The sequence below is a fragment of the Alteromonas sp. Mac1 genome (genome assembly GCF_001562125.1).
Classification (GTDB): Bacteria; Pseudomonadota; Gammaproteobacteria; order Enterobacterales; family Alteromonadaceae; genus Alteromonas; species Alteromonas stellipolaris.
The window spans coordinates 1-115,343 of sequence record NZ_CP013932.1; the positions used below are offsets into that span (position 1 = coordinate 1).

Annotated in this window: 94 protein-coding genes, 3 tRNA genes and 3 rRNA genes (1 of these 100 running past the window's edge); 52 read left to right on the top strand and 48 right to left on the bottom strand. The window is 42.9% G+C overall.

Annotated features, from left to right (window positions below):
• Positions 1-152: 152 nt before the first annotated feature.
• The 5 genes from dnaA to AV939_RS00025 all read left to right on the top strand — a co-directional run bounded on the left by dnaA (position 153) and on the right by AV939_RS00025 (position 7,047).
• Positions 153-1,850, top strand: a complete 1,698-nt coding sequence (gene dnaA / locus AV939_RS00005; RefSeq protein WP_061996705.1) for a chromosomal replication initiator protein DnaA — start codon at positions 153-155, stop codon at positions 1,848-1,850.
• Between the two features lie 31 nt (positions 1,851-1,881).
• Complete coding sequence (gene dnaN / locus AV939_RS00010) at positions 1,882-2,982, top strand: DNA polymerase III subunit beta (protein WP_013782507.1); 1,101 nt, start codon at positions 1,882-1,884, stop codon at positions 2,980-2,982.
• Between the two features lie 118 nt (positions 2,983-3,100).
• The gene (gene recF / locus AV939_RS00015) at positions 3,101-4,189 is read left to right on the top strand and encodes a DNA replication/repair protein RecF (protein ID WP_057795040.1); all 1,089 of its coding nucleotides are present in this window, start codon (positions 3,101-3,103) and stop codon (positions 4,187-4,189) included.
• Positions 4,190-4,197: 8 nt separating this feature from the next.
• On the top strand, positions 4,198-6,618 hold the full coding sequence (gyrB, locus tag AV939_RS00020) for a DNA topoisomerase (ATP-hydrolyzing) subunit B (RefSeq protein WP_061996706.1): 2,421 nt from the start codon (positions 4,198-4,200) through the stop codon (positions 6,616-6,618).
• Positions 6,619-6,864: 246 nt separating this feature from the next.
• Positions 6,865-7,047: a hypothetical protein gene (locus AV939_RS00025; protein WP_057795037.1), complete on the top strand. Its 183-nt coding sequence runs from the start codon at positions 6,865-6,867 to the stop codon at positions 7,045-7,047.
• 166 nt (positions 7,048-7,213) lie between these two features.
• Here AV939_RS00025 and AV939_RS00030 read toward each other — a convergent pair whose 3' ends face one another.
• From AV939_RS00030 to glyQ, 3 genes are all read right to left on the bottom strand, one after another.
• Positions 7,214-7,660, bottom strand: coding sequence for a hypothetical protein (locus AV939_RS00030; protein WP_061996709.1), 447 nt, complete (start codon positions 7,658-7,660; stop codon positions 7,214-7,216).
• 70 nt (positions 7,661-7,730) lie between these two features.
• Positions 7,731-9,809 carry a glycine--tRNA ligase subunit beta gene (glyS, locus tag AV939_RS00035; RefSeq protein WP_061996711.1) on the bottom strand — a complete coding sequence of 693 codons (2,079 nt, stop codon included), beginning with the start codon at positions 9,807-9,809 and terminating at the stop codon, positions 7,731-7,733.
• 2 nt (positions 9,810-9,811) lie between these two features.
• Positions 9,812-10,717 carry a glycine--tRNA ligase subunit alpha gene (gene glyQ / locus AV939_RS00040; RefSeq protein ID WP_013782512.1) on the bottom strand — a complete coding sequence of 302 codons (906 nt, stop codon included), beginning with the start codon at positions 10,715-10,717 and terminating at the stop codon, positions 9,812-9,814.
• A 149-nt stretch (positions 10,718-10,866) separates the two neighbouring features.
• On the opposite strand from glyQ, the gene AV939_RS00045 reads away from it, so the two are divergent.
• Positions 10,867-11,454 (top strand): DNA-3-methyladenine glycosylase I, encoded by a 588-nt coding sequence (locus AV939_RS00045; protein ID WP_057795031.1) that lies wholly within the window; start codon positions 10,867-10,869, stop codon positions 11,452-11,454.
• An 87-nt stretch (positions 11,455-11,541) separates the two neighbouring features.
• Here AV939_RS00045 and AV939_RS00050 read toward each other — a convergent pair whose 3' ends face one another.
• From AV939_RS00050 to AV939_RS00060, 3 genes are all read right to left on the bottom strand, one after another.
• A complete protein-coding gene (locus tag AV939_RS00050) occupies positions 11,542-11,994 on the bottom strand; it encodes a DUF2489 domain-containing protein (RefSeq protein WP_061996712.1) in 453 nt (150 codons plus the stop codon).
• Between the two features lie 18 nt (positions 11,995-12,012).
• Positions 12,013-12,525, bottom strand: coding sequence for a Der GTPase-activating protein YihI (gene yihI, locus AV939_RS00055; protein WP_057795027.1), 513 nt, complete (start codon positions 12,523-12,525; stop codon positions 12,013-12,015).
• Positions 12,526-13,056: 531 nt separating this feature from the next.
• Positions 13,057-13,680: a c-type cytochrome gene (locus AV939_RS00060; RefSeq protein WP_061996713.1), complete on the bottom strand. Its 624-nt coding sequence runs from the start codon at positions 13,678-13,680 to the stop codon at positions 13,057-13,059.
• 174 nt (positions 13,681-13,854) lie between these two features.
• Here AV939_RS00060 and yihA point away from each other — a divergent pair, with 174 nt between their 5' ends.
• Positions 13,855-14,472: a ribosome biogenesis GTP-binding protein YihA/YsxC gene (yihA, locus tag AV939_RS00065; protein ID WP_057795014.1), complete on the top strand. Its 618-nt coding sequence runs from the start codon at positions 13,855-13,857 to the stop codon at positions 14,470-14,472.
• A gap of 384 nt (positions 14,473-14,856) precedes the next feature.
• Here yihA and polA read toward each other — a convergent pair whose 3' ends face one another.
• A complete protein-coding gene (polA, locus tag AV939_RS00070) occupies positions 14,857-17,649 on the bottom strand; it encodes a DNA polymerase I (protein ID WP_061996715.1) in 2,793 nt (930 codons plus the stop codon).
• A gap of 409 nt (positions 17,650-18,058) precedes the next feature.
• Here polA and elbB point away from each other — a divergent pair, with 409 nt between their 5' ends.
• Both elbB and AV939_RS00080 read left to right on the top strand, forming a co-directional pair.
• Complete coding sequence (elbB, locus tag AV939_RS00075) at positions 18,059-18,712, top strand: isoprenoid biosynthesis glyoxalase ElbB (protein ID WP_061996718.1); 654 nt, start codon at positions 18,059-18,061, stop codon at positions 18,710-18,712.
• 109 nt (positions 18,713-18,821) lie between these two features.
• A complete protein-coding gene (locus tag AV939_RS00080) occupies positions 18,822-20,273 on the top strand; it encodes a TrkH family potassium uptake protein (RefSeq protein WP_057795008.1) in 1,452 nt (483 codons plus the stop codon).
• Between the two features lie 71 nt (positions 20,274-20,344).
• Here the strand turns inward: AV939_RS00080 and trkA are convergent, their stop codons facing one another.
• The 4 genes from trkA to def are packed head-to-tail and all read right to left on the bottom strand — an operon-like array spanning position 20,345 to position 24,557.
• Positions 20,345-21,724, bottom strand: a complete 1,380-nt coding sequence (gene trkA / locus AV939_RS00085; protein ID WP_013782523.1) for a Trk system potassium transporter TrkA — start codon at positions 21,722-21,724, stop codon at positions 20,345-20,347.
• A gap of 24 nt (positions 21,725-21,748) precedes the next feature.
• A complete protein-coding gene (gene rsmB, locus AV939_RS00090) occupies positions 21,749-23,083 on the bottom strand; it encodes a 16S rRNA (cytosine(967)-C(5))-methyltransferase RsmB (protein ID WP_057795006.1) in 1,335 nt (444 codons plus the stop codon).
• A complete protein-coding gene (fmt, locus tag AV939_RS00095; protein ID WP_057795004.1) occupies positions 23,083-24,039 on the bottom strand; it encodes a methionyl-tRNA formyltransferase in 957 nt (318 codons plus the stop codon). Before fmt ends, rsmB begins: the two co-directional genes overlap by 1 nt.
• An 8-nt stretch (positions 24,040-24,047) precedes the next feature.
• Positions 24,048-24,557, bottom strand: coding sequence for a peptide deformylase (gene def, locus AV939_RS00100; RefSeq protein ID WP_013782526.1), 510 nt, complete (start codon positions 24,555-24,557; stop codon positions 24,048-24,050).
• 216 nt (positions 24,558-24,773) lie between these two features.
• Between def and AV939_RS00105 the strand changes: the two genes are divergently transcribed.
• From AV939_RS00105 to AV939_RS00135, 7 genes are all read left to right on the top strand, one after another.
• Positions 24,774-25,847 carry a LysM peptidoglycan-binding domain-containing protein gene (locus AV939_RS00105; RefSeq protein WP_057796496.1) on the top strand — a complete coding sequence of 358 codons (1,074 nt, stop codon included), beginning with the start codon at positions 24,774-24,776 and terminating at the stop codon, positions 25,845-25,847.
• Between the two features lie 33 nt (positions 25,848-25,880).
• Positions 25,881-27,038, top strand: coding sequence for a DNA-processing protein DprA (gene dprA / locus AV939_RS00110; protein WP_082605006.1), 1,158 nt, complete (start codon positions 25,881-25,883; stop codon positions 27,036-27,038).
• A 1-nt stretch (position 27,039) separates the two neighbouring features.
• On the top strand, positions 27,040-27,516 hold the full coding sequence (locus AV939_RS00115) for a DUF494 family protein (RefSeq protein WP_013782529.1): 477 nt from the start codon (positions 27,040-27,042) through the stop codon (positions 27,514-27,516).
• Positions 27,517-27,539: 23 nt separating this feature from the next.
• Positions 27,540-28,091 carry a DNA topoisomerase family protein gene (locus AV939_RS00120; protein WP_057795003.1) on the top strand — a complete coding sequence of 184 codons (552 nt, stop codon included), beginning with the start codon at positions 27,540-27,542 and terminating at the stop codon, positions 28,089-28,091.
• 21 nt (positions 28,092-28,112) lie between these two features.
• Positions 28,113-28,688, top strand: coding sequence for a Sua5/YciO/YrdC/YwlC family protein (locus AV939_RS00125; RefSeq protein ID WP_061996720.1), 576 nt, complete (start codon positions 28,113-28,115; stop codon positions 28,686-28,688).
• A complete protein-coding gene (gene hemF, locus AV939_RS00130) occupies positions 28,685-29,629 on the top strand; it encodes an oxygen-dependent coproporphyrinogen oxidase (protein ID WP_061996722.1) in 945 nt (314 codons plus the stop codon). Before AV939_RS00125 ends, hemF begins: the two co-directional genes overlap by 4 nt.
• A gap of 165 nt (positions 29,630-29,794) precedes the next feature.
• Positions 29,795-30,469 carry an OmpW family outer membrane protein gene (locus tag AV939_RS00135; RefSeq protein ID WP_061996727.1) on the top strand — a complete coding sequence of 225 codons (675 nt, stop codon included), beginning with the start codon at positions 29,795-29,797 and terminating at the stop codon, positions 30,467-30,469.
• A 100-nt stretch (positions 30,470-30,569) separates the two neighbouring features.
• Here the strand turns inward: AV939_RS00135 and AV939_RS00140 are convergent, their stop codons facing one another.
• A complete protein-coding gene (locus AV939_RS00140) occupies positions 30,570-31,001 on the bottom strand; it encodes a group II truncated hemoglobin (RefSeq protein WP_061996729.1) in 432 nt (143 codons plus the stop codon).
• A 25-nt stretch (positions 31,002-31,026) separates the two neighbouring features.
• Here AV939_RS00140 and aroE point away from each other — a divergent pair, with 25 nt between their 5' ends.
• The gene (gene aroE, locus AV939_RS00145) at positions 31,027-31,854 is read left to right on the top strand and encodes a shikimate dehydrogenase (RefSeq protein ID WP_057796492.1); all 828 of its coding nucleotides are present in this window, start codon (positions 31,027-31,029) and stop codon (positions 31,852-31,854) included.
• A gap of 27 nt (positions 31,855-31,881) precedes the next feature.
• Here the strand turns inward: aroE and AV939_RS00150 are convergent, their stop codons facing one another.
• Positions 31,882-32,418 (bottom strand): gamma carbonic anhydrase family protein, encoded by a 537-nt coding sequence (locus tag AV939_RS00150; protein ID WP_057796490.1) that lies wholly within the window; start codon positions 32,416-32,418, stop codon positions 31,882-31,884.
• Between the two features lie 1,832 nt (positions 32,419-34,250).
• Here AV939_RS00150 and AV939_RS00155 point away from each other — a divergent pair.
• The 5 genes from AV939_RS00155 to rrf all read left to right on the top strand — a co-directional run bounded on the left by AV939_RS00155 (position 34,251) and on the right by rrf (position 38,469).
• Positions 34,251-35,783, top strand: a 16S ribosomal RNA gene (locus AV939_RS00155).
• 100 nt (positions 35,784-35,883) lie between these two features.
• Positions 35,884-35,959: transfer RNA gene (locus AV939_RS00160), tRNA-Ala, on the top strand.
• Positions 35,960-35,963: 4 nt separating this feature from the next.
• A tRNA-Ile gene (locus AV939_RS00165) sits at positions 35,964-36,040 on the top strand.
• A 602-nt stretch (positions 36,041-36,642) separates the two neighbouring features.
• Positions 36,643-38,175: ribosomal RNA gene (locus tag AV939_RS00170) — 16S ribosomal RNA — on the top strand.
• 178 nt (positions 38,176-38,353) lie between these two features.
• A 5S ribosomal RNA gene (rrf, locus tag AV939_RS00175) occupies positions 38,354-38,469 on the top strand.
• 718 nt (positions 38,470-39,187) lie between these two features.
• Here rrf and AV939_RS00180 read toward each other — a convergent pair.
• The 9 genes from AV939_RS00180 to AV939_RS00220 all read right to left on the bottom strand — a co-directional run bounded on the left by AV939_RS00180 (position 39,188) and on the right by AV939_RS00220 (position 49,540).
• Complete coding sequence (locus AV939_RS00180; RefSeq protein ID WP_057794987.1) at positions 39,188-39,715, bottom strand: acyloxyacyl hydrolase; 528 nt, start codon at positions 39,713-39,715, stop codon at positions 39,188-39,190.
• Between the two features lie 136 nt (positions 39,716-39,851).
• A complete protein-coding gene (locus tag AV939_RS00185) occupies positions 39,852-40,658 on the bottom strand; it encodes a hypothetical protein (RefSeq protein ID WP_082605005.1) in 807 nt (268 codons plus the stop codon).
• Between the two features lie 63 nt (positions 40,659-40,721).
• Positions 40,722-41,519, bottom strand: a complete 798-nt coding sequence (locus AV939_RS00190; protein WP_057794986.1) for a hypothetical protein — start codon at positions 41,517-41,519, stop codon at positions 40,722-40,724.
• Between the two features lie 68 nt (positions 41,520-41,587).
• Complete coding sequence (locus AV939_RS00195; protein WP_057794985.1) at positions 41,588-44,659, bottom strand: error-prone DNA polymerase; 3,072 nt, start codon at positions 44,657-44,659, stop codon at positions 41,588-41,590.
• A complete protein-coding gene (locus AV939_RS00200) occupies positions 44,659-46,062 on the bottom strand; it encodes a Y-family DNA polymerase (protein WP_057794984.1) in 1,404 nt (467 codons plus the stop codon). The genes AV939_RS00195 and AV939_RS00200 overlap by 1 nt, the downstream gene beginning before the upstream one ends.
• Positions 46,062-46,775 carry a translesion DNA synthesis-associated protein ImuA gene (imuA, locus tag AV939_RS00205; RefSeq protein ID WP_057794981.1) on the bottom strand — a complete coding sequence of 238 codons (714 nt, stop codon included), beginning with the start codon at positions 46,773-46,775 and terminating at the stop codon, positions 46,062-46,064. Before imuA ends, AV939_RS00200 begins: the two co-directional genes overlap by 1 nt.
• A gap of 118 nt (positions 46,776-46,893) precedes the next feature.
• Positions 46,894-47,409: a hypothetical protein gene (locus AV939_RS00210; protein ID WP_057794977.1), complete on the bottom strand. Its 516-nt coding sequence runs from the start codon at positions 47,407-47,409 to the stop codon at positions 46,894-46,896.
• The gene (locus AV939_RS00215) at positions 47,409-49,163 is read right to left on the bottom strand and encodes a DUF885 domain-containing protein (RefSeq protein ID WP_057794974.1); all 1,755 of its coding nucleotides are present in this window, start codon (positions 49,161-49,163) and stop codon (positions 47,409-47,411) included. The genes AV939_RS00210 and AV939_RS00215 overlap by 1 nt, the downstream gene beginning before the upstream one ends.
• Positions 49,164-49,204: 41 nt before the next feature.
• On the bottom strand, positions 49,205-49,540 hold the full coding sequence (locus AV939_RS00220; RefSeq protein ID WP_057794972.1) for a DUF1820 family protein: 336 nt from the start codon (positions 49,538-49,540) through the stop codon (positions 49,205-49,207).
• A 148-nt stretch (positions 49,541-49,688) separates the two neighbouring features.
• Here AV939_RS00220 and AV939_RS00225 point away from each other — a divergent pair, with 148 nt between their 5' ends.
• Positions 49,689-51,326, top strand: a complete 1,638-nt coding sequence (locus tag AV939_RS00225) for a M28 family metallopeptidase (RefSeq protein ID WP_057794970.1) — start codon at positions 49,689-49,691, stop codon at positions 51,324-51,326.
• A 374-nt stretch (positions 51,327-51,700) separates the two neighbouring features.
• Complete coding sequence (locus AV939_RS00230; protein ID WP_231751146.1) at positions 51,701-52,444, top strand: glycosyltransferase; 744 nt, start codon at positions 51,701-51,703, stop codon at positions 52,442-52,444.
• 115 nt (positions 52,445-52,559) lie between these two features.
• Here the strand turns inward: AV939_RS00230 and slmA are convergent, their stop codons facing one another.
• Both slmA and coaBC read right to left on the bottom strand, forming a co-directional pair.
• Positions 52,560-53,147 carry a nucleoid occlusion factor SlmA gene (slmA, locus tag AV939_RS00235; RefSeq protein WP_057794968.1) on the bottom strand — a complete coding sequence of 196 codons (588 nt, stop codon included), beginning with the start codon at positions 53,145-53,147 and terminating at the stop codon, positions 52,560-52,562.
• A gap of 160 nt (positions 53,148-53,307) precedes the next feature.
• A complete protein-coding gene (coaBC, locus tag AV939_RS00240; RefSeq protein WP_057796486.1) occupies positions 53,308-54,525 on the bottom strand; it encodes a bifunctional phosphopantothenoylcysteine decarboxylase/phosphopantothenate--cysteine ligase CoaBC in 1,218 nt (405 codons plus the stop codon).
• A gap of 197 nt (positions 54,526-54,722) precedes the next feature.
• Here coaBC and radC point away from each other — a divergent pair, with 197 nt between their 5' ends.
• The 5 genes from radC to AV939_RS00265 all read left to right on the top strand — a co-directional run bounded on the left by radC (position 54,723) and on the right by AV939_RS00265 (position 59,471).
• Positions 54,723-55,400 (top strand): RadC family protein, encoded by a 678-nt coding sequence (gene radC / locus AV939_RS00245; RefSeq protein ID WP_057794966.1) that lies wholly within the window; start codon positions 54,723-54,725, stop codon positions 55,398-55,400.
• Between the two features lie 94 nt (positions 55,401-55,494).
• Entirely contained in the window at positions 55,495-55,833 is a 339-nt protein-coding gene (locus AV939_RS00250) for a hypothetical protein (protein WP_057794964.1), read from the top strand.
• A gap of 97 nt (positions 55,834-55,930) precedes the next feature.
• Positions 55,931-56,614 carry a YjbF family lipoprotein gene (locus AV939_RS00255; protein ID WP_057794963.1) on the top strand — a complete coding sequence of 228 codons (684 nt, stop codon included), beginning with the start codon at positions 55,931-55,933 and terminating at the stop codon, positions 56,612-56,614.
• 5 nt (positions 56,615-56,619) lie between these two features.
• Positions 56,620-57,363 (top strand): capsule biosynthesis GfcC family protein, encoded by a 744-nt coding sequence (locus tag AV939_RS00260; protein ID WP_057794961.1) that lies wholly within the window; start codon positions 56,620-56,622, stop codon positions 57,361-57,363.
• Complete coding sequence (locus AV939_RS00265; protein WP_057794959.1) at positions 57,360-59,471, top strand: YjbH domain-containing protein; 2,112 nt, start codon at positions 57,360-57,362, stop codon at positions 59,469-59,471. The genes AV939_RS00260 and AV939_RS00265 overlap by 4 nt, the downstream gene beginning before the upstream one ends.
• A gap of 95 nt (positions 59,472-59,566) precedes the next feature.
• On the opposite strand, the gene AV939_RS00270 is transcribed toward AV939_RS00265, so the two are convergent.
• Together AV939_RS00270 and AV939_RS00275 are read right to left on the bottom strand one after the other, a co-directional pair.
• On the bottom strand, positions 59,567-59,965 hold the full coding sequence (locus AV939_RS00270) for an adenylyltransferase/cytidyltransferase family protein (RefSeq protein WP_057794957.1): 399 nt from the start codon (positions 59,963-59,965) through the stop codon (positions 59,567-59,569).
• Between the two features lie 12 nt (positions 59,966-59,977).
• A complete protein-coding gene (locus AV939_RS00275) occupies positions 59,978-61,054 on the bottom strand; it encodes a CDP-glycerol glycerophosphotransferase family protein (RefSeq protein ID WP_057794955.1) in 1,077 nt (358 codons plus the stop codon).
• Positions 61,055-61,418: 364 nt separating this feature from the next.
• Here AV939_RS00275 and rpmB point away from each other — a divergent pair, with 364 nt between their 5' ends.
• From rpmB to mutM, 4 genes are all read left to right on the top strand, one after another.
• Positions 61,419-61,655 (top strand): 50S ribosomal protein L28, encoded by a 237-nt coding sequence (gene rpmB / locus AV939_RS00280; protein WP_013786149.1) that lies wholly within the window; start codon positions 61,419-61,421, stop codon positions 61,653-61,655.
• Between the two features lie 11 nt (positions 61,656-61,666).
• Complete coding sequence (rpmG, locus tag AV939_RS00285) at positions 61,667-61,822, top strand: 50S ribosomal protein L33 (RefSeq protein WP_013786148.1); 156 nt, start codon at positions 61,667-61,669, stop codon at positions 61,820-61,822.
• Positions 61,823-61,957: 135 nt separating this feature from the next.
• Positions 61,958-62,434: a hypothetical protein gene (locus AV939_RS00290; RefSeq protein ID WP_041452617.1), complete on the top strand. Its 477-nt coding sequence runs from the start codon at positions 61,958-61,960 to the stop codon at positions 62,432-62,434.
• A gap of 95 nt (positions 62,435-62,529) precedes the next feature.
• Positions 62,530-63,339: a bifunctional DNA-formamidopyrimidine glycosylase/DNA-(apurinic or apyrimidinic site) lyase gene (gene mutM / locus AV939_RS00295; protein ID WP_057794953.1), complete on the top strand. Its 810-nt coding sequence runs from the start codon at positions 62,530-62,532 to the stop codon at positions 63,337-63,339.
• A gap of 96 nt (positions 63,340-63,435) precedes the next feature.
• Here mutM and coaD read toward each other — a convergent pair whose 3' ends face one another.
• A complete protein-coding gene (gene coaD, locus AV939_RS00300) occupies positions 63,436-63,924 on the bottom strand; it encodes a pantetheine-phosphate adenylyltransferase (protein ID WP_057794951.1) in 489 nt (162 codons plus the stop codon).
• A gap of 65 nt (positions 63,925-63,989) precedes the next feature.
• Positions 63,990-64,706: a 3-deoxy-D-manno-octulosonic acid kinase gene (locus tag AV939_RS00305; protein WP_057794949.1), complete on the bottom strand. Its 717-nt coding sequence runs from the start codon at positions 64,704-64,706 to the stop codon at positions 63,990-63,992.
• A 94-nt stretch (positions 64,707-64,800) separates the two neighbouring features.
• Here AV939_RS00305 and AV939_RS00310 point away from each other — a divergent pair, with 94 nt between their 5' ends.
• The 8 genes from AV939_RS00310 (at position 64,801) to glpG (ending at position 73,586) form a co-directional block, all read left to right on the top strand.
• Positions 64,801-65,802, top strand: a complete 1,002-nt coding sequence (locus AV939_RS00310; RefSeq protein WP_061998132.1) for a glycosyltransferase family 9 protein — start codon at positions 64,801-64,803, stop codon at positions 65,800-65,802.
• A 168-nt stretch (positions 65,803-65,970) separates the two neighbouring features.
• On the top strand, positions 65,971-66,369 hold the full coding sequence (locus tag AV939_RS00315; protein WP_231701256.1) for a substrate-binding domain-containing protein: 399 nt from the start codon (positions 65,971-65,973) through the stop codon (positions 66,367-66,369).
• The gene (locus AV939_RS00320; RefSeq protein ID WP_057794947.1) at positions 66,366-67,559 is read left to right on the top strand and encodes a hypothetical protein; all 1,194 of its coding nucleotides are present in this window, start codon (positions 66,366-66,368) and stop codon (positions 67,557-67,559) included. The genes AV939_RS00315 and AV939_RS00320 overlap by 4 nt, the downstream gene beginning before the upstream one ends.
• Positions 67,560-67,567: 8 nt before the next feature.
• Positions 67,568-70,021 carry a bifunctional diguanylate cyclase/phosphodiesterase gene (locus AV939_RS00325; RefSeq protein ID WP_057794945.1) on the top strand — a complete coding sequence of 818 codons (2,454 nt, stop codon included), beginning with the start codon at positions 67,568-67,570 and terminating at the stop codon, positions 70,019-70,021.
• A 154-nt stretch (positions 70,022-70,175) separates the two neighbouring features.
• A complete protein-coding gene (gene kbl / locus AV939_RS00330) occupies positions 70,176-71,372 on the top strand; it encodes a glycine C-acetyltransferase (protein WP_057794943.1) in 1,197 nt (398 codons plus the stop codon).
• Positions 71,369-72,394 (top strand): L-threonine 3-dehydrogenase, encoded by a 1,026-nt coding sequence (gene tdh / locus AV939_RS00335; RefSeq protein WP_013786138.1) that lies wholly within the window; start codon positions 71,369-71,371, stop codon positions 72,392-72,394. The genes kbl and tdh overlap by 4 nt, the downstream gene beginning before the upstream one ends.
• A complete protein-coding gene (gene glpE / locus AV939_RS00340) occupies positions 72,394-72,711 on the top strand; it encodes a thiosulfate sulfurtransferase GlpE (RefSeq protein ID WP_013786137.1) in 318 nt (105 codons plus the stop codon). The genes tdh and glpE overlap by 1 nt, the downstream gene beginning before the upstream one ends.
• A complete protein-coding gene (gene glpG, locus AV939_RS00345) occupies positions 72,708-73,586 on the top strand; it encodes a rhomboid family intramembrane serine protease GlpG (protein WP_061996732.1) in 879 nt (292 codons plus the stop codon). Before glpE ends, glpG begins: the two co-directional genes overlap by 4 nt.
• Before the next feature lie 37 nt (positions 73,587-73,623).
• On the opposite strand, the gene AV939_RS00350 is transcribed toward glpG, so the two are convergent.
• Positions 73,624-74,037 carry a flagellar basal body-associated protein FliL gene (locus tag AV939_RS00350; protein WP_057794938.1) on the bottom strand — a complete coding sequence of 138 codons (414 nt, stop codon included), beginning with the start codon at positions 74,035-74,037 and terminating at the stop codon, positions 73,624-73,626.
• A gap of 198 nt (positions 74,038-74,235) precedes the next feature.
• Between AV939_RS00350 and AV939_RS00355 the strand changes: the two genes are divergently transcribed.
• Together AV939_RS00355 and ubiA are read left to right on the top strand one after the other, a co-directional pair.
• A complete protein-coding gene (locus AV939_RS00355) occupies positions 74,236-74,805 on the top strand; it encodes a chorismate--pyruvate lyase family protein (protein ID WP_057794936.1) in 570 nt (189 codons plus the stop codon).
• A 22-nt stretch (positions 74,806-74,827) separates the two neighbouring features.
• On the top strand, positions 74,828-75,685 hold the full coding sequence (gene ubiA, locus AV939_RS00360) for a 4-hydroxybenzoate octaprenyltransferase (RefSeq protein ID WP_061998133.1): 858 nt from the start codon (positions 74,828-74,830) through the stop codon (positions 75,683-75,685).
• Positions 75,686-75,794: 109 nt separating this feature from the next.
• Here the strand turns inward: ubiA and ubiK are convergent, their stop codons facing one another.
• Entirely contained in the window at positions 75,795-76,058 is a 264-nt protein-coding gene (ubiK, locus tag AV939_RS00365; RefSeq protein WP_057794934.1) for a ubiquinone biosynthesis accessory factor UbiK, read from the bottom strand.
• 172 nt (positions 76,059-76,230) lie between these two features.
• Between ubiK and rep the strand changes: the two genes are divergently transcribed.
• Positions 76,231-78,246, top strand: coding sequence for a DNA helicase Rep (gene rep / locus AV939_RS00370; protein ID WP_061996734.1), 2,016 nt, complete (start codon positions 76,231-76,233; stop codon positions 78,244-78,246).
• 137 nt (positions 78,247-78,383) lie between these two features.
• Here rep and AV939_RS00375 read toward each other — a convergent pair whose 3' ends face one another.
• Positions 78,384-80,984 carry a sensor domain-containing phosphodiesterase gene (locus AV939_RS00375; RefSeq protein ID WP_061996736.1) on the bottom strand — a complete coding sequence of 867 codons (2,601 nt, stop codon included), beginning with the start codon at positions 80,982-80,984 and terminating at the stop codon, positions 78,384-78,386.
• Between the two features lie 107 nt (positions 80,985-81,091).
• Positions 81,092-81,499: a c-type cytochrome gene (locus tag AV939_RS00380; RefSeq protein ID WP_013786129.1), complete on the bottom strand. Its 408-nt coding sequence runs from the start codon at positions 81,497-81,499 to the stop codon at positions 81,092-81,094.
• A gap of 277 nt (positions 81,500-81,776) precedes the next feature.
• Here AV939_RS00380 and AV939_RS00385 point away from each other — a divergent pair.
• A tRNA-Arg gene (locus tag AV939_RS00385) sits at positions 81,777-81,853 on the top strand.
• Between the two features lie 114 nt (positions 81,854-81,967).
• Positions 81,968-83,353, top strand: coding sequence for a Na+/H+ antiporter NhaC (gene nhaC / locus AV939_RS00390; RefSeq protein ID WP_061996738.1), 1,386 nt, complete (start codon positions 81,968-81,970; stop codon positions 83,351-83,353).
• A gap of 151 nt (positions 83,354-83,504) precedes the next feature.
• On the opposite strand, the gene AV939_RS00395 is transcribed toward nhaC, so the two are convergent.
• Positions 83,505-83,753 (bottom strand): DUF2960 family protein, encoded by a 249-nt coding sequence (locus tag AV939_RS00395; protein ID WP_057794924.1) that lies wholly within the window; start codon positions 83,751-83,753, stop codon positions 83,505-83,507.
• A 269-nt stretch (positions 83,754-84,022) separates the two neighbouring features.
• Between AV939_RS00395 and AV939_RS00400 the strand changes: the two genes are divergently transcribed.
• Entirely contained in the window at positions 84,023-84,640 is a 618-nt protein-coding gene (locus AV939_RS00400) for a hypothetical protein (RefSeq protein ID WP_061996740.1), read from the top strand.
• Between the two features lie 40 nt (positions 84,641-84,680).
• On the opposite strand, the gene AV939_RS00405 is transcribed toward AV939_RS00400, so the two are convergent.
• Complete coding sequence (locus AV939_RS00405; RefSeq protein WP_061996742.1) at positions 84,681-86,147, bottom strand: hypothetical protein; 1,467 nt, start codon at positions 86,145-86,147, stop codon at positions 84,681-84,683.
• Between the two features lie 707 nt (positions 86,148-86,854).
• On the opposite strand from AV939_RS00405, the gene AV939_RS20110 reads away from it, so the two are divergent.
• Positions 86,855-87,064, top strand: a complete 210-nt coding sequence (locus AV939_RS20110) for a hypothetical protein (RefSeq protein ID WP_197427687.1) — start codon at positions 86,855-86,857, stop codon at positions 87,062-87,064.
• 57 nt (positions 87,065-87,121) lie between these two features.
• Here AV939_RS20110 and dndA read toward each other — a convergent pair whose 3' ends face one another.
• Positions 87,122-88,246: a cysteine desulfurase DndA gene (gene dndA, locus AV939_RS00415; protein ID WP_061996746.1), complete on the bottom strand. Its 1,125-nt coding sequence runs from the start codon at positions 88,244-88,246 to the stop codon at positions 87,122-87,124.
• Positions 88,247-88,371: 125 nt separating this feature from the next.
• On the opposite strand from dndA, the gene dndB reads away from it, so the two are divergent.
• The 4 genes from dndB to dndE are packed head-to-tail and all read left to right on the top strand — an operon-like array spanning position 88,372 to position 93,464.
• Positions 88,372-89,463 carry a DNA sulfur modification protein DndB gene (dndB, locus tag AV939_RS00420; RefSeq protein WP_061996747.1) on the top strand — a complete coding sequence of 364 codons (1,092 nt, stop codon included), beginning with the start codon at positions 88,372-88,374 and terminating at the stop codon, positions 89,461-89,463.
• Complete coding sequence (gene dndC / locus AV939_RS00425; protein ID WP_061996749.1) at positions 89,460-91,157, top strand: DNA phosphorothioation system sulfurtransferase DndC; 1,698 nt, start codon at positions 89,460-89,462, stop codon at positions 91,155-91,157. Before dndB ends, dndC begins: the two co-directional genes overlap by 4 nt.
• Positions 91,157-93,127, top strand: coding sequence for a DNA sulfur modification protein DndD (gene dndD, locus AV939_RS00430; RefSeq protein ID WP_061996751.1), 1,971 nt, complete (start codon positions 91,157-91,159; stop codon positions 93,125-93,127). The genes dndC and dndD overlap by 1 nt, the downstream gene beginning before the upstream one ends.
• The gene (dndE, locus tag AV939_RS00435) at positions 93,120-93,464 is read left to right on the top strand and encodes a DNA sulfur modification protein DndE (RefSeq protein WP_061996753.1); all 345 of its coding nucleotides are present in this window, start codon (positions 93,120-93,122) and stop codon (positions 93,462-93,464) included. The genes dndD and dndE overlap by 8 nt, the downstream gene beginning before the upstream one ends.
• A 101-nt stretch (positions 93,465-93,565) precedes the next feature.
• Here dndE and AV939_RS00440 read toward each other — a convergent pair whose 3' ends face one another.
• From AV939_RS00440 to AV939_RS00500, 13 genes are all read right to left on the bottom strand, one after another.
• Positions 93,566-94,720 carry a potassium channel family protein gene (locus AV939_RS00440; protein ID WP_061996755.1) on the bottom strand — a complete coding sequence of 385 codons (1,155 nt, stop codon included), beginning with the start codon at positions 94,718-94,720 and terminating at the stop codon, positions 93,566-93,568.
• Between the two features lie 2 nt (positions 94,721-94,722).
• Complete coding sequence (locus tag AV939_RS00445) at positions 94,723-95,796, bottom strand: hypothetical protein (RefSeq protein ID WP_197427688.1); 1,074 nt, start codon at positions 95,794-95,796, stop codon at positions 94,723-94,725.
• Positions 95,793-100,874 (bottom strand): DNA phosphorothioation-dependent restriction protein DptH, encoded by a 5,082-nt coding sequence (gene dptH / locus AV939_RS00450; RefSeq protein ID WP_082745993.1) that lies wholly within the window; start codon positions 100,872-100,874, stop codon positions 95,793-95,795. Before dptH ends, AV939_RS00445 begins: the two co-directional genes overlap by 4 nt.
• Entirely contained in the window at positions 100,855-102,171 is a 1,317-nt protein-coding gene (dptG, locus tag AV939_RS00455) for a DNA phosphorothioation-dependent restriction protein DptG (RefSeq protein ID WP_061996759.1), read from the bottom strand. The genes dptH and dptG overlap by 20 nt, the downstream gene beginning before the upstream one ends.
• 1 nt (position 102,172) lies before the next feature.
• Positions 102,173-103,792, bottom strand: a complete 1,620-nt coding sequence (gene dptF, locus AV939_RS00460; RefSeq protein WP_061996761.1) for a DNA phosphorothioation-dependent restriction protein DptF — start codon at positions 103,790-103,792, stop codon at positions 102,173-102,175.
• 279 nt (positions 103,793-104,071) lie between these two features.
• Positions 104,072-105,760 (bottom strand): L-lactate permease, encoded by a 1,689-nt coding sequence (locus AV939_RS00465; protein ID WP_082745995.1) that lies wholly within the window; start codon positions 105,758-105,760, stop codon positions 104,072-104,074.
• Positions 105,761-105,863: 103 nt separating this feature from the next.
• A complete protein-coding gene (locus AV939_RS00470) occupies positions 105,864-106,712 on the bottom strand; it encodes a hypothetical protein (protein ID WP_061996763.1) in 849 nt (282 codons plus the stop codon).
• Positions 106,705-108,207 carry an electron transfer flavoprotein subunit alpha/FixB family protein gene (locus AV939_RS00475; RefSeq protein ID WP_082745999.1) on the bottom strand — a complete coding sequence of 501 codons (1,503 nt, stop codon included), beginning with the start codon at positions 108,205-108,207 and terminating at the stop codon, positions 106,705-106,707. The genes AV939_RS00470 and AV939_RS00475 overlap by 8 nt, the downstream gene beginning before the upstream one ends.
• Positions 108,200-110,287, bottom strand: a complete 2,088-nt coding sequence (locus AV939_RS00480) for a (Fe-S)-binding protein (RefSeq protein ID WP_082746009.1) — start codon at positions 110,285-110,287, stop codon at positions 108,200-108,202. Before AV939_RS00480 ends, AV939_RS00475 begins: the two co-directional genes overlap by 8 nt.
• A gap of 117 nt (positions 110,288-110,404) precedes the next feature.
• A complete protein-coding gene (gene dgcA, locus AV939_RS00485) occupies positions 110,405-112,465 on the bottom strand; it encodes a dimethylglycine demethylation protein DgcA (RefSeq protein WP_061996765.1) in 2,061 nt (686 codons plus the stop codon).
• A 57-nt stretch (positions 112,466-112,522) separates the two neighbouring features.
• Positions 112,523-113,056: a 4-vinyl reductase gene (locus tag AV939_RS00490; protein WP_231517555.1), complete on the bottom strand. Its 534-nt coding sequence runs from the start codon at positions 113,054-113,056 to the stop codon at positions 112,523-112,525.
• Entirely contained in the window at positions 113,056-114,036 is a 981-nt protein-coding gene (locus AV939_RS00495; RefSeq protein WP_057794910.1) for a dipeptidase, read from the bottom strand. The genes AV939_RS00490 and AV939_RS00495 overlap by 1 nt, the downstream gene beginning before the upstream one ends.
• Positions 114,037-114,416: 380 nt before the next feature.
• A protein-coding gene (locus AV939_RS00500) for a GlxA family transcriptional regulator (protein WP_061996767.1) crosses the window boundary here: on the bottom strand, positions 114,417-115,343 show its 3' portion. Its footprint extends 141 nt past the window's final position; the window shows 927 of its 1,068 coding nt (coding positions 142-1,068); the start codon falls outside the window, past its right edge; the stop codon is at positions 114,417-114,419.

A 115,343-nucleotide genomic window follows, 5' to 3' on the forward strand; every position in this document is an offset into this window, starting at 1 on the left:
TAAGATAATCCACAGCTATTAAAATGATAAAACAAATTCTCGCTGCTACCCAACAGTACACATCCGCCTGATTCCTATTCTTGGCGCGCATCTCGGTGCCTTTTTCTTTGTATTGGTTGTTATTTGCGAGTTACCGGAGCTAAGTAACTTACATGTCTTTATGGAATCAATGTCTTGAGCGTTTGCGTCAAGAATTACCCACGCAACAATTCAGTATGTGGATCAGACCTTTGGTTCCTCAAGAGGAGGAAGGTGTTGTAGCCTTATTTGCCCCTAACCGTTTTATTCTTGATTGGGTAAGGGATAAGTACCTCGATAACATTACTGGGTTATTACGGGAGTTTGGAGGTCCTAACGCACCTCAGTTACGCCTTGATGTTATGAGTAGGGAAAGTTTAAGCCGCAGTAGAGCCGCTGCTTCATCTGCGCCCCAGCAACCTCAAAACCAAAATCAAAGTCACAGCGAGAATCAGAGCTTCAGCCAAGATCAGAGCCAAGCACCTGATCAATCGTATAACCAGGCACCTAGTCAGTCATTTAGCCAAGGTTCTGGTCAATCGTCTAACCAATATTCAGGGCGATCATCAGGAAATATGGCGGGTCAAGCGGGGAACGATCAACAATCTATTGATAATAACAATAGTACTGCGCGATCACCTGTACAGGCGAGTGCCCGCTCTGCCATGCCTCAAACTGGCTACAGTCAGCAAAACCACTCTACGTCTAATCATGACAATAGACAGTATGATCAAGGAAGAGCTGGATCTAACACAATGCGATCTGCGTCTCAGCAGCCTAAAGTGATCCCGATCCCAGAAGCGGCTAAGCATAAAAGTAATATCAACCCGACGTATCAATTTGACAACTTCGTTGAAGGTAAATCTAACCAATTGGCCCGTGCTGCGGCTACTCAAGTGGCAAATAACCCAGGTAGCTCTTATAACCCGTTATTTATTTATGGCGGAACGGGTTTAGGTAAAACGCATTTATTGCACGCTGTAGGTAATGGTATTGTCGCAAATAACGAAAATGCTAAAATCGTTTATATGCACTCTGAGCGCTTTGTTCAGGATATGGTTAAGGCACTACAAAATAATGCGATAGAAGACTTTAAACGCTTCTATCGTTCAGTAGATGCGTTATTAATTGATGATATTCAATTCTTTGCTAATAAAGAACGTTCTCAAGAAGAATTCTTTCATACCTTTAATGCGCTACTTGAAGGTAATCAGCAAATCATACTCACGTCTGATAGATACCCTAAGGAAATTGATGGGGTAGAGGACCGCCTTAAGTCCCGTTTCGGCTGGGGCTTAACTATTGCTATTGAGCCTCCTGAATTAGAAACTCGTGTTGCCATCTTAATGCGTAAAGCTGCCGAGAACCGTATTCACTTACCTAATGAAGTTGCCTTCTTTATTGCCAAACGTTTACGTTCGAATGTTCGTGAGTTAGAAGGGGCATTGAACCGAGTGATTGCCAACGCTAATTTCACAGGTCGTCCGATAACCATCGATTTTGTGCGTGAAGCCTTGCGTGATTTATTAGCGCTTCAAGAAAAATTAGTTACGGTTGATAATATTCAGAAAACTGTGGCAGATTATTATAAGATAAAAGTTGCTGACATTTTATCTAAGCGAAGAAGTCGAAGTGTTGCAAGACCCAGACAAGTGGCGATGGCTTTAGCGAAAGAGCTGACCAATCACAGTTTGCCTGAGTTAGGAAATGCCTTTGGTGGACGAGACCATACAACGGTACTTCATGCTTGCAGAAAAATAACACAGCTTAGAGAAGAAAGTCATGATATAAAAGAAGACTATAAGAACCTCATTCGGACTTTGTCTTCCTAAAAATGACCTTTAGAGGCGAGATAGCACAGCAATGAAATTTAGTATAAGCCGCGAACAATTTTTACAACCCCTTCAGCTGGTATCGGGGGCTGTAGAGCGTAGACACACCTTACCTATTCTCTCTAACGTGCTCATTAAAGTTAGTGAAGACGCACTATGGCTAACAGGTACAGATTTAGAGGTTGAGCTCATTTCTAGCGTTAAGTTAGAAGGGGAGTTCACCGAAGGCGAAATTACCGTTCCTGCCAAGAAACTCTTCGATATTATTCGAGGTATTTCTGAAGGCACCGATATTCATTTCTCTATAGATGGTAACAAAGCGCTTATAAAAGCAGGGCGTGGTCGTTACACCCTATCTACGTTATCAGCTAACGATTATCCTAACCTAGAAGATTGGGAAGGCGAAGTAGAGTTTGAAATCACCTGTAGCGATATGAAACGCTTAATTGATTCAACAAGCTTTTCAATGGCTCAGCAGGATGTTCGATATTACTTGAACGGCATGTCGTTAGAAACCGAAGAAAATATTATTCGTACTGTGGCAACTGACGGTCACCGTCTTGCACTTTGTCGTTTAAGCTATGAAACAACACTTCCTGCCCGACAAGTTATTATTCCTCGCAAGGGTGTACTTGAAATATCGCGTTTAATTACGGAAGACGATAAATCATTAAAAGTACAAATAGGTGCAAACCATTTACGTATTTTTTCAAACGACTTCATCTTTACCTCTAAATTGGTAGATGGCCGATTCCCTGATTATCGTCGTGTACTTCCACAGGATGGCGATAAAGAAATTATTGCCAGCAAAGCGGTATTAAAAGATGCTTTTTCTCGTGCAGCTATTTTATCCAACGAAAAATTCCGTGGTGTTCGATTAAATCTTTCTTCTGGTGAACTGAAAATTACAGCGAATAACCCAGAGCAAGAAGAAGCAGAAGAAATCGTAGATGTGAATTATCAAGGCGACGACTTGGAAATTGGTTTCAATGTAGCTTATCTAATCGATGTATTGAACTCGCTAGGTTCTGATGATGTGAAAATCAGTTTGTCTGATTCTAATGCAAGTGCTCTGATTGAAGATGCTGCCGATGATGCTGCACTTTATGTCATTATGCCAATGCGTCTGTAGTTATTAATACACTTCATTATTTATCGGCGATGCGTTTGTATCTAAATTCTAGGATTTCTAGATTCATTCCATCGCCGTTTATCTTTTATTATTACCTTGCTTTTTACCGAGTTTTCTTATGAAACTGGACAAAGTCCAGCTTACGAACTTCCGTAACATTTCTTCTGCAACCCTTTCACCTTCGCCTGCATTAACAATTATTCGCGGTGTAAATGGCAGTGGAAAATCCTCACTTGTTGAATCTATTTTCTATTTGGGTTTTGGAAGATCGTTTCGTACCAGTAAACATACTTCTGTTATCAAAACGGGGGAAGATGAATTCAGTGTATTTGCAAGTTGCCGGAATGAGGACAACGAGAAACTGAATGTAGGGTTTCAGCGTCGACGCAACGATACGTTTACCTGCAGCATTAACGGTGAGCATTCAAATAAGCTTTCTGATTTAGTCAGTTTAGTACCCGTTCAATTATTTACCCCCCAAAGTACTGATCTTATTTTAGGGTCACCTTCTGAACGTAGACGTTTTTGTGACTGGGGATTGTTTCACGTGGAACATGACTTCCAAACGCTCTCGGTACAGTTTTCTAAATTTCTTAAGCACCGTAATGCATTATTGAAACAACAGTCCGACTTGTCGGCACCTCAAAATCAATACTGGGAGCAATGTTTTCTAGAGCGGGCGGAGGCACTATCCACGAAACGCGAAGAATATATATCAAAATTGGCGCCTATTTTTAAAAAATATGCGACAACATTTCTAGCTGAGTACGAAGTTTCCCTCAATTACTATAAAGGATGGGAAAAAGATGCGTCTTTAGCAGAAAGCTTAGTTAAAAAACGTGAGTATGATGGTAAAATAGGTCATACAACTTCTGGCCCCCACAAGGCTGATATTAAGCTGAAAGTGAATGGGGTTAATGCCCAAGAGCTATTGTCTCGAGGGCAGCTTAGAATGGCTGTTGCGGCGCTGCAAATGGCGCAAACAGAACTATTTAATACTTTAACTAACAGAAAGAGTATCTTCTTGTTAGATGATGTAGGCGCAGAACTTGACGCCGATAAACGTGAGTTATTTATAGACGGGCTGTTGGATATGGATACGCAGGTTTTCGTTACTGCAATTGAATCTTCGCAGCTTGAATTCATACAAAAATATAACGAAAAGAAAATGTTTCACGTGGAACATGGAAGCGTGAAAGAGGAGTAAAACCTAGTATGTCAGAACAGAATAATTACGACTCGTCCAGTATCAAGGTACTTAAAGGATTAGACGCCGTACGAAAGCGTCCTGGTATGTATATCGGTGACACGGACGATGGTACAGGACTTCACCACATGGTTTTCGAGGTTGTTGATAACTCGATAGATGAAGCATTGGCTGGACACTGTTCAGAAATCGTTGTGCAAATACACACAGATGGCTCTGTTTCTGTTTACGATGATGGTCGCGGAATTCCAACTTCAGTGCATGAAGAAGAAGGTGTTTCTGCAGCAGAAGTTATTATGACGGTTCTGCATGCCGGCGGTAAGTTCGATGATAATTCTTATAAAGTATCAGGCGGACTTCACGGTGTAGGTGTATCTGTAGTAAACGCTCTTTCAAGTAAATTAAAGCTACGTATTCGTCGTGAAGGTAAAACTCATGAACAAGAATACCAGCATGGTGTTCCTCAAGCACCTTTAGCCGTAATTGGTGAAACTGATAAAACAGGTACAAGTGTACGTTTCTGGCCAAGCTCAGATACTTTTACGAACACCTTGTTCCACTACGATATTCTAGCTAAACGCTTAAGAGAACTATCTTTCCTTAACTCTGGTATTTCCATTCGCTTGAAAGACGAGCGTGATGGAAAAGAAGACCATTTCATGTACGAAGGTGGTATTAAAGCTTTCGTTGAATACTTGAACCAAAAGAAAACACCTGTTCACCAGAAGGTTTTCCATTTCACTCATGAACAAGAAGATGGTATTTCAGTAGAAGTATCTATGCAGTGGAATGACGGCTTCCAAGAGAATATTTACTGCTTTACCAACAACATTCCTCAAAGAGACGGTGGTACTCACTTAGCCGGTTTCCGTGGTGCGTTAACGCGAACGCTTAACAACTACATGGAAAAGGAAGGGATGAACAAAAAGGCCAAGACAAACGCCAGTGGCGACGACGCCCGCGAAGGTCTAACGGCAGTTGTATCTGTAAAAGTACCTGATCCTAAATTCTCTTCACAAACTAAAGACAAGCTTGTTTCATCAGAAGTGAAATCTGCAGTTGAGTCGGCAATGAATGAGAAGCTTGCAGAGTTCTTGCTTGAGAACCCTGCAGAGAGTCGAATTATCGCTGGTAAAATCATCGATGCAGCTCGAGCACGTGAAGCTGCACGTAAAGCCCGTGAAATGACTCGCCGTAAAGGTGCATTAGACTTAGCTGGTTTGCCAGGTAAACTTGCTGATTGTCAGGAAAAAGATCCTGCATTAAGCGAACTATATATAGTGGAAGGGGACTCTGCTGGCGGTTCAGCCAAGCAGGGACGAAACCGCAAGAACCAAGCTATTCTTCCGCTTAAAGGTAAAATACTGAACGTTGAGAAAGCACGTTTTGACAAGATGCTCTCTTCACAAGAAGTGGCCACGCTGATCACTGCACTAGGTTGTGGTATTGGACGCGATGAATATAACCCAGAAAAACTACGTTATCACAGCATCATTATCATGACCGATGCTGATGTGGATGGCTCGCACATTCGTACATTGCTACTGACATTTTTCTACCGTCAAATGCCAGAAATCATTGAGCGTGGTTATATCTATATTGCACAGCCGCCGCTTTATAAAGTGAAAAAAGGTAAGCAAGAACAGTATCTGAAAGATGATGATGCGTTAACGGCATACCTAACTTCTATCGCTATTGATGGCGCATCTTTGCATACTAGTGATGATGATCCAGGTATCAGCGGTGTCGCGTTAGAGCAATTGGTAACGTTATACCAATCTGCAGAGAAGATGATTACGCGCATGAAGCGTCTAATGCCTTCCTCTATTCTTTATAGAATGATTTATACGCCTACATTGAATCTAGAAGATTTAAAAGACGAAAGCACGCTAGCGAACGTGGCTGAGCACTTTGTTGCACAGCTTACTGAACGTGAAAATGATGGCGCAACATACCGTTATGAAATTCGCAGAGACATCGAGCTTAGCGAGTTCTATATCACCATTATTATGCGTATGCATGGTATCGATTACGAATACGTAATTGGTCACGACTTTATTGAGTCTACTGAATATCAGCGTCTTAAAGAGCTTAATTTGGCGATTAACGACATGATGAGTTCTAATGCGTTTATACAACGTGGTGATCGTAAAATGCCTGTAGAGTCATTCAAAGAAGCATTAGATTGGTTAATGACTGAAGCTAAACGCGGTCAGTATATTCAGCGCTATAAAGGGCTAGGTGAGATGAACCCAAGCCAGCTTTGGGAAACCACCATGGATCCTGAAGGTCGTAGAATGCTTCAAGTGAAAATTGAAGATGCAATAGCGTGTGATCAATTGTTTACTACGCTAATGGGCGACCAAGTAGAACCAAGACGAAACTTCATTGAAGCTAACGCGTTAAGAGTAGAAAACTTAGACGTGTAAAAGGTCAATGACCCACACCTTAGTGTGAATGTAATAAAGAAAAGCCTGGCTTCTTTAACAAAAAAGAATCCGGGCTTTTTTGTTTTTAAACCACGCTTATATTCGTAGCCTCAATACATATATTTCAGCGCAGGGTATCCGCCTACAACCGATTATGTTCCGTTTGACTTGCTACCACTTGAAGCGCAAGAAACCCATTGAAGCGCCCATGGAGCCGCGCCTGAAGTATGGGATGGGGCAAAGCTAGTGTCGGGTGGTAAACATTATGGCTTTTTAGAAGTAGAAGTTATTCCATCAGGTACTGATGATTATGAAGTCATAATGACGCCGCGCTATGTCTTTCCGTTAATGGATGAAACTGGTGTGGCGACAGGTGAATATGAGCAACGACAATATGACAACGTAGTGACGATTTTAGTCGGGCGTTAATTCGTAATGTTCAGGGATAGAATAGGTAGGGATTAGGTGTAGGTAATTGAGATAATAATACGCTAATACTAAAAACCTGGTTAATAAAAGAGTAGGCTTAATGCCTACTCTTTTTCTTTATTATAGCGCTATGAACCGGTGATGTAGCCGTTCAGGAACTAAAGCCCTACGGCTTTCTAGTTATCACCAAACTCACTTCGTTGTCATCTGCCGGAGCAACCTGAAAACGATAAATGCCGGTATTAGAGGGTGTGAATTGCAGGTTCTCAGAACCCTGTTTACAAACTAAAAATATTTTAGTGCTTACCATGACAGGCTGGCCCTTGTAATTACCTCCGCAACTTTGACTCGGTGTCCAAATAGCATCAGACAAACGAAAGTCATAGGGTTGTCCATCAGCAATAAGCTCTACATTGACGTACCAACCGTTACTATCTTTTCTAAATTGATAGGCTGATGTAGCTTCCCACCAGTTAAATACGCCTCGAAGAAACAAGTTTTCAAACTGGATTTTTGGTGATGGCTGCGCCACTTCTGGAATAGAAAAACCACTTCTGCTTGAACAGGCAGAAACAAAAAGCGAAAAAATAATGACTAATAGGGTTTTATTCACACTAACTCCAATAAAAAACGCTCAACAGATGTCGAGCGTTTTTAGTCTATAACGTACTTACCAAACTAACTTAAGACTTCGCCAACAAGGAAATATCTGCGGTAGTTAGGAAAAGTTGCCTTAAAAGCGATAACAACGCAAGTCTGTTTTGTTTAACCGCGTCATCTTCTGCCATTACCATTACGTCATCGAAGAAACTATCAATTGCACTACGTAGTGTAGCCATAGTAGAAAGTATCTTAGTGTAATTTTGAGTAGCAACAGCTGTGGTTACCACAGACTCAGCAGAAATTAGCGCGCTATAAAGTGCTTTTTCAGCATCTTCACTTAACAATGATTCATCTATAGAAGCATTAACGCTACTATCGACACCTTGCTTCGCTAGAATATTCGCTACACGCTTATTAGCTGCTGCCAATGCTTGGGCTTCTTCAAGTTGTTTAAACTCGGCTACGGCGTTTACACGGGCTACATAATCGCTTGGTTGAGTAGGCCGTCTTGCTGAAACCGCTTGAATAACATCAATAGCGATACCTTGGTCTTGCAACACCGCGACAAATCTTGCTAATACAAAGTCGACAACTTGTGTTTGGAAGTCTTGGTTAGAAAGCTTATTTCCATACACTTCACCCGCTTTAGCAACAAGCGCTTCAAGATCGAGAGGTAGTGAAAGCTCGGTGATAATCCGTAGCACACCAATAGCGGCACGGCGTAACGCGAACGGGTCTTTATCGCCTTTCGGTAGTTGGCCAATACCGAAAATTCCAACCAGCGTATCTAGCTTATCAGCAAGCGCTACTGCAGCACTAACACCTGGTGAAGGTAAAGCATCGCCGGCAAACCTAGGCATATACTGTTCGTACAGGGCTTCAGCAACCGCAGCATCTTCACCATCATTTAACGCATAGTATTTCCCCATAACGCCTTGTACGTCTGGGAATTCCATTACCATATTGGTCATTAAGTCAGTTTTAGCAAGTAAACCTGCACGAGCCGCAAGGGCTTCATTCGCGTCGATTTGTGAAGCAATAAAACCAGATAACGCAGAAATACGTTCAGATTTTTCTTTAAGTGTTCCTAATTGCTTTTGGAAAAGCACGCTCTCAAGGCTAGCAAGTCTGCTTTCAAGTGATGTCTTTTTATCACTGTTAAAGAAGAACTCAGCATCAGCTAGGCGAGGGCGAATAACTTTTTCATTTCCGCTTATTACCTGAATAGGATCTTGGCTTTCAATATTACTTACAAATAAGAACGTATTAGAAAGCTGACCTTCGCTATCAAGCAATGGCACATATTTCTGATCGTCTTTCATGGTGTAAATAAGCGCTTCTTTAGGCACCGCTAAAAAGCCCTCTTCAAAGCTTGCTTGCATCACTACCGGCCATTCAACCAATGAAGCAATTTCTTCAAGCAGGTCTTCATTAAAATCGGGTGTAAGCGAAAGCGCATCAGCAGCCGTTTGTAGTTGCTGACGTACCTTGTCTTTACGCGCGGCAAAATCAGCTACCACGTAATGGGCTTCCAAGGCGCTTGCGTAGTTGTCTGCATGGTCTAGCTCAAAGCGCGCGTCACCATGAAAACGATGGCCTTGAATAGTCCTTCCGCTGGCTAAGCCTAACGCGGTTAAGTTCACTACTTCACTGCCATACAGCGCAGCAAGGGTATGAACTGGGCGAATAAATTGCGTAGTGTAATTACCCCAACGCATCGCTTTAGGGATAGGAAGCTTAGCAATAGCCTGGTTAAGTAAAGACTCAACTAGCTCACCAATCTGTTTACCAGGCACGTGCGCTTTGTGTAACAGCCACTCACCTTTGTCGGTAACAAGGCGCTCAGCATCTTCTACACTAATACCATTACCACGGGCCCAACCTTGAGCGGCCTTGGTAGGAGTACCATCTGCGTCAAAAGCGGCACTTACAGCAGGGCCGCGTTTTTCTACTGTTTTATCAGCTTGGCTTTCAGCCAAAGCAGACACATAGACAGCTAAGCGACGAGGTGCAGCAAACCAACTTACGCTGGTAAAACTAAGTTCAGCAGCGGTAAGTGCTGCCTCAAATTGCTGTGCAAAGGCTTCGCCAAGAGACTTAAGCGCTTTAGGTGGAAGCTCTTCTGTTCCAAGCTCTATCAAACAATTCTCTGTTCGCACCCTTAAGACTCCTTATTACAAAGTGGGAAACCAAGCGCTTCACGCTTCTGGAAATAACTTTCAGCACATGCTTTTGCAAGAGTACGTACGCGTAAAATGTAACGTTGACGTTCTGTGACTGAAATAGCATGGCGAGCATCAAGCATATTAAATGCGTGAGATGCCTTCATTACTTGCTCGTAGGCAGGTAATGGTAAATTTTTCTCGATAAGTAGTTGGCTAGCTGCTTCGCATTCATCGAATGTACGGAATAGGGCATCAACGTTGGCATATTCAAAGTTATAGGTAGATTGCTCTACTTCATTTTGATGGAATACGTCGCCATAGGTGACTTTACCCATAGGGCCATCTGCCCATACTAAATCGTAAATGCTATCTACGCCTTGTACATACATGGCTAAACGTTCTAAGCCGTAAGTAATTTCGCCAGTAACTGGCTTACATTCAATACCGCCAACTTGTTGGAAGTAAGTAAACTGAGTCACTTCCATACCATTTAGCCATACTTCCCAACCAAGGCCCCAAGCGCCAAGGGTAGGTGACTCCCAGTTATCTTCAACGAAGCGAATGTCATGCACTAGTGGATCGAAACCTAATTCTTTCAAAGAACCCAAATACAATTCCTGAATATTGTCAGGAGAAGGCTTCAACATGACTTGGAATTGATAGTAATGCTGTAAGCGGTTTGGGTTTTCACCGTAACGTCCATCAGTAGGGCGACGGCAAGTTTGAACATAGGCACTGCTCATAGGCTCTGGGCCTAATGAACGAAGAAATGTCATTGGGTGAAAGGTACCCGCACCTACTTCCATATCAAGGGGCTGAATTATAACGCACCCTTGACGCGCCCAATAATCTTGAAGCGCAAGGATCAAACCTTGAAAGGTATTAATATCGTATTTCTGCATACATCCGCTGCTTGTTGGTTATCTGTATCTTCAAAGGTGGGATAGTATACAATTTGTAACGCATAGTATGTAGGTGTAAAGCGTTAAAAAGCGCCATCAAATCCGCTAAAAGATGACTAAAAGGTCGATTGAAGAGGCTATTTAAGATTATGACATCAACTAGATTGAATCGTTGTGGATGGGTGAGCGATGACCCTCTATATCAAAAATACCACGACGAGCAGTGGGGGCGACCCGTTATAGACAGCAAAGAGTTGTTCGCTAAACTTTGTTTAGATGGTCAACAAGCCGGATTGTCGTGGATAACCATCTTAAAAAAACAAGCAAATTACGAAGCCGCTTTCCATGACTTTGAACCAACAAAAATAATTCAAATGGATGAGCAAGAAATAGCGGCATGCTTGCAGAACCCTGGTATTGTGCGCAACAAGCTAAAAGTGGCGTCAATTATCAAAAATGCCCATGGCTATTTAAATATCGAAAAGCGCCAACGTTTTTCTGACTTTATTTGGCAGTTTACCGACGGTAAAACTATCATTAATGAATGGGAAGACTTTAAGGAGGCGCCTACCTTTACCGCTGAATCCAAAGCTATGTCAAAGGCGCTGAAAAAAGAGGGTTTTTCATTTGTAGGTGAAACCATTTGTTATGCCTTCATGCAAGCGGTAGGCATAGTGAACGACCATGTTACAAGCTGCCACTGCTACGAGGAAACGCGAAGTTTAGCAAGGCGCTAATCTTTATTAAATCCCAAAAACCCAATAAAAAAGCGCTTCTCATGAAGCGCTTTTAAAAAACATACACATACCAACAACGATAAGTACTTAACTAATAGACTGGCAATAAGCCTTGATTGCTGGCATTTCACTTAACACTTTAGATTCATAATCTGACTCAATTTGCTCTCTAGTCAAGTCTTGCTTACGCCTTTCTTGTTTAGTCAGTTTCTGCCTATCTTCTAGCACGGCAAAGCCGCTAACTTCCACGAATAACGCATAAGTATGAGGGTAGGAGGCTTTATGATCTGGCGGAGACAAAATAGGTAATGCACCCAATAAGTTGACTATCCGAATAACCCCTTCAGATAAGTCGCACTGTTGTTGCTCCATAGCTTTAGCGATAGTGTAAATACTATCGCTAATCGTTTTTACGCGCTCGTCTCTGACCTTCTGCTGGCGTTGGTTTTGTTGCTTTAGCTGGAACAACAACCGACCGGCATAAAAACCAAGTGCGACGATAACTAATAGCGCCACAATAACTAACACTGTCCACAGCATAAAACAGAGCCCGCCTTACTATTTCTTAAAGTCGTTAATATCTATAGCGTCTAAATCGTCTAATGGATCCATCTCGTCGTCATCCTCATCATCGTCTTCTACGATGCCAAGCAAATCACAAAGAATGCGGTGGCGTGCCATTTTTTCATCAACGTAAGATTGTTGCTCTTTAGTAAGTTGCTTGTCGTCATCAAGCTTATCTAACAATGACGCTAAACGCTGATCTGCTTCAAGTGCCGCTAGCTCTTCGCTAGGTGTGGCGAATTTCTGCTTTTCTTTCGGCGTGGTAATTGTCGTTTTCTTAACGACTAAAGGAATAGGTTTCTTACTGCCTAAACGTGGGTCTTGATTTTCACGACGTTTAGAAGCACCGTTTTCACCTTGCTCAACGTTGTGACGGCTACCCGCTGGTTTGCCTTTATGCTTCTTTGGACGAGGAGTACTTTCCAGACGTTTTTGCCCAGGTTTACGATCAGGATCTTTCCTGACGCCAATGAGTCCAACTTTACGAGACTTTTTTGATCTTGCCATATATAAAAGGTATCAAATTTTTAGTGATTGAAAGGGCATATTATAGCGCGAATTGCTCAAAGCTTCTTCATCAATACAGCATGATTCATCTGAAAGTGAATATACCGTTTAGTGTGTTCGCGATAAATATAACTAGAGGAACTACGAAAAAATAGGTGTTTGCCGAATAATGCGTATTACAAACGCTGGATAATCGTAAATTTCGGCAAGAAAAAAGGCGATGGCTTTCACCATCACCTTACATTGTTTGAGTGTCAGATGACACCTCTCCCGTTATTTACACTTCTATGTGTAATTGTGCTTCCCAGCTTGGCTCCCCTTTTTATTAGTTTTAGCAGAGCTCATTTTGTTCTTGGCCTTCTTGGCGCTTTATCCAATCTTCCGTGTTGTATTTTTATTATTATTCTTGTTATTTAGCCTGTAAAGTTTCAGACAAACCTACAAACTATTGCGATAGACTACACGAATATTTTTGAAATACAACTTTATACGCAACAATTAATTAACAAATGCGCATATAATTTCAGAGTCTTAGTGTAAGCCCGCGATATAGTTAGATAAAATTTCGATATCTTCATCGGTTAATTTCATCGCAATATCACGCATCATGCCATTCATATCGTTGTGGCGCTCGCCTGCACGGAAAGATTTCAATTGTGCTGCAGTATAGGTCACATGCTGGCCACTGATATCAGGGAAACCCGCTAAGCCCATACCGTTACCTTTAGGACCGTGACATGCAATACATGCAGTAATACCACGAGACTCATCGCCGCCTTGGTATAAAGCACGACCAGCTTCAATGTATTGTTCTGGCGTTTCACCTTCTTTAGGTGATTGGCTAGAGAAGTAAGCGGCGAGGTCTTTCATGTCTTGTTCTGAAAGAGGGGCTGCCATACCATTCATTACGGCATTGTTACGGCCTTCTTCGCCACCTGTCTGTGACGCAAGCTTGAACTCCATTAATTGCTTAACGAGGTACTTTTCGTGTTGTCCTGCTATTTTGGGATTCATGTCTATCATGCTGTTACCATCAGGTCCATGACATGCTGCACATACTGCAGATTTTGCTTTACCGGCTTCAGCATCACCTTCTGCCATCGCAGAAACTGAAATACCTAAAGACACACACAATAACAAACACAGTTTTTTCATAATAAATCTCTTAAATGGATCCAACGGCTCGCGTAACATACGTGATATCATGCGTATTTTACACATTTAACGCGTCAGAAAAACCTATTCCATGATAAAACTATGGTTTTTAGCAGGTTTAGATCATTAATAGAGTTTAATTCTAGGGTTATGACGCATTTGAGGTAAGTCTAGATGTCGTATTACACCAAAGCAAAGTTCTTTACCAGTGCACCTGATATTCGCCATTTAAAAGATGATAGCGGTATTGAGGTAGCGTTTGCTGGCCGTTCTAACGCGGGCAAGTCGAGCGCGTTGAATACACTCACTCGTCAAAAGAACCTGGCAAGAACCAGTAAAACACCGGGTCGTACACAACTTATAAATGTTTTTAATCTTGAAGAAGACCGTCGTTTAGTCGATTTGCCTGGTTATGGGTTTGCCCAAGTACCGCTTGCGATGAAAAATAAATGGCAACAAGCATTAGGTGAATACCTTCAAAAGCGTAAATCGCTTAAAGGTTTAGTTGTGCTAATGGATATTCGCCACCCATTTAAGGATCTTGATCAAGATTTGATTCACTGGGCGGTAGATTCCAATATCCCAGTATTAGCCTTACTAACTAAGTCAGATAAGCTTAAATCAGGGAAGCGAAAGGCTCAGCTACTTATGGCGCAGGAAGCTGCACTGGCGTTTATGGGTGATGTAACGGTAAATACCTTTTCATCATTAAATCGTCAGGGATTACCTGAACTCGAGAAAGTGTTGAATAAATGGTTGGCACTTGACGAAAAAACGGCTGACGAAGAATAAAAATAAAAGGCTAGATAAAAGAAAGCCCCGCTAAAAAGCAGGGCCAAAATACTGAGAGAAAACACATAAAAACCGAATATATAGAGTGTGCAGATTTCGGTTAGTTCACTTTAAATTATAAAATTATCTATTCTTTAATTTAAGTTCAAGATTTTTAAGGTTTTTTTATTTCTGAATTTTTGGAAACTTTATTGCAGACATAAAAAAACCCCGACAAATCTGTCGGGGTTAAAGCAAAGGTTTGAAAACAGATTTCTCACCTCTGTACCCTACACGCATTAGGGTACAATAATGGTGAAAAAAGGCAAGTAAGAGTGTAATAAAATTACCAAACTTGCCCATTTTTGAGCTATTGCTCACTATTTTCTGTAATCTAATTACTTTTTAGTGAGCTTCATCCCAGTTATCGCCCACGCCCGCTTCAACCACCAGCGGCACATTTAATACAGCGGCTTGTTCCATCAAGCTGACGATATTTTTAACCTGTTCCTCTAGATGTTCTTCTTTAATCTCAAACACCAATTCATCGTGTACCTGCATCATCATGATTATATTGTCGCTTTCAAGTGAGGTGATCCAGTCATCAACCTTTATCATGGCCATTTTAATGATGTCGGCAGCTGTGCCTTGCATCGGCGCATTAATTGCTGCCCGTTCTGCGCCTTTACGGCGCGCCCCATTACTGGCTTTAATGTCGGGTAGGTACAAGCGTCGACCAAACACTGTTTCCACGTAACCTTTTTCTTTAGCGCCTTCTCTAGTGCTGTCCATGTACTCAAGCACGCCAGGGTAGCGCTCAAAATATAAGTCCATGTATTTTTGTGCTTCGTGACGTGGAATATTAAGTTGTTTGGCAAGGCCAAAGGCGCTCATTCCATAAATCAAACCAAAGTTTATGGCCTTAGCACTACGACGTTGCTCCGTTGTCACTTCATCAAGCGTAACCCCAAATACTTCTGCAGCGGTAGCTTTGTGAATGTCTCTGCCGTGAGCAAATGCATCAAGAAGACCTTCATCGCCCGACAAATGGGCCATTATTCTAAGTTCAATTTGAGAATAATCGGCAGCTACAATCTTATAGCCTTCACGTGGAACAAATGCTTGTCTTACCTTACGGCCTTCTTCATTTCGAATAGGAATGTTTTGAAGGTTAGGATCCGTTGACGACAACCGGCCCGTTGCCGTAATAGCTTGATGGTAGGAAGTATGAACACGACCCGTGCGATGATTAATCATTTTAGGGAGTTTGTCGGTATACGTATTCTTAAGCTTGGTTAACCCTCTATACTCCATTAACTTTTTAGGTAACGGGAATTCAAGGGCAAGTTCTTGTAATACTTCTTCAGAAGTAGAAGGGGCACCCTTGGGGGTTTTCTTGATAACCGGTAACGACATCTTCTCAAACAAAATGTGTTGAAGCTGTTTTGGTGAACCTAAATTAAATACTTCGCCTGCTTCTTCATGCACTTCTTTTTCTAGCTCAGCAATACGCGTAGCTAAGTCTTGGCTCTGCTGGCGCAACCGTTGGCTTTCAATTAATACACCTTGCTGTTCCATACGAGATAAAACACAAGCAACCGGCACTTCAACATCAACCAACAACGTTTTAAGTTTGGGTTCGTTCTCTAGCTTTGCCCATATTGCTTGATGAAGGCGCATAGTAATATCAGCATCTTCGGCAGCATAAGGGCCAGCTTCTTCTAACCCAATTTGGTTAAACGTAAGCTGTTTAGCGCCTTTGCCGGCAATTTCTTCAAAGTGAATTGTTTTATGACCTAAATAGGCAAGGGCTAGCGAGTCCATGTCATGCCGCTGCGCGGTGCTGTTTAACACATAGCTTTCCAGCATAGTGTCAAAGCCGATACCATTTAGGGTGATGTCGTAATGGGCGAGTACATTCTTGTCATATTTAATGTGCTGACCCACTTTGATGATGGTTTCAGACTCTAAAATAGGCTTTAATGCTGCTAGCACGTACTCTCTTGATAACTGCGTGGGTGCATCAGGATAATCATGAGCAACTGGCACGTAAGCCGCAGCACCAGGTTCAATACAAAAAGAAACACCAACAAGTTCAGCTTCCATGTAGTTAACACTGGTCGTTTCAGTATCAACAGCAATAAGCGGTGCTGCTTTTAGTTTTTCAATCCAAGCCTCAAACGTAGCTTCATCTAACACCACCTCATAACCAGATTTATCGATATTACTTTCTGGTAATACTTCATCTGTATCGCTTGAATCTGATCCGCTCTCAACACTTGTTGGCTTTGAGGACTCACTACCATCACCTGCGATCAATGCGCTAATTTCGGTATGCCAGCGCTTGAATTCATACTCTGCAAACATCGACTGTAAGGTTTGGTTATCCGGAGCAGTAGGGCGAAGCTCATCTATTTTGTATTCTAGATCTAAATCAATGGCAATCGTGGCAAGGGTGTATGACAAGCGAGCTTGTTCTTCATACTCTTGCATTTTAGTTGCCATCGTCTTGCTCCCTCTAAATGAGAGATCGGCAATTTTATCAAGATTGTCATAGATAGCACTGATGCCACCAATACCGTTTAATAGCGCTTGGGCACTTTTATCACCCACACCGGGTACGCCAGGAATATTATCTACCTTGTCACCCTTAAGGGCTAAGAAGTCGATTACCAGTTCCGGTGGAATACCGAATTTCGTGTTTACCCCTTCAATATCCATAATCTGATTCGTCATGGTATTGATCAAGGTGACATTGTCGTTGACGAGTTGCGCCATGTCTTTATCGCCAGTACTGATCAACGTATCGATACCGTGCTCTGTGGCACGACAGGCTAGGGTACCTATAACATCATCGGCTTCAACGCCAGACTCAACGATTACAGGTAACCCCATGGCTTTGATGATGGTATGTAATGGTTCTATTTGACTACGTAACTCTTCCGGCATAGGTGGGCGATTCGCTTTATATTCTTCATAAATATCGTCGCGAAACGTTTTACCTTTGGCATCAAAGATGACTGCCATGTGAGTAGGGTTGTACTGTCTAATCAAGCTTTTCAGCATGTTGACAACACCATAGATCGCACCGGTATCCTGACCTTTTGAGTTCGTCAGAGGTGGTAATCCGTGAAATGCTCTAAATAGATAAGATGATCCATCTACTAGAATAAAAGGGGGCTTTTTCGAATCTGTCATAGCTATGCATTAACCAAGCTTAGAATAAGGCGCAAGCATGCCATAGGCGCTAGTGGATCGCCATAGAGCATAACAACATAAATAAAGGGATCATCTGTGGATAAGATTGTGATCTAATAAAATAAGCACAACAAAATGAACGATCTTTGTTTATAGAAAGATTGTCCTGTAAAGCAATAAAAATAAGGGAATGTAAAATAAGAGTGTGGACTGCGTACCTGCAACTCATCATTCCGTTTTATGTGGATAACTTGGTGAACTTATTTTTTTCGTTTAACCAAATTGGTCAGATAATGTAGCATAACAAATTAACAATCCAATACAGGTTATTAAGACTTTTTTTTGAACAGTTGGTGGTTTTATAGCCAAAAATAGAATAAGTCGGTTTGGCAAGGTCTAGGAGGACATTATGAAACAAGTTGCAGTTATTTTAAGTGGTTGTGGTGTATTTGATGGCGCTGAAATTCATGAGTCAGTATTAACGCTTTTAGCTATTGAACAAGCCGGGGTAGGTTACCAATGTTTTGCGCCAGATAAAGCTCAAATGCACGTAGTGAATCATTTAACGGGAGAAGTTTCAGAGGATGAAACGCGTAATGTATTGGTTGAGTCTGCACGAATTGCCCGAGGCAATGTAAAGCCTATTACAGAATGTAAGGTATCAGACTTTGATTACCTTATTGTACCTGGTGGTTTTGGTGCAGCTAAGAATTTGTGTTCATTTGCAGTTGATGGTGAAAAAAGCACGGTAGATAAGGACGTACTCGCGGTATGTACCGACTTTGCGAAAGCAAAAAAACCTGTGGCCTATGCATGCATTGCACCTGCTATTGCAGCTAGCGTATACGGAAACGATGTTAAACTGACCATTGGTAGCGATGAAGATACCGCCAATGCCTTGAACGCGTTAGGAGCATGCCACGTAAACTGTGAAGTAGATGAAGTGGTGGTAGACGTGGAAAATAAACTGGTTACTACGCCAGCTTATATGTCGGCACAAAATATCTTACAAGCCCATGCTAGTATTAATAAAATGGTAGAAACGGTACTAGCGATGAAATAATTTGCTTATAGCCCTATAATCGCGTCAATGTAGTAGAAACCTTGTATCCTCTAAAAACCGCGACAACTGTTAATCGCGAGTTTACTAATAACGAAAGGCATAAAGAAGCATGCACTACCGTGCCATTGTACGAATTTTAGGGCTCCTTATTGCGCTATTTAGCGTAACCATGATCCCACCTGCTGTGGTATCTCTGATTTATCAAGACGGTAGTGGTTTGCCCTTTACCCTTGCGTTTTTTATTTGCGTGGGTGGTGGTATGGTGCTTTGGTACCCAAACCGACAGCAAAAAAATGATTTGCGAGCGCGAGAAGGCTTTTTAATTGTTGCTCTATTCTGGTCGGTACTAGCAAGTGTGGGTGCCATTCCACTTATGTTACTAGAACAGCCTAGCATGACCGTCACTGATGCTTTTTTTGAATCATTCTCAGGGCTAACTACAACCGGTGCGACGGTCATTGAAGGCATTGATTTCCTACCTCATTCGGTGCAGTTCTATCGACAACAACTACAATGGCTTGGCGGCATGGGTATCATTGTACTCGCCGTAGCAATATTGCCTATTTTAGGGGTTGGGGGCATGCAGCTATACCGTGCAGAAACTCCTGGGCCGGTTAAAGATAATAAAATGACCCCCCGTATTGCAGATACGGCTAAACACCTTTGGTACATTTATCTTTCTATCACTATTGCATGCGCTGCCGCTTACTGGTTGGCTGGTATGGATATGTTTGATGCTATTTGCCATGCGTTTTCTACGGTTGCCATTGGGGGCTTCTCTACCCACGATGCTAGCCTTGGCTACTTTAATAGCCCAATGGTGAATGTGGTTTGTACGGTCTTTCTATTAATCGCTGCACTTAACTTTTCACTCCATTACGCAGCAGTGAGTACCCGTTCGGTAAAAGGCTATTTTAACGACCCAGAATTTAAAGCTTTTTTCTTTATTCAAGCCACACTTATCATGCTGTGCTTCTTAGTACTCACCCTATCTGGGTTTTACGACTCTGCGGAAACAGCGCTCGATCAAGCTATGATTCAAGCCGTATCAATCAGCACTACGGCGGGGTTTGCCACCACAGACTTCTCAATTTGGCCTACGTTTTTACCCATACTACTCATCTTTTCAAGTTTCATTGGAGGCTGTGCTAGCTCTACGGGGGGCGGGTTAAAAGTGGTTCGTGTCTGTTTGTTATTCCTGCAGGGTAAGCGTGAAGTAGACAGGCTTATTCATCCTAAGGCGGTGTATTCCGTTAAGTTAGGTGAGCGAGCAATGCCGGATAAAGTCGTCGAGGCGGTATGGGGCTTCTTCTCGGCTTACGCTGTTGTGTTTGTGATACTAATGATAGGCCTAATCGCCACAGGGCTAGATAACTTAAGCGCGTTTACCGCCACTGCAGCCATGTTAAATAACCTTGGTCCTGGATTGGGCAGTGTTGCATCTAACTATGCGGGTGTGACCGATGCTGGAAAGTGGATTTTAGTTGTGGGAATGGTGTTTGGGCGACTGGAAGTCTTTTCCTTGCTGGTACTATTCTCTCCTACTTTCTGGCGAAGCTAGTGGGATAGCGAGCTGCTGGGTGCTTTTACCAACGCATCACCAAAGTGCGTAAGCAAACCGAGTCTTTCTTTTTAACCAAAGAAGAATGCGCTGGGTTGGAACAGTTTTTCTACATCGCCAATATATTTTTTGTCGACTAAGAACAAAATAACGTGGTCATTTGCTTCAATAAGCGTATCACTATGGGCAATGATTACTTGGTCGTCTCTTACTACCGCGCCTATGGTAGTACCAGGAGGCAGTTTAATTTTACCGATTTCTTTACCCACAACCTTAGAGGTATTTTCATCGCCATGGGCAATCGCTTCTATTGCCTCTGCAGCACCACGGCGTAAAGAATATACGTTTACAATATCTCCGCGTCTAACATGGGTAAGTAGGGCCGAAATAGTTGCTTGCTGTGGCGAGAAAGCAATGTCTATTTCACCACCTTGTACTAAGTCTACATAAGCACTACGTTGAATCAGTACCATGGCTTTTTGTGCGCCCATGCGCTTGGCCAACATGGCAGACATAATGTTAGCTTCATCATCATTAGTTACCGCAATGAATGCATCGACTTGCTCGACATTTTCTTCACTGAGTAACTCTGGATCTGATGCATCACCGCTAAAGACAATAGTTTTGTCTAAGTGGGCAGAAAGGTATTTTGCTCTTTCGTGACTAAACTCGATCAGCTTTACGTTATGTTTGTGCTCAAGTTTTTTCGCTAGCCCTGCGCCAATTAAGCCGCCACCGGCTATCATAATGCGTTTATAGCTAGACTCTAATTTTTGAAGTTCACTCATTACCGCACGAATATGCTTTGTTGCAGCAATAAAGAATACTTCATCATCGGCTTCTATAACCGTAGTACCCAGCGGTCGAATAGGGCGACCACGGCGATATATTGCTGCCACCCGGGTTTCCACATTGGGCATGTGGTCTTTTAGCGCGGATAACGCATGACCTACCAGTAAACCACCATAATACGCTTTTACCGCCACTAAGCTGGCTTTACCGTCAGCAAATTCAACAACCTGCAAGGCGCCAGGGTAGTCTATAAGCCGTTTAATGGCTTTAGTCACTAACTGTTCAGGGGCAATGATATGGTCTACGGGAATGTCCTGCTGTTTATAGAGTTGTTCTTGGTAAATAATGTATTGTTCTGAGCGAACGCGAGCAATCTTGGTCGGGGTTTTAAATAAACTAAAAGCCACTTGGCACGCAAGCATATTACTTTCATCACTGTTCGTTACAGCGATAAGCATGTCGGCATCTTCTGCACCGGCTTTTCGTAATACGTCAGGGTGAGAACCCACCCCATTAACCACCTGTAAATCTAATCGGTCTTGAAGCGCACGTAAGGTATTAGGATCAGAATCGATAACGGTAATATCGTTCTTCTCTCCTACAAGGTTTTCAGCAAGTGTTCCGCCAACCTGACCTGCGCCTAAAATGATGATTTTCATCGGTGTTTATGTGCCTTATTGCTTTTATTTGCTCAACGACTTTACCAGTCTCGCATAGTAGAAACCATCCATTTGTTGCTCACCAGGTAGGATTTGTCTACCAGGGTTACTCGGAGTTTCCGTTTTTATAACAGGTACTAATGTGGCATCTGCATTACGTTCTAAAAATGCGCTAATCTGTTGGCTATTTTCTTGTGGCAGTATAGAGCAGGTGGCGTAAAGCAATGTGCCACCGGGCTTGAGTGTTTGCCATAAGCTAGTCAGTATTTCAGCTTGTAGTGCTGCAAGTGCATCAATATCACTCGACTTTCTTAGCCAGCGAATATCAGGGTGGCGTCGAATAACACCCGTGGCAGAGCAGGGTGCATCAAGCAAAATTCGGTCGAAGTGTTGCCCATCCCACCATGTATCAGGCTTAGCCGCATCGCCTTGCTTTATAACCGGCAGATTGGTTTGCGTATGTTGCAGGCGAGCCATGTTTTCTTCAACGCGCTTTAAGCGATTCTCGTCAGCATCAAGGGCAAGGCAATAGGCTAAGTCGGGAGTACGCTCAATAATATGACCTGTTTTACCACCCGGTGCCGCGCAACAATCTAATACGCGCTCATGTGGTTGAGCGTCCAAATAATGGGCTGCAAGCTGAGCTGCACCATCTTGTACAGCAAAGTGGCCTTTTTCAAACCCTGGAAGCCCAGTAATATCTTCACGGCCTTCAAGTCTGATGGCGTCTGGGTGTGCAGGACTGAGTGAATAGCTAATCTCAGCAGCATCCAATGCAGCAGCGTAATCGCTAATAGATATTTGTTTGGTATTAACCCTTAGCCAAATTGGCGCCATGGCATTGGTAGCTTCTCGCACGGCATCAGCATCTTGACCATAGGCATCTTCTAGTGCCTTAAATAACCACTTAGGTAACCCACTGGCAATAATGGGATTATCGATAGGCTTGTTAATCAGTTCTTGACGCATGAAGTTGCGCAGTACAGCGTTCACTAACCCTTTTAATGCTGTGCCGCCTAAGTAAGGCGAGGCATTAACGGTTTCGCCCACCGCAGCATGTTGGCTTACACGAGAAAACGCTAACTGGTATAACCCCAACAGAATAAGGTGCTCTATTACCTTCTTATTCCCCTTTAAAGGGCGGTCGAGTAACTCTCGTAACCAATGCTGCAAAATGGGAAGTTTACGCATGACGCCCAAAGACATTTCTTGAATCCACGCATTGTCTCTAGGGTGATGACGACGTTGAACCCGCTCTAGGCAGTCTCTTGACGATTTACCTTGTTCTAGAATTTGATATATCACCCATGCACAATCGGCACGAAGGTTTTTTTGTTTCGGTAATGGAGTGGGTTTCACTATTCTTCCGTACTGGCAATGCAGTTACCTGGTGCGAACCAGTCTTTGCGAGCATTAACGACATCTGCAGCGGGCAATGCTTTTTTCCCAGGTATTTGCAGGGTGTTGATTCGTAGGGCACTTGAGCCCGTAGCTACCACAATGCCGTGCTTGTCAGCTTGAATGATAGTACCTGGGGCATGTGAAGTCGGTAGGCCATCAACCACATCCACCGACCAAATTTTAATATTTTGCGATTCAATTTTAGTCCAAGCTACAGGCCATGGATTAAAGGCGCGCACGTTTCGTGCAATTTGCGCTGCGCTATCGTGCCAATTAATAAAAGCTTCTTCTTTGGAAAGCTTTTTGGCGTAAGTTGCTTCGCTATCATCTTGCTTCACAGGTGATAGGGTGTCGATACTGTTTACTACATCTAATAATGCAGTAGGACCAAGTTCTGCTAGCTTCTCGTAAAGCGACGCACTGGTATCGCTTTCGCTAATAGGCAAGGTGGCTATATGCAACATGTCGCCGGTATCTAGCCCTTCATCCATCTGCATGATTGTAACGCCAGTCTCACTATCGCCAGCCCATATCGACCGTTGGATAGGTGCAGCACCACGCCATTTAGGCAAAATTGAGCCATGCACATTCAGACAGCCTAATTGGGGAGCATCAAGTACAGACTTAGGTAAAATTAACCCATAGGCAACCACAATCATTAAATCGGCTTTAATGTCTGCCAATATTTTCTGCGCTTCGTCATTCTTTAAGCTGGCTGGCTGATAAACTGGAATCTCATGTTCTTGAGCAAGTACTTTTACGGGGCTTGGTGTAAGTTTTTTGCCTCGTCCAGCAGGACGGTCTGGTTGGGTGTACACCGCAACAACTTCATGAGTGCTAGATAATAAAGCACTCAAATGCTGAGCAGCAAAATCCGGTGTGCCGGCAAAAATGATGCGTAATGGTTTTATCAAAACTAACCTCAGTCGCGTGCAGCTAAACGTGCTTCTTTTTCAAGCTTTTTACGAATACGCTGGCGTTTAAGCGGAGACAAGTAATCAATAAACAGTTTGCCTTTGAGATGATCCAATTCGTGCTGAATACAAATAGCCAATAGACCGTCTGCTTCCAACTCAAATGCTTCACCATTTTCATTCAGTGCTTTTACCGTAATTTCTTCTGCGCGCTCAACTTTTGCGTAGTTGCCTGGAACCGAAAGACAACCTTCTTCACTAATAGTGCTGCCGTCTTTTTTGGTGATTTCCGGGTTGATAAAAACACGAGGCTCGTCTTGATCTTCCGCTACGTTCATTACAACAACTTGAACATGTCTGTCGACTTGAGTAGCAGCCAAACCAATTCCATTCTCGTCTTTCATGGTTTCAAACATATCTGAAACCAATTGTTTAATGTCGTCATTCACTTCTTCTACCGGTTTTGCTACGGTACGAAGTCGCTCATCGGGAAAACTTAATACGTCTAAAATTGCCATGTGTCGCTTATTTAACCTTTTCGCTGTATAAATTCATATACGATCTAGTCGCTCGCACCCTTTACAGTGCCTTTTGAGTTACTATTCTAACGTATATCGAGTTATATCGTGCAGTTTTTTGCTGCCGCGCCACAGTATTGGGGCACAATATCGATATAGTAGTATTGTCTGAAATTTCAACAGTAAATGGCAGTGGAAAAATTGCGGAAGGTTAATTTGAAAAATCGATTGAAGAATGTAACACGTGCAATGGTATTGGTAGTGGCGTGTTTTGCCGCATTTTCAGCAATGGCCAAACCGCTAAAAGAATCCGCGCCAGATACTTACACAGTTCAACAAGGTGATACCTTATGGGGCATCGCTAATCTTTTTTTAAATCAGCCATGGCTGTGGCCTGAACTTTGGCGTCACAACACCCAAATAGATAACCCGCATTTAATTTACCCCGGTGATGTTATCTCGGTGTCTTATATAAATGGTGAACCCGTATTTTCGATAAATCGAGATAAGCCAACCCTAGTGCTTTCGCCTGGTTCTACCCGAAGAGTGAAGAGTACACCTATAGAGACCCTATCATGGTCGGTATTAGCCCCTTATATAAAACAACACACGCTGGTATCTGAGGAAGAGTATGAATTACTTCCTCATTTATTAGGTAATCACGATGGTAATGTGAGTTTTGTGTCTAACGACCTAGTGGTAAGCCAAAAAGAAAACCGCACTGAGGATCAGTATCAGGTGGTAAGAAAGCAATCTATTATACGCAATATGCAGGGTAAGGTGCTTGGTGTGCAACTTACCCATGTAGCGAAAGCTAGCTTAGAGAATGACGTGTCATTGCCAAACGCTAGAATGGTGAAGCTTTCAGATTCAAATCAAGAAGCAAAACGTGGAGATAAGCTACTTACGGGTAACTTTACGTTAGACGATGATTTAGTTCTGCAAGAAGCAACATCACAACGAGGATTTGTAATTGGCGATTTACACGATCACGACTTACTCGGCCGTTACGATGTTGTGGTTTTAGATTTAGGCGCACGTGAGCTAACAGCTGGCACCGTAATGGGCATCTACGCTGGTGGGCCTGACATTATAGATGGCGAAGAACCCCAATACGCAAGCAATCGTGATGTTATAAAAGGAAACGGGCTTTTTACCGATAAAGTACAGCAACCTGCACTTAAAATTGGTGAAGTCATTGTGTTTAAAACTTTTGATTCAGCTAGCTACGGCATTATAACTCGAGCAAAAGAAGGCGTAAGACGCGGCTTCATTGTGGCAAAACCCTAATACGTTATTGCCGCTTATTATTTAGGAGCGGCAATGACAACTTCCCAACCACATGAAGCAAGTAGTGATTCTGTTCAAGTATTGGATAAAACCTTAAGCAAAGAACAGATGGCGTGGGTGACAATGGCGTCAGCAATAAATATCGCTACAGGGAAGTGGCTCAAGGCGCTTGAAGCACACTCTCTTAGTGAAGTAGCATTACTCGATGCTTTTCACAAAACTGCTTTCACCTCGGGTGTTCTTCATACCCTTACACAATCAATATCTCTCAACTTACTTGAAAAAGCGAAACACTGGCACGCTTCACATGCAAAGCATCATATCGTTACCCTAGGGTGTGCCCATTACCCTGAACTATTAAAAACCCTGCCAAACCCACCACTGGTGCTATTCGTTATAGGTAATATTAATACCTTGGTGATGCCCCAAATAGCGATAGTAGGGAGTAGGCGAGCTAGCCATCAAGGTAAGCAAATTGCTACTGAATTTGCTGAAGCACTAGCAACTAATGGGGTAGCCGTAACCAGCGGGCTGGCTGCAGGAATAGATTCAGCTGCCCATACAGGTGGGTTGGCGTGCGAGGGTGGCACGATAGCGGTAATGGGAACGGGCCCTGATATTGTCTACCCCCCTAAAAACGTATCGCTACACCGTGACATAGTGAACGCAGGGGGAGCCTGTATCACCGAGTTCTTTCCAGGTGTATCTGCTAAGCCTTGGCATTTTCCCAGGAGAAACCGAATAATTGCGGCTATGTCACTTGGAACCTTAGTAATAGAGGCAAAAATAAAGAGTGGCACCTTGATAACTGCGAATTTGGCCGCAGATATGGGGCGTGAAGTATTTGCAGTTCCTGGAAGTATCTTCCATGCTTACTCCGAAGGCTGTCATTGGTTAATTCAGCAAGGCGCTAAGCTGGTTACCTGTGTTGATGACATTTTCGATGAAATTATAGTGTCTGCTGGTGAGAGAGAATGCCAGAGTGAAGCGTTAAGTAAAAAAAGTGAAGTGAATAACTTGGCAACCGATAAATTATTAGATAGTGTGGATTACGACATCACCGCTATTGATGTTATAGCGCAGCGCTGTACCTCTCCTGTTAATGAGGTTATGGCATCATTATTAGAATATGAGTTGCGTGGTTTAGTAGCCGCTGTCCCTGGTGGCTACATTAAATTGAGGGGAAAATAATATGTTCGATATCCTCATGTACCTGTTTGAAAACTTCATTCACAGTGAAACTGAAATTCGAGTCGATCAAGACGAGCTTACCGAGGAGTTGGTACGCGCGGGTTTCCATCATGATGAAATCTACAAAGCATTAGCGTGGCTTGAAAAGCTAGCGGCTTTGCAAGAAACAGATATTAAGCCTTATTTTTGTAAAGGGATTAGTACCAGCCTTAGTCGTATTTACACACATGAAGAGCAAATGCGATTAGACGTGGAGTGCCGTGGCTTCTTGCTATTTTTAGAGCAAGTAGGTGTGGTAGATGCGTCAACCCGAGAAATGGTAATAGACAGAGTAATGGAAATAGACTCTTCTGAATTTTGTTTAGAAGACCTAAAGTGGGTAGTGCTCATGGTACTGTTTAATGTACCAGGTAAAGAAAAAGCCTATGCACAAATGGAAGATTTATTATTTGATGAACCTGACGGCGTGTTGCACTAATGTGCATCATGTCGTGCTAGTTTATGTCAAAAATTGATCATTCACTTTTCTCTGCGCACGAACATGCCTTAGAAGACGCTTTCGGTGATTGCCCCGATTGCGGTAAACCACTGCATATAAAAAACAGCAAATCAGGCCCTTTTATTGGCTGCACAGGTTACCCAGACTGTCATTTCAGCAAGCCATTACACGATAAACAAACCACCTTATTAAAAGTACTTGATGGCGTTAGCTGTCCAGAATGTGATTCTACCTTGGCTATCAAAAAAGGTCGCTTTGGTATGTTTATAGGCTGTACCAATTTTCCTGAATGTCATTATATCTCACCAATTAAACAGCAAGAAGACACCCATGTTATTTGCCCCAAGTGTAAAAAAGGGCAACTTACATCACGTACCAATAAATACGGTAAGCAGTTTTTTGCGTGTGATCATTATCCCCATTGTCGTTATGTGCTAAATTTCACGCCAGTAAATGAAGCATGCCCCGATTGTGGCTGGACCGTTCTGATAAAAAAGAAAGGCCAAATTTGTTGCCCTCAGCCAGGGTGTGGCTTTAAAAAAGACGATAAATAACACCTATAGAGAAAAGCATTAATGAGTATCCCGACCAAGGGGCAAATAGGCACTAGCGATCCAATTGTCACCGCGTTTAAAAATGGTGACCTATTGGTTTACCCTACCGAAGCAGTTATGGGCATAGGCTGTGACCCAGATAATGAAGCGGCTGTAATGTCGCTTTTAGCGTTGAAGCAGCGCCCTATAGAAAAAGGGGTAATCTTAATTGCTGCTAACTATTCTCAGCTATTACCCTATATAAATGATGAAGCCATACTTCAGCACAAACGTACTGAAATTGTCTCCAGTTGGCCTGGGCCAAATACTTGGTTGCTACCTAAGTCGGCGTCGGCCCCACTATGGTTAACCGGCAAGCATGAAAAAATAGCGGTTCGAGTAAGTAACCACCCAGTGGTTAAAGCTTTATGTGAAAAGCTAGGAAAGCCGCTGGTATCTACAAGTGCCAACCTAACTGGCCAACAACCCGCAATAACCCAGCAGGAAGCAACCGATATATTTGGTGATAGTGTTTTCTATGTTGATGGGGAAGTAGGTGGCCACGTTAAACCCAGTACCATCCGTGACGGCGATACCGGAGAGATAATAAGATCATGATTGACCCCCAACACGTAAACCAACAGTTAGACGGTAAAGACGCCGCTGAAGTGATAGAACAAGTTAAAGCGTACTTACTGTCATTACAGGACAACATTTGCCAAACCCTTGAGCTAGCCGATGGTAAAGGGCAGTTCAAAGAAGATTCGTGGGTTCGCGAAGAAGGCGGTGGTGGTCGTTCTCGTGTTATCAAAAACGGTGCAATGATAGAGCAAGGTGGGGTGAACTTTTCTCACGTGTTTGGTAGCCAAATGCCTGCGTCAGCTACGGCTAACCGCCCAGAACTGGCCGGTAGAAACTTTCAAGCCATGGGGGTCTCGTTGGTTATTCACCCACATAACCCTTATATTCCTACATCTCATGCGAATGTGCGCTTTTTTATCGCCGAAAAAGAAGGTGAAGCACCTATTTGGTGGTTTGGCGGTGGGTTCGATTTAACCCCGTTTTACCCCTTTAAAGACGACGTAGTACATTGGCACAATACCGCTAAGAAATTATGCGCCCCCTTTGGTGAAGACGTGTATGGGAAATATAAGAAATGGTGTGATGACTATTTCTTCTTAAAGCATCGAAATGAAACCCGCGGTGTAGGTGGCTTGTTCTTTGACGATTTAAACGATTGGGGGTTTGAAACGTCATTCAACTTTATGCAGGCGGTAGGAAATGGTTTCGTTGATGCTTATGTACCTATTGTAGAAAAGCGCAAGAGTACGTCGTACGGCGAAAGAGAGCGTGACTTTCAGCTATATCGCCGTGGTCGCTATGTAGAGTTTAACTTAGTATTCGATAGAGGCACCCTGTTTGGATTACAAACTGGAGGCAGAACCGAATCAATCTTAATGTCTATGCCACCACTTGCCCGATGGGAGTATTGCTATACTCCGGCGCCGGGGAGCGCAGAAGCAAAGCTAACCGACTGGCTTCAGCCTACAAACTGGTAATATTTTGCACCATGGGAATACCCTGTGGTGCAATTCCTTTGATCCACATCAAATTCCCTCATTACCAAGGTATATAGAGATATTGCACCTTGCGCTGGATCAAAGGATTTTCTTTTTAAACGTTTACAGTGTCGTCATTATCATTAAACACATGAGAGACACACAATGCGTACACACACACTTTCAGCCATATGTATTTCTTTAGCGCTTGTCGCCCCTTTTGCTTCAGCCCATGAAAAGGGTGACTGGTTAGTTCGTGGCGGATTAACAACAGTAGCGCCCGACGAGTCAACCTCAAACATCATTGCAGGTGGTAGCGATTTAGGTGTAGCACTGACTATCGATAACGATACCCAGTTGGGATTAAACGTTGCCTATTTCATTACCGACAATATCAATGTTGAATTATTGGCCGCAACACCGTTTACTCACGACGTGAATTTTTCGGTAAGCGATCCACTAGGTACAGGTAACACATTGGGAGAGGTCACGCACTTACCCCCTACTATTACCGTTAACTACTACTTCAACGACGCAAACTCAGCGTTTCAGCCATATGTTGGTGCGGGTTTAAACTATACCTTTATCTTTGATGAATCATTTACTGCTGCAAATAAGGAAGCGGGGCTTGATGATTTATCTTTAGATAACTCTGTAGGCATTTCTGCACAAGTAGGGATGGACTATCAAATAGATAAAGAGTGGCATGTAAATGCGTCAGTACGTTACATCGATATTAATACCGAGGCGTCATTTACCGTAGGTGGTGCAGAAGGTAGCGTAAACGATATTGATATCGACCCTTGGGTTTACACCTTGTCAGTAGGTTACACATTCTAAGGTTCGTTTAATAAGGTAAGTTGCCTTAAATAAGCAGCTTAGCAAGGCGTAAAACCTTATATCGTAATCTAAAGCGTTCCGTGTTTTACGGAGCGCTTTTTTATTTACTATTAATCATATGCTCGGCAAGTTGATCGAGTGCATTAAGAAGTTGCTGTGCGAGGGGGAGGTCATCAACATTCTCGTGCATGGCTTTGCGCATACAATACATCCACTGGTCTTTTAATTCAGGTGTAACACTAAGAGAAAGATGCCGTGAACGTAACCTTGGGTGACCATATTGTTGCTGATAGGTGTCAGGTCCGCCTAACCACAAACTTAAATAAAGAAAAAACACTTCTCTAATTCTATCTGTTGGCTGAGGATGAATGGCGTAAAGCTCCTTCGCAATAGGATCATCACGCATAACATCATAAAAGCGGTTTGCCAAAAGGCGTACCTTATCTTCTCCACCTATACGGTAATATGGTGTAGTCTCTGACACAGCAGGTTTTTCCTTTCGTATCGATTTAAAGAAGTTAGACATTCCCATGACAGACAGCCTTATTAATAATCCAATGAAAAAGTTTGCCGTTTTCGGTAACCCTATTGTTCAGAGTCTATCACCAACTATTCATGAAATGTTCGCTAAGCAATGTGGTGAGCAAATTAGTTACGAAAAGATCCTTGCGCCAGAAGATGGTTTTACGCCTGAAGCGAAGGCATTCCTAGCGCAACCAGACGCTATAGGTTGTAACGTTACTATGCCGTTTAAACAAGATGCCTTTGCCCTTGCTAACGTAGACGACCAGGCTGCGTTAGACGCAAAAGCAGTTAACACCTTAATGAAGCGCAGCGATGGCACTGTTGCAGGTTTTAATACCGACGGGGTGGGACTGGTGAATGATTTACTTAACCACGGCGTACAGCTAAAAAATAAACGTGTGCTATTAATAGGTGCAGGTGGAGCAGCAAGAGGCGTGATAGCGCCACTTATTGCTTCAGGCATAGCGTCGTTACATCTTACTAACAGGACAAAGGCTAAAGCAGAAATAGTGGCAAGTGAAACGGGCGGAGGAAAGGTTAAGGTTGTTGGTATAGAAGACTGCGATACAGTAGCCCCACATATTATTATCAATTCAACAGCCGCCAGTTTGAGTGAAACACTGCCTTTTGATATGAGCCCTACGTTATTTGCAGAATGTGAAACAGCGTATGACATGGTTTATCGTGCAGAGCCTACTTATTTTATGCAGCAAGCATTATCGTTAGGTGCTTCACGGGTACTTGATGGTTTGGGTATGCTGGTGGAACAGGCTGCTGCATCATTTACGATATGGACAGGTTACAAACCACAGACCAGTGCGGTAATTGATGTATTACGTAGCCAGTTAAAAGCAAAGTAATCGAGACTGATATGAATAAGCAGGCTGTTAAGCCTGCTCTTCTCTATATTCATCTTTTAGTTTTACGTAGTTCAATGCTGATTGTTTAAGGAAGGCTGTCTCGCTTTCTTTTAATGGGCGTTTCTTAACGGCAGGGTTCCCTACATATAAGTAACCACTTTCAAGTCGCTTATTCGGTGGTATTAATGCACCGGCTCCAATAAAGACATCGTCCTCCACAATAACACCGTCCATAACAATAGCGCCCATCCCTACCAAAATACGATTTCCAAGCACACAGCCATGAAGCATACATTTATGGCCCACAGTAACATCGTCACCAATAATGAGTGGAAAACCGTCTGGGTTGGACACAGATTTACGAGATACATGTAACACACTGCCATCTTGAATATTGCTGCGTGCACCAATCGAAATATAATTTACATCTCCACGGGCAGCGACCAATGGCCAGATACTGGCATCGTCGCCTAGGGTAACGTCGCCAACGATAACGGCAGACTCATCTATATAACAGCGATCACCGAGTGTGGGAGAAGTTGATTGATAGGTTCTAATTGTCAAAATTGCACCTTTATACATAAATTCACCAATAGTGATTGCATTAAAACAGAGAACAGGGGGAAAGAACCAACCTTATTCCACCACTGTTTGAGTAAAAGTAGGCAATGGACGTAATAGTTAATTGGCAAAAATCCGTATTTATGTGTGATTTATAGGCTGTGTGGTTGGTATTTTAAGCAGTTAAACGAAATGTGACACTTTTTTTAAATCAGAGGTTGACGCAGGCTCAGAAATCTCTAGAATGCGCATCCGCTTCGACAGGAAAGTGAAATAACTTACACTGACAAAGCAAGTCACTACTTACCTTTAAGGCCAAGTGTGACGGGGTTTTAAAGAAAACACTTCAGAAAATAAAAATTCAAAAAGTGTTGACACTGAAAACTTCAAGCGTATAATACGCACCTCGCTCAAGCAGAGTGAGTCACGAAGAGGCAACGGCTTCTAGTGAATTGCGACGAAGTCGCAACGTTCTTTAACAATTTAGACAAGACAATCTGTGTGGGCACTCATTAAGAGTGTCACACAACGACGATTCATATTCGATATATTTAATTGAAGAGTTTGATCAGACTATTATTCACCAATAGTGATTGCATTAAAACAGAGAACAGGGGGAAAGAACCAACCTTATTCCACCACTGTTTGAGTAAAAGTAGGCAATGGACGTAATAGTTAATTGGCAAAAATCCGTATTTATGTGTGATTTATAGGCTGTGTGGTTGGTATTTTAAGCAGTTAAACGAAATGTGACACTTTTTTTAAATCAGAGGTTGACGCAGGCTCAGAAATCTCTAGAATGCGCATCCGCTTCGACAGGAAAGTGAAATAACTTACACTGACAAAGCAAGTCACTACTTACCTTTAAGGCCAAGTGTGACGGGGTTTTAAAGAAAACACTTCAGAAAATAAAAATTCAAAAAGTGTTGACACTGAAAACTTCAAGCGTATAATACGCACCTCGCTCAAGCAGAGTGAGTCACGAAGAGGCAACGGCTTCTAGTGAATTGCGACAACCAAGGTTGTCCGCTAGCAAGGAAAATGAATCAACTGAGAGTAATGTTGGTCCTCCTTGCGCAGAAGTCACGACAAACAGCGTCGCGATTCTGCACTATGTTCTTTAACAATTTAGACAAGACAATCTGTGTGGGCACTCATTAAGAGTGTCACACAACGACGATTCATATTCGATATATTTAATTGAAGAGTTTGATCACCATTCGAAGAAAGGGCTATCCTAACGGATAGCCCTTTTTTTATGCGTGAAAGAAGTGCTAGTTAGCACTACGTTCGTAAATTAGCACTTATCAATGAACGCCTATCTATAAGCCCGTTACCAATGTCAGTCATTAAGATCTTATTAGAAATCAGTAAAAGGCTACTGCGACTTCTCGGAAAGAAAGAGGGTAAGATGAAGATCTGAATAAAGATGATCTGCTGCTAATGACATCAGGGTAAAACAAATGCCCTTACATGCTTCATAGTAAATCACCTAGTATAAAATTACGGGTAACTAATAGGCTAAGCTACAGATTTCACGCCATAGCTTATCTGACTGTTTTAGAAAATAAGTGAAAACGAAACGCGTAGAATGCGCATCCGCTTCGAAGAGAAGCGCTCATCGAAAAGGCAACGGCCGTTCGGGTGAGGTGAGGAAGTCTAAGCAACTATATGTAGTGTTAGTCCTCCTTGCGCAAAAACAGAATGCTTCGCATTATGATTTTTGCACGATAGTTCTTTAACAATTTATAACAAGACAATCTGTGTGGGCACTCATTAAGAGTGTCACACAACGACGATTCATATTCGATATATTTATTTAATTGAAGAGTATTTAATTGAAGAGTTTGATCATGGCTCAGATTGAACGCTGGCGGCAGGCCTAACACATGCAAGTCGAACGGAAACATGTCTAGCTTGCTAGATGATGTCGAGTGGCGGACGGGTGAGTAATGCTTGGGAACTTGCCTTTGCGAGGGGGATAACAGTTGGAAACGACTGCTAATACCGCATAATGTCTTCGGACCAAACGGGGCTTCGGCTCCGGCGCAAAGAGAGGCCCAAGTGAGATTAGCTAGTTGGTGAGGTAAAGGCTCACCAAGGCAACGATCTCTAGCTGTTCTGAGAGGAAGATCAGCCACACTGGGACTGAGACACGGCCCAGACTCCTACGGGAGGCAGCAGTGGGGAATATTGCACAATGGGGGAAACCCTGATGCAGCCATGCCGCGTGTGTGAAGAAGGCCTTCGGGTTGTAAAGCACTTTCAGTTGTGAGGAAAAGTTAGTAGTTAATACCTGCTAGCCGTGACGTTAACAACAGAAGAAGCACCGGCTAACTCCGTGCCAGCAGCCGCGGTAATACGGAGGGTGCGAGCGTTAATCGGAATTACTGGGCGTAAAGCGCACGCAGGCGGTTTGTTAAGCTAGATGTGAAAGCCCCGGGCTCAACCTGGGACGGTCATTTAGAACTGGCAGACTAGAGTCTTGGAGAGGGGAGTGGAATTCCAGGTGTAGCGGTGAAATGCGTAGATATCTGGAGGAACATCAGTGGCGAAGGCGACTCCCTGGCCAAAGACTGACGCTCATGTGCGAAAGTGTGGGTAGCGAACAGGATTAGATACCCTGGTAGTCCACACCGTAAACGCTGTCTACTAGCTGTTTGTGACTTTAAGTCGTGAGTAGCGAAGCTAACGCGATAAGTAGACCGCCTGGGGAGTACGGCCGCAAGGTTAAAACTCAAATGAATTGACGGGGGCCCGCACAAGCGGTGGAGCATGTGGTTTAATTCGATGCAACGCGAAGAACCTTACCTACACTTGACATGTTGAGAAGTTACCAGAGATGGTTTCGTGCCTTCGGGAACTCAAACACAGGTGCTGCATGGCTGTCGTCAGCTCGTGTCGTGAGATGTTGGGTTAAGTCCCGCAACGAGCGCAACCCTTGTCCTTAGTTGCCAGCATTCAGTTGGGCACTCTAAGGAGACTGCCGGTGACAAACCGGAGGAAGGTGGGGACGACGTCAAGTCATCATGGCCCTTACGTGTAGGGCTACACACGTGCTACAATGGCATATACAGAGGGATGCGAGACAGTGATGTGGAGCGGACCCCTTAAAGTATGTCGTAGTCCGGATTGGAGTCTGCAACTCGACTCCATGAAGTCGGAATCGCTAGTAATCGCAGGTCAGAATACTGCGGTGAATACGTTCCCGGGCCTTGTACACACCGCCCGTCACACCATGGGAGTGGGATGCAAAAGAAGTAGTTAGTTTAACCTTCGGGAGAACGATTACCACTTTGTGTTTCATGACTGGGGTGAAGTCGTAACAAGGTAACCCTAGGGGAACCTGGGGTTGGATCACCTCCTTACCAACATGTCGATGGTGACATTGTTAGTGTAGTGCCTACACAGATTGTTTTGTTATTAAATGAAGAACGACACGAAGTTTTTTGTAGTTATACAGAAAATGGGGCTATAGCTCAGCTGGGAGAGCGCCTGCCTTGCACGCAGGAGGTCAGCAGTTCGATCCTGCTTAGCTCCACCACTACAGGCTTGTAGCTCAGCTGGTTAGAGCGCACCCCTGATAAGGGTGAGGTCGGCAGTTCAAGTCTGCCCAAGCCTACCATTTACCTTCACTTGCTTTGCAAGTGGTCGTAAAAAATCCGCTTAACCGGAAGCGGAGCTTCCTGACGGTTTTTCTACTCGCTAAAGTTAGCGGTAGTTATGAATCAACTTAGAAAGCTTGTTTTTGTGTCATGTTGGACCATGAATCCTAATGAATTTTTACTCGAATGAGTAAGCATTGATTAGGGTTTTTTACTCTAAGGAAGAAAGTAATGCTTTTAGCATGAAATATCCAACGTTCTTTAACAATTTGGAAAGCTGATATTTAATTAGTAAATCAATCAAACGAAAGACGTACTTACTACTCTACTTGACTTGAATTGCTTGTTATCAATCTTAATTTGATAGCAAGGCAATTTCACGATTAGCTTGTCATGCATACAACTGAGTTAGATCTCATCCAGTCCTGATTTCAAAAGGCGGGAGAGCTCTTCGCTCAATCATTGTTTTAATATCACTTCGGTGTGTATTAGCGCAATGGGCGAGGTAACAGTTTCTAGTCGACTAAATCGACGCGTAAGCGAAGGCACATACTTTTAGTATGTAACTGAGCGAACGAGGAAAATTTAGGAAGAATAGGAAGTGTTAACGAAGGCCATTATTTAATTGAAGAGTTTGATCATGGCTCAGATTGAACGCTGGCGGCAGGCCTAACACATGCAAGTCGAACGGAAACATGTCTAGCTTGCTAGATGATGTCGAGTGGCGGACGGGTGAGTAATGCTTGGGAACTTGCCTTTGCGAGGGGGATAACAGTTGGAAACGACTGCTAATACCGCATAATGTCTTCGGACCAAACGGGGCTTCGGCTCCGGCGCAAAGAGAGGCCCAAGTGAGATTAGCTAGTTGGTGAGGTAAAGGCTCACCAAGGCAACGATCTCTAGCTGTTCTGAGAGGAAGATCAGCCACACTGGGACTGAGACACGGCCCAGACTCCTACGGGAGGCAGCAGTGGGGAATATTGCACAATGGGGGAAACCCTGATGCAGCCATGCCGCGTGTGTGAAGAAGGCCTTCGGGTTGTAAAGCACTTTCAGTTGTGAGGAAAAGTTAGTAGTTAATACCTGCTAGCCGTGACGTTAACAACAGAAGAAGCACCGGCTAACTCCGTGCCAGCAGCCGCGGTAATACGGAGGGTGCGAGCGTTAATCGGAATTACTGGGCGTAAAGCGCACGCAGGCGGTTTGTTAAGCTAGATGTGAAAGCCCCGGGCTCAACCTGGGACGGTCATTTAGAACTGGCAGACTAGAGTCTTGGAGAGGGGAGTGGAATTCCAGGTGTAGCGGTGAAATGCGTAGATATCTGGAGGAACATCAGTGGCGAAGGCGACTCCCTGGCCAAAGACTGACGCTCATGTGCGAAAGTGTGGGTAGCGAACAGGATTAGATACCCTGGTAGTCCACACCGTAAACGCTGTCTACTAGCTGTTTGTGACTTTAAGTCGTGAGTAGCGAAGCTAACGCGATAAGTAGACCGCCTGGGGAGTACGGCCGCAAGGTTAAAACTCAAATGAATTGACGGGGGCCCGCACAAGCGGTGGAGCATGTGGTTTAATTCGATGCAACGCGAAGAACCTTACCTACACTTGACATGTTGAGAAGTTACCAGAGATGGTTTCGTGCCTTCGGGAACTCAAACACAGGTGCTGCATGGCTGTCGTCAGCTCGTGTCGTGAGATGTTGGGTTAAGTCCCGCAACGAGCGCAACCCTTGTCCTTAGTTGCCAGCATTCAGTTGGGCACTCTAAGGAGACTGCCGGTGACAAACCGGAGGAAGGTGGGGACGACGTCAAGTCATCATGGCCCTTACGTGTAGGGCTACACACGTGCTACAATGGCATATACAGAGGGATGCGAGACAGTGATGTGGAGCGGACCCCTTAAAGTATGTCGTAGTCCGGATTGGAGTCTGCAACTCGACTCCATGAAGTCGGAATCGCTAGTAATCGCAGGTCAGAATACTGCGGTGAATACGTTCCCGGGCCTTGTACACACCGCCCGTCACACCATGGGAGTGGGATGCAAAAGAAGTAGTTAGTTTAACCTTCGGGAGAACGATTACCACTTTGTGTTTCATGACTGGGGTGAAGTCGTAACAAGGTAACCCTAGGGGAACCTGGGGTTGGATCACCTCCTTACCAAGCTTTATATCTTGAGTGTTGTAAGACAAAGCTGATTAAAGCAACGAGAGTAGTAGTACTCAGTGCTCAAAAGATTGATTACGTGAATATCAGAATTCCTAAATTGTTAATTATTAAAGTAATATGGACTAAATAAGTCGGTATTACGCAAACTAACGTTTGCAAAAGTTTTTGCCTTGGCAGCCATAGCGATACGGTACCACCTGATCCCATTCCGAACTCAGAAGTGAAACGTATTAGCGGCGATGGTAGTGTGGGGTTTCCCCATGTGAGAGTAGCACACTGCCAAGCGTTTCCCCATGTGAGAGTAGCACACTGCCAAGCTCCCATTCGAAGAAAGCCCTTATCGTATGATAAGGGCTTTTTTTATGTCTAATAGAAAATAATATTAGCAGTTACGCCGTAGTAAAAAACTGAGCGTACTGCAGGTCCTCCTTGCGCGCTCATTCCAAAAAAGCATCATGATTCTGCACCCAGTGGTATATGAGCCACCGAACTCTGAAGTGAAACGTATTAGCGCATGCCGAGACTCGGCGGCCAGTAACTGGCGTGGGGATAGTGCGGGGTTCCGGTGACCGGCCCAGCCAGTGTGGCCCAGCTAGTGTGGCCCAGCCCCATGGGACAACGTGCAAGCCATGAAATGGTTGCCAGAGTTAGCACGGGGTGGCCCTCCACACTGCCATAGTTCGTTGTGAAGCAATCCCATTCGAAGAAATTGCTTCACAACGATTGCTTCACAACGATTGCTTCACAACGATTGCTTCACAACGATTGCTTCACAACGATTGCTTCACAACGATTGCTTCACAACGAAGCCTATCCTAACGGATAGCCTTTTTTTATGCTTGTAAGAAAGTGAACAGGCAATAAAAAGCCCCGCAGGGGCGGGGCTTAAACTAGGCGACTATTATTTCAATTCAACAAATTTAGGTATTCTCATAAGACTCACCAAGTGAAATAGACATAAAAGTATTTATGGGCATATAGCCCACTACGCTAGAAGTAATGACTAGAAGCTGTATGCGTACGACAGGTTCATGAAATCTAATCCAGGGTTATCACTATTAAACCCACCATTGGAGAAGTGCATGTAGCGCAAGGCGACGTGTTGGCTTTCATCAAGCTCAAGCACTAAACCGAGCCTATCTTCAAATTGGTAATTAGACCCTATATCCTTACCTGCTACTTTCTCATCATTAATGAAACTTGCCCCTATACCTGCTTCAACATACAAAGGGTAGTCATACACAGTGCTAATTTGTTTCATAAATATTGGCGTTATTGAAAGCGCGTAGCTTGTGCTATGGCTATTATCTTCGCCGTATTCCCAATGGTATGCGCTAAGTTCCCAGTAAAGTTTGATATTACCAATCCATCCAGTGCTTAAGTTATGTTCTATGGGGCGATAGGCAAATCGAATACCGTCGATATCGTCAAAGCCATGCATGTAATCAACGCTGACGGTTTGTTTAGCTTGAACTAAGCTTGGTACTAAAAGCAAAGCTAGGACGGTAAGTTTGAATGTATGTTTGAACATGTTGTCTCCTTAATATACAAGGAGAGAAGCAAAATTATTACCAGAAATAAAAGTCTATTATTTTCAAAGCATTAACGTTATTTAGAATGCTTATGTATTTTTTGCTATTTAATAATTTTCTTGAAATAAGTAATTATTACAGGGGTTTCCACACATCGTCTTCCTCAACATTTTGCTCTGTTCGAAACCTTTCTATAAGATCTTCAGGTAGACTTATATCGTATTTTTCGTAAATGTCAGATATCAACCTAGGGTTATTCACTAAGAATAGGTTTAACTCTTTTATTATTTCAGGGTGACGTAAAGTAGATAATAGAAAAGGGACATCAATAAAGGGAAGTGTAACATCAACGGAAAAAGGACCTAGTTGAGGGTAACTCTGTGTAAAATACTTTCCAACATGATATTCAACATCTACTGCATCCACTTCTTTATGTTGAAGTAGTGAAAGTGCATTATAAGTTTCTTCAATGGGAACTACAGATAAAAGGTTATCATCAATTCTCTTTTGCCATTTAACCGGCGTAAACCCCTGTGGAATAGCTAATTTCTTAATGAAGTTTAGCCCTTTTCCAATATCTTCCGATCTAATGAGTGTTCCAGATAAGGTATGAGCAACAGGTTTAGAAAAAGTTTTTTCACCTAGGGTTGTACCTTCGCTATTCCAACGGGGGTTATCAGGATAGACGAAATCTACATTCCCTTTATTTAATTCAATTTGTAACCTTCGAACGGGCATGTCTAAATATACGAATTCATGGCCTGATACATCAGAAAACGCTTCTAATATTGCCCAACCAACACCCTTATCAACATTCGAAGTGAAGTCATAGTGGGGAAAGTACTCAATATTTTGAGCACCAATAATATACTGTTCTGCTTGCGCTAAATTGCCGCCGAAAAAAAAGAGAAGGCAGTAGAAAGTCCGTTTTATGTCGCCCACTGATGTTACCTTATTGATGAATACTATTATTGAACACAGAAATTAATAGTAGCTCATAAACGCTTATTGAGGCTGCCAAATGTCTTTGTCTTCAATAGTAAATTCAGTTTGAATTTGTTGTGTCAGTGCTTCTAACGAAGTAATGCCGTAGCGCGATCTAATTGAATCAATAATCGCAGGGTTGTTATTTATAAAAGCATTAAGTTCCTCAATGACTTCCTGATGTCTTAATGCAGAAAGCATAAACGGGATCTCATTATGGGGCAGAGTAATATCCAATATGAAAGGACCGATTTGCGGCGACTGACTAGTATAGTAATTACCCACATGGTATTCGAAATCTATGGCGTCTACACGCTCTAGCTGTAGCAAGGACAAGCCTGCAAAAGTATCAGAGATGGAAACTATTTTAATAAGGTTTTGATCTAATCTTGTTTGCCAATTCACTGGAGTAAAACCAAGAGGCATAGCAATTCTCTTGATGGAGCTGATACCTTTATTTACATTTTTGGGTTTAACAAAAGTACCTGTAACAGCGCGGGTAAGTGCAATCGAGAAGTATTTTTCTTTGGTCTTAGTGACATCGTTATACCAACCTGGATTATCGGGATACACAAAGTCCACATGTCCTTTAAGCATTTCCATTTGAAGACGCCGAATAGGCATGGTTAGGTACGAAAACTCATGACCAGATGCTTCTGAAAAAGCTTCAAGTATTGCCCAGCCAACACCCTTATCAATAGGTGAAGAAAAATTATAATGGGGGTAATACTCTATATTTTGTGAGCCTACGATAAATTTTTCTGCAGTTGCCGCTGTACTAATCCATATCAGTAAAAGGCAAAACAACCCCTGCTTCATGCCATACTCCTACTCATTATGATAATAAAATACCCAAGCCTGCGCGAAGTGTATATACGTAATTGGACTTAGTGAAAATCTCTAGATGGCATAGAGATATTCTCTAGCCATGAAGTGCGGTCAATTAACTTTCCCGCAATAATATGAATAACCCCTTCCTTAGAGCGCTCAATAATACCATCAACTTGCATAAGTTTAGCTTTTAAAAAGGTTTTATGCTGGGCGCGCGAGGTCGCTTGCCATACGACAACGTTAATATTTCCGGTATGGTCTTCTAGCGTTAGAAAAGTAACCCCTGCCGCACTGCCTGGCGCTTGTCGCCCAGTCACGCATCCAAGTATTTTTACCATTGATTTATGGGGCTTTTGGCGTAAAGCTTTAGCTGGGGTAATAAAACCTAGCTCTCGCTCTCTGTGCAGCAGTGCCACAGGGTGATCGTTAACCGAAAGCCCTATAGAAGCATAATCTTCAATTAAGGTTTCTGCTACGCTCGGGGCAGTATTAAAAGTGTCCTCGTTACTAGTATTTTCAAACAGTGGTAAATCGGCTTGCTTGTCCATAAGCCGCCAGCGTGTTTGATAGCGATTACCTGCAATAGCTCTAAAAGCATCTGCACTAGCTAATGCTTCTAGCTCGTCAGAACGTATGGCGAGGGTTCGCACAGCCTCTATATTTTTATAACCTGCAGATGGCCTGCAGCTAACAATAAGGTTTGCACTCTTTTCGTTTAAGCCTTTTACAAGTGTTAGGCCAAGCTGAATTTGCTTCTCGTCTTTGCATTCAACAATCAAGTGTTCGTAGTTTGATGCATTCACGCAAGGCGCATGTACGGCAATATGATGACGTTTAGCATCTAGTACCAGTTGTGAAGGTGAATAAAAGCCCATTGGCCAACTGTTTAACAAGGCAACATAAAACTCTACAGGGAAATAATACTTTAACCAGCTAGACACATAAGCTAACACGGCGAAGGATGCTGAGTGCGACTCTGGAAAACCATAGCCAGCAAAGCCTTTAATTTGTTCGAATAGATTATTTGAAAAAGAGGCATCGTAGCCGCGTGATACCATGCCTTTTATCAGCTTTTCTTTGAACTCAAAAATACGGCCATCTTTTTTCCAGCTAGCCATCGCGCGGCGTAGTTGATCTGCTTCACCGCCACTAAAGCCAGCAGCTACCATAGCAAGTTTTATCACTTGTTCCTGAAAAATGGGAACGCCCATGGTGCGCAACAGTACTTCTTTCACTTCCTCAGAAGGATAGGTAATTGCTTCCTTTTTGTGCCGTCGTAGTAGATAAGGGTGCACCATATCACCCTGAATAGGGCCTGGTCTTACTATGGCTATTTGCACCACTAAATCGTAATAGCGACGAGGTTTTAAACGAGGTAGCATCGACATCTGTGCGCGAGATTCAATTTGAAATACGCCCACGGTATCAGCCTGACAAATCATATCGTAAACCTGTTTGTCATCGCCTAATTTGGTAATGAAAGGAATATCTATATCGACAGGGAATTGCTTGTTAAGTAAGTCGAAAGTGCGTCGAATAGCACTTAGCATGCCTAGTGCTAACACATCAACTTTAAGCAGCCCTAGCGTCTCAATATCATCTTTATCCCACTGAATAATAGTGCGCTCTTGCATAGCGGCGTTTTCAACAGGGACCAACTCATACAATGGCCCAGAACTAATAACAAAGCCACCAACGTGTTGAGAAAGGTGGCGAGGGGTACCCATTAATTGCTCGGTGATACTAACTAGAAGTTTTACCCTTTCATTCACCGGGTCGAGCCCTAAATTCGCGAGTTGAGACTGCCAAGGAATGACACTGTCTCGGCGATTAATTTGCTTCATCACAAAGCTTAATTGCGACTCGCTGAAGCCCAAGGCCTTACCTACATCTTTAAACGCTGATTTAAAGCGGTAGCAGATAACCGTAGAAGCAATGGCGGTTCTTTCCCTGCCATATTTTTCATAAATGTATTGGATAATTTCTTCACGACGTTGGTGTTCGAAATCTACGTCGATGTCAGGCGGTTCGTTTCGTTCTTTAGAAATAAAGCGTTCGAACAAAACATTAATTTGTCGTGGATCAACGGCGGTAATTTCTAAGCAATAACACACGATAGAGTTAGCAGCAGAACCTCTGCCTTGATAGAGAATTTTGCGCGCCTTAGCAAACTGTACAATGTCGTAAATGGTCAGGAAAAAGTACTCATATTCTTGTTCACGAATGAGTGAAAGCTCTTTTTCAATAAGTGCCCTCAGCGCATCGGTCAGGCCATCCGGGAAACGCACTTTTATGCCTGCTTCTACACGCTCTCTTAAATAGATAGTAGGCGATGTACCTTGGGGGATAAGTTCAGAAGGGTATTGGTAGCGTAGTTCTGCTAACGAAAACAGGCAGCCTCTCGCGACATCAATGGCATTGGAAATCCATTTTTCAGGGAACAGTTTTTTTAATTTTGAAACGGTACGCAAGCTACGCTCGGCATTGCTTAATGCTGCTCGCCCCAATTTACTTACTTGCGTATGTGCTTGGGTGGCATGAAGAACATGTTGAAGTGGAAGATTATCTACATGGTGCATAAGCACACCAGTACACGCCACTACAGGAAACTCAAATTTTTCCTGTAGTTGTGTGTAAGTCGCAAATCGATGATGGTCATACCCATCAAGTAAACGTTGCGCACCTACGTATGTTTTTATATTGGGCTGACTGGTTAGCCACGTCGCCCAGTAATTATTTTTTTCTTCCTGAGTATTGGGAAGCCATATAAAAATGCAGTGACGAATGGTCCGCAAGTCCCACTCTGCAAGTTGATACTCACCCTTTTGGCTGCGTCTTCTGGCATTTGTAATTATGCGACAAAGCTCGGTATATGCCGCTTTATTGGGGCAAAGTAATACAAAAGACAATGCATCATCGAAGCGGAAATAGCTGCCGACAATGAGCTTAATAGGGAGTTTTTGCTGTGTAATTTCAGCATAAGCTCGCACCACTCCCGCCACAGAACATTCATCGGTAATCGCTAACGCTTCGTATCCAAGAAAAGAGGCGGTAGTCACTAACTGTGCAGGCGAAGATGCCCCTGTTAAAAAGCTATAGTGGCTCTGACAGAAAAGTTCGCTATACATTAGCTGTATACGCCTTGTGTCCACCAACAGGCATTTACATCTTTAAAGACGAGCAAGCGTACACCGTGATTAGTTTCTGCTATAAAATAATCTTTCTGGCTAGCAGCGCTACTCCACCACTGCGTTTGAAGTCGTATAGGGCCAAAGCAAATACGTGTTGGTAGATTTAGGGGCATGGGGCGCTCAAACAAAAATGTCGGAATGATATCAGCGGTATAAGCAGGTGTAGTTTCCTCTACTTGATTGACTGTCATGCCTTCAAAAGTATGACTGTTTCCAGCTTTAGGGTGAAGCGTGCTGTTGTCGCCTAATTTGGCTTTTAACCTTCCAACAAGTTGCTTTTGTGCCACTGAGGTAAATCGATGAGAAAAAAAATCATTCCCATCGTTTTCAATGGGCTCAAATTGCTGGCAGGTTAGGGATATAGCGATAGCGGGCTCGGGCAGTAGAAGGGACTCAACTTTAAGCTCAACCAGCGCTAACCAGTCTTTCTGCGTGGCAAAAGGCATAGCACCATTAACCGCTATAGATAAAGGCTCTGCTTCTCTAAAATGCACCTGAAAAAGTATAGATGACGTGAGTAAATTGCGTGCGCGTAAGTAGTGTTCTAACGAAATTAGTAGCGCTTTAATGCTCGGCAATAAGTGTTGAGTGTTTTCCACTTCAAACGATAAATTTTTTAACTGCTTGAAGCTTATCGATGGCCTGAATAAAACGTATTTGGGAAAGGTTTCCCCCCGCAGTGCGGTTAAATAGCGAATAGTATCGTTTGAAAATCGTTGCCCAAGTTCATGGACGGGAAGTTTAAGTAGTTGGCCTACCTGTCTAACACCGACTTTAGCAAGTGTGGCAATGGTTTTCGAATCAAGGGCAGTTTGTTCTAGCTTACAGCGTGACAATAACAGAGTTATGTTTTCTTTATTATCGGTATAGCGATTGGTTTTATTTTTAGCGAGAAGGCGTGCTGCATCCACTCCCCATGCAGTGGCGAAATAAAAGTGAATACCAGTAGAATGTAGCTCGTTTGTAAGTACATGCCATAAAGCGTCAAGACCACCGTAATACTGCAGTAAATTGTCTAGTCGAATAGCAATGGCGTTGTGAGCTTCAATCACAATGTCTGAAGCGAGTGGGTATAACCGATGTGCAAGAAATAGAAGGGTCTCTTTTTCAGCTTCGCGATTAAACGCTAGAATGTGCACGTGAGGGCAAAGCGCAGCCGCTTGTGCAAGCCCTTGACCGCATTCAACACCTTCGTTTATAGCCTGAGAATTAGCTTGAACTACTTGGTTGCTTTGTTCGTGATAAACCACAGTAGGTATATCACCGTCTGTGAAGCCGCCATCTTTTTTATGGGAATCAAGAGTTAACTGATAGCAGTAAAAGTAAGCCCATAGCATCATTAAATCACCGAGTGTAATGCTGGCTCGGTGTTCTTATTGTTTTGCATGGCTGATTGAATGGCGCGATTGTTAGGGGTCCATGAATGGGGGATCACGATATCGGATACGGGCCATCCATGACGCTGTTTAATAATGTTAACAACCAATTGCGCATCACGAAGATGCAGACTTAAATCTAGGGTAATTGGAAAAGAAGCCCTTTGTTGGTTAGGGGAAGTAAACAGTAAGCACAGCGTATCGTTATGCGACGCCGCCACTTGCAAACGCCGAGCAGCTTTTGCATCCATGGTGTTATTCCAAAGCAATACACAATGACAAGCTGCACTTTTTAAGCATTGCTCTGCTGCCCACAAGGCTTCTTGATCTGTTTTTGGAAGCACGACGATGACTTGTTCTAAGTCTACGCCTAAGCTGCTTAACCAAGGCGCTTGGAGCTGGGCGGGTGGTTTTATAAATACACGTAGTTTGTGTGTGCGATGCGTAGTTAAAACATGTTTGAAAAGCGTGATTTCCCCAATACCCGTTAATGACGCAACTCTTACGACGCCTGATGTGGCGATACCACCGTGCAGGGCTTCATCCAATATAAGATTACCCAGCAAAAACTTGTTTTCGCTTACAGGCTTCTCTCGAGCTCGCCATATATGAGGGTGCTTATCAAAAAGCGCTGCCTTTGAACGAACTTCATTAATGGGTGAAATAGGAATATTCATAACACTATAATACTGTATATTTGTACAGTATTATAGTGTAGAGGTTTGTCTTTTCAAGATGGGTGAAATAGTTAAGGCTGTGAGGACATCTAACTATTTGAAAAAAATGCTTAAATAATTACGCCGTACTGGCATCGCTGCTAGCAGGGCTTTTTTTAGTGTTACCTCCCACCGAGCTAGTTATTAATTGGCAGGCTGCAATAAAACCATCAGCGCTGTTTTTAGACCAAGCCATACGAATGGGGCCAGGCATTTCTTTAATCACGTCTCGCACATCGCTTTGTGATACCTCGGTGCTGCTTAATGCAGAATCTAATGCTTCTTCTAACGTAGCGCCTTTTTCACAGCACGCCATTACAATACTAGAGAAGTTAAGCATAAGCGGCATAAGAGCAGTATGTTGTTGCTGACTTATCAGGCGGCTTTTATAAGCACTTTCGATACGAGCAGCATACGCTTTTTCTAGCGCATCAGTGACGAGCACTAAATTCTTATAAGCATGGTTAACTTTATTACCATTTTGTTTTGCAGATGAACGCGTAAGCGTAAGTTCACGTTGTAGCGTTTGCACACGAAGCGCTAGATAAATCAAAAACAGGACAAGTAGTCCTATGATCCCGAATGCAAATATCATTATCTTGCCGCCTTTTGTTCTTCTATGAATTGGTTAATTTTTTGTTCTAAAATGAATAATGGCACAGAACCATTTTCTAAAACTGCTCGGTGAAATTTACGTACATCGAAATGCTGACCTAGCGCAACCTCAGCCTTTTCACGTAGCGCCTTTATTTTAATTTCACCAATTTTATAAGATAGGGCTTGTGCTGGCCATGATATGTATCGGTCTATCTCAGTATTCACATTATGCTCTGACAAAGCCGTATTGGACATCATAAAATCAACAGCTCTTTCGCGGCTCCATCCCATGGTGTGCATGCCGGTATCTACGACAAGGCGACACGCGCGCCACATTTCGTAGCTTAAGCGACCGAAATTATCATAGGGGTCTTCATAAATTCCCGCTTCAATCCCTAAGAATTCAGAATACAAACCCCAACCTTCACCAAAAGCTGAAATATAAGTGTTACGGCGTACCATGGGTAAACTTTCTAATTCCGCCGCTAAAGATATTTGCAAATGATGCCCAGGCACAGCCTCGTGCAAGGTAAGAGCTGGAAGGGCATAAAGCGGACGCTTATCTAGCGCATAAGTATTTACCCAGTAGTAACCGGGTTGATCGTCTCGACTAGGGTGAATATAACGACCCGTGGTGTACTTCGGGGCGATACTATCGGGTACAGGAGCAACGCCATAAGGCGTACGAGGTAAATATTCAAAGAGCGATGGTAATTTTGCGTCCATCTTTTTCGCAATAAATGAGGCCTCTTTAAGCAGCTCTTCTGCGCTGGTGGCATAAAACTGAGGATCATCACGTAAAAAGGTAATGAACTCATTAATACTGCCATCGAATTCAAGGCTATCTACCACGCTTTGCATTTCAGCTCGAATACGCTTTACTTCTTTTAAGCCAAGAGTATGAATGTCTTCGGGGCTCATATCTGTGGTGGTGTAGTGCTTGGCGCGGTTAGCGTAATAAGCTTTGCCATCAGGCCATTCGTTAGCAGCAATGGCGGCTCGCGCGCCAGGAATATACTCATCAACCATGAAGTCATAAAATGCTTGGTAAGCAGGGAAAACGCTGGTGGTAATGGCTTTTTGGCCTAGTTGGGCTAGCGCAGCTTGTTGTGAAGCATCAATATGTTTTGGAAATCGAGTAAATGGACTGTAGAAGCCACTTTTCACTGGGTCGTCCAGAATATAAGCGGCTACCGCATCTTCGAAGCCTTCAAGAACCACTTTAGGTTGGGTGTAACCCTCTTTTAGCCCTTGGCGCATATAGGCAATTTGTTGTTCAAAGTAGGAGGTAAGTGCATTCAAACGAGACAGGTAAGCGTGATAATCCTCCACCGTTTTAAATACAGATAAATTTGGCAAGGATGCCATGGCACCATGAAAACCGTATTCGGAATTAATGGGGACAAGATAAGCGCGAAAGTGATATTGGCTAATATAATTCTCTAGCCGATACTGCTGCATAAGCAACGAGATAAAAGCGTCGTCAGATAGATTTTCCTTAGAATACGCTTTCAATGCATGACGGTACGTTCGCCATTGTTGATCTTGAGTGGCTAAGCCTTGTGGTGAAATATCCGGTAGCTCGCTATTTTGCGAACTGTTGCCTTGTCTCGAAGCTAGAAGCGGGGAAACACTTAGTTCGTATTTCCAAATTTCATCTAACAAAGCATAAAACGACTTATCCTCGTTGGAGCTTGCCAATGAGGTAAAGCTAGTAAGTACTAGTATAAAAGTTAACAAATAACGGTACATGAAAGCCTCCGGTAACCTTAGACCGGATTATCAACGGTGGGTTACTCTTTGTTAGGTGTATAAATTGGGCTAGGGAAAGGCATCACTTTATCAGACTTATTATCTAATTTAGTAATTTTGGCTGTGCCTTTTTTCCTCACCGCATCAATTCGAAGGATGTTATGCATAGGAATATACGTACTGGTAACATCTGCGAACTCTGATTTAAGCTTTTCATGGCTTGGATCTACCACTATGCCTGTGTGGGTGTCCCACACAAATTCCCCAATTTCCACAAATCCAAATAAGCCACTTTGAGAAAGTGATTTGACGTACACATCGTAGCGTTCGCCATTACTTATGAACTGTACTCGATACAAAGGGTCGGTTTTTGTCATGGGTTTATTAACATGTTGATGAATTAAAGGGCGTGAATTTTACAATGGTCTAGAAATACGGGCAATGGTCGAAAATCGTTAGGCTTAAACGTTACGGAATCGCTTGGGTAAGGTAATATGTAAAGACCTCAAAAATAGTGGAAATACAATGATAAAAAAACTATTACTTGGAAGTGCGATGACGGCGATGGCATTTGCTGCCACTGCGCATAACCATGAAACGACAGAAAATAGCTTTAACCCTGACACTCAGCGTATAAAGTCACACTTATTTTTCTTAGCCGATGACTTACTTGAAGGCCGTGATACGGGGTCTCGAGGGCATGAAATTGCCGCGTTATACATAGCGACAGAATTCGCAAAATACGGTTTAAAGCCAGCAGGTACAGAAGGCTACATGCAACAGGTAAGCTTCCGTAAAGCAAATCTATTGCAAGAGTCGCCAGAATTTACGCTTACTCGTAATGGCGAAAAAATTGATTTTGCTTACCCAAAAGAATATTTAGCAGGTCCTAGCTTACTTAGCGTAGATGCTAATGTTTCAGGCGAACTTGTGTTTGTTGGCTATGGCATAGTGGCTGACGAGTTGTCTCACAACGATTATGAAAATATCGATGTAGAGGGCAAAATTGTGGTTTCGCTAGCCGGTAAACCCAGTGATTTTCCTTCGGAAGAAGGTGCTCATTTTGCCTCAGGGTATCAAAAGCAAAAGTACGCCGCTGAGCATGGTGCAATTGGTATGATCACCATCACCACGCCTAAAAACGAAAAGGTACGTCCTTACCAAAGCCGCTTAAGCTATATTCATACACCGCGCATGGCTTGGTTAGATGACGAAGGGCAGCCAGCCAATACCTTCCCGCAAATTAAAGGTGGTGCGTATTTAAGTGAAGCTGCAGCAAAAACCTTATTTGAAGGGGCTGAGCGGGAACTTGTCGATATTTATGCCGATCTTGAGGCAGATAAAGTACCAACAGGCTTTGCATTACCTGGCACAGTAAGCTTAAGTAAAAAGAGCACTCACGAAGTAGTGACTAGCCCGAATGTTGTTGGCGTGCTTGAAGGTTCAGATCCAGCGCTTAAAGATGAATATGTCGTCTTTTCCGCGCACTCTGACCACATTGGTTTCGCGAAAACAGTCAAAAAAGACAATATCAACAACGGCGCTATGGATAATGCCTCTGGCACATCGGTAATGCTAGAAACTGCACGCTTATTCAGCGAAATGGACGTAAAACCTAAACGTTCGATATTGTTTGTATCGGTAACAGGTGAGGAAAAAGGATTATTAGGGGCAGATTACTTTGCTCGCAATCCTACCGTGCCGGTGACGTCAATGGTGGCAAACGTTAACCTTGATATGCCCATTTTAACCTATGAGTTTGCCGACGTAATTGCGTTTGGTGCAAACCACAGTGATTTGAAAGCGTCGGTTGAAACCGCTGCAAGTAATGCTGATATTTCATTAAGCCCAGATCCTTGGCCAGACCAAGCGCTATTTACTCGCTCAGATCACTACGCATTTGTTAAACAAGGCGTACCAGCAGTATTTTTAGTTCCTGGTTTAACATCAAAAGATCCCGAGGTAGATGGTAGTAAAGTGTTTGGTCACTTCTTATCAACGAATTACCACAAACCTAGCGACGATATTAACCAGCCATTTAATTGGAATGCTGCTGAAGCCTTTACCAAAGTAAATGCACAAATTGGTTGGACCTTAGCTAATCAAGAAGACAAACCGAAATGGAATGAAGGTGACTTCTTCGGTACTACCTTCAGTAAGTAACGAATCTTTATTCTAAATAGAAAAGCAGCATATATATATGCTGCTTTTTTTGTAGGTGAGTTTTGATCCCGTTACGAGATTTGAAAGCCCTTTGAGGTTAAGCATAGCCTGTATCGATGCCGCACTTGGAAATTGATGCTAGAGGATATTTAAACCTACATTTTTTTACTAACACAGAACTAGTAAGCTTTTTGCTACTCTAAATCAGGTATTACATGGAATTTTTACGTTTGAGTTATCAATTAGTAAAAAAGTATCTTCTAAATTTTTACTGGTAGCATTATGTTTCAGCACTTTATATTAACTCGCTTCAACCTTAGGAAAAAGGTTGGGATGAGACAAAATCTCAATCTAAAGTTTTAACCCACAGCTGGATGGAAAATAGATTAAAACTGTTTGAACAGTATTGTTATTCTTCGATGAAAGCTCAAAATAAAAAGGATTTTGAATGGTTAGTGTTTTTCGATAAAACTACACCACAAATTTTTCGTGAAAAAATTAGTGAGCTCTCTTCTAATTTTTCCAAATTCATACCTATTTATGCAGATGGAATGGACGATTTTTTACCGTCTATTACCAGAGAAATAAAAAATCGCCTTACAGAGCCTTATTTAATTACAACTAGATTAGATAACGACGACAGCCTTCATCAAGATTTTGTAAAAGAAGTACACAGTCAATTCTCTAAGCAAGAATTTAGGGTTATAGATTTTGTTGACGGTTATACACTGCAAGTTGCACCGCGGGTAAGGTTTGGTCAACATTCACATGTTCACAACCCATTTATGAGTTTGATTGAAAAGAGTGAAAACTTTAAAACAATATGGACTCAAGAAAGGCATGGCTATTGGCGCAGTGTAAAAGAAGTTACCCCTGTTCGTGGTAAAAGGTTGTGGATGTCAGTAATACACAGTGAAAACAAAGCAAATGAATATAAAGGCTATGGTAACGTAGCAAAGAGCGCTATTGATTCATTTAATCTGAACCCACAAGCATTAGAAAATTTCAAATCTAATGCAGAAAATCTTCATTTAAATAGAGCGGGCGCTTTTAAGCATAAGCTAAAAACAAATTGGAAAGTTAACTTCAAGTTATTAGAGAGAAGGTTATTTTCTTAGTTATTTATTGTAGATGAAAATAAATAAATAAAATCTAATCTAATTATTTAACCTACACAAATCAAAAAGGCGCTGTATTAAAATTAAAGCGCCTTTATTTAATCCGTGATTTGCCTTAAATAAACATCTGCTTAAAAGCAGCCCACTGTTCATTGAACTGTTCGGTTGGTTTACGGGTGAAACCACTTCGAATAAACAAGTTAATGCGGCCATCGGTGTAACAAATAAGCATATTAGCAATTATCGCTTCATCGGCTGCTAGGGTTTTTCCTTCACGCAACTTGCGCTCACGTAGCACCTGCTTAAGCTGAGTCTCAAGTCGTTCAAAGAGTTTTGCAATACGCGCACGCAATCTGTCTTGCTCACCCATCAAAGCATCACCGTTTAATATACGAGTAATGCCTGGGTTCTTTTCGGCAAAGCCTAAAATGAGGTGAAGAATAAGCTGACATCGAGTAAGCGAATCTTTTTCTTCGTTAACTATTTTATTAATGCGGGTAAACAAGGTTTCTTCGATGAACTCAATGAGTCCTTCGAACATTCTGGCTTTACTTGGGAAGTGGCGATATAACGCCGCTTCTGAAACGCCCACTTTTTCAGCTAATTTTGCTGTAGTGATACGTTGACCAGGGTTTGTTTCCAACATTCCCGCTAGGGCTTGCAGAATTTGGGCTCTGCGATTTGTTTTTTTGACAGCAGGCATGATGAGAGTAATTCCTCCGCAACCGGACTTAAGAGGTCCGTTCCATGTTAAGTTGGCTCAGGCCAAATCGTTATTATGAGTTCTTGTTATTATCGACACGCAGAATACTTGTATTAGCGTATATCGTTATTTTTATTTTTGAGTGATGTTCTAAGCTTGGCTATTGAACAATATTCTTACTGTTAAATCGATTCGCAATAAGTAGTAACAATGCTTCAGCTAACTTAGGTTTTGTGGTGGCAGGTAAGTGTTTATCGCCATCGTCCCAAATTACATGTAACGCATTATTGTCGCTATTAAAACCAAGTCCGTCTGCAGTTATGTCATTCGCCGCAATCATATCAAGCTTTTTGTTTTTCAGCTTTCCACGGGCGTACAATTCCACATCTTGGCTTTCTGCGGCAAAACCAACACAGAAAGGTTTGTCAGTTCGCATTGCAATCGTTGCTAGAATATCAGGGTTTTTAACAAAAGTAAGTGTTAACTCATCACCGATTTTCTTAATTTTATTTTCGGCAACCTGAACCGCTTTATAATCTGCTACCGCAGCTGTAGCGATAAAAATATCGGATTCAGAAACCGCTTGCTCGCATGCCGCTAACATTTCATCGGCGGTAGCCACATTAATACGCTTACAACCATCAGGTGTTGGTAAGTTTACTGGGCCTGCGATAAGGGTAACGTCGGCGCCTGCTTTAATGGCCATGTCAGCAATAGCAAAACCCATTTTTCCTGAACTATGATTGGAGATATAACGGACAGGATCCAGTGGTTCTCGGGTTGGGCCTGCTGTAATAAGGATGTGCTTGCCCGATAAAATCTTATCATTTGGCGCACTTAAGCTTCTGTTAATGGTTGAAGCAATTTCTACCGGCTCCACCATGCGGCCTGAGCCTACATCACCACAAGCCTGCTCTCCATCAGCTGGGCCAATAAATAATGCGCCATGCTGCGTCAAGATGCCTAAGTTCACTTGCGTTGCTGTCGCTTTCCACATTTGCTGATTCATTGCAGGGGCAATAAATATTTTCGCTTCTGTGGCCAAGTACAAAGTGGTGAGCAAGTCGTCAGCCAATCCATGCGCCAGCTTAGCCATAATATTGGCTGTAGCGGGGGCGATAAGCAAAACATCTGCCCACTTAGCCAATTCAATGTGACCCATCGCCGCTTCTGCAGCGGGGTCTAGCAAATGTTGGTGTACCGGGTTACCTGAAACCGCTTGTAACGAAAGAGGGCTTACAAATTCAGCCGCAGAGCCTGTTAGTACTACCCGTACATTAGCGCCTAACGCGGTAAGCTTACGCACTAAATCTGGAGTTTTATAAGCGGCAATCCCACCACTAACACCAAGCAGAACATTTTTATTTGCTAAAGACATATTTGAAACATCATTTTTTACATAACCTAAGACTATCATGATGGCTATTTTTGCGGTAGCTGAACAAAAGTACACTCACTATTTCAAACGCACCTATGAGTAAGGCATTTCAACAAGAACTCGCCCAATGATCAGTCGATTATAAATAGACTACTGCGCTATAACCCTATATTCATTTTGTGTGTGAGAAATTAATAATGTCGATAAAAGTGTGGCCTATTAAAGAACGGCCAAGGGAAAAACTACTTTATTATGGTGCTGAATACTTAAGTGACGCTGAGTTAATTGCCGTTATGCTAGGCGCTGGAGTAGCAGGGAAAACGGCATTAGGTTTGGCCAGAGATCTGTTAGAGAAAGTGGGATCGCTACGAGGCGTGGTTGCGGCAAATGAATCAGAGTTTACCGATGTGAATGGTCTCGGCGCCTGTAAATTTGCACAATTTCAAGCCGCTTTTGAGATATTTAGGCGTAATTTAGAAATCCCACTTGCTAGACAAGACGTATTCAATAATGTGGATGATACAAAGCGTTATTTGCAAGCAAAACTACGGGACTGCCAGCAAGAAAAATTTTTGCTATTAATGTTAGACAGCCAGCATCAACTCATTGCATGTAGAACCATGTTCACAGGTACCATTAATAGTGCGGCGGTATATCCTCGAGAGCTTTTAAAGCAAGTGATGAAAGATAATGCAGCGGCCGTGATCTTAGTTCATAATCATCCCTCAGGCGTGGCAGAACCGAGTCAAGCAGATATTAGGCTGACCGGGGAGATCCAGAATGCTATGGCAATGATCGACGTTTCTGTTCTAGATCATTTTGTGGTCGGAGACACGGAAACGGTTTCATTTGCCCAGCGAGGCCTGTTAACATAGAAATTGTTAGTCATTCATCGAATATAATCTAGTCAAATCGTTGAAAATGATTTAGCATGTGACTCTAATGGGTAAATTTTCTGAAAGGACTAATATGAAAAAGTCAATTATTGCATTGTTTGCAGCAGCAGCTATGTCTGCTGGTGTTAGCGCTCAAGACGCCGAAGGCGGAGCTGGATCTACAGGGCTTGGTGCTGTTACTGCTCCAGTTGTAGCTACTGCTGCTGTGGTAGCTGGCGTTGTTGCTGGTGTTGTTTCTAATAATTCATCAACTACTCCAGTTGAAACAGTTACATCGTGTGAAGGCGATGATCCGTTAGTAGACGGTGTTTGTGTTGGTACTACTGAAACAGTAACTGTTACAGGTACTGCAACTGCTACTACAACTATCACTGTTCCAGTGACATTTACTTACGCACCGACCGTACAGTAATAATAAATAGTTTCGAAAAAGCCGCTTTCATTAGCGGCTTTTTTATTGATGCAAAGAAAGTGTTCTTATTACTAAATAATAGTTGTCGAAATTTTCAATGAAAACATCCCTATTACTGATTGTTATCAGCCTGCTATCTCTTCTTGTTTCTGGGTGCTCCTCCACCGTTAATGCCTATATTAAAACCATTAGTCTTGCCCTTGAGGATCGCACCGTTTCCTACACCGTAGATGAAATAGCGGCAAGTAAAGCAGACTTACTACAGATTAAAGCGGGTGGGCGTGATGCTGCTTCACTTGCTCTTGCCTATATTGATGGTGATAAATACCGCTGGGTATCAGGCGATAAAGTTATTTTCACCATGCATCATGGCGTGATAGTTCGCACCGAAGGGCTAGATAATGAGCTGTATTATACGGGGAATTTAAAGCATAACCCATTAGCCAGTAACGATGTACTAGCCTACTCATGGCAAAGAAAACTCGACTTAGAAAACGTAGGTTATGGGCTACCGGTTAGTTCTACATGGCGAGTGCACGGTGAGGAAACTCAGACTTATCTAGGTACTACTTTCACGGTCACTAAAATAACGGAAACTGTTATTTTTCCAGAAACCACGCCTTTTATAGACACTAATTTGGAATGGAAAAATACCTACTACCTTGAAGCCAAATCAAAACAACTTTTAGCCTCTACACAAAAGTTTAGCCCACAAGGTGATGTATACGACATGGTCTATTTAAGTCGAGTAGTACGTTTAATTAAAAGTAAGGAGCAGTAAATAAAATGAGATTTTTTATTACCTTACTAATGAGTTTTTGGCTTTTACTATTTACCGCGTCAGTATCTGCCCAAGTGACCATCATAATAAATAAGCAATCTTACGAGTTTGCGCAGCCCATAAGGCTTAACAGTGTATTGTCAATTGTGGCTGAATCTGGTGATTGGTATTGGCCAACATCAGGTATTTACAACTTGAATGACGCTTATGCTGAGCGAGAAAAAGGCGCTGTTTTATCAGAAATTCGTATGGTTTTAAAAAGCTACAATTCGAACAGTGATACATACCGCGCGTTAGAGAGCCTCTATCAGCAGGTATCTTCTTGGACAGTATCTACTCGTGTTATCACGCCAATATCCTATAACCGTGCACGTTTGATTGCTGAAGAAAACCCTATGTTCCAACCAGGACGATATTTGCTTCGCATTAGTCCTCGTCCGTCAGTTGTGCATTTTTCAGGGTTAGTTATTAAGCCTGGCGCTTATAGACACGGTGATGACCTTTCTATTTTTTCTACCGCTAAGTCAGTCACTAAAGCCTCCGATGCTGATAAAAGCCATGTTTTCGTGATTAATCCAATGGGCGAGATAGAGAAACGTGGTATTGCCTACTGGAACATTGATTACTCGCAATTAATGCCAGGCAGCCAAATTTATGTACCCATTACAGGGCAGATATTCAGTTCAACGTTGGATGCACTCAATACCCGCATCGCAAACTTAGCAGTACATAGGATCCTTCCTCAATGAGCGCTTTTCCTTATAAGAAAACATCTTTAGCACTCATCATTAGTGCATCAGCCTGTCCCGCTTTGGCTGATACAGATAACATCGACACCGAGTTTCGGGTTACTCCTTCGCAAATGGTGCAAGGCGGTAACGGGCTTATTCAAACCCCTACAGCGCGTATGCGTGAAGAAGGGGGATTAGCAATAAACTACACCGATAACGGTGAATATCGCTTTTGGTCAGTAAACCTACAATTATTCGATTGGATGGAAGCGACTGCTCGCTATACCGACGTGCGTACACAATTTTATAGTGATGTTGAATCGTTCAGTGGCGATCAAACCCTTAAAGATAAAGGCTTAGATGTAAAATTTAGGCTGTGGAAAGAAGGCTACTACACGCCAGATATTTCGGTTGGTTTTCGCGACTTTGGCGGTACAGGATTCTTTGAAAGTGAATATATTAACGCGAGTAAATCGTTCGGACCTTTTGATGTTCATTTAGGATTAGGTTGGGGCTACTTAGGTACGGCAGACGATATCACTAACCCACTTTGTGAGTTTAGAGACAGTTACTGTGATCGACCCACAGGGTTTTCTGGTCGCGGCGGAAAGGTTGATTACGATCAGTTCTTTAAAGGGACAACGGCCTTTTTTGGTGGTATCGAATATCAAACACCTTGGGAGCCATTAACGCTTAAGCTTGAGTTTGAAGGTAACGATTACTCTCTAGATAGAGCTGGCGAGTTGGAGCAGGATTCTCGCTGGAATGTGGGTGCGGTGTATCGCTGGAAAGAATTTGATTTCAGTATGAATTATCAGCGCGGAAACACGTTTGGTTTCGGCGTAACCTATCGCTTCAATATGAATACCATAAGCCAAGTTAAGTACGATAAGCCACCAAAAACATTAATGGCTAGGGAAGTACCAAATACTATCGATAAAGTCGATAAGTCACGCTTGTATAATACGCTTGTGCAGTCTGGTGGCTTTGCATTGTCCGACGTTAATATTGAAGAAGACAAAGCTGTATTTTATGGCACGCAGTTCGTTTACCGTAATCAAGATGAAGCGATTGAGCGCATAGGACGCATTGTTGCCTCAGAGCTTCCTGATTCGGTGACGGACTATCACATTGTTGAAAATAGTGGTGGTCAGCCTATGGTTGATACCATAATAGATGCTGAACAATTTATAGCGGCAGCACGCTATGAGTCGATAGATGCAGACATCACCACGTCTTATGCGCGATCAACACCTTCTAAAGAGGTGATGGATGCTTATGAGCCCACGAATACCCACGGGTTGTTCTATAGCGCTAATTTCTTCTGGACACAATCATTTGGTAACCCCGAAGATTTTTATTTGTATCAAACAGGCTTAATATTAAGCTCAGGGTATGCATTTAACAATAAGCTATCTGTTATGGGCAGTGCTCGGGTTACCTTATTAGATAACTTTGATAAATTTAACTTCTTGGTTGATAACGAAGAAACCGTATTACCACGAGTAAGAACACGCGTACGGGAGTATGTGTCAGAAAATCCTATTGGGCTAGATACGGCTTTCGTTCACTATAAAGACAGTATTAGTGAAAATGTATTTGGGCAAGTCTACGGTGGATATTTAGAAACGATGTTTGCTGGTGTCGGTGGTGAAATTTTATACCGTCCTGTCGATAGTAGATTGGCATATGGGTTTGACATAAACTATGTGAAGCAGCGTGACCCTTATAATCAATTGTCAACTCTAGATTACGATGCTATCACCGGCCATGCCAGCGTTTATTGGCAACCTGAAATGCTTAAAGGTACCCAATTAACCGTCAGTGCTGGCCAATTTTTGGCAAAAGACAAAGGCGTTAATATCGATTTCGCAAAACGCTTCGATAGTGGAATTGTTGTAGGTGCGTATGCAGCTTTCACCGATGTCTCATCTGAAGAATATGGGGAAGGTAGTTTTACCAAAGGCTTCTATATCTCAATTCCTTCCGACTTGTTCTTACTGCAACCTTCGAAGGGGCGAGGAACATTCCCATGGGTGCCAATCTCTCGTGATGGCGGACAAATGTTAGGGCGGCCAGTAAGACTTATCGACTCCACGGCAGTACGCTCACCGTTTTACGATTAGCTAGTTAGGTAAGCACGGAGTAACGATTACTCCGTGCTTATTTTCATCGTAACTAAAGATTTTTTCCACAAGCTTTTGATAACATTAACAACGCGTTAATCGCTGCTTTCCTTTATTATTTCAATAATTTCAGTGGTTGAAATAGAGGGGGTTCGAGGCAGATAAACCACGTCGCATATATCCTTAAACTCATCAAATTTACCGTACCAGTCATCACCCATAACCAACACATCCGCTTTATGTTGAATAATGTAATCACGTTTCTTTTCTAAAGATTCTTCGGTAAAAATTTTGTCGACAAAGCGCAAGGATGCGAGTAATTCCTCCCTACTGTGGTAGGGATAAATAGGAGTCCGCCCTTTTTTACTTAAATTGAGTTCGTCTGAAGAAAGACCCACTATAAGTGCATCGCCTTCTGCGCGAGCACGTTTAAGAATTCTTATGTGACCAATGTGCAGTACATCGAATGTACCGAAGGTTATAACGCGTCTCAAAATGCCACCTGATTATTGTGTTGTAAGATATTCGGCAATGCGGTTGCTGCATTGACCATCAGTAATGCCTACCATTTCTTGCGTGATTTTTTTGCGATTTACGCTTAATTCCATCGGCTGTTTTAAGCACTCTACTATCAACATATTCGCTTGAAAAGCATTGCTAGCTCTATGTGATATCTGGTTAAACAGGGCGATATCGGGATCGAGTCGTTTCTTTAATCTGAAATTGAAGAGGCCTGAGTAATTCCAGCGTGTATGAAAAAAGTCGCACCATACGATTGGGCGATCTATCGAAGCAAATTCAAAAATAGCGGATGATGCATCAGAAAGCATAATATCGGCGATTTGCATGAATGGCAGTAGGTCAAAGTCTTTTGCATTTGCCAAGTACACATTTTCATAACGACCCCATGCTTCAACCCTTTGCTTTTGAGATTTGTATTTAGGTTTTGTCAGGCTAAAGAAATGAGGTTTAACAATAATATTTACGTTGCTCAGGGTTTCAGGCCAGTGTGGGGGAAAACACTCGATACTTGATGGGAAAAAGGTGGGCGCATACAGTACAGTAGGCTTGATGGAGTCTAGCCCCAATGCTGACAAATCAATAAGTTGTTCGGTTTCATTAAATATTGGGTCGAGTTTCGCGTAGCCTGAATTTATAAAGTGTCTATCAGGGTACATTTCTTTTAGTCGTTCAAGGCGACTTTCCCCTTCAACAAATCTAACATCGAAGGGAAATTCAGAGACATCGTAATAGCATGCTTTAGGGCCGATGCCGTGCAACATAAGCGCAAGGCGTGAAGTAATATGCTTTTTTTGTTCGGCATTAAAATAAGGTCGATTTCCGAATACAATCCAGTCAGCGTTACTTTTGCTGTAAAGGGACAGTGTTTCATCTTTATTTGAAATAAATTGAAATTGAAAGCCTTCTTTCTCTATGACTTCCTGTTTCAAAGCATCTAAACCAAGTTCTTGGTGTAAAACGAACTCGCATAAAACACCCGCTTTTAACAGTGTACGGGCCACAGGTATATATTGGGGAAGGTAGTAAAGGTGTTGTACATCAAAGAGGACTTTACCTAGCATTTGAAACGCTCCGACATCGCGGCGGCAAAGTTATTAAACAGACGCACCGTCAATTATTATTATTTTTATTGCGTATAATCTGCGTTTAACGCAGTATAGCGCGCGTTCGTAAAACAGTAACAGAGATTAAGCGCGATGACTTTACACTTAAGTGTAATTTTTTAGCTCTTTTTAAAAATAATCGTTATTTTTGACTAAAAATGTGACAAAAATTGAGCTTTTTTCCTTTTCTTATTGAAATTGGGATCTGTTTGCTGTATAAAATGCGCCCTCTAATTTATAGTAATACGTCATTTGATCCAGTGACCTTTTGATAGGTGGAATCGATTGACGCGACAGTTATCGTTGTTCTGGAGACAAATCAATGTCAAGAGTATGTCAAGTAACAGGTAAGCGCCCTACGGTTGGTAATAACCGTTCGCACGCAAGAAACGCGACTCGTCGTCGTTTTTTACCAAACCTTCACTCTCACCGTTTTTGGGTTGAGAGCGAAAACCGTTTCGTTAAGCTACGTTTATCTGCTAAAGGTATGCGTATCATCGATAAAAATGGTATCGATTCAGTACTAACTGACATCCGTGCCCGTGGTGAGAAAATCTAAGGAAGCCTACAATGCGTGATAAAATTAAATTAGTTTCTTCAGCAGGTACAGGTTTCTTCTACACCACTGATAAGAACAAACGTAACATGCCTGGTAAAATGGAGATCAAAAAGTTTGATCCTGTTGTACGTAAGCACGTTATGTTCAAAGAGGCCAAAATCAAGTAATAAACTTGCTTTTGTCTCCACGAAAACCCAGCCTTTGCTGGGTTTTTTGCTTTTCTGAGTTTGAAAATATTGCTGCTGGAATGTGACGGTCTCAGGCATTACCATACAAGCTATATTCGTTAAATAGGATTGCTGGTGGCAAGACTCTCACAACGCGCGATGAACAATGTGGTTATTGTGGCTATGTTGGTCATGATTGCGCTTTTTAATTTAGACAGCTTCCTGCCTAAACGTGCCGTTCCCGAATTAAGGCCGCTACTGCCACCTGACGCCTACGTACTTAAAATAGAGCATGCCAGTAGCAAGTTAGAGAGAAATGGTCAGCAGTGGCGTCAAGTGTCCTCTAAAGGGGCCTTGCCTGTATCAGCACAGGAGCAAATTGCAGCGTGGCAAGCCGCTCAGCTTAAAACGGCGTCTTTGGTAGACAACGCATTTCAGTCAATTGAGCCCATAGTGGTGGTTATCTGGCTAGCAGGGCAAGCGAATGGCCATGTCTTTGCGTTTTATAACAATACGCAGCCGGTTACTGTAAAATACAACGGCCTTTGGTACACCCTTGAAAATACTGAACTGAACGCGCTTCTTCCATGGCTTAGTGAACCCGCTAATTAATTAAGCGTATTAGCCTAGTCACTACTGTCAGTGACCGGTGACGCTTAACCAATCTTCATTGCAACGAACTAGACAACCCAAAGCTGGAGGGGAAAATGCCTGAGTTACCAGAAGTCGAAGTAAGCCGTTTGGGCGTATCCCCTTATCTGCTAAACGAAACTATAGACAATATTATTGTGCGCGAACGCAGAATGCGCTGGCCTATTCCCGAAGACGTGGCGTTAGCTATCGGACAAAAGGTGATAGCCGTTAAGCGTAGAGCAAAATACCTCATGATCGAAACCGAAGCGGGTACGCTTATTTTGCATTTAGGCATGTCGGGTAAATTGCGGGTTATTGATGCGTCTACACCTGTTGCGAAACATGATCATGTTGATATTGTGATGGCGACAGGGAAATGCTTACGTTTTAACGATCCTAGGCGCTTTGGGGCCTTCTTATGGCAACCCCCGGGCGAGGCCTTGAAATTACTTGCTAACCTAGGACCAGAGCCGTTGACTGACGATTTCGATGATGCGCGTTTGTTCGCTTTATCTAGAGGCAAAAAAAGTACCGTGAAAAACTTCATCATGGACAATGCAGTTGTGGTGGGCGTAGGGAATATTTATGCCAATGAAGCTTTATTTTTAGCGGGTATCGACCCAAGAAGAGAAGCAGGGAAAGTCAGTAGCGCTCGCTACAAAAACCTTACGCAAATTATTAAGCAGGTATTAGCAAAAGCGATAGAGCAAGGCGGCACTACACTAAAAGATTTTGCGCAAACTGATGGGAACCCTGGCTACTTTGCACAGCATTTGAATGTGTATGGAAGAAAAGGAGAGCCGTGTGAGGTATGCAAAACAGAAATACAAAGTAAGGTGATTGGCCAGCGAAATACGTTCTTTTGTAAACAGTGCCAGCGCTAGTTTTAGTGCACACTAGATAGAACACGTTAGATAAAACAGACTGAGCTCAATAGGCATGTTGAGCGCAGTGTGTTTAACATTTTTTATTAAAGCGTTTTAGTCTTCTCGGCGCAGTCTATCTTGCAATGCTTGATCGACCACCGGATGGCAAAAACCACCTACCTTACCTCGATGCAGTGCAACTTCTTTTACTAACGTAGATGATATAAAAGAGTTTTCTTCTGCTGGTGTCAAAAACACACTTTCTAATTTTGGATTCAAACGGCGATTCATATTTGCTAGCTGAAATTCGTATTCGAAATCAGATACCGCACGTAATCCGCGAATAAGAATGGTGGCTTTTTGCTCATCGGCAAAATCTGCAAGTAAGCCCGTGAAACCCATCACTTCTACGTTAGGTAAATCGGCGGTAACCTTACGAATCATTTCCACTCTCTCATCAAGGGTGAACAATGGTTGCTTGTTGGGGTTAGCGGCAATTCCAACTATTACATGAGAGAAAAGCTGTGATGCCCTTTCTATCAGGTCTGCGTGCCCATTAGTAATGGGATCAAAAGTGCCTGGATAAAGTGCTCGTGTATGCATGTTAATCTAATCTTTATAGTTGTAAGGCAACAGTATCGATAAATATGGGTAGATGCAATTGCAATTCAGTTGCTTCTGTAACCCTCTAAACAATACTGCCAGTCATCTTGTGTCCAGTAAAACTGAGTATTCAAGCTTTTCTCTTTGTTTAAAGAACGTAGTAAACGAGAGAGGTTATCTTTCTTCCAATGATTGCCTCTACGCTGGTGGCAGCGATCAAAATCTATCAGCCAAATATTACGTTCGTTATCCATCATAATATTTCTGATGTTCGCATCGTGATGATAAATTTGGCAGGCATGCATTTTAGCCAAAGCTTCACCTACGGCATACCAGTCTGCTTTAGTTAATGGCTCGCGGGTAAGCATGTGATGCAAGTCTTGGCTTGCAGGGATATTCTGGGTAATAAGATTACCGCGATAAATAAAGCCTCTACGGTGTATATGGGCACCAACCGGAACCGGAACGCGCAGGCCATGCTCTCGCATTTTGGCGAGCAAGCGAAACTCTTCAAATGGCCGGGAACGTTCAACGCCTAGAAAAAAGTACTGATCACTTAAGCACTTTCCTACTAGGCCACCCCGTCTAAAATGACGAAGTACCCAATGCTGCGTATCATGCTCAATAAAAATAGTGGTACCACGACCCTTGGCCTCACCGGTAATTTTATTCTGAAATAGCCAAAATTCATGGCTGAACATATCTACGCTAGGTTCAGTCATTAACTTATCGTTATATAAGAAGTGATGCCCTGCACCTAAGTCTCGTCGTATTATCGCCATGACGCCTGTTACTTATGGTAAAATTTACCATTCTAATGAATTATTTCGGCATTTCAGCAACGAGAGAGCATTTGTGGGAAAAAAGATTTGCTTAATGCGTCTATCTGCTATTGGTGATGTTTGCCATGCAGCCGCTATGGTAACACGTATTCAAACCCATTGGCCTGACGCTGAGCTAACTTGGGTCATTGGCAAGGTAGAGTATCAACTGGTTAAACTAATGCCGAATGTGCGCTTTATCATTTTTGATAAAAAACAAGGCAAAGCAGCGGTTGAAAGCTTAAAAAATGCAGTGAAAGGTGAAACCTTCGACGCATTGCTAATGATGCAAGTTGCCCTACGCGCGAACATGGCCTCTAGAGTTATAAAGGCGAAGCGCAGAATTGGTTTCGACTGGGCCAGAAGCAAAGAACTGCATTGGTTATTCGCGAACGAGCGCGCAGCGCCACGCCAACATTCTCATGTGCTCGACGGTTTTATGGATTTTGCCGACGCGCTAGGCGTGCCAAAAGTCGCTACGCCATCATGGAATATCCCTGTTAGCGAAGAAGATGAACGCTGGGGTGAAGAACAGGCCGCAGCGCTAGGCGACTATGTGGTTATTGCGCCTGCCGCCAGCAAAGCCGAACGTAACTGGCTTCCCGAAAGGTATGCTGAAACCGCTGATTATTTATCGCAACAAGGTAAATCTGTCATATTGGTGGGCGGTCCAGGAGATCTCGATAAAACCACTGCCAATGCTATTTTAGCGTGTAAGCCCACCATTAAAGCCGACTTTACTGGCAAAACTAGTCTTCACCAATTATTGGTATTGTTAAAGCACGCAAGTTTAGTACTTGCGCCTGATACCGGCCCTGCTCACATGGCAACCACGGTAGGCACGCCCGTTATTGGATTGTATGCCCATTCAAACCCTATTCGCACTGGTCCGTATAACAATATAGATAACACGGTCTCCGTGTACGATGAATGTATTGAAAAGCAAAAAGGAAAAAAGTGGGAACAATTACCTTGGGGAATTCGCGCAAAGGGCGATAACTTGATGGAAGGTGTTACCACAGATGCGGTATTCTCAAAAATTAATGCATTGCTTTAATGAATAAATACTATTTCTGGGAATTTCTTCTAACCGTTATCTACACTTAGCGTATACGCGCCAATTTTTCTAAGATATGGAGAGCGCCCTTTGGTGATTATGCTCGCATTGATTAAACGAATACGAGCTTTAACTAGCAATTCAGAGTACTCAGCACTGATGCTCAGCATGCTATTTTTAGCTTGTAGTCCCGTTGCTCTTGCACAACAGGCCGTTGTTGTCGCAAATGAGTCGGTGGATAACACATCCCTTACTCAATCAGAATTACGCCAAATATTTACAGGCCACAAACAATACTGGAGCAACGGAGAAAAAATCCATGTTGTTGTTCTTGAGGATGTTCACATTCTGCATAAAACCTTTTGTCGTGAAAATATACAAATGTTTCCCTATCAACTCTCTCGGCTTTGGGATCAACTTACTTATTCTGGTCAAGGAGTTACACCTACACGGGTGTCATCGCAAGAAGCCCTTCTCAACATGGTTGAGAATACGGTTGGCGCTATTGGATATGCTGATATCAGCAAAGTAAAAGATGTACAAGTTATCGAGGTGCGTGAACAATGAATAAGCAAGTGTTCGTATGGTTTCTACGCGCTGTTTTACTTACAGCTCCTAGTTCAATGGTCATGGCACAAGAAGAGCCCAAGTTTTCATGGCATGGCTACATAGCTCAAGGACTAACGCAGTCTATTGATAGCGATTTTATTACCGAAGATAATAATATTACTGGTGAGTTGTCTGAAGTCGGTATTAACGGCCATTATCGTTTGAATAGCAATTTATCAGTAGCGGGGCAGGTGGTTTATCTTGACGCAGGAAATAGGTTTGAAAAGGGTACAAGGTTAGATTATCTGTTTGTCGATTGGACTATCCCCGATGTGGCAGGGTGGCAAGCGCAAGTGCACATTGGCCGCTTTAAAAATACGCACTGGTTATATTCAGTCACTCGCGATGTCCCTCAAACTAGAGATACTACAGTTTTGCCTCAATCAATATACTTCGATGGTTTTCGCGATATTGCGTTAGGGAGTGATGGGCTGCAGGCAAAATTTAAGAAATACTCAACAGACAATATTTGGGAAGTAAATTGGAGTTACGGGCGTTCTCCGCTAAATGACGCCCAAAGAGACTTTTTCCTAGGTGACGATGCTCAGGGGAAAATAGAACAAGACTTTGTACATCAAGCCAGCGCATTTTGGCAACCTGCCACAATGGCGTGGAGAGTAGGCCTAAGTTGGCTTGAGTCCGATTTTGGATACACCGCAGCGCAGGAAGACAATCGGTTAGACGGCGGTGCGAATATCCGCAGGTTCATGTTCTCCATGCAATACTTTAGTGAAAAATGGCAATTTAGCAGCGAGCTAGTTAGAGAATTACAAGAATATAATGGTCTCTTCGCCCCTGATTATGTGGATAGGATCACCGGAGAAGGCGGGTTTGTTCAATTTAGATACTTATTCAACAACCGCTTTAGCGGCCTTATTGGTTACGACACCTATGTGAATAACAGCAACGATCCAAATGGCGAAGACCTTGAAATAAGTACTGGTGGCCTTGTTCCTTCTTATTTTGGTTATATGGATACAGTTACCGTTGGGGCAAGATGGGATATCTCACCAGGGTGGCGTTTACAGGCAGAGCATCACTGGGTTGATGGAGCCGCAAGAGTGGTAAGCTTGCTTGACCCTAGCATACGGGATCATTCACAGGAGCACTGGCGTATGTGGTCTGTACAACTTATGTATTGGTTCTAGGTTCAATCATGAAAGTGGAGATGTCGTTTACCACTAAAACCATCATTATGCTGATGGCGATGGTGCTTACCGTCACTGTGGTTATCTCTATGGTGCTCATTCGTGAGTCTGATTCAAGCTTGGTTTTTCAGCAGGAAGAAGAGCAACTAAAAAACCAACGTCGACTACAGCTTTTCGAAGATATTCTGCATAACCGTATGGTGTTGTGGGTAGACATGTTTAGCCACATAGAAATGTCGGAGCATCAGGATTTAGGCTACTTTTATGAAAATCTTCAGCGAAATCAGGAATACCTGATGCTGAACTTTCATGTGGAACAGCTGTATCTGTTTGACCGAAACGGCGTAGTGGGAGAGCAATCCACCCCCATTAGCGATTTTGTTCTAAAATTAGTGCGCAGTACGCAGCAGTCTCTTAGCAGCAGAGCCTTAATTCGCTGCGAGGACGTGTGCACTCATTATTTATCTGTGCCCATCATGACCGACGACGAGGTAGTACCTGTCGTTATTCTATCTGCTTCAATGCGTGAGCTTTTGTCATTGTTTAATCGCTCTACCGATGCCCATAAGGTCGTCATGGTTCAGCACAAGCAAAATGACAATAATAAACCCGCGTTAACCCTATCTAGCCAGCTTTCACAATCTAATCAAGACTATTTAACCGAGCTGATTGCCGCTTTTCCCAAAGAGTGGAGTGCAGAAAAGCTTGTGGTTAAAGGGCTTCGAGTGTCATTTCAGGGAAAAGAGTTATCGGTCAGCCTGTTACCCTTTGCCCATAGTATGACCGAGCAACCTTACCTCATGGTAGTGCAAGATATCTCTGCACTGGTAAATCAAAAAGAGCAATACGAATTACTGGTTATAGTAAGTGCGATTGTGCTGTTTATTCTGTTTTCATTACTTCTAAGGCTCTTTCTAAATCAATACCGTATAAGACTATTGGGCATCAGTGAGCGTTTACCCATGCTTGCCGACCACAAATTTGCAGAATACCGTAAACTGGTTGAGAAAAAGCATCACGCTTCGCTTTGGCGATTAAACGACGAACTTGATGTGGTAGAAGATGCTGCGAATGCCCTGGCAAAACAACTGGAAGACTTCGATGGCCAAATGGCGGTGAATACTGCCAAACTTGAAAAAATGGCCATGTTCGATGTGCTTACCGGCCTGCCGAACCGGAATATGCTGACCTTTCAAATTGAAAACCAACTTGCCCACTCAGCGCGAGACGATAGGTTGGTTGCACTGATGTTCATGGACTTAGACGACTTTAAAAAAGTTAACGACAGCTATGGTCATGACGTGGGAGATAAGCTTTTAAAAGCCGCGGCTATGCGGATATCGCGGCCTATTAGAGAAACTGATATTGCTTCACGATTTGGTGGTGATGAGTTCGTTGTATTGTTATCTAGCATCGAAAACAAAGAACAAGTGGAACACGTTGCGAAGAAAATCATTGAAGAGTTTGACCAGCCGATTGAAGCGGGTGGCATGCAATTTTACGTCTCTATTAGTATAGGTGTGGCCGTGAGCCGCCATGCCAGAGCTACGCCAGTGGAATTGTTACGGCATGCTGATATTGCTATGTATGAGGCAAAATCGAAAAAAGGGGCGGGCTTTAGAGTTTACGATGCCACCATGAACTTGAAGGTAATGAAAAAGGTTGAACTTGAAGCCGAAGCGCGGGTGGCGCTAAGAGAAAGTCAGTTCAGTTTGGCCTTGCAGCCTCAAATCGACTTGCGAACCAATGAATTAATAGGCTTCGAAGCACTACTTCGCTGGTATCACCCTGTTAAGGGGACCATATCACCGGCAGAGTTTATTCCTTCACTTGAAAACACCTCTTTCATGCTAGAGCTAGATTATTGGGTAATAGCCAAGGCCACTTACCTTATTAGAGAACTGAACGCGAATGGTTACCCTAATGTGAAGTTAGCGATTAACCTGTCTGCTGGGCAGTTTCTTGACCCCAGTCTTCCTGATTTTTTGCAGCAGCAAATTATTCGCAATGATATTTCACCATCCCAAGTGTGTTTGGAATTAACAGAAACCGTATTGGTCACCGACATTGAACGTGCAACCTCTATTATGCGTACTATTAGAGACATGGGGTGTACTTTGGCCATTGATGACTTTGGTACGGGCTACTCGTCACTCAGTTACTTAAAATCACTGCCCGCTGACTTTATAAAAATCGACCGTTCTTTTGTAGCCAATATCGTCGAGAATGCCGACGATAGAAACATCGTGCATTCAACCATTGCCATGGTGCGAAAAATGGGGTTAATTGTGGTAGCTGAAGGCATTGAAACAGCAGAGCAGTTTGAAATGCTATGTCACTTTGATTGTCAGATGGGGCAGGGGTATTTAATTAGTCGACCCATTCCAGAGCCAGACATTTGGACCACCCTAAGCAAGAACGTACACATGGGCATATGGGACAGTACGCGGTCTAACGAATAGGGCAGCCTAGCCAGCTAGATTTTTAGCCACAGCTAACAAGTGTGCTAAAAAGTTTACAGCTACAAGTTTTAATACTGTTAAAACGCCCCCTTCCTTGTGTAACCTTTATATCGCTTTCTTTAAAATACATTTTTTATTAATTTCGGAGTCTGACATGTCAGCGGCATTTATCTCTCACCTGCAAGCGCAAATTGAGGCCACTAAAGAAGATGGTCTGTATAAAAAAGAGCGCGTTATTACTTCACAGCAACAAGCAGATATAGACGTGGCCAATGGCGAGCATGTCATCAACTTCTGTGCGAACAACTATTTAGGTTTGGCTAACCACCCTGATCTTATCGCTGCGGCTAAAAATGGCCTTGAAACCCACGGGTTTGGCATGGCGTCTGTGCGTTTCATTTGTGGTACGCAAGACATACACAAACAGCTAGAAACCGAAATTAGTGGCTTCCTAGGTACCGAAGACACTATTTTATACCCTTCATGCTTCGATGCGAACGGCGGGTTATTTGAAACCTTGCTTGGCCCAGAAGACGCCATTATTTCTGATGCGTTAAACCATGCGAGCATTATTGACGGCGTGCGTTTGTGTAAAGCTAAGCGCTACCGTTATGCCAATAACGACATGGACTCACTGGAAGATCAACTTAAGCAAGCCATTGCCGACGGCGCACGATTTAAAGTGATTGCTACCGATGGCGTGTTCTCGATGGACGGTGTTATAGCCAACCTTGCAGGTATTTGCGACCTTGCTGAAAAGTACGATGCACTGGTGATGGTAGATGATTGTCACGCTACAGGCTTTTTAGGCGAAAACGGCAAAGGTAGTCATGAATACTGCGACGTAATGGGCCGAGTGGATATTTTAACTGGTACTTTAGGCAAAGCTATGGGCGGCGCATCAGGCGGTTATACGTCAGGCAAAAAAGAAGTGGTTGAGTGGTTACGTCAACGCTCTCGCCCGTACTTATTCTCAAACTCTGTTGCTCCACCTATAGTTTCGGCTTCACTTAAAGTATTCGAAATGATGAAAGATGGCGCAGCATTGCGTGAACAACTATGGCGCAATTCAGCCCACTTTCGTTCTCGTATGGAAGATGCTGGCTTTACCCTTGCAGGTAAAGATCACGCTATTATTCCTGTGATGCTAGGCGATGCGCGTGTTGCTAGCGAGATGGCAGACAAGCTACTTGAAAAAGGTATTTACGTGATTGGTTTCTCATACCCTGTAGTACCTAAAGGGCAAGCTAGAATACGCACCCAAATGTCAGCTGGGCATTCTATTGAACACGTAGACAAAGCCATTGATGCGTTTATTGAAGTAGGCCGTGAAATGGGAGTTATTGCATGAAGTCGTTAGTTAAAGCAAAAGCTGAAAAAGGCATTTGGCTTCAAGATACCCAAGAGCCTGAAGTTGGCCATAACGATTTATTAATCAAAATTCGTAAAACCGCCATTTGCGGCACCGACATGCACATTTACAACTGGGATGAATGGTCGCAGCAAACCATACCTGTACCTATGGTAGTAGGTCACGAGTACGTAGGTGAAGTGGTTGGCATGGGCCAAGAAGTACGTGGATTTGCTATTGGTGACAGAGTATCTGGTGAAGGCCATATTACATGCGGACATTGCAGAAACTGCCGTGCAGGCCGTCGCCATTTATGCCGCAACACCGAAGGCGTTGGCGTAAATCGCTCTGGTGCCTTCGCAGAGTATTTGGTTATTCCTGCGTTTAACGCATTTAAAATTCCCGATAATATTAGTGATGAACTGGCATCTATTTTCGACCCATTTGGTAATGCTGTGCACACCGCCCTTAGCTTCGACTTAGTGGGTGAAGATGTATTAATTACCGGTGCTGGTCCTATTGGTATTATGGCAGCTGCAGTGGCGCGTCACGTTGGTGCGCGTCATGTGGTTATCACCGACATCAACCCGTATCGCTTAGAGCTTGCTAGAAAGATGGGCGCAACTCGCGCCGTTGATGTTAGCAAGGAAGACTTGCAAGACGTGATGAACGAGCTTGGGATGAGTGAAGGCTTTGATGTTGGCCTTGAAATGTCGGGCGTACCGGTAGCCTTTCGCGACATGCTAAAGAAAATGAATCACGGCGGAAAGGTGGCAATGCTAGGTATTCCACCACAAGATGTATCGGTTGATTGGAACCAAGTTATTTTTAAAGGGTTAGTGATCAAAGGTATCTACGGTCGTGAAATGTTCGAAACCTGGTACAAAATGGCAAGTTTGCTGCAAAGTGGCTTAGATTTGTCGCCAATCATCACACATACCTTTTCGGTTGATGACTTTCAGAAAGGTTTTGATACCATGGGTTCAGGACAATCAGGCAAAGTTATACTGGACTGGCAATAATGACAGCATTTTCACACATTAGTGTACAAGACGTAGCAAACTTCAATGGCGATGTAGCCATTGTAGATATTCGTGACCCGCAATCTTTTGCTAATGGTCACATGCCAGAAGCGAAGCCGTTGAATAACGATAACTTCGCGGCCTTTGTAGAACAAACGCCAAAAGAAACCCCTGTGGTAGTAGTGTGCTATCACGGCGTAAGCAGTCAGCAAGCCGCACAGGTTATTGCCGAGCAAGGTTTTAACACCGTTTATAGTATGGACGGTGGTTTCGAAGCATGGCGATTAGGTCAGTCTGTGGTGTCTGAAAATTCGTGAGCCATCCTTTAATTGCTTTTCGTCAGCAAGGCGTGGCGCATTTACTGGCTAACTACTTAGGTAGCCAAAATATTCGCGCCACGGTTAAGCCTACTGAGGCGGGTGATGAGTTTGTTGTATTGTTGGCAGACGACAACGATGCACTTAAAGCCCGCGCCATAACTGAAGAATTTATTCAGCAACCCAATAATCCAAAATATCAGCAAGCGGCTTGGCAGCATGGTGAAAACGTTGACTTAGTGCCCTCTCGTCAATTCGACGCAAAAGGGGTTATTAACAACGCATTGGCAGTGCCTTTTACCAGTATAGTGTTTTTGCTTTGTGTATTGGTGTATGGGTTGTCGTTGTTGGGGTTATTCAGCCCTATCGCGCAACATTTACTTATGCAGCCACTTAGCGTGCTTGCTGAAAATCATGAGTGGTGGAGGCTACTAGGGCCTGCGTTTATTCACTTCAGCGCACTGCATATTATCTTCAATCTGCTTTGGTGGTGCATGTTAGGCGCCAAAATAGAAAGTACTTTTGGTAAAAGCATGCTGTTTGTGGTGTTTGCACTATCGGCCATTATCTCGAACGTGGCTCAAGCCATGTTTACTACGCCAGTGCAGGGTAACTTAATGCTGTTTGGTGGTCTTTCGGGTGTGGTTTATGCCGTTATGGGCTTTGTGTGGTGGTTAGGTTGGCTTAAACCTCAATGGGGCTTGTCGCTGCCGAAGTCGGTGATAGGTTTTATGCTGGTGTGGCTAGTATTAGGCTTTGCCGATATTCTGTGGGTAAATATGGCAAACGCGGCGCATACTGCGGGGTTAATTACCGGCTGTCTGTTAGCTGGGCTGTTAAGCCTTGGAGCCGATAAGCGAAAGCAGGGGCAATAGCGCCTGCTTTCTTATTAGCGAGCAACCGTGTTAGCGTTTAGCCCTGATATAAATACTTGGTAAAAATAACGTTTTTGATAACCTCGCCACCGGTTTCTTTTTTCATATGATCTTGAAGCGCTTTAAGAATAGCGCGGCGAATATCTTCTCTACCCGTTAGTGACTTTACTTTTTCTTCAGGTTGTCTACCAAAGATATCGATGGCTGTTGCCCGTAATAGCGGCATATGGTGTTCTGCAATTTCCAGCTGATCTACGTCATAAATCATTAATTCAACGGTAACGCGTACATAACCAAGCTTTCTAGAAGACTCGCCAATGTAATTGGTAACGATGTCTGGCTCTAACCCAAGATAAGCAAAATTTGCCTTCTCTTGCGCAAATGCAGGCGTGAAAGCACTACTAACTAATAGAGCGGTAGCTATAAAGCGTGAAGCAAGTGACTTTGTCATGATTTGAGCCAAAAATACCAATTAATTTAGATGACAGGCTGTAGTGTAGCAAATCATAGGTTAATGACACTACTGCAAAAGTACTAAGGTACACGTAAAATCAATATGCTAGCTATTAGCAATCAGATAAACCACCATGTCACCAACAAGTGATATGATACTTTTTTTATCGTGTAAAATTATGACAGAGATTTGGTAGTGAGTTTTCCTAGCAGCTTTCCCGTTGGCTTAAATGTAGAGTGGATGCAAGCCGACAGTGCGCCCCGTAACAATCCATATTTAAAAAATTGGTTGTTAGATACAGGCTCGCTAACCGAGCGGGTGCAATCGCTTTGCCATCAATTTTCGTTAAGCGTGCTAGGGCAAGCTGAAACCGCACTTCATGCCAATGAGCAAAGCCTGCTGTCGAACCAGCTATCACATCAGCTTTCGCAGGCATTTCAGGTACGAGAAGTACTGTTATGTGGTAACACCCTGCCATGGGTTTTTGCCCGTTCCGTTATTCCCCAGCGTTTGGTAGAAGCAGAACTAGCAAATTTAGGCAGTGAGCCCCTAGGTAAGCGGTTGTTTAACGATGCTAGGTTCATACGCTCTGAGTTTGAATTGTGCCAATTGCCTGCCACGGCACTAGGCTTTGAGCGCAACCAACAATTATGGGGCCGACGTTCATTATTTACGCTGGGTGAAGACAGCATGATAGTGGCCGAAGTTTTTCTACCCGATGCGCCCGTTTATTATTCAAGGTACGACAATGGCACAGAGCTTTAACCTGACCCAGAATTTGAAGCATATGAAAGAAAATAAAGATGCGTATGTTCGCCTGATGCGGCTAGACAAGCCCGTAGGTATTTACCTGCTGCTTTGGCCCACCTTTTGGGCATTGCTTATGGCATCAGAGGGCTTGCCCAGTATAGGCATGGCGCTTATTTTTACCGCCGGCGTGGTAGTGATGCGCTCAGCGGGCTGCGTCATTAACGACTACGCTGATAGAAAAGTAGATGGCAGCGTAAAGCGCACCGCCACGCGGCCATTGGCCACAGGAGAGGTAACACCAAAACAAGCGTTAAACCTGTTTGGAGGGCTAATTATACTGGCCTTCTTGTTAGTGCTTATGTTGAATTGGCAAACAGTTGCCTTGTCGGTTATTGCGCTATTGCTTGCTGCGAGTTACCCCTTTATGAAACGCTACACCCACTTGCCACAAGTGGTATTAGGCGCTGCTTTTGGATGGGCAATTCCGATGGCGTTTATGGCGGTGTCTGAAACTGTGCCTGCGTATGGCTGGTGGTTGTTTGTGGCAAATCTATTATGGACGGTAGCTTACGACACCATGTATGCCATGGTAGACAGAGACGACGACCTAGAAATAGGGGTTAAATCTACCGCCATTTTATTTGGTAAGTACGACGTGCCCATCATTATTGGGCTTCAAGCTGCTACATTAACGATTTTGTACTTTATCGGCGGGGCTATTGAAGCGCACTGGCCGTATTACCTATCGCTAATCATTGGGGTAGGGTTGTTTTATCGTCAGTACCAATTTATTAAGCACCGGCAGCGAGAAGGGTGTTTTACCGCTTTTATCGAAAACCACTATGTAGGCTTGGTATTTACGTTAGGTTTAGTGGCGAATTTTTGGATAGGCTAGGTATTTTTGTAGAGGCTAAAGGCTTAGCAAGTAAGCATCCCCTTGCATCACATGCGTTGTCTAAAGCTATTGCGATGTGTAGCAAGGGAGTGTGGAAATTAGCGTTTAGCTACTCAGGTTTAGCTGCTTCTGCCGCTTTCGCTTCTAATTGAACAATGCGAGCTTCCATTGCGTCTAACTTTTCGCGAGTGCGAATAAGCACCTGGCTTTGAATATCGAACTCTTCACGCGTGACTAAATCAAGCTTCGAAAGCTGCGATTGTAAAACTTGTTTAATTTTACCTTCAGCGCCTTCAGCCATGTTACGCACACCCGGTGGTACGGCGTCAGCAATCTGTTTCGCTAAATCTTCGAGTTTTTTCGGATCCAACATGGATTTCCCTTATAATGCGCTTCGTTAGAATAGGCTTCTATTCTATCGGTATCGCCACTTCTTGCAATGAAAAAGCACGTTAAACAAAAACAAGCCTTATCGTAAGGCGCTTTAAAGTAAGCACGGCACACATTACACCTGTTAGGTTTTAGGAACGTAATTTAGGAACGCGATGAAATTAAACGATGCGCAACAATCAGCTGTCACCTTTGTGTCTGGCCCCTGCTTAGTATTAGCGGGCGCCGGCAGTGGTAAAACTCGGGTTATTACCAACAAAATTGCGCACCTTGTCAGAAATTGCGATATGCCAGCACGGTATATTGCAGCGGTAACCTTTACCAACAAAGCCGCCCGAGAAATGAAAGAGCGGGTAGCCGAAACCCTAGGGAAGCCAGAGGCACGTGGTTTGAAGGTATGTACCTTTCACACCATGGGGCTAACCATCATAAAAGCCCATATTAAAGAGCTAGGCTTAAAGCCTGGTTTCTCATTGTTCGACGATAAAGACTCCTTGGCGCTGTTAACCGATTTAACCGAAGACACGATAGACGGCGACAAAGATCAGCTTTCACTATTACAAAGCTGTATTTCAAACTGGAAGAACGACTTGCTGCTGCCCGAAGCGTTACTAAAACAAGCCACCAGTACCGGTGAGCGAGAATTTGCTGAAGCGTATAAGCGCTACCAAGATAACTTACGCGCCTATAACGCCCTTGATTTCGATGACCTTATTTTATTGCCCACGCTGCTATTAAAAACCAGTGAAACCGCACGGGCCAAGTGGCAAAATAAAATTCGCTATTTGCTGGTGGATGAATACCAAGATACCAACACCAGCCAGTACGAACTGGTAAAGCTTTTAGTTGGCGAGCGTTCACGATTTACCGTGGTTGGCGACGACGACCAATCTATTTATTCATGGCGCGGCGCTAAGCCACAAAACTTAAACTTGCTACAGCAAGATTTCCCGCGCTTGAACGTCATTAAACTTCAGCAAAACTACCGTTCTTCAGGGCGAATACTGCATTGCGCAAACATTCTTATTCAGAACAACCCGCACTTGTTCGACAAAACCCTGTTTTCTGAACTGCAATATGGCGAACCGCTTAGAGTCATAGAAGCAAAAAACGAAGAACACGAAGCTGAACGAGTGGTAGCAGAACTGTTAGCGCACAAGTTTATGAACCGCACTAAGTTTAAAGACTACGCTATTTTGTACCGAGGAAACCATCAAAGCCGCTTGTTCGAAAAGCTACTAATGAGTAACCGTATTCCGTATAAAATTAGTGGCGGTATGTCGTTCTTCGGGCGCACCGAAGTGAAAGACATCATGGCTTACTTGCGCTTGTTGGTGAACCAAGATGACGATAATGCCTTGCTACGGGTAATTAACACGCCAAGCCGCGGCATAGGCCGAGTGACACTAGAAAAGCTGGGTAACTTTGCGAACAGCTTGGGCGTGCCTATGTTTGAAGCCGCTACCCATCCTAATTTAAACAGCGTGTTGTCGGATAGGGCCTACGATGCTGTATCAGGGTTTGCTCGCTGGATAGTAGAAGTGGCTGATAACGCGAATCGAGGCGACACTAAAGACGCCCTTCGCGGCATGATCCGAAGCATGAGCTACGAAGAGTGGCTATACGAGCAAAGCGCTAGCCCCAAAGCGGCTGAAATGGGCATGGCGAACGTAAGTACGTTGTTTGGCTGGGTAACCGACATGCTAGAAGGCAACGAGCTTGATAGCCCTATGAACCTTACCGAAGTAGTAAACCGCCTTATTTTGCGTGACATGATGGAGCGAGGCGAAGACGACGGTGATGGCGACCAAGTACAGCTAATGACACTGCACGCTTCTAAAGGACTAGAGTTTCCAATTGTGTTCTTAGTAGGCATGGAAGAAGGTTTGTTACCCCATCAAAGCAGTGTAGATGAAGACAACGTAGAAGAAGAGCGCCGCTTAGCTTATGTAGGCATAACGCGTGCGCAGCGAGAACTTATTTTCAGCTTAGCCAAAGAGCGCCGTCAGTTCGGTGAAGTTATAAACCCTGAACCAAGCCGCTTTCTTTACGAGTTGCCCACAGACGACCTTCAATGGGAAAACCAAAAGCCGAAAGAAAGTGCCGAGGTACGCCAGCAAAAAGGCCAAAGCAGTATTGCTAATTTAAGAGATATGCTGGGTAAGAAATAGTGCTAATAGCGTTGACGGCTATGAACGTAAGGTAGTACAGGCCCCTGCAACAAACTGCACTGATAATCTGAATTAAAAGGTGTTAGTAATAACTAGCAGGGGAATATAGCAACAAACAGCTTGGCTTAGTTAAACAGCTAGCCTGCTAGCTGTTTCATATCAAGCACGGTTGCGCGAGTAAGCACCTTACCTTGAGCGTAATTGCACTCAATATCTGTAAGTGCATTTAGCTGTGCAGGTGAATCAACCCCTTCGGCAATTACCTTAAATTTAAGGTGCTCAGAAATAAGCATCACCGATTGAATAAGCTTAAGGTTTCGCTGCGAACGAGGCAGCGAGCGCACAAATCTATGGTCAATTTTGATGAAATCAAACGGGTAAGCGAATAAGTAACTAAGCGACGCTAAACCACTACCAAAGTTATCTAACACTAAGGTAACCCCCGCACGCTTTAACTTTTTAATAGCAGGCAAAATAAACTGAGAACGGCGATTCAAATCGTTTTCATCAAACTCAAATACCAAATCATGAGGCGATATTTTGTATTCGTCTATAAGCGAAATCATTTGATTCACCATAGACGCTTGCAGCAAATGAATGATAGAAACATTTACCGCAATGCGGCCAGTATCTTCACCAGTTTTTTTCGCATGAGCCAATAACTCACAGGCTTTACGCATTTGAAATAAATCTAAATCTAAAGTTAAGCCGCTTTGTTCAGCCACTTGACGAAACTGCTCGCGCGCTATTTTGCCGAAAGTAGGGTGGCTCCAACGCACATACATCTCATTATAAAGCGTTGTGTTGTCTCTTAAATCAATCACAGGCTGCAAGAAGTATTCAAACTCTTCATCACGCAACGCACGACGGAATTCGTTCTCTAGCTCAAGTTCTTCAATGAGGCGGTCGCGCATGCTCTTATCGAACATAACGAATCGGCCACGGCCCAAGGTTTTTGCTTGATACATGGCGGCATCAGCATCACGCAGCACTTCATCGGCACTACGGTAATACGACTCTAAATTAGCAATGCCGATACTGGCACCCGAATACATTTCTCGGCCTTCCAACAAAAAAGGCTCGGAGATTGAGTTGATAATACGCGATGCCACTTCTTGCACATCGGTTAAATCTTCAAAGTTATCGAGTAAAACCACAAACTCATCGCCGCCTAAGCGGGCCAGTAAATCATGCCCACGAATGCATAATGCAATACGTCTAGCCACTTCAACTAAGAACTCATCACCCGCGTGATGGCCTAGGGTATCGTTGATAACTTTGAATCGGTCTAAATCGATGAACAACACCGCAAAGTAATTTTCGGTGTAACGCTGCTTACTGGCAATGGCTAGTTCAAGCCTGCTGGTAAACATCGAGCGGTTTGGAAGGTCGGTAAGTGAATCGTGATGCGCATCGTGAATAAGCTTAAGCTCAATTTCTTTACGCTCTTCAATTTGCTGCTTTAAGTATTTATTGGCTCTATCGAGCTCGGCAGTGCGCGCGGCAACCCTGAGCTCTAGCTCACTGTTATGGCGTTGAATTTCTTCGGTACTGCGCTTGCGCTCCATGGTTACCGCGATATGGTGTGAAACAAAGCGCAGTAGCTCTAAGTCTCTTGCCGTATATTTGGCATGCTTACCATAGGTTTGTACCGCAATAACCCCAAACACTTCACCATCGACCACTAGCGGCGAACCAAGCCAAGAGTTGGCACTATTTAACATGGTTTGAGCAATAGACACGTCAATTTCACCCGCTTCAGCCAACTCTAACACCCTTGGCGGGTTAATTAGTTCAGCCTGGCCGGTACGCAGTACAAATTCAGTTAACCCCAATCCCATGGGGCGAGATTCTACTTCCGCATGTACCATATCGCTGAAATAGGGGAACTCTAGCATTTGCTTCGATTCATCAATAATAGAGATAAAGCAGTTTGGTGCACTAATTAGGCGGGCTAGAATTTCGTGCAGGCTAGAATAGAAGACCGACATGTCGCCTTCTAAGTTTGCAGCTAATTCGGAGATTTCAAATAAGGCTTGCTGTAACGACTCTACCTTTTGGCGCTCAAGAATTTCTTCTTGAAGATCATCGTTTATTTTTCGAAGTTGGCGAGTACGTTCACGAATAGTGCGTTCGGTAAGTTCGCGGTTTTTAACCCGGTCAACCGTGGTCACAATGTGCTGAGAAACAAACAGCAGTACTTCTAGGTCTTCTTGGGTGTAATGCACACCTTCATCGTAGGTTTGCACCACCATAGCGCCAATCACTTGGCTGCCACGTTTAAGTGGAACCCCAAGCAACTCAAAAGGCTGAGAACCTACTAATTTAATACCGTGATCTTCAGCGAACACTTCTTCTTGTTCACGCTTATAAAATAAGTGCTGACCGGTACGCAATATAAAACCCGTCATGCCATCCATTAATGAATCGGCAGGTAATTGCTTTACGGTTTGTTCGTCGAATTCGTCAACGAAATAGGCGAAGTCGACAATTTGGCTGTCTTGTTCGTAGAAGGCAACAAAGAAGTTATCGGCGTTCATGAAATCGGCAATGATTTCATGAATAGCGGTGTAAAGACGGTTTAGATGACTAACAGAACTTGCAAGCTCGGAAATGTCGAATAGCGCTTTCTGAACTCGTTCAGCACGCTTATATTTATTAGTGAGTTGTTGAAGCTGCGGTATAATTTCCCGCAGCTCTTCTTCTGTCAACTCATATTGCGTTGAATCTGATGACATTCCGTTCGCCGGCAAGTAAAAAGAGCTTATTCTTAGATGCGGTTAAATTACCCGATCTACTCGAAAAACGCTACTTTTTCCAACAAATTGTTAGTAAATGTCGAAGGCTAGATACCTTCAATCATGTACTCAATTGCGGCTTTAATTTCATCATCAGAGCACGAAGCACAAGTACCACGAGGAGGCATTGCATTAATACCGTTAAGGGCATTTTGCCATACGCCATCTAGGCCTTTTTCGTCTAAACGAGGCTGCCAATCAGCGGCTACGTGAACTTTAGGTGCGCCAAGCACACCAGAACTATGACACGCTACACAGGCAGAGTTATAAACATCTTCACCCGACTTAGCACCACCACCTGCAGCAGCAGGACCAGCAGCTTCCGCGCCAGCTACGTGTATCTGACCAACCGGTTTAATACGGTTAGCAATATCGTCGTTACTCATTTCTTGTGCTTGCGCCGCAAACACAGTAAGTGCTGTAGCTGCAACAATAAACCAGGTTTTCAATTTCACATCTGTCTCCAGGCAATCATGAACTTTAAATTAAAGTATAACTGGCCAGATTATAACGGGAATTCAAGGGCGAACAACTATTTGCTATCAATTACCTATAAAAAGTAGGGATAAAGTACTTTCAAAACCCATTAAAGTAAGAGAATTACACAAACCAGTTGATGCGAGCCCATGGCCTAAGTATTATTACGCCGCGCTTAAGCAGGAAGTTTAACAACACCGCGTTCTTATTCCTTTAGAACAGGTTAAATTTTTATCATATTAAGCCATTATCAATGCACCCGTAGCTCAGCTGGATAGAGCGTCGCCCTCCGGAGGCGAAGGTCACAGGTTCGAATCCTGTCGGGTGCGCCATTTCTTCCAAATGTATTAATTTTTCTTAGTCACAAGACTTTTCAAAGTAGTTATACTCCTTCTCACTACTTCATTTTTAAGTGCGCCAACTTGTCTTTAACTTCGCCTCACTCTATGCGTAGCCCCAGCTTTGCCCAGTCATTGCTATGTTTCAGCGTTATTGTAGCGTTGATAGCGGGCGGTTTATTTGGCTTAGGCATTAGCCTGCATGCATTAATTTTCTTGTGTTTGCTTTGGGCTGGTATTAATGCGTTTAGTTTGGGGTACAAGTACCTGCAAATCCGTGAACTAATGACCAGTGCATTAACGCGGGCAATGCCGGCAATATATATCTTTATCCTTATTGGAATGGTTATCGCCAGCTTCATGCAAAGCGGCACTATCTCAACCCTCATTTATTACGGCCTAAGTTGGCTGAACCCTAGTATATTCTTAGCGGTGGGACTAATTCTGTGTGCGGTAATGTCGGTAGCCACAGGTACGTCGTGGGGCACGGTGGGTACTATGGGGGTAGTGCTAATGGGCATTGGCGAAGCCATGAATATACCGCTACCTATTATTGCCGCCATGGTGGTTTGTGGCGCTACGTTTGGCGATAAAATGTCTCCGGTTTCTGATACCACCAATCTCGCGTCGATGAGTGCGGGCACCACTATTTATCGGCATATGTATGCCATGCTGCTAACTACACTGCCTAGCTTTCTTCTAACATTCGTAATTTTCTTAGTTATGGGATTTACCTACGCAAGCCAAAGTTTAAATGTTGAGGGGATATACGAAATCAAAGCAGCGCTTGCCAGCCACTATAACCTTGCGCCTTACATTACTTTGTTACCGCTGGTGTTGCTAACGGTTATGAGCATTAAAAAAGTCCCAGCTGAAGTCGCCATGTCATGCAGCATTCTTCTTGCCGTTATCATCGCTATTTTCTACCAAGACACCAACACAATTAGCGTACTTAATGCACTTTGGGAAAACACCCCACAAAATACAGGTATCGCAAATTTAGATGCATTATTGGGCCGGGGCGGCATCAGCAGTATGAGTTGGACGCTATTACTCGCGTTAATGGCCATAGCATTGGGCGGAATATTACACGGTACAGGCTTTTTAGCGGCGTTATTGTCGGGCATTATTAAAAGGGTAAAGCGCACCGCAACGTTAATCGCCGTTACCATAGCATCTGGTTTTTTAGGAAACGTGGCAATGGGCGAGGCGTATATCTCTATTATTTTAAATTGCCAATTGTTTAAATCAAAATATCAGCAACAGAAGCTTGATCCTGCCGTACTGTCTCGGTCAGTGGAAGAAGGCGCCACCATGACCACGGGCCTTATTCCTTGGACAACGGCGGGGGCGTTTTACTCTGCAACCCTAGGGGTTGAGGTTCTCGACTACGCGCCCTATGCATTTTTTAACTATCTAAATGGTGTTGTTGCGATCACCATGGCTGCATTGGGCGTAGGTTTATTGAAAGGAAAAAGGGCACAACACCACTGACGTACCAATAAGCAGCCCGCCTGCTAAACCGGCTAATGGTTCAAACGGGGTTGTTGTCCCGTTTTCCAACGCGTTCTCAACGTTTAACTTTGCGCGTACTAATGCCCACAAATCATTTAACTATAGCTATGCGAATTAGGGAGTTGAGCCATCATTCTTGACCATTTTTTAAGAAGTACAAATCAGAAAAGCCCATTTTTACAAATTCGGCATCTCTGAAATTTCTTACGGTTTTTTTGTCTTTACTGATTGAGGCAAGTTGCTGTTCAGTTTGCAAAAACTGGGTAAGGTCTATTCCCTCAGCATCGGCCACTGCTTCATGCATATTTTGATAGCGGCTGTATGAAAAATTTATCTCTTTTGCCACACCATTAAACTTATAACGTACTTTATGGGCCATGTTCTACTCAGGTTGGTCGATGCAATTCAAAAACTGTTTAACCGCCATTATAAACTCAATTAGCGGTACGTAATCAAAAAGCTTAACAATAAAACCATCGAGGCAAGGTGGATATTAAGCTTAAATTCGGCTCAGCATTTGGCATGTTAGGCGGCATTTTTTTGTTTTTAAAACGGCACAATTAACTTTTCCTAGTAACTAGCTGTGTTACCGTTATTAGCATCAATAGCCCTAGACTCTTTAATAAATAGCAAGTAGCAAATATCAGCATGTCAGTAAAGAATTATCAAAAATTCTACGAACCACTAAACGCGGTACGCTCGGCTGACTTTAACCGCTGTATTTACTGTGGCTGCGAAGCCGCACGCCCCGACTTTATCCCACCCATAAAATTTATTCACGACTGGCGAGACGTAAACTCCAGCGCTGATTTTATTTCAGCACCCTCATGCAATGAATGCTTCGACCTACTTAAAAATGAAAACAGCGGCACGCTAGAACCCAGAATAACCGTGTTAAAAAAACTATTGGCAGCAAAGTATAAAAAAGCCATTAGAGTGTTTAACCACTGGAGCATGGATGAAATTGAAGAAATGGACACCGCATTTCAAATAAGCCTTAAAGGCGGCATGCGTTTAGGCAAAGAAACCCTTTCACGGCTTCAATTTTCTGGGTTCGACTATGAAGTGAACGGCAGCATAACGCGGGTAGCCAAACCGCAGCGCGAAGTGTTTAAAGTGTTCGATGAAGAATTCGAGAGCTTCAGAGAAGCGTTAGCCTTTGCCAGCGAAACCTACCAAATAAAGAAAAGCCGACTAAGTCAGCTTTATTATGAGCATGATGAAAACTTTGATAAGGCGGTTGAGATTTTTCATGGGTTGGTTTAAGGTAAATTTTTTAATGATACTACAAATTTACCCCGCACTTTTAGCCTATGAGAACTTGCTTGAGCTGGGTTACAACCGAAATGATTGGAACTCCAAGGTCTTTTATTTTCTGTGCCGCCTCTATAAGGCCATCGAAACTAATATTTAAAATTTCTTTTTTGGGGTTTGTCGTATTGACTTCGGCAACTACTCGCTCCAAGTTTTCAACCAAGTCAGGGTCGGCGTGTTTCTCTGATACTTCGGAAACATAAGAAGCCAATTTACTGATAAGCTGCTTTACCTCTACCGCATCCGTTTTGTTTGTGTTTATCTTTCCTATCTCATTGAAAATGTGTGATATTTTTCCTTCTATGTTAACTATTCCGTAATTTTCGTTGATATTGAAATTTTGAGTTTTATTCACAATAGTTTTCCTTACCTTTTTTGCCTCGCGGTTTAGTAGCTTATTTAGTTTTTTAAAAGCTTGAGGTCTAAAGTTGAGTTCAAGTTTTATTTTTTGAAGTACTTCATCTGTTTCTCCGGGAGAAAGAGCTTCATATGTCTCTATAACTGCACTAAAAAGCTCTTCACTAAGTGAGCCTACGCGCTCTTCATCTCTTACAATTCGGGAAACTGCCGTACTAATGAAAAGTTGGAGGTTGTCCGTTTCGGGGGTTTTAGCTTGAGGTCGCAAATGCCCTTCTGAGATGTTTCCTAGAAGAGAATTTAAAGCTTCTCTATCCGAGTGAAGCCTCATCAATATCATCCTCAACTTTCTTGCTCTATCTAGCTCTTCAACGGAAAGCCTACTATTCGCATGGCGGTGCCATACTCTAAAGTGTTTATTGTTCGCGTATTTTTTCCAAAGTTGCCGAAAAAAGATAGTGTTGTTATATATTGGAACGTTTAAACCATTGCTTTTGATGAGAAGTTTATCGCGAGCTTCAGTTTCTATATAAATTAGAGGAGTCCCTTTTATTGTCCACCAATTAGGGATTTCATTTTCAGTTATCCATGAGTTCGGAGTAGTGGCTAAACGATAATGAAATGAAAGTGCGTCCTCGAGTTCTCCTACTTTATACTCCACTTTGCTTTTTGAAGTTGACTTTACACTACATATAGTATTTAGAAGCTCATCTAAAATTGAATTAATACTACTTGTTTGTAAAGACACGCATTTGCCAAGCTCTGGCCTTAAGCCAATTTCATACTTACCGCTGCATAGCCCATCAAAATAAAAGCGAGAAAAGACGCGCCTACATTTTATAATTTTCTTTTTAGATGGTGCATCGGCTTCTGCAAGACTTATAAATGGAGGGCGAGGAAAGCTGATGGTGTTATTGACGCTGCAAATAGTTCCTTCGCCTATATTGTTGGCACCTCCCTTTAATCTTTTTACAGTAGGGCCGCCATAGCGAATGAAGTGTTTATTTTGAGGAGTTGGCCACGATGGTTTTTTCAGCCAAGAGTTTTCCTGGGATAGAAACCTCCGACTATCCGTATACGAAAATTGAAAAATGATTAGCATAATCTTCCTTGATTTAAAATCGTGCCAATAGGGCAAACCTATTGGCACTGAGCCAAGAAAGGCTGAATACGACTATTATTTTGACCAAATAACCATTTGGCCGCGTCGTAACGCATGGAAAACATGCTATTCAACACGATATTGCCGCTTTAACCTTTTAAGCTACAGGATCCCTGATTGATCCTGGCGGGATTCGAACCCACATCTGCAAATTTTCTTTCTCTATGTGAAATGCGATCCGCTGTCTCAAATCACCTTAATAACATATAAAGAACTTTCCTTTGAAGTCAATATATTTTGCATTATGTTCTGAGCATTAAGTCATAGTAATGTCTTTGTATGAAATTTAAGTTATCAGAAGAAGTAAAAAAATATCCAATGTCGCGCTAAAGGATTTAGATAGAACTCTTTGGGAACTTCCTGAGTATTATTTAGGTGTAAAGTTAGCCGAGTCTGCGAAAAAGCAGGGCTATTCTTTTGAGCTAGAGAAGAGTACTAAAGAGATAGCGAAAGAGCTGAACGTAGCGCTACCAGAGTCTTCTAGGAACGGTCGAATAGACTTGGTTATTCGAACTTCGTAACAAAAGAAGTTATCTCATCTTATAGAGATAAAGAGAAGACTTGGCCTTCATAAGGTAACAAAAGATGTTTTGCGACTCGCTGAGTTTTTCTCTGCTTCAACCAAAAAGTCTGCAAAAAAAGCGTTTTTGGTTGTAGTTACAAGAGCAAAGCCCAAAATTATAGAAAAAAGAGAAGGCGAATTGCAAGATAAGCTAGATTTGCATTTCAAGAATAGGAAACAGGCAGCGGTTATTGGCGTTAAAGAAATTATTTCTATTGCTGAGTACAAAAATTGCGATAGAGCTGACTGGAAAGATGAACACGTAGTTATTATGCAAATAACGGCAAAGTCTTAACTGTTGAAGCGTTAGTAATATGCTGCTTGATTTCCACTTTGGCAACCAAGCAGCAATCTAAATTAGGCTTTTAAAACGTTCTTCAATTAATTCTAATGGAATGTCATCAGTCATATGTGACCAAGAAACTCTAATAGACCCTGCGATTTCGTCCTCAGTAAGCCCCATCGAAGTTAAAACATGTGATGCCTGGTAGCTTGAAGATGTGCAAGCAGAACCATTCGAAACTGCTATCACATCTTTCAACATAACCATCGCCGCTTCTGAATTCACTCCGGGTATATAAAAATTAGTAACGAAAGGGGAAGTATTTTCGCCGATAACCTTTCCTCCAAGCCTACTAATTAAATCCAAGAATTTTTCTTTTAATTTTGTGCTGTGGTTCTGCCAATCAACCTTATTCTTTTGAGCCAATTCACAGGCTAAGCCAAAACCTCCTATTAATTGGACAGGTAGAGTGCCAGGCCTAAGCCCTTTTTCTTGACCACCACCGAAATAGACTGGCTTAAGCGGAGCTTTCAAGAAACCACGCTTTCGAGTTACTAATGCTCCCACGCCCTTGGGCGCGTAAAGTTTGTGCCCACTAGCACTGATAAAATCAATTCTTTTGTTATCCAGTTCGTCACTTAACTTACCAAAGCTTTGAGCGGCATCTACGTGTAAATAGGCATTGTGCTCATTTAGTAAATTACAAATGGCTCCAACTGGCTGAATACTTCCGGTTTCGTTATTAACATGCATAACAGAAACTAGAACGGTATCTTCTCTCAGTGCTTTACCGATACTTTCTACATCAATCACTCCAGACTGATCGGGTTTGATGTAAGTGACTTCGAACCCATGGCTCACAAGGTTTTCAATAGGTTCAAGTACCGCTTTGTGTTCAATGGCGGTAGTGATGATGTGTTTTTTGTTATTCTTTTCGGCGTACTCTTTTAAGCCCAGAATCGCAATATTGTTACTTTCTGTGGCGCCGCTTGTGAAAATGACCTCTGACTTATCAGCGTTAACTACATCGGCTACCTGCTTCCTTGCTTTTTCAACAGCCTGTTTTGCAGTGGCACCGAATGAATGAGTTCTGCTTCCGGCATTTCCGTATTCTTCTACCATTAGTTTAAAAACTAAATCTGCTACTTCTGACAGTACGGGGGCAGTTGCGTTGTAATCTAAATATGTAGTCATCACTTTCTATTAATACTTACCAAGGTACAGGCGACATCTTGAAATTTGTGTTGTACTATACCACCATTTTGTTCGTAAGAACATTTTTCGAATCGTACGAACTTCAATTAACTTAAAGTCTAAATATGTCACAGATAGCATCAGGGATGTCCTTTCCGGCAATCAAAGGACAGCAGGCAAATGACGAATACTATATCGTAATGTGCCCCTTAAAAAGACTGAAAAAGATATTCAGTTTTGATGAAGGGCAACTGCCTGTAGATAAACGAGCGCAGCGGATTATCAATGAGGAGCGGATTCCTGATATTGCTAATTACATATTAGGCAACAGGGATGATTATGTATTCTCAGCGCTAACGGCGTGTATTGATGGTGAGTCGGAATTTTTAGCTATTGGCGAAGCTAAGCACGAGCAGAAAATTGGCACTCTAGTTATTGATGAAGATGCAGAATTATATATCACTGACGGGCAGCATCGGAACGGAGCTATTCAAGAAGCGTTAACTCAAGATCCAACCTTGGGTGATGAAACAATCTCAATTGTTTTCTTCGCAAGTAAATCTTTAGAGGAACGTCAGAAAATTTTTAAAGATTTAAATCTCTACCCAGTGAAGACCGATTCATCTTTAAGCATCACTTACGGCGATAGTCCTGACGCAAAGCTATCAAAAACGATAATTTTCGAAAGCGAGCAGTTTCGCAAACTTGTTCACATGGAAAAAAGTAACCTTGGGCCTCGCTCTAAAAAGCTAGTAAGTCACAGCGCAGTGAACACTGCTACAAAGGCGCTTTTAGGCAATATTACCGAGGCAAACTATCAAGAGTTAATACCTATTGCTTCAGAGTACTGGCATAAAGTTTTAGTAAACATGCCGAGTTGGATACTCGTCTGTAACGACGAAGCCTCTGGCGGTGAAATAAGAGAAGAATCAATAAACGCGTACTCCGTTACTTTTCATGCGTTAGGGCTACTTGGCTGTTGGTTACTCAGGCATGACAAAAAGTGGAAACAAACTCTAAAGCGATTGAAAAAAGTCGATTGGTCTAGGAGCAATTCCGATTGGGCGGGAAGGTGCGTAGTAAACGGAAGTATGTACAACAATACAAAAGCGGCCAAGTTAACGTGTATTAAAATCAAACAATTGATGAGTATTGAGCTGTCTGAAATCGAACTATTGGCGGAACAGGCGCTACAAAAAGAGGTTACTCAACAATGAGCCAAGTAAGTACTCAATCAGCTTTTAATGAGGTTGGTTTAAAAAACTCTGTTTCACAGTCTATTGAACATGTGAAAAAACTCTACCTTAGTGACAGTATCCCTTGGGTTATCGGATATAGCGGCGGCAAAGACTCTACCGCGACATTACAGTTGGTGTGGTATGCCCTTCAAGAATTAGTGAAGGAAGGCAAAGCACAAAAAAAAGTGCATGTAATCAGTACCGACACCTTGGTTGAAAATCCAGTTGTGTCTTCATGGGTAAACAAGTCCTTAGAGAAAATGAAAGCGGCTGCTGAAGAGCAGAAACTGCCGATTATTCCTCATAAGTTAGTTCCTGAAGTGAAAAATCGTTTTTGGTACAACTTAATAGGCAAAGGATATCCAGCCCCACGAGCTAAATTTCGCTGGTGTACTGATAGGCTTAAAATATCACCTTCTAATAGCTTTATTCAGAACCTTGCTGACAAGAATGGCGAAGCGATCTTAGTATTGGGTACTAGAAAAGCTGAAAGCTCGGCACGAGCGGCCAGTATGGATAGATTTGAAAACTCAAAGACGAATACCCGAAAAGCGTTAGGGCTTACAGAGAATGGTTCATTAGACCGAGTCTGGGTGTATGCCCCGATAGCCCACTGGACCAATGATGATGTATGGATTTACTTAAATAGTATTAAAAACCCATGGAACTTCCCAAATCATGATCTTATGGGCATGTACCAAGGCGCTACAGAAGGTGGTGAATGCCCTCTTGTTGTTGATAAGTCGACACAAAGCTGTGGTGATAGTCGGTTTGGTTGTTATGTGTGCACCATGGTTTCGGAAGATAAATCGATGAATGCCATGATCGCTAACGACGACGAAAAAGAGTGGATGATGCCGCTCGTTATGCTCAGAAATGAAATTGAAGTTAACGATGCTAATCACGACAAAAAGCTAGATAAATTAAGAAGAGACAAAGGTAACCGCGACTTTAGAAGAATGAACGGAACTCTAACCGTTCATGTAACTAAGCACGGTGCGGATCTTGTGCCCGGCCCATATGTTCAGTCGTTTAGAGAGCATATGCTTAGAAAAGTACTAGAGGCTCAAGTAGCGGTCCAGCAAATGGCACCTCCAGAAGTTAGTGACTTAGAACTTATTGCAATTGAAGAGTTAGAGGGAATTCGACAGGTTTGGCTCAACGATAAGCATGAAGCGGAAGACTCGCTACCTCTAATTTACGAGCAAGTTATTGGCAAGGCCTACCCGGGTAAGCGTAGGGCGCATCATCCCATAATGAACAAGAGCGTACTGGACAAGTTAAAAGCACATTGTGCAGAGCAGGGCGATGAAGACGGTTTGCTTTACCAACAAATGCGAGCGGTGCTCAATGTTTCCAATAAATACAGGAACCAGCTTCGCCGAGCTAAGTTAAAAGACGAACTAAACGACGTTTTAGATAAAGGCGCATTTGATAGTTTATTTTACGCAAAAAAGTTTGCGTTAGAACGAGAAAGGCACCGCAGACAAATCGAGTTAGAGCACATCCAAATTAAGATAACTAATTCCCAAGCGGAAAACGCCCAAAATGATGCTGTAAAAGAATTGCAGCAACAGCAAGAGTTACTTGAAGAGAGTATCGCAATTATAACGAAGTCATTGAAAGAAGATGGTTATAGCTCTCTATTGATTGAGAGTGTGGAAAACGTCTAATGCAACTTAAATCACTAACCATAGAAAACTTTGGAATCTACAAAGGTGTCCACACTGTCGATTTAACGGTAACAGAAGAAAAGCCTATTGTATTATTCGGCGGCTTAAATGGCGGAGGGAAAACGACTTTCTTAGATGCGCTGCAATTGGTTTTATACGGAAAACACGCCAAATGCTCCAATCGTGGAACTCAAGCGTTTGGCTCTTTTTTAGCAGGTACTAAAAATAGGTTTTCTGAGCAATCTGAAAGTGTTTCATTAACGCTCGAGTTTACGCATAAAGCTGAAACTGATGAATACATTTTTATAGTTAAGCGTTCTTGGTCGGTTGCTAGCAGCCCTGAAAATACAAAAGATAAATTAAAAGTATTTTGTAACGGCGAGGTAGATGAATTTGTAAGTTCTAATTGGGATGATTTCGTTAACGAATTTATACCGCAGTCATTATCCGATTTATTCTTCTTCGACGGTGAGAAAATTGAAAACTTAGCGAACCCAGAAAGAAGCTCTGAGCTTATTCAAACCGGACTAGAGAATTTATTAGGCTTAGATTTACTCACTCAACTACGTTCAGATTTAACTGTTATCGAAAAAGAACGTAAAAAAAGCAATATTGATGAAAACCTAATAAAAAGAGTTTCAGACTGTGAAGATGAAATAGGCGAGCACGATATTGTTTTACGCTCTTTAAGAAATGAAGTTGCAGGTTTAGAAAAGGATATTAGTGGCCTTAATTTGGCAATCAATAAAGCGAGACAGACCGCCCGTATATCTGGAGCTCATCTTATTGAAGAGCGCGACTCAATTAAATTTGAACTAGGCGCTATAGATCGTCAATTAAAAGACAACTTGCAGCAAAGGGTAAAGATTGATGCTGGCGCGTGTCCGCTTGGGCTTATACCCAAGCTATTAGACGAAACCAAACAACAGATAGCGATAGAAGCGAAAGCAAAACAAGCCAAAGAACTCGACGCATCAATTTCTGAATATGAAGAGCAGATATTGAGTACGTTAACTCAAGGTAACGTGGACAATGACACTCTGAACGCTATCAACAAGCTCGTAGATGATAACCAAAGCGAGCGCCGTAGTTTTGCTGCTAGCAACTGCTATATCAATTTACCATTAAGTATTTTTACTGGGCTTGATGAGCGTATTGCAAGCGAGCAGGCTGAGCGCAGAAAGCTAATTAAGGCCCGTGAAGAGCTAAAAGAGAAAGAAGCTTTGTATGGCAAGCAAGAAGAAGCAATACCGGATTATAACGATGTAAAAGCTATTTTAAGTGAGCTTGCAGCACTTGAAGCGGAATTTGAGAGTAAAAGTACCTTACTGGAACATAGTAAAGGTCTTTTAGCGCAAGCAATCGCAAAGCGTGACGTGTTAAATACAAGGTATACAGGCCTTCTGACTCAGCAAAATAAAGATACATTTGAGCAAAAACGTGCACTTCAAGTTTGTGACCATGTGAACAAGTTAAAGGCTACTATGCATGGTTTCGCTAAATCTATGATTAAAGAAAACATAGCGCTGATTGAACGAAAAATTGCAGAAAAGTTCATCGGGCTGACTCGTAAAGATAGTTTAATAACTTATGTATCAGTCGATACAGAGACTTTTACTTTAACGTTACTTAGTCAGGAAGGGGGAGAACTGGCACCAGGTCGTCTTTCTGCAGGTGAAAGGCAGTTGCTTGCAATTGCTATCCTGTCAGCTTTGGCTGAAGCATCAGGCAAAGAGCTTCCAACAGTTATCGATACGCCATTAGGGCGTTTGGACGGCAAGCATCGAACCAAGCTTATAAAGAATTACTTCCCTAAAGCCGCTAGCCAAGTATTACTTCTTTCTACTGACGAGGAAATTACCGGGCAGTATTACGATGACTTGAAGTCGTATGTAAATCGTGAATATCAAATTGCTTTTGACGAAGAATCTAAATCCTCAACCATTTCAGAGGGCTATTTCAATGGCTAACACTATCGATACAATCAGGCTATCTGAGAAGCAAAAACAACAGCTTATCCGTCTTAAATCAAGAACAGGTATTGAAAACTGGAATGTACTCTGCAGGTGGGCTTTGTGTATGTCTCTTGCGGAAGAGACTGTTCCACCAGCTGAAGATATACCATCTGACAGTAACGTTGAGATGAGTTGGAAAGTTTTTGCTGGGGAGTATGCGGACGTTTATTTAGCGGTACTCAGGCTAGCATATGAAAAGCAAAAAAAGTTTATGAACGAAACATTGTTTGCAGATTTTTTGAAGCTTCATTTGAATAGAGGAATTAGTTTTCTAAATAAAAGAAATATCTAAATAGCTATTCTCATTCAATTTTTGAAAAATAGAAAGAGCTGATATTTAGAACATCAGCTCTTGCACAGTTGGTTTGTAAGAAAATTTTGTAGTTTTCTTTATTATCTTCCATACCTTTTTACTAATGTTACCAAAAATAGGCTTGCTAGTAAGAGACCCCCAATGGAAAGAAAAATCGTTACAATTCTACTGATTATGTTACTTGGAGTGTAGTCACCATAACCGAGTGTAGTGAAAGTAACCACACTAAAGTATAAAGCATCTCCAAATTCTGTAATTGTCTCAACAGAAAAAAACTTACCAGCTCTCCATGATTGTACTGTACCTCCCGATGGCGTTATTCCAGAAATTGAGAAAATGAAAGAAGAAACTAAAATAAATAGAATGGCGACGCAAGCAACCTTTTTAGGGTTTTGAAAGTAATCTGATACATGTTTTAAAGAAGAATAAATAAAGCGCGTTCTTCTTCGACCGTCTACCTTTGCAATTAAATCGTTTTCTCGAATATACGCTTCCGCTGCTTCTTCTTCCCTACCAGCTTGCTCAAACTGAAGTCGCTCGTTTCTAGTAAGTTTTAGTATGGTCTCTTCTTTTTCATTACAGATATTCGCCGTGTTTGCAGCGTCTTTATACCATTGTGCAGATAATTCGTGTTCATATTTCTGTCTGTAAAATTTTGCTAAATGTTCGTAATACTTATATGAATCCTTATCTTTTTTTTCACTTCCCGTTTCACCGGCAGTTATCAGAAACTGATGATATTCTTTTTTTCCATCCTCGGTGTAAATAAATTTATCGACTATCAGCTTCGCCACATGGTACTTTTCTTCGACTGAACCTAATGAGTTGACTTTGTTATTATACAAATTAACAAGGGCAGTTCGCTCTTCAGAGTCGACATCTCCAGATTTTTTATCTAAGAGAGCTGCTTCTTTTGCAGTTAATTTGCTGTAAAGTTTAGTCTTTGTTTCACCTTGATTAGACTCATTATCTTTAATTCTCCATTTCTCACCTTTAATTTCTAGCCAGTCATTTTCACTGTCTTTTAAGGTGTAAACAAGTTCATCAATTTGGTCTTGGGCAAGCCTGTCTATTTCTTCTCTAAAAAAGTCTGAGTCGTCGTCTTCAAGATACTCAGGAGGATAGTCCTTAAGGTAGTCGAATAAAACTTCAAATCCATTGATTTCAGCGTTATTAGTTTCGTCTAATTGTGTTTTTAAGTAATCGATAAAATTAATGTAATTAAATGAACTCATATTCACTCACCAATCTTCCCTTTAATTACATTTAATAAATCTGCTAACTTCTCTTCCTCTTCCTGTGAAAAATTACTTTTTTCCACAAATGAAATAAAACTAATAACGCGTTTAAGTTTGCCAGATGGTTTCAAATCATCAGGATCGGGCATGCTATGAATGCTGTGACCTTTTTCTATATCCTCTCTGTACTCAGTACCTAAAAGAGAAACAAACTTCCTAGCATCACCTGGGTTACGTATTTCAGGAGGCTCATCTTGCCTTGGTGTTATCGCTTTATATACAATTTCAAGATTTTTTGTTTCATCAAATTGATAGGTTGTGTCATTCCATTTTAGCCATTCTTTACCAGATTTTGACGAGGACAAAAATTCAAGCAACAGTCCATAATGTCTCGAACCTACAAGGCCACCGAACTTTTCGTCTTTTTTCATTTGTTTAAAAGCTTGGTATCCTCTGAATCGTCGCCCTACTTCTCTATTAGTAATCCCAATTAAATTTCCGATCTCTGTAAATGAACGTCCTTCATAGAACAAATCGTTAATTAGTTTTGCGCTTTGAAAACCGTCCCACTTTTTTGGTCCTGCGACATGTCTGATTCCCATTAAAGTGGCGGAGTAGTCTTTGATTGTTTTTGCATCTCCTTCGATAAATTGGACATTTATGGAATCAAATTTACTAATCAGCTTTTCTGAAATACCTTTTTTATATTTAATTTCTCCGTTTTCTTCAACCCTTTCGGTATAGTCTTCTTGTATACTTTTAAGAGCTGCAGTGCGCCTATTACCTTCTACGACAATATATTTTTTATCTTTGGGATCTTTTTTCTTTAAGTTTTCCTCAGTGTTTAAGAGCCTTACAACGATTCTTTCCATTTCCAGAAAGCCGTTGTTTATTATGGAGTCTTTCAGCTCACCAAGCCTTTGCTTTTTGAGTCTAGCTAAAGTTTCGTTTTGTAATGACTCCGCATTTTCATCTGCAATTTGGCTTTCTTCTTTTTCATCTGCCAAGCGATAGTTGTTTGGGTCTAAAATCAATTGTCGTAAACTAATACGAATATCTTCCGTTTCTATCATGTTGTACTCTTTGTAGTATTTTCACTATTGTTGCTTATTCTTGCGCACTGAATTCTGCTTAATTTACCTTCCGACTTTAGATAAGAGTCGCCCTTCCCATTAAGGACTTCAGCCCCTTGCTCATCCAATATAACTCTGCTCTCAGTTCCATTCTTAACTCGCAATGCTAACTGTGCAGGAAGGTTGGAACGAAGGTTTGTGCTTATCACATCCCCACTGGGTTTTTGAGTAGCAATAATTAGATGGATACCGGCTGCACGGGCTTTCTGCGCTAGGCGTTTAAGTTCGGCTTCGATATCTTTTTTCATGTCTTTATCTGAAGTGAGGTCCGCGTATTCATCTAGCACTAAAACCCACCAAGGAATTCGCTCTTCATCGCTCACTTTCGCGTTATAATCTGGCAGCGATCTAACACCGGCTTTTTTGAACGTTGCATATCTACTCTGCATCTCTTCAACCGCTTCACTCAAGAGTTGGAGTGCGTCAGCGTCGTCCCAGCCAATTTGCCCTAGTAAATGAGGGTATCGCTCAAAATCGTTGAGCTCAGTACCTTTAGGATCAATCAGCATTAGTCTTAGTTCAGAATTGCTGTAGTGCTCACACATCCCATACAAAATTGTATTGAGCGCTTCTGATTTACCGCTACCTGTTGTGCCACCGATAAGAAGGTGAGGACAGTTAGAAGATGAAAAGTTTATTTTTACAACATTGCCAAACCGGTCTTCACCCAATGGCACTTCCAGTGCGTTAATAGGGCGCTCCCAAGACGGCCAGATGTCCTCTTGGTCAACATAGTATCGCTGGCTGTCGCTTTTGGGCACATCGATTGTCACGCAGCCCTTATCTATCGCGAACCCAACTTCTTGTTCTTGTTCAAGCCTTAGGTCGAGTTTCAGCGCCTGAGATTTTTCAAATAGCTTTCTTGGGTCCGTGCCAGGGTTAAGTTCAACCCTGAAAAGTATCGAAGCTGGCCCTTCAACGTAAGGCACTTCGCTTGTAGGTTTAGAAACTGGGATATTGTAACTGTAGTAGCAATCGATAATGCGTTGATAAAGCTCTAGTAACTCGCCTTCCGGCATTTTCTTGCGCTTTACTTCTATTTGCTGCGTACTGGCTGTTTCGGTAGGTGGCTCAGACTGTTCACTTGCCGTTTTGTTTTCTGTTTCATTGGCAGCTTTAGTACTGATTGCGGGTGAATCCTCATCACTTCCAGCATAAGAAGCTATTGGTTCTATTTGGGTTTCACCGTCCAGAATATAGTTATCTTCTATGTGGTATAGGTTTACTGGTTTTAATTCAGCGTAGAGCTTCTGTAGTGGTGTCCGAAGTAGGTGACTTATGTTGCCCTGTGAATCTGTCAAATCACCTGCTGGAATCTCTATTTTTAAGACATCTAGAACCTGAGTAAAGCTGGCCTTAGTAAAGTCTTTATCCTCGACATTTACGAACAACATTGCCTCTGGGTAGTTGGTTAATTGCGCTAGGCTATAATCACCTTGTAACCACCAAGCAAAGTTGTCTGTAACTGGTTTGAAATAGTCATTTGGGTATACGTCATAAAGCTTATACTTATCGATTTGCATCATAATCTGACGAATAAACAAACCGCGATACAAATGACTGGCTAAACTGGTTTCACCTAATAGCTCTTCAAAGTAGCGTTTAAGCTCTTTAGCTTGCGTCACGCCTTTGCTGTGGGTCTGTCTTTTGCCCGTTTTAACTTCAACAGGTAGAAGGATAAGCTTGCGGTCTTTGAAGCCTACAAATAAAACGTCGTCTGATATAGCGCCAGATTTGAAGCCCTGAGAGAATCTCGAAAAGTCACTTTCTTTTGCTTTTAAGCCAAGATTTCCCGCTACCCTGATAATTTCAGCGATAGAGAGTGGTACCCACGTAATGTCTGACTTGTGTAGTAGGCAGTGAACAAATTTGTATGCGCCTAAAATGCCTCTTTTTTCCTTTCGCTCATTACTATTAGCGGTAACCAAGTTAAGTAACCATTCACCATTGAATGCATTAAATTCTCCGATTAGACCGCCGTTATCGTTATCCAATACCTTGTGATACAGGTCAGTCTGCTCAGTTACCGTGATGGCATCATAGTTAACTGAGTTAGTGTAATTGTCTGAATAATGGATAAGTACCATGTCCTTTTCACCCTCAAAGAAATCTAGCGTTACTTTGGGATCGATAATGGTGGTCCAAATTGAATTTTTGTACGAGACATTAAGAAGCTTTTTAAAACTGTCAGTTACCACTAATGCCTGAGATCTTGTCGGTGTATATTGCACATGGTTTGAGCGAGCTGGTTTAATAAGTGCAGAGTACTTTTCTATAAGCTTCAGAGGTGCAGAGTTTTCCGTATTTACTCCCTCTAAGCCAAAAGCTGTATAAAAGCTACCGTGCTTATTAGATGCAGCTTCGCCAGGCATTAAACCACGACAAACAACTCCGCTTTTTTGCTTGAGAACGTTTATATCTTCGGCTCTAACACGTTCGTTATTTTTAAAGAAACATATATGTGCGTACGCTTGAGAATCGTGATTGTCCGTGATCAGAAATTTACTGTAGGTTAGTCGTGTGCGTAGCAGGTCAACAATCGTATCAGCCTGTTCTTTGATTGACCCTTTGTTTAATTCACATAGGTTTTTTATATCATCGTAACTTGCAGTGTCTGCAAATCTATCGAACCATGTGTAATAGTCTTCTTCGTTATATAGGTTTACATGAATGCGCGTAATTTTACCTTTTTTACGCTTTACATAATCTACAACGCCTAAAAATAGCTCTTCATTATGTAAGTTGTTTACAGAGTTTATGATTAGTGTTGTTTTACTACCTGCAGTAAATAGGTGCTTAAATGCTGCCGTGAACTTCTCGACTTTATCTGAAACTAAAGCGCGAACATAGTCATAGCTACTATCTTGCTGTGGTATTAACCTAGACCAAAATACATTTTCTTTTTCCGCATGGTTATAGGAAAAATCATGAGTAGGGTCATAGATAAATGGTAGTAAACCTTGCGCACTCAATCGGTTTATCGTGATCGAAGGCAATTCTTTGAAGCTGCCTGAGTCGAGTTTATCGCTAAGCAAAGCGGTTGCTACGTTCAAGTTATAGGCTAATACTGCTGGGTGGAATGGAGTAATATATTCCTGAATGCTTTCGCGCTCTTCAAACTCAGCAAAGCCTATTAGTACTAACTTCTTATGTGCTTGGCTTAGCGGGGCATCAAAAGGAATCTTAGAAATTTCATTGATATATATATCAACTATTCTCGCTACTATTTCTCTGAAGTCCGGCTCCCAACCGGCAATACTGATTAATGTTCTGTTAGTTACTAAGTAATCGAAAAGCTTATTATATTCAGCAAAAAGATCAGGGTAATCGCTACTAATGTCGTCTAAGCAAACGTCGTCTGAAGCGTAATGTTTTGAAAGTGCTCGCTCATCTAGAAGGAGCGCTTCATTTTGAAGTAGTTCTAATCTTCGCAGCTTGGGCGCAATTTCTTTACCATCTATAAGTACTTTTGATTTATTCCTGTTGAATTGACCGTTGTAGCCTTTTTCAAACAGGTAGTTAAACCGCCCCTGATCTAACAGTAAAGGAAGAGTTAACGATTCAGTCGATACTTCACCTTCTACATTGAATAATAGTTCACTGTACTGACCTTGTACGCAGAAGAAGATTTCATCTTTTTCTGAGGCAAGCTGTTTAAAGTCAACAATGCCGTAATCGGCAGCAGAAATTGCTTGATAATTTTCGGTAATAACGAAAGTCGGTTGTTTATCACTGACTTGCAAAGCTTGGTCGTCAGTTTGTAGTGTTATCCATTTCTTAGCTGGGTCTACTAAGCATATATGTTCAAAGTGAGCTACATCGAAGTCACCTTTTCGAAGAACTAATATACGAAATTTATGTGTTTCTTGAGGCTTATCCGTTTTGACTTGAAGAGAGAAGTATCGAGCTTCTCCGCCGAAATTGCTAGTTAGTACAACTCTGCTTCTAATCCCACCACTATTGTTAATGTCTATAGATATAGGGGGCTGTTCTTTATTATGCTGTATTGTGCAGCTAGACGTTGAAATGCGCCCGTTAATAAAAGTAAATTCAAGATTGAACTCGCTTTGCTGTTCTTCAAGAAGCAATATCAGGTGTCGTTCTCTTTTCCCAGCACCTTTATCTGATTTACCTTTTTTTAGTAGTTCGCCAAATAAAGTCGACTCTTTTTCCAATTCCAGAAGGTTTGTACGATTTTTTTGCTGCTCTTGGTAGCACTGCTCAAGCTCAAGACTTTCACGCCATTGGTCGGGGTTTTCTGTTTCAAAATGCTCCTTTACAAAAGTCTCACTGAAATCTAGAGATGCAAGCTTTTCCGGAAGTTCATTAGGAAAATGCTCTGTAATGAAATTTAATTCATCGCTTAGTCTTTTATTCTCTTGTATGCGAAGTTGTATTTGTTCTTCGTTCTTCCATGACAAAATAGCTTCGTCGTTTAATAGTCCCAGCTCTGGAAATCTTAGGTCGCCATCAGACACCGCATTATAAAGCTCTTCAAAGCCAAACATAGTCGCTTTGTCATCAAGAATTTGGTCGAACTGATAGTCTAGTAAGCATTCAGAAACTTTGAGCTTCTCATCATTTTGGTCAAGCTCTTGGTAAAGCATATGCTTTATATTTTCAGGGTTCCAAACGTGCCCTTGTTGTGCAACGTCTTCAGCTGAATTGATTATTGTATCTAAAGACGAGTTGTGAATAATGAGTAGGGCGCAGCCATCTAGTACTTCTGGCTGGGCTGCTATTTCGTCACGTAAATGTGATATGAAATTTTCTGAAAATCCGCTCTCATCACTATGAAAAACGGGGATTAGTGAAGCTTTCTCATACTCAATACAAGGAAGTTTGGTACCTTTTACTTCAACATATCTCGATTGCTGTTTTAAAAAAGCAGAGTGAAGTTTCTGACCCCTAGCACTGTCTGGGGATGTAAACTGATAGCGATGGCCTGAGATCAGAGACTGCTCGGCCCAATTGTTAAAATGAGAGACAAGGAAATCTTCAAACTGTTTTTTTGACATATACTGCATCTCCACTATCGCTCATTCTTTCAACTATTCCCATGCGTTCATAAAAATTGACTAAATTTTGTTGGCTCTGTTTGTCAAAATATATTCCACGACTTTCAAAGGCTATTATTAACTCATGCAAACGCAACTTTTCATTCTCTCCGATTGCTAAGTTAGTGAGTAAAACAATATAGTCTTGATTGAATGTAAGAACTTGACCGGCTTGTCCACGTTTTTGAATGAAAGGGGCGCAAATTGTTTTTAAAACACCTTTAACTGCTGTTTGATTATATTCCTCCAAAGTGCCTCGCTTCTTGTCAAACTGCCAGTAGGACAAGTTGAGTAGCTGCTGAATAGCATCTTCAGTAAGTGTTTGTTCTTCGACCGATGTGTGATTTCTGAAAAACTTTGAACGAGCATCGCTAAAATCTTCCGTAAATTGATTCAATTTAGACAGGGCCGCTGTGTCACCTTTAATAGCCTCAAAGAGCTGCCACAAGGGCTTTGTCTCTCCTTTTTTCTGTAGGGTTTCATTTATAACTAAGTAAGGGAAAAGGTAGTTCAAATACTCTACTAATTGCCCATAGCCATAGTTTTGAACGTGAGTCCGTTCTCTACTCGCTTTTTCGTTGTCAACAATGAAAAAACACGGTTTATGGGATGGGGCCCCATTTTTCCAATCTTTTATGTTTAGCGCCAACTGGGAAATGTATAGAAAGCTGTAAAGCTTTATGAAGTCAGAGAACTGCGCAACCAAATAACTGGGGCGCGAATTAAGAAACTCCAAATCCTGTTGGAAGCACTTTGTTAAAAACGGTAGGTATGGAGTTTGGTTTCTCTTGACCGGTTGTTTAACTTTGGTCGAGACGTAAAATGCATCAAATTGAGCTTTAATTTCTTTTGCAAGAATATTTAAGTTTGTCTCAGGCGAAGAATCCACAGAGAAATCGTTTAACAGACTAGTAAGCGTATCGCCAAGCTTTTTGCTGTTAGGGTCAATTTCATCTTTTGTCGCTTTAAACATTAATAATTCTGGTGAAATTTTAAAAAGCTCTTCGTTCTCGAAGTACATCGCTTCTATTTCTTTCCAAAAGTTTGGCTCATCAAGTATTTCAGCAAATCGTTTTCCACAAAGCGCTTTAAACCCGTCAAGTTCAATGTTTAGTAACGCCTTGTTATAGGCAGAATGAACAAAATATCCAAGAACAGTATCCCAGCAAAATTTGTAATGTTTATCTTTTGTTCTTAAAAATGGGATAAATGTACTCAGGCTATTACTTGATGGAACTTTTAAATCTGACTTAAGCACATTAAACCTCACTTACTTCAATATCATCGTCTTCGACTTTTCGTAGCTCAAATCGCTTGCGCCCTCTTACTACTTGGATATCGTGAGATTGATTGGCTACTTTTGTGATGTCGTCGACTAATTCGTCGAGAATGACAATAGAGCTTTTGTCATGTTTGTTGGGTCTGAAACCACTCACTATTTCGATTAATAAACCAAGTAAATTTATGTTCAGTGGTATAGGCCTAATTTTAACTTCACTATCATTAACTTTAACCTTCAAATGAACGTTAAAATATGAAGCTGATTGAGGCTTATCGTTTTGGATGGACTTGTAATCTGGCTTTATATCTAACTTTGAAGTCAGTAGGTAACCGTTAACCTCGGCAGTTAAGTATTGATTTTTACTCAAATATGGGGCATTTCGGTTGATATGTTTGCGAACTGCTTGAATCAAAGTCTTGTTGTAAAAGTTCTTTAAAAGCTCTCTTTCTGCTTTGTCGCCATTGAAATCACGATGAAGCTTGTAACAGTGAATGTACTTTTCGATTAGTGACTCTGAAAAGTCGCTTCTGAATTTCGCGTGATAGTTATTGGCATAATTGCCGTACCTCAGAGCGTAGAAGAGCCTTAGATATGAGTGCGCTTTTTTTACGTTATTTATATCAATGTTCATAAGCGCTTCCCTGAAGTCTTCAAAGTCACTGTCAGTCAACTTCAATTCAAACGCTAAGATAAACCTATCAATTTGTTTGGTTCTCAAATTTGCAGGATCGAATTCTGCAATCTTTTCTGCAAGCTCGTTATCACCGCCACTAAACAAGTTGTCGAACAAGTAGCCTGGTCCAGCTAGAAGCCCAAAAACGAAGTCGAGTAATGCCCTAGCAGTTAGAAATTGATCTTTTTTCAAACGGGCTTTAAAAAGTAAATCAATTATTACAGCCTGAACAGAAGGCAGACTTAAAAGCTCATAATTTGCGAATAGCCTTTTACTGTCTACATCGTTTTTATTCGCTTTATCTCTATCGTATAGCTGACGGAGGATATTATCTTTTTGCTGTGTAATTCGCTTTAGGAACTTTTCCGGAAATTCAGCATGGTACTCATTATCACCAATTAGAAACTTGGGAAAGTCCTCAAAGTTGATGAAGATAAATTCATCACTGTAGCTCTGGCGATCTAAGTATGCTTTTATACTTTGAGCAACATTTTCGTTAGCGCCTTCTTCAGCGTAGTTAGCCAGCATGCCCGTATTGATGCCAATGACGAGAGGAGTATCTCCTAATAGATAACTTTCTATTTCGCGATCTAAAGTTTGAATAGCATTTTCATTTGGATCAAAGCTGTGCGTAGCATCAAGGTGGAAGCGCACTCTTGAGTCAAAAGTCTTTTTACATCGAGTAAGAATTTCAGATTTTCCGTCGCCGCTACTTCCACATAAAAACAAAATTTTTTTATTTTGAGTACTAAGTGACGATATCGTAGAGAGAACTTTTTCCTCTACAGGCGACTGGATATATAAGTATTCTTTAATTTCGTTAAGAAGAGATGACTTTTGACCACTGTTTTCTGTCGAGACAGCAAAAGGGGAAGATTTTGATAAGATGGATAAAGCCTCTATGAAGCTTACATTGCCTTTCATATGAATGAATCTCCCTATTTCTTTAGACAACACACAGCGGTTCACTTGCTGCTCTAAAATTATTCTAAGTAAGGATATAGTTTTGTAACTATTTGGTTGTACTTAGACTTTTGTATTAATCTACATTACTGGCAATGTTTTTTCTATTGTTAATCGATAGTTCTTATAGACGGTGAAACCCTTGCTGAAATCATGATAGACAGAGAGATTAGTGTTACAAAAAATAATATACCAATCTACGATTTCGAGATAGACCGTGTGTAAAATGTATTAGCGATGCTACCCACCAACCCCAACCCGAACTAACAACACACCCATACCCCCCGCAACTACAGCGAACACGGCCAGTATCAATGAGGTGCTTTTTAGAATGTCGCCGTCGCGGTTTTGCAAACCCAGAATAGCGGTAACGGCCACTATGTTATTTATGCACACCATGTTGCCCATGGCGGCGCCTACACTTTGCAGTGCCAATATAGTGGTAAGGGGTAATGACAGTTGTTCGGCAATGGTGGTTTGAATACCCGCAAAGGTTAAATTCGAAATAGTGGCCGACCCTGAAAAGAATGAACCTAATGCACCTAAAAGCGGGGCGAAGAATGTCCAGTTGGCGCCCGTTATTTGTGCCAGATGATGGCCTATTTGGGCTACCGCTGCGCTGTTTTGGCCAGAACTGTCGCCAAGCATCATCATGTTCACAAAAACAAGCGCGCCTAGCATGGCGAATAAAGGTGTTCGCATACGCGCTAGGGTTTGTTGGCTTGCTGTTTTTAATGAGTTCGGTGCTGATGAATGACGAAATAGCCACAAGGTCGCGCTGCCTGTTACTGCAAAAGGAATAATAGACGGAATATATAAAACACTATGTTTCCAGGTTACCGCGGTATCTAAAATGCTGGTTAAGCTGGCTACTAAACTGGTGCTTATGTGAAAGGTGCCTAGAAAACCTAGGCTAATGTGTAATGCAGGTTCGGTGGCTTGCAAAAGTGCTTTTAACCCTAGCTCGGGCAAGCGAGTTAATACCAAAAGTAACACAGTGCCCCACAGCGGGAACGCGGCTTTTATTAACGTTTTCAGTGGTACCGTATTCTCTGGGGTTTGTTCTGGGGTTTGTTTTGGGGGGTGTTCGGTGGCTGCGGGTCGATTAACTGCGGGTCGATTAGCTGCTAGTTGATTTGTTGTCTCTGTCCCTACTTTATACTTCGCCAGTAACAGGGTAATAACTAAGCCAATTAGCCCGCCCAGTAACGAAGGGAATTCCACGCCGAAGTAACTTAGCCCCAAATAGGGCAGGGTACATGCGCAGGTGGAAAGTAGAATAAAAAGTAGGTTCTTTTTAATATCGGCGGTATCGCTCACTACTAATCGTAATGCCAATATCACAATGATAGGTGCGGCTATGGTGTTAATAAGGGCCGCTTGCTGGGCTATTTCTAGCACGCTTTGTTGAGGTAGTTCCAGTAGCGATAAGCCAAACCATACGGGTGTGCCCATGGCTCCAAAAGTAACGGGAATGGTATTAAGCACTAAACAGAACAGTGCCACTCGTAACGCGGGAAAACCAAGGCTGTACAGTATGGGGGCGGCAATGGCGGCAGGTGTACCAAAGCCACTGGCACCTTCAATTAGAAACATAAACGCCCAGCCCACAATCATTAGCTGGGCTACGGGGTTTGCACTTACGCCGTCTAGCGCTTTGCGTAAAATAGCTAATGCACCGGTAATTTCCATGCATTTAAAAAGGAATATAGCGCCTGCAATAATAGACAGCGGGGTGAGTGCTAGCAATGCACCACTTATTACATTGGCATTCACTAACCTTGCATCTTGCTTAAATACTAATAGCACCACCATATAAGCAACTACAGCGCTGAAAGGTAAAGCTTTGCTAGATGGCATAGGGTTCTTTTTTACCATTAAGGTAATAAGCAAAATAAGAGGTAGGTAAGAGAACGCTAAATTCATCATAGTGAGAAGGTTTCGCTTAGTGTAAGCATCTTTATACTTTGCTAGTTGCTTATTAACTAGTCAAATTATTAGCCTATCTGAGTTACAGCGCAATTAAATAGTTTTACAACACCTTCTCATCTTTCAACATTTTAAAAATAGCGTCGGCTGCTTCTTGGTTGTTATAAATGACCTTTCCTGCGCCGCCTTGGGCTTTGGCGGTGGCGGCTTTGAATCTATCCGCTGCAGTTTTGGCTTTAATAATTTTAAGCCGTTTAGGGCGGGGTTGAGCTGGGGTTATTTTCCATTCGGTTTGCAAGGTTTCGCAGTTTGTTAAATCAGGTGAAGTAGATGCGCTACCCGCCGAATCTGTAGGGGCAGCGATGGTATCTATTACAGTAATTTCACCTCGCATGGCTGCACCAAAAGCACTTTGTCGTGGCGCTTGCGCGGCCATATCTACAGTTGCTACAAAAGGCAGTTTTACGCTTATTTTTCTGCGCTGGCCTCTTGGTAGGGCTTGCAATAGTTCTGCGTATCCGGCTGTTTTATTAATGCATAAAATTTCGGTTATGCTGGGTACTAACGCCATGCCTAATTTTTCAGATAATACATAAGGTGTCATGCCTGACGATTCGCCGTTTTCGGCGCGTATTCCGGTAAGTAGAATATCGGGAATATTTTTATCAAAAGTGTTGATTAACTCGGTAAGGCTATCGTTTTCATGCGGTATGTTTAAAAGCTTAATTTCGGGTAAGCCCATACCTAAATAGTCTTTTAATACGGTATTGGTTTGCACATTGTTTGCAGCGCCTGCGTGCATAACTTGTAGGTTGGTATCAGGTACATTCAGCCCAATTTCTAACGCTCTAGCGTCTTGTTCTGCTCGCCGTGGGCGCTTTGATAGCGGGTGCTCTCCTACCGACACTAATACGGTTATATTCACGTTATCTTCAACGGCCTGTTTATGCATGCTGAGCCTCCGGTGCGTTCTTGGGCGTTGCTCGATGCTGTTTTAAACCTAAAAGCTCGCTGGTGGGATTGCTTTCCTTTTTTTGTCCGTCATCGACAGCGCCTTTCAAATCGCGTTTGAAATCGCCATTTTGCTCATTCACTAAGGCAAGCAAGGCGGCTAGAATTTCTTGGCTATCGCCAATGGCACTTAAATCGGCGCGTTTAACCATGTCGCAGCTATCATCGGTATTAATGGCAATGACCTTTTCACACTGTGCTATGCCTTGCATGTGCTGAATTGCGCCAGATATACCTACCGCAATGTACACCTTTGCTGTAACCCAGGTGCCGGTTGCGCCTACTTGTCGCTCGCGTGGCATAAAGCCATCGTCTACCGCTACACGGCTTGCACCTTCGGTAGCGCCTAATATAGCGGCTGCGTGGTGAAACTGATCCCAATCGGTAATGCCGTTACCGCCAGATAATATAAACCCAGCCTCGGCCAAATTAATATCGTTAGGGTTCACGCTTTCATTGCCTAGGTCTGTAATTTTTTGTTCGTAGGTATTTGTTATCGCTTGTTCTAGTGTTTGATCAGATGCCTGTTTAGGAAGCGGAATAAGTGGCTGCTCAAGCACTTTGCATTCGTGCCTAGTATCACTCACCGGCTCATTGCATTCTTCTAATGCCAGCATAATGTTTGTAATTGGGCGGGTAATGTCGGTTTTACCTGCCGAGCCTCGGCATACTATTTGGTTACCATTAACTTTCCACACATTGCTGGCCACCGTGGTATTAAGCTTTGCGGCTAGTCGGCGGCCTAAATCTGCCCCGCCATGAATGCTATCTGGAAATAAAATATGTTTAGGATTTATCTGGTTTACTAGCTTGTATAAATCGGCGCACCGCTTTTCAGGGTTGTATTGCTGATATTCGTTGCCTTCAAAATTTACCAGCCGGTCTATGCCTGCGGTGTCTAGCTTTTCTTCGGTAATGGTATCGAAAAATACCGCCACTACTGCGCCTGTTCTTTCGCCTGGGTCTACACCTACACCTGCATCTACACCTGCACCTGTGCGTGCTTCGTTGTCTACAGTACCTTTATCAAAAGCTGCGTCATTTTCGATAGTCGCAGGCTGGGTTGCCAATTTATGGGCTAAGCCTAAGATATCTCTGTCATGGCTAGATAATCGGCCTGAAACGCCGTCTACCACCACTAGAATATAAAAATCTGGGTTAGCTACTTTGTGTAGCGGTAGCACAATTTCTTCTTGGGCGGCTGACTTACTACCTTGAGCCGGTTGTCTGTTTAGCTGTTTGAAAGAGCCCGCAGCGCCCGACCTATCAATTCGCTTTAACCCATTCGGGCCAATAAAACCGATGGCGTGTACGTTTTTACGCAATAAACCGGTAGGGCCACGTTGAATTAATTGCCCTTCGGGTACGTGTAGTGGATGTAGCCTGTTTCGGGCAATCCACTGGGCTCGCGGGTCGCGACGATATAGGTTAGACATCGACAGTACTCGCTATTTCGCCTGAAGCTTTCGCATCTGCCGCTAGTGCCGCAGTGGGCTGACGGCTTACCGGTGCCCCTTGAACATCAACGGCAGTTTCGTCTACTAAAGCCTGTGTAACTAAAGTCTTTGTATCTAAAAGCTGCGTATCTAAAACAAGTGCATCTAACATTAACTCGGCAATGTCTTTTACCTGTGGGCGTGGCTCTACAACCCCCTCTAGCATTAAGCTACATTGTGGGCAGCCTACCGCGATAATGTCTGCCTTGGTTGCTTTGGCGTCTTCCATTCGCATATCGGGAATGCGCTGCGTGCCAGGTATATCGGTAACGGGGGCGCCGCCACCGCCGCCGCAACAGCGGGCTTTTGTTTTGCTTCGCTCCATTTCCTTTATGTTAATACCCATCGCTTCAAGTAAGTATCTAGGGGCGTCGTATTCGCCGTTGTATCGTCCTAAATAGCATGGGTCGTGGTAGGTAAGCGATAAGGCTTTGTCGGTGCTTAAGCGTAGCTTTTGGCTTTTTACTAAATCTGCGAAAAAACCGGTGTGGTGATACACATCGTAATGGCCGCCAAAATCACTATATTCATTTTTAAGGCAATGAAAGGCGTGGGGGTCGGCGGTAACAATATGCTTAAATTGATATTGCGCCATGGTGGCAATATTGGTTTTCGCCAAACGCTGGAAGGTGGCTTCATCGCCTAGTCTGCGTGCGGGGTCGCCACTGTCGCATTCGCTATCGCCCAATACTGCAAAATCTACGTTAGCAGCGCGCAATAAACTTACCATGGCACGCAAGGTACGTTGGTTTCGCATATCGAAAGCGGCATCGCCTATCCATAACAAAACATCAGCCTGATTTACGTGGGTACCAAACACCGGTAAGTTCTGATCTGCTGCCCAGTTCATTCGGCTGTTAGGGGCATAGCCGTTGGGGTTGTCGGTGGTTTTTAAGTTCTCGAGCAATTCAGCACCTTTGCCCGGTGTTTGGCCTTTTTCTAAAGTTTCGAAGCGGCGCATATCAACAATGGCGTCTACATGTTCAATCATCATGGGGCATTCTTGAACACAGGCGCGGCAGGTGGTGCAAGACCACACGGTTTCAGAAGGTACTAGCACGTTCACTATAGGAATAATCGGGCTGCCTTTATAGGTGCTGGCTTTATAAGTGCCTGCTTTGTCTGTACTCGTTTTAACGCCAGGGTAGGGGCTGCCAGCAAACTGCGCATCGCTACCTCCGGCCATGCCAACTACCATGTCTTGAATAAGCTTTTTGGGGTTAAGTGGTTGGCCTGCAGCAAAGGCAGGGCAGGCTTTTTCGCATCGCCCGCATTCTACGCATGCGTCGAAACTAAGTAGCTGGTTCCATTTAAAGTCTTCAGGCTTTTCTACGCCTAGCTTTGCTGTTTCAAGGTTAATACTTTTTAGGCCTGTTGAGCGCCCGCCGCCAAAACGTTCTTGCCTGCGGTGAAAGCCTAAATGCAGCGCGCCAGCAAAGGCATGTTTCATGGGCCCGCCCCAGGCCATGCCTAAATACATTTCGCCCACGCCCCAGGTTATGCCAAGCAATAACACCACGGCTAACAACCAACCGCCTGTGTTTGCGGGTAACAAGCCGGTGGCGGGTAAACTTAAAATAAAGAAGCTACTTGCATAGGTTAACAAGCTATAGGGTAGGCGCGACCACGGCCCTTTAGACAAATTAGGCGGTGGGTTCCTACGCCGTAAAAATACAAAAACTGCGCCAATAAACATAAGGGCGCTACTGGCCAGCAAGGCATAGTTTAAAACAGAGCCTGTTATGCCGAATAGGTAAATGCTTAGTACTAAAATTGTCGTTAAAACAAAGCCGCCTGCGGTGGCCACGTGGGTATTTGAAATGTATTTGTCGCTAGCAACTACGTGATGAAGGTCTACCAAATAGCGCCTTGGAATAGAAAGTAATCCAGCCCAATGCACAGTAGAAGCCTGACCTTGTCGCCATAAACGCACGCGGCGTCCCGCGCCAATTAGCGTAAGCAGTACCGACACTAACAGCAGTACAAATAATACAGTCGGTAAAAAATCATCAGCAAACATGACAACGCCTATGGTGGTTCGATTTCTTGTTTTTTATCGCCAAACACTTAGCAGGGTTGGCGCCGTATATGGTCAAAGAGGAAAAGAAGGCGAAGTAAGCCAAGCTTTCCTCTGATATTAGAAATCTTTGCATAGCCTTAGGGCGTCATAAATGGCGGCGTGTGTGTTGCGCTGGGCCACGCAGTCGCCAATTCTATACAGCAAATAGCCGCTGGCCTCTTCTAAAAGCATAGGCTGAGGTTTTGCGTCGTATAGGGCTTCAATATCTATTTGCCCTTTATTGCGAGAGTCTTGTTTTAGTTGGTAGTACAGCAATTCGTCGGGGCGGGTGCCGTTTTCTACTACAACTTGGTCAACCACGCGTTCTTCTTGCTGCCCTGTGTACTCGTTTTCAAGCACGGCCACAAGCTTGTCGCCTTCCTTGTATACCCTTTCTAGTAACAAGTCAGAGGTCATAATAACTTCTCGCTCGTACAAGCTGCGGTAATAAGTTGGGAAGGTGGTGCCGCCTACTGCTGCACCTGGCTTAATATCATCGGTAACTACTTCTACTAATGCGCCATTGTGGGCCAAGAAGTCGGCAACCGATAAGCCGCTGAATTCGCAAATGGTGTCGTACACCAATACATTTTTACCCGGCTCAATGTGGCCGTTTAATACATCCCATGAACTCACTACTAAGCCGTCATCAGCACCCCAATGTGGGTTTTGGTTAATGAATGGTGTCGCGCCGGTGGCAAGAATGACTACATCAGCATTAAACCCGCGAATACTGGCTTCGTCGGCGGCAGTATTTAGCTGAATATCTACCCCTAAGCGTGCAAGTTCTAGGGCGAACCAGCGAGTAATGCCCGCTATTTGGTCCCGCTGCGGCGCTTTGGCAGCTATGGTAATTTGCCCGCCTAGCTCACTGCTTTTTTCTATTAGGGTTACTTTGTGGCCGCGCTCAGCGCAAACTCGCGCCGCTTCCATGCCCGCAGGGCCGCCGCCTATAATCACTACAGTGCGAATAGGGCCGTCGGTTTTTTGAATAATATGGGGCATAGTAGATTCACGGGAAGTAGCCGCGTTTTGAATACACAGTACATCTAACCCTTGGTATTGGCGGTCTATGCAATAGTTCGCGCCCACGCACTGCTTTATTTGATCTACTTGGTTAAGCTTAATTTTGGTTATGAGGTGCGGGTCGGCAATGTGCGCTCTTGTCATGCCCACAAAGTCTACGTAGCCCGCTTCTAATATGCGCTGCGCTTGGTTAGGATCTTTAATGTTTTGTGCGTGCATAACCGGCACACTCACCACTTCTTTAATGCCTGCCGCTAAGTGCAAAAACGGCTCTGGTGGGTAGCTCATGTTAGGAATAACGTTAGCAAGGGTATTGTGGGTATCGCAGCCCGAGCCTACTACGCTAAAAAAGTCGAGTAGGCCGGTATTGTTGTAATAGGCCGCTATTTCTTTCATGTCGTCGTGATTAAGGCCATCGGCGTGAAATTCATCGCCGGTAATGCGTAAACCTACGGCGAAATCGCGGCCTACTTCTTCACGTACTGCTTTTAGTACTTCCATGCCAAAGCGCATGCGGTTTTCAAAGCTGCCGCCCCATTCGTCGGTGCGCTGGTTTACCCTAGGGCTCCAAAATTGATCGATTAGATGCTGATGTACTGCTGAAAGCTCAATGCCATCTAATCCGCCCGCTTTAGCCCGGCCTGCAGCTTTAGCGAAGTCGCCAATAATGCGCTGCATTTCTTCTATTTCAATGGTTTTACAGGTAGCACGGTGTACTGGTTCACGAATACCACTTGGGCTAAGTAAGGTGCTCCAATTGCCCCCGTCCCACCGTGAACGCCGGCCCATATGCGTAATTTGAATCATAATTTTGCCGCCGTGTTTGTGCACAGCATCGGCTAAATTTTGAAAATGAGGGATTATACGATCGGTAGATAAATTAACGGATTTCCACCAATCTTGAGGGCTATCAATAGATACCACGCTCGAACCGCCACAAATACAAAGTCCTACACCACCTTTGGCTTTCTCTTCGTAATATTTTACGTAGCGTTCTGTGGTCATACCGCCTTCGGTGGCATACACCTCTGCGTGAGCCGTACTCACTACTCGGTTTCGAATAGTCAGTTTATTAATTGCTAATGGCTTAAATAAGGCTTCAAACTGCGCCATGGTGTTCCCTCAAGAAATGCGTATTGCGACTGCGTGTTTCAATCAATATGGTTGTGGCTACAAAGGAGACACTTCAAAAATGCCATAATCACAGCCTTCTTCGGCGGCGCATTGGGTTTGCTCGGCTTGCGTTTTCACCGTGTAACCTAGGCTTTGGGCAATTTGATCCATGGCGCCAGCAAACCAGCCTGTAAACATGTAGTCGACCTTGCGGTTCACGTTGCCGTACTGATACACAAAAGCGGAGTTTTCAAGGCGAACTCGGGCAGTGCCCGCTTCTAAGTCTAGGGATTCGGTAATGAAAAAACCCCAGCCGCGCTGAGATAAACGCTTCATGTAATGCTCAAATACCGCTTCGCCCGATATGCCGTGGGCCTCTGCTTCTTTTTCGCACCAGTAATAAGCCGATTTATAGCCCGCTTTATAAAGAATGTCGGCATACTTTTCTGCGCCAATTTCTTCTTCAATGCCCATGTGGTTATTCACAAAAAAGTGACGTGGTACATAAAGCATGGGCAGGGCGTCGGTGGTCCATACACCGGTTTCATCGTCTACTTGTATTGGCATTTCTGGGCTGTGATACGACATCATTATTCTCCCCACACTTGTTTTAAAACGTTAACCCAGTTTTCACCCATCACTTTTTTAATTTTTTGCTCCGACCATCCGTGCTTTAACATGGTGGCGGTTAAATTGGGGAACTCGCCAAGAGTACGAATACCAAGCGGGTTCACAATTTTTCCAAAGTTAGTGAGGTTACGTGCGTAGCCTTTATCGTGAGTTAGCATGTCGAAGAAGGCTTTATCGTGGCCTTGAGTGAAATCTGTGCCAATACCTACGCAATCTTCCCCTGCAATATCAATCACGTAGTCCATGGCTTCTACGTAGTCGTCTACCGTGGAATCGATACCTTTTGCCAAAAAAGGAGCAAACATGGTTACGCCAATGAAGCCGTTTCTGTCGGCAATAAATTTAAGTTCTTCATCTGACTTATTGCGGGGGTGATCTTTTAAACCTGATGGCAAACAATGGGAGTAACACACAGGTTTAGTAGATGCTTCAATGACCTCAATTGAGGTTTGTGGGCCCACGTGGCTTAAATCGCACATAATGCCCACGCGATTCATTTCAGCTACAATTTCACGGCCAAAACCCGATAAGCCGCCGTCTCGTTCATAGCAACCTGTACCTACTAAGTTTTGCGTGTTGTAGGCCATTTGCACTATGCCTACACCCAGTTTCTTAAATATTTCTACATAGCCAATTTGGTCTTCAAAAGCATTCGCATTTTGAAACCCTAAAATAATGCCAGTTTTACCAAGCGCTTTTGCGGTGGCGATATCAGCAGTTTTGGTTACCGGCATGATAAGGTCACTGTCGGTTTCAAAAAACTGATTAAATTCCACGATGTTGTCTATGGTGCTTTTAAAACCTTCCCATACCGATACCGTACAATTCGCTGCGGTTAGGCCGCCGCGATGCATGTCTTCAAACAAATCTCGGTTCCATTTGGCTATCACTAAACCGTCGAATATTATCGAGCTGTCGTGTAACTCTTTAGCGTCTTGCATGGGAAAATTCCTTTACTAAAAGCGGTTATTTACAGGCGCTTTGTGCTTACAATTTGGAAATTAGAATAGCACTAGCAAATTGGCCGATTAGAGCTAATACGACTCATTATTTGCTAAATGCGTCGTGTGAAGCAGATAGTTGAAAATTGTTGTTAAGGCTAAATTTGAAGTGCAAAGGCTAGTGACGTTGCGCCATTGAAAAAAAGCTAATTTATGCAATTGGAAATAAAAAAAAGGGGATAGGAAAATAGTCTGGCAGGAGGTTTAAAGCGAGCATTTCATAAAAGGGAAAAGTGAAACAGCGTTATAGCAATGCCCACTTAACAGTTAATCTAAGATAAGTGAGCATTAACTAATGTATGTTTTTGAGGGTATTTACATTAGCCACATTCTAATTGTGGTGTAGGTAAGTGACGTATTTTAACGGTACCGTAAGTAGATTCGCCACTGGCATTATCAAACTGTAAGCCGCGGTTGGCGCGTTCTTCTCGAGGCGGTATTTTAAACGCGTTTCGATAACACTTACTAAAGTGAGGAGTAGAAACAAAGCCACAGCAAATAGCCACTTCAATAATAGAAATGTTGGTTTGCTTAATAAGCTGCCTTGCGCGGGTTAAACGAATTTGCATGTAATAACGATGGGGGGAGCAGTGCAAATACCGTTGAAACAAACGTTCTAACTGCCTGCGAGACAAATTCACAAAACCAGCTAGCTCGTTTAGATTCAAAGGCTCTTCAATATTGGCTTCCATCAAATGCACTATATCTTGAAGCTTAGATTGATTAGCGCCTACAACGTGCTGAAGTGGAATGCGCTGCATTTCTGATTCGTCGCGAATATGCTCATGGGCAAACATCTCACAAATCGCAATTTGAAGTTCTTTTCCATACTCTCTGCCTATTAGGCAAAGCATCAAATCCATAGGGGCAGTGCCACCGGAACTACACCAACGTTTATGTTCAATGGTGTAAAGTTGGTTGGTGCTTTTAATTTTGGGGAAGTCTTCTTGCCAGCTGGCTAGCATTTCCCAGTGAATGGTGCAGTTTACGTTATCTAACAATCCCGCTTTTGCTAATGCATAACTTCCCGTGCAAATACCGCCTAAAATAACGTTCTTTCTAGCCAGGTAATTTAACCAGTTCAAATCGAGTTTGGTAATGTTTTCTTTTACCGCAACACCGCCGCAAACCATTACCGCCGAGTAGCTTTCATGGTTTTCGTATCGGGCGCTTACGTTAACACTCAAACCGTCACTAGCAACAACGGGTTCTCCGCTGGCGCTAATGGTAGCCCAGGTGTACAAGGT

Excerpts from the sequence above, each read along its gene's own strand:
- dnaA (WP_061996705.1), top strand. The coding sequence starts at position 153 with ATGTCTTTATGGAATCAATGTCTTGAGCGTTTGCGTCAAGAATTACCC.
- dnaN (WP_013782507.1), top strand. The coding sequence starts at position 1,882 with ATGAAATTTAGTATAAGCCGCGAACAATTTTTACAACCCCTTCAGCTG.
- recF (WP_057795040.1), top strand. The coding sequence starts at position 3,101 with ATGAAACTGGACAAAGTCCAGCTTACGAACTTCCGTAACATTTCTTCT.
- gyrB (WP_061996706.1), top strand. The coding sequence starts at position 4,198 with ATGTCAGAACAGAATAATTACGACTCGTCCAGTATCAAGGTACTTAAA.
- glyQ (WP_013782512.1), bottom strand. The coding sequence starts at position 10,717 with ATGCAGAAATACGATATTAATACCTTTCAAGGTTTGATCCTTGCGCTT.
- AV939_RS00045 (WP_057795031.1), top strand. The coding sequence starts at position 10,867 with ATGACATCAACTAGATTGAATCGTTGTGGATGGGTGAGCGATGACCCT.
- AV939_RS00050 (WP_061996712.1), bottom strand. The coding sequence starts at position 11,994 with ATGCTGTGGACAGTGTTAGTTATTGTGGCGCTATTAGTTATCGTCGCA.
- yihI (WP_057795027.1), bottom strand. The coding sequence starts at position 12,525 with ATGGCAAGATCAAAAAAGTCTCGTAAAGTTGGACTCATTGGCGTCAGG.
- AV939_RS00060 (WP_061996713.1), bottom strand. The coding sequence starts at position 13,680 with ATGAAAAAACTGTGTTTGTTATTGTGTGTGTCTTTAGGTATTTCAGTT.
- yihA (WP_057795014.1), top strand. The coding sequence starts at position 13,855 with ATGTCGTATTACACCAAAGCAAAGTTCTTTACCAGTGCACCTGATATT.
- polA (WP_061996715.1), bottom strand. The coding sequence starts at position 17,649 with ATGACAGATTCGAAAAAGCCCCCTTTTATTCTAGTAGATGGATCATCT.
- elbB (WP_061996718.1), top strand. The coding sequence starts at position 18,059 with ATGAAACAAGTTGCAGTTATTTTAAGTGGTTGTGGTGTATTTGATGGC.
- AV939_RS00080 (WP_057795008.1), top strand. The coding sequence starts at position 18,822 with ATGCACTACCGTGCCATTGTACGAATTTTAGGGCTCCTTATTGCGCTA.
- trkA (WP_013782523.1), bottom strand. The coding sequence starts at position 21,724 with ATGAAAATCATCATTTTAGGCGCAGGTCAGGTTGGCGGAACACTTGCT.
- def (WP_013782526.1), bottom strand. The coding sequence starts at position 24,557 with ATGGCAATTTTAGACGTATTAAGTTTTCCCGATGAGCGACTTCGTACC.
- dprA (WP_082605006.1), top strand. The coding sequence starts at position 25,881 with ATGACAACTTCCCAACCACATGAAGCAAGTAGTGATTCTGTTCAAGTA.
- AV939_RS00115 (WP_013782529.1), top strand. The coding sequence starts at position 27,040 with ATGTTCGATATCCTCATGTACCTGTTTGAAAACTTCATTCACAGTGAA.
- AV939_RS00120 (WP_057795003.1), top strand. The coding sequence starts at position 27,540 with ATGTCAAAAATTGATCATTCACTTTTCTCTGCGCACGAACATGCCTTA.
- AV939_RS00125 (WP_061996720.1), top strand. The coding sequence starts at position 28,113 with ATGAGTATCCCGACCAAGGGGCAAATAGGCACTAGCGATCCAATTGTC.
- hemF (WP_061996722.1), top strand. The coding sequence starts at position 28,685 with ATGATTGACCCCCAACACGTAAACCAACAGTTAGACGGTAAAGACGCC.
- AV939_RS00135 (WP_061996727.1), top strand. The coding sequence starts at position 29,795 with ATGCGTACACACACACTTTCAGCCATATGTATTTCTTTAGCGCTTGTC.
- AV939_RS00140 (WP_061996729.1), bottom strand. The coding sequence starts at position 31,001 with ATGGGAATGTCTAACTTCTTTAAATCGATACGAAAGGAAAAACCTGCT.
- aroE (WP_057796492.1), top strand. The coding sequence starts at position 31,027 with ATGAAAAAGTTTGCCGTTTTCGGTAACCCTATTGTTCAGAGTCTATCA.
- AV939_RS00180 (WP_057794987.1), bottom strand. The coding sequence starts at position 39,715 with ATGTTCAAACATACATTCAAACTTACCGTCCTAGCTTTGCTTTTAGTA.
- AV939_RS00190 (WP_057794986.1), bottom strand. The coding sequence starts at position 41,519 with ATGAAGCAGGGGTTGTTTTGCCTTTTACTGATATGGATTAGTACAGCG.
- AV939_RS00195 (WP_057794985.1), bottom strand. The coding sequence starts at position 44,659 with ATGTATAGCGAACTTTTCTGTCAGAGCCACTATAGCTTTTTAACAGGG.
- AV939_RS00200 (WP_057794984.1), bottom strand. The coding sequence starts at position 46,062 with ATGATGCTATGGGCTTACTTTTACTGCTATCAGTTAACTCTTGATTCC.
- imuA (WP_057794981.1), bottom strand. The coding sequence starts at position 46,775 with ATGAATATTCCTATTTCACCCATTAATGAAGTTCGTTCAAAGGCAGCG.
- AV939_RS00210 (WP_057794977.1), bottom strand. The coding sequence starts at position 47,409 with ATGATATTTGCATTCGGGATCATAGGACTACTTGTCCTGTTTTTGATT.
- AV939_RS00215 (WP_057794974.1), bottom strand. The coding sequence starts at position 49,163 with ATGTACCGTTATTTGTTAACTTTTATACTAGTACTTACTAGCTTTACC.
- AV939_RS00220 (WP_057794972.1), bottom strand. The coding sequence starts at position 49,540 with ATGACAAAAACCGACCCTTTGTATCGAGTACAGTTCATAAGTAATGGC.
- AV939_RS00225 (WP_057794970.1), top strand. The coding sequence starts at position 49,689 with ATGATAAAAAAACTATTACTTGGAAGTGCGATGACGGCGATGGCATTT.
- AV939_RS00230 (WP_231751146.1), top strand. The coding sequence starts at position 51,701 with ATGGAAAATAGATTAAAACTGTTTGAACAGTATTGTTATTCTTCGATG.
- slmA (WP_057794968.1), bottom strand. The coding sequence starts at position 53,147 with ATGCCTGCTGTCAAAAAAACAAATCGCAGAGCCCAAATTCTGCAAGCC.
- coaBC (WP_057796486.1), bottom strand. The coding sequence starts at position 54,525 with ATGTCTTTAGCAAATAAAAATGTTCTGCTTGGTGTTAGTGGTGGGATT.
- radC (WP_057794966.1), top strand. The coding sequence starts at position 54,723 with ATGTCGATAAAAGTGTGGCCTATTAAAGAACGGCCAAGGGAAAAACTA.
- AV939_RS00250 (WP_057794964.1), top strand. The coding sequence starts at position 55,495 with ATGAAAAAGTCAATTATTGCATTGTTTGCAGCAGCAGCTATGTCTGCT.
- AV939_RS00255 (WP_057794963.1), top strand. The coding sequence starts at position 55,931 with ATGAAAACATCCCTATTACTGATTGTTATCAGCCTGCTATCTCTTCTT.
- AV939_RS00260 (WP_057794961.1), top strand. The coding sequence starts at position 56,620 with ATGAGATTTTTTATTACCTTACTAATGAGTTTTTGGCTTTTACTATTT.
- AV939_RS00265 (WP_057794959.1), top strand. The coding sequence starts at position 57,360 with ATGAGCGCTTTTCCTTATAAGAAAACATCTTTAGCACTCATCATTAGT.
- AV939_RS00275 (WP_057794955.1), bottom strand. The coding sequence starts at position 61,054 with ATGCTAGGTAAAGTCCTCTTTGATGTACAACACCTTTACTACCTTCCC.
- rpmB (WP_013786149.1), top strand. The coding sequence starts at position 61,419 with ATGTCAAGAGTATGTCAAGTAACAGGTAAGCGCCCTACGGTTGGTAAT.
- rpmG (WP_013786148.1), top strand. The coding sequence starts at position 61,667 with ATGCGTGATAAAATTAAATTAGTTTCTTCAGCAGGTACAGGTTTCTTC.
- mutM (WP_057794953.1), top strand. The coding sequence starts at position 62,530 with ATGCCTGAGTTACCAGAAGTCGAAGTAAGCCGTTTGGGCGTATCCCCT.
- coaD (WP_057794951.1), bottom strand. The coding sequence starts at position 63,924 with ATGCATACACGAGCACTTTATCCAGGCACTTTTGATCCCATTACTAAT.
- AV939_RS00305 (WP_057794949.1), bottom strand. The coding sequence starts at position 64,706 with ATGGCGATAATACGACGAGACTTAGGTGCAGGGCATCACTTCTTATAT.
- AV939_RS00310 (WP_061998132.1), top strand. The coding sequence starts at position 64,801 with ATGCGTCTATCTGCTATTGGTGATGTTTGCCATGCAGCCGCTATGGTA.
- AV939_RS00315 (WP_231701256.1), top strand. The coding sequence starts at position 65,971 with ATGCTATTTTTAGCTTGTAGTCCCGTTGCTCTTGCACAACAGGCCGTT.
- AV939_RS00320 (WP_057794947.1), top strand. The coding sequence starts at position 66,366 with ATGAATAAGCAAGTGTTCGTATGGTTTCTACGCGCTGTTTTACTTACA.
- AV939_RS00325 (WP_057794945.1), top strand. The coding sequence starts at position 67,568 with ATGAAAGTGGAGATGTCGTTTACCACTAAAACCATCATTATGCTGATG.
- kbl (WP_057794943.1), top strand. The coding sequence starts at position 70,176 with ATGTCAGCGGCATTTATCTCTCACCTGCAAGCGCAAATTGAGGCCACT.
- tdh (WP_013786138.1), top strand. The coding sequence starts at position 71,369 with ATGAAGTCGTTAGTTAAAGCAAAAGCTGAAAAAGGCATTTGGCTTCAA.
- glpE (WP_013786137.1), top strand. The coding sequence starts at position 72,394 with ATGACAGCATTTTCACACATTAGTGTACAAGACGTAGCAAACTTCAAT.
- AV939_RS00350 (WP_057794938.1), bottom strand. The coding sequence starts at position 74,037 with ATGACAAAGTCACTTGCTTCACGCTTTATAGCTACCGCTCTATTAGTT.
- ubiA (WP_061998133.1), top strand. The coding sequence starts at position 74,828 with ATGAAAGAAAATAAAGATGCGTATGTTCGCCTGATGCGGCTAGACAAG.
- ubiK (WP_057794934.1), bottom strand. The coding sequence starts at position 76,058 with ATGTTGGATCCGAAAAAACTCGAAGATTTAGCGAAACAGATTGCTGAC.
- rep (WP_061996734.1), top strand. The coding sequence starts at position 76,231 with ATGAAATTAAACGATGCGCAACAATCAGCTGTCACCTTTGTGTCTGGC.
- AV939_RS00375 (WP_061996736.1), bottom strand. The coding sequence starts at position 80,984 with ATGTCATCAGATTCAACGCAATATGAGTTGACAGAAGAAGAGCTGCGG.
- nhaC (WP_061996738.1), top strand. The coding sequence starts at position 81,968 with ATGCGTAGCCCCAGCTTTGCCCAGTCATTGCTATGTTTCAGCGTTATT.
- AV939_RS00395 (WP_057794924.1), bottom strand. The coding sequence starts at position 83,753 with ATGGCCCATAAAGTACGTTATAAGTTTAATGGTGTGGCAAAAGAGATA.
- AV939_RS00400 (WP_061996740.1), top strand. The coding sequence starts at position 84,023 with ATGTCAGTAAAGAATTATCAAAAATTCTACGAACCACTAAACGCGGTA.
- AV939_RS00405 (WP_061996742.1), bottom strand. The coding sequence starts at position 86,147 with ATGCTAATCATTTTTCAATTTTCGTATACGGATAGTCGGAGGTTTCTA.
- dndA (WP_061996746.1), bottom strand. The coding sequence starts at position 88,246 with ATGACTACATATTTAGATTACAACGCAACTGCCCCCGTACTGTCAGAA.
- dndB (WP_061996747.1), top strand. The coding sequence starts at position 88,372 with ATGTCACAGATAGCATCAGGGATGTCCTTTCCGGCAATCAAAGGACAG.
- dndC (WP_061996749.1), top strand. The coding sequence starts at position 89,460 with ATGAGCCAAGTAAGTACTCAATCAGCTTTTAATGAGGTTGGTTTAAAA.
- dndD (WP_061996751.1), top strand. The coding sequence starts at position 91,157 with ATGCAACTTAAATCACTAACCATAGAAAACTTTGGAATCTACAAAGGT.
- dndE (WP_061996753.1), top strand. The coding sequence starts at position 93,120 with ATGGCTAACACTATCGATACAATCAGGCTATCTGAGAAGCAAAAACAA.
- AV939_RS00440 (WP_061996755.1), bottom strand. The coding sequence starts at position 94,720 with ATGAGTTCATTTAATTACATTAATTTTATCGATTACTTAAAAACACAA.
- AV939_RS00445 (WP_197427688.1), bottom strand. The coding sequence starts at position 95,796 with ATGATAGAAACGGAAGATATTCGTATTAGTTTACGACAATTGATTTTA.
- dptH (WP_082745993.1), bottom strand. The coding sequence starts at position 100,874 with ATGTCAAAAAAACAGTTTGAAGATTTCCTTGTCTCTCATTTTAACAAT.
- dptF (WP_061996761.1), bottom strand. The coding sequence starts at position 103,792 with ATGAAAGGCAATGTAAGCTTCATAGAGGCTTTATCCATCTTATCAAAA.
- AV939_RS00465 (WP_082745995.1), bottom strand. The coding sequence starts at position 105,760 with ATGATGAATTTAGCGTTCTCTTACCTACCTCTTATTTTGCTTATTACC.
- AV939_RS00470 (WP_061996763.1), bottom strand. The coding sequence starts at position 106,712 with ATGCATAAACAGGCCGTTGAAGATAACGTGAATATAACCGTATTAGTG.
- AV939_RS00475 (WP_082745999.1), bottom strand. The coding sequence starts at position 108,207 with ATGTCTAACCTATATCGTCGCGACCCGCGAGCCCAGTGGATTGCCCGA.
- AV939_RS00480 (WP_082746009.1), bottom strand. The coding sequence starts at position 110,287 with ATGTTTGCTGATGATTTTTTACCGACTGTATTATTTGTACTGCTGTTA.
- dgcA (WP_061996765.1), bottom strand. The coding sequence starts at position 112,465 with ATGGCGCAGTTTGAAGCCTTATTTAAGCCATTAGCAATTAATAAACTG.
- AV939_RS00490 (WP_231517555.1), bottom strand. The coding sequence starts at position 113,056 with ATGATGTCGTATCACAGCCCAGAAATGCCAATACAAGTAGACGATGAA.
- AV939_RS00495 (WP_057794910.1), bottom strand. The coding sequence starts at position 114,036 with ATGCAAGACGCTAAAGAGTTACACGACAGCTCGATAATATTCGACGGT.